This is a genomic window from Streptomyces abyssomicinicus (genome assembly GCF_008974245.1).
Classification (GTDB): domain Bacteria; phylum Actinomycetota; class Actinomycetes; order Streptomycetales; family Streptomycetaceae; genus Streptomyces; species Streptomyces abyssomicinicus.
Genome location: NZ_BBZI01000013.1, coordinates 169857 through 285199, shown reverse-complemented (window position 1 = coordinate 285199; position 115343 = coordinate 169857). Strand labels below are relative to the sequence as shown.

Below are 115343 nucleotides of genomic sequence, written 5' to 3'. Positions count from 1 at the left end.
GGCCCGCCGCGGTGTGGCGAGTGGTCTCCCGCTGGTGCCGCTGATGCCGTTGACCGGTCGACGGGGCGTGTGGCCCGGCTTGGTCGGTGCGGTGCGGTGCGGTGCGGTGCGGTGCGGTGCGGTGCGGTGCGGCCGGTCGGTCGGGCCGGCGTCGCTGGGGCGAGGAGCTGCGCCCGCTCGGTGCCGGGACCGTGGGGCGGGCGGCTTCCTCCTGCGGTGGGACGGCAGCGCAGGGCGGTGCCGTCCGCCGGGGCGGGGCCCGGAGCGGGTCAGGAGGCCGCGCGGCCCACCGCGAGACGTTCCGCCAAGGAGACGGCCTCGGTGAGCGAGTCCACGACGGGTACGCCGGCTTCCTCCAGGCCGGCCCGGCTGTGCGAGCCGCCGGTGTAGAGCACCGCTCCGGCCCCCGCGCTGCGGGCGGCCAAGGCGTCGTCGAGGGCGTCGCCGATGACCACGGTGGTCGAGGGACGCACGCCGTGGACTTCGAGGGCGGCGAGGTGGCGGACCATGTGCTCGGCCTTGGTGCCGCCGGAGGGGCCGTCGCGGCCGTCGATCCGCAGGAAGTGCGGTGCGATGCCGAAGCCGTGGACCAGCGGGACCAGTTCGTCGTGGCCGTGCATGCTGAGGATGGACTGGCTGCGGCCGGCCGAGTGCCAGCCGTGCAGCAGTTCGCGGACGCCCTCGGTGAGGTCGCAGGCGCTGAGGTGGGCCTTGTAGTGGTGGTGGAAGAGGCCGTCCATCACCTCCCACTCGCCCTGGGTGGGCGTGCGGCCCATCAGCCGCTCGTAGAAGCGGGGCACCGGGACGCGGTAGAGCGCGCGGTACTGCTCCAGGGTGATGGGCTCCAGACCGACCTCGGCGAAGGCGGTGTTGGTCGCCCGGATAGTGGCGTCGAGGTCGTGGAAGAGGGTGCCGTTCCAGTCCCAGACGATGTGCGGGCGGGGCGGGGGTATCGCGGTCACGCGGGGTGGCCTTCCTCGCCCTCGCCGCCCGTGCCGGCGTCGATCAGGGCGGGAATCTCCTGGGTGGCGAACCACAGCAGGTCGTGGTCGTCGGCCAGGTCCACGGTGTCCAGCGCGTCGGCGTCGTCCTTGTCGGCGGCGTCCAGGGCGGCCGCGGCGGCGGTGACGTCCCGCTCCGCCTCCCCGGCGTCGACGTGCACGGCGGCCGCCTTGGCGAGGCGGAGCGGGCCGGGGACGAGGGCCTCGCCCATCTCCGCGGGCGACAGGTCCACGGCGCGGTCCGCCACGTCCACCGCGACGACGACCCGGCGGCGGGGCGCGGCGGGGTCCGCGGCCAGCAGGCGCAGCGAGGCGTGCGCGGCGAGGCCGAGGGCGGCGTACTCCAGTTCCTCCGAGTCCTGCGACTCGTACCAGTCGCTCAGCGCGGGGGTGGCGGCGTACGCGGTGACGCGGGCGGCGCCCAGTTCGCCCGTCCGGTACGCCTCGGCGAGCCCGGGGAGGGTCAGGGGTACGTAGACGCGCATGCGGGCCGCCGCTTTCGGTCGGGGACGGGTGGGTCAGCTCAGGATACGTGCGGGGTACGGGGGCGGTCCCCTTTCGGGGTGGGGTGGGGCGGCGGTGGGCGAGGGGTGCGGACCGTCCTGTTCGCCGTCGGGGCCGTGCGGCCACCGGGCCGACGGGGCGGATTGGGCCTGATAGGTGAACCGTGGGGACGGGGCGCGGGCTCGTGTCGGTCTTTGGCGGTGGGTGCGGACCGCTCTACAAGATCCACAGCGGGGTTACTCGCCGGTATGTGTCACTCGCGGAACGGGGATGTGTGCGTGAACAAGGTCATGACGAGGGTGCGGAGCGGGTCGGGTGGGCCGGTCGGCGTGGGGGAGCGGACCGCGGTGGGGGAGCGGCCCGGGGCGGCCGGGCGGAGGAGGCCGCCGGGGCGGAGGGACGCGCGGCGGCCGGGTGGCGCCGGAGCGGGGGCGGGTGCGGGTGCGCGGGTGGCGGTGCCGCCGCCGGCGCGGCCGACGGATGTGTTCGCGGAACGGCTGGTGGGGGTGCTGAGCGGGCAGCTGCCGGTGCACTCGATGCTGCGGCACACGGTGGGGCGGGCGTACGACGACCTGGCGCGGCTGGCGGAACGGGGCGTGCTGCGGACGCGGGGCGGGGTGCGGCCGGTGGTGCGGGACATCGGGTACTACGTGGCGCGGGCGGGGGCGCTCGAGGTGTTCGTGCGGGTGGGGGCGGGGGACAGGGTGCGGGCGCTGGCGTTCCGGCTGGAGCGGGGAGAGGACCGGCGGTGGCGGTGCGTGGCGGTTGAGGCGGGTCCCTGAGGGGGCTCGACCCCTTCCTGCGGGCCGGCGGCGTGACGGTGCGGTCGTTCTACCTCCCGGTCGCCACGGGGCGGCGGCCGCCGGGGTGGCGGGGCGTGGGGTCGCGCATACGGCGCCGTGGGGCCTGACGCCTGGTGGAGCGGGCCGCTTGCCGGGGGGGCTGGGGCCTGCGCCCGCCCTCCCCCAAGCTCTCGACTTCGCTCGAGCAGGTGGGGGTGCCCCCGGACGGAGTCTGGGGGAGGACCCCCATCGCCCTCTGGGCGGCCCAGCCGCCCGCGGGGGCGGGACGGTTCACCGTGAGGCGTGGTGTCCGTGCCGTGGGGCCTGACGCCTGGTGGAGCGGGCCGCTTGCCGCGGGGGCTGGGGCCTGCGCCCGCCCTCCCCCAAGCTCTCGGCTTCGCTCGAGCAGGTGGGGGTGCCCCCGGACGGAGTCTGGGGGAGGACACCCATCGCCCCCTGGGCGGCCCCCCGCCCGCGGGGTGGGTGGTCAGAGGGATTTGAGGGCGGCTGTTGTGGCTCGGGTGAGGGTGGGGAGGTGGGACTTGGGGAGGCGGGGCTGGCGGAGGATGACGGTGCGCCAGTACAGGGGGCCGGTGATGAGGTCGAGGGCGAGGTCCTCGTCGAGGCCGCGCCGGAGTTCCCCCCGCTCCACCGCCGCCGCGACGATCCGCAGCGCCACGCTCTCCTGGCCCGACCGCACGGCCTTGCGCAGGGCCTCGTCGATCTCCGGGTTGCGGGCCGCCTCCGCCTGCAGGTCCGGGATGATCTGCGAGGCCACGGGGTGCCGCAGGGCACGGGACGTGAACTCGTACAGCAGCCGCAGATCCGTCTCCAGCGACCCCGTGTCCGGCGCGGGGAGCCCCTGCACGGCCAGCGCGGAGACGATGTCCAGCACCAGGTGCAGCTTGCCGCGCCACCGCCGGTAGACCGCGGTCTTGCCGACGCCGGCGCGCCGCGCGACGCCCTCGATCGAGGTCCGCGCGTACCCCACCGCCGCCAGTTCCTCCAGCACGGCCGCGCGGATGGCCTCCGTCACGTCCTCGCGGAGCACCGCCGCCCCGGCCGGGGCGCGGCGACGACGCTCGGCGGACCCGGACCCGGACCCGGACCCGGACCCGGACCCGGACCTGGTACCGGCCCCGGCGCCGTCGGCGGCTTCGGCTGCGGTCGCGGCTTCGGCATGGGCGTCAGTCATGCCGACCAGCATAGGGCGAACGAGCCCGTTACGACGGGACGGTTGCGTTCCGGCGTGCCCGCGCCTAGGCTCCATTCGCGACCGACGATACGGTCCCGTTCCGTCGTCGGTCTCCTCCTCCCGCTCGACCGCTCGAAGAAAGGCCGCGGATGTGAGCCAGGTTCTCGACGCACCGCATCCCGCCGGTCCGGCGGTCCCCGACCACGGGGACCTGTCCGCGCTGGCAGCCCGGTACGGCCTCTCGGTCAGCGGGGCGCGCCCCAGCCTGACCGGCTACGTCCGGCAGCTCTGGGCGCGACGGCACTTCATCACCGCCTTCGCCACCGCCAAGCTGACCGCCCAGTACAGCCAGGCCAAGCTGGGCCAGCTCTGGCAGGTGCTCACGCCGGTGCTGAACGCCGCGGTGTACTTCTTCATCTTCGGCGTGCTGATGGGCACCTCCCGCGGCGTGCCGGACTTCGTGCCGTTCCTGGTCACCGGCGTCTTCGTGTGGACGTTCACCCAGACCTCGCTGATGACCGGCACCCGGTCGATCGCGAGCAACGTCGGTCTGGTGCGCGCGCTGCACTTCCCGCGGGCCTCACTGCCGATCTCCTACTGCCTCCAGCAGCTCCAGCAGCTGCTGTTCTCGATGGCGGCGCTGGTCGTCATCCTGCTGATCTTCGGCGTTCCGGTGGCCTGGTCCTGGCTGCTGGTACTGCCGGCGCTGACCCTGCAGTTCGTCTTCAACGCGGGCCTGGCGATGGTGCTGGCCCGGCTGGGCGCGCACACCCCGGACCTGGCGCAGCTGATGCCGTTCGTGCTGCGGACCTGGATGTACGCCTCGGGCGTGATGTTCAGCCTGACGCAGGTGGCGCAGCGCACCGACCTGCCGGGCTGGGTCTTCAACGTCCTGCAGTGGAACCCGGCGGCGGTCTACATCGACCTGATGCGGTTCGCGCTGATCGACAGCTACACCGCGAGCCAGCTGCCGGACCACGTGTGGCTGATCGCCGCCGGGTGGGCGCTGCTCGCCGGGCTCGGGGGATTCGTTTTCTTCTGGAAGGCTGAGGAGACCTACGGCCGTGGCTGAGCAGCGGATGGACGTCGCCGAGGAGCAGGTACCCACGGTCGTCGTCGACCACGTGGACATCGTCTACAAGGTCAACGGCGCCGGTGGCGGGCGGGGCGCGGCCACGGCGGCGCTGAGCCGGATCGTGCGGCGCAAGGAGAAGGTGGAGCGGGCGTCCGGGGTGCGGCGGGTGCACGCCGTGAGGAACGTGACGTTCGTGGCGCACCGCGGTGAGGCGATCGGGCTGATCGGCACCAACGGCTCGGGCAAGTCGACGCTGCTGAAGGCGGTGGCCGGGCTGCTGCCGGTGGAGAACGGGCGGATCTACACCGACGGGCAGCCGTCGCTGCTGGGCGTCAACGCGGCGCTGATGAAGGACCTCACCGGGGAGCGGAACGTCCACCTGGGCGGGCTCGCCATGGGGATGTCGCGGGAGCAGATCCGCGAGCGGTACCGGTCGATCGTGGACTTCTCGGGGATCAACGAGAAGGGCGACTTCATCACCCTGCCGATGCGGACGTACTCCTCTGGCATGTCGGCGCGCCTGCGGTTCTCGATCGCCGCGGCCAAGGACCACGACGTGCTGCTGATCGACGAGGCGCTGGCCACGGGTGACAAGAAGTTCCAGAAGCGGTCCGAGGCGCGGATCCGCGAGCTGCGCAAGCAGGCCGGAACGGTCTTCCTGGTCAGCCACAACAACAGGTCGATCAGGGACACCTGCGACCGGGTGCTGTGGCTGGAGCGGGGCGAGCTGCGGATGGACGGCCCGACCGAGGACGTCATGCGCGAGTACGAGAAGTTCACCGGCAAGTAGACGGGCAGCCCGCGGAGAAGGGGTGGTCCGGGGCGCACGCCCCGGACCACCCCTTCCGGCCGTCCCGGGCCTTCCCCGCCCGTCCCCGACCTCACGTTCCGCTCAGTTCCCGGCGGGCGAGGGCACGGCACGGGCCCGCGGGACCTACGCTCGGGGCCGGTCGTGGAGCAGGGGGCGGAGCATGCGGGGTCGGTGGGGTTCGGTGGCGGTGGTGGTGGCCGTGCTGGGGCCGGCGGGGTGCTCCGCCGGGCCGTCGCCGGACGAGGTGAGGACGCGGCCCTCCGTGGAGAGCGCGGGCGCGGACGCGGGGGCCACGGAGCCGGGCGCGGACGCGCGGACCACGGAGCCGGACGCGGGGGAAGCAACCGCCGCGTCGGACGTGGACCTGGACCGGCGGGGGAACGGGCGCGTGGAGTATCCGGCGGGGCCGGCGGGCAAGGACCTGGCCGTCGCGATCTCCTGCCAGGGGGACGGGACGATCGAGGTGCGGCTGCCGCGCGTCGGGGCCTCCTTCTCCGAGGACTGCCGGGAGGACGAGGTGGTCCCGTACGAGCACCGGCTCGGCGTCGACGGTGCGGAGCGCGCCGGGACCGCCGTCGTGGAGGCGCCGGAGGCCGTGCGGTGGACGGTCACCGTGAAGCGCCGGGAGCCGCTCGCCGCGGAGTAGCCGCGGCTGCCGGCCGGGCGCCCGAGGGCCGGTGCCGGTGCGGCCGGGCACCCTCGGGCTGCGCCCCGACGGCCCGCCCCGGCCGCTCTCCCGGGCTGCGCCCGACGGCCCGCCCCGGCCCTGGCCCGGTGGCCCGCGCCGGTCGGGTGGACCGGGGTCCGGCCGCCGCCGCGGTGTGCGGGGCCGGCCGGGCTCCCCGTCCGCCGCCGTGTGGGGCGGCGGACGGGGCCTCGGTCCGGGCTACGACCGGAGCAGGGTGCGCATGGTGCGCATCGCCACCGAGAGGTTGGCCAGGTCGAAGCTGTCGGAGGAGTGGATCTCGTCCAGCGTCGTCCGGGCGCGGCTGAGGATCGCCGCGTGGCGCTGCTCCCACGCGTCGAAGCGCTGCTCCGGGGTGGCGGAGGACTCGCCGGCGGCGAGGATCTCCGCGGTGAGGGCGGCGTGGGCGGCGTACAGGTCCTCGCGGATGGAGGCGCGGGCCATGGACTGCCACCGGTCGGCCCGCGGCAGTTCGAGGATGCGGTCCATCAGCTGGGTGATGCGGAGGCGGTCGGCGAGGTCGTAGTAGACCTCGGCGACCTCCAGCGCGTCCTTGCCCGTGCGGTCGGCCACCGCGACGATGTCCAGCGTCGGGAAGGCGGAGGAGAACCCGGCGACCTGGGTGGCCAGCTCCTCCGGCACGCCGGCGCCCGACAGCTCGTCGTGGATGTGCTGGTACCAGGCCAGGTCCGCGCCGCGCAGCAGCTTGGGCAGGTGACCCCAGACCTGCTCGACGCCCTCGGCGAAGAACTCGACCGTCTGGGCGATGGCCAGCGGCTGCGGCCGGTTGTTGAGCAGCCAGCGGGTGGCGCGCTCGACCAGTCGGCGCGAGTGCAGCCGGATCCGGGTGAGGACGGCCGCCTCGACCTGGTTGTCCAGGTCCTCGACGGCGTCCCAGACGCGGCCGCAGTGGAAGATCTCCCGGGCCACGGTGTGCGCCCGCACCACCTCCTCCAGCGACGCCCCGGTCTCCTCGCGCAGCCGGTGCAGGAAGGTGGTGCCGCCGGTGTTGACGGTGTCGTTGACCAGGACCGTGGTGACGATCTCGCGGTGCAGCGGGTGGTTGTCGATCTGCTCCTCGAACCGCTCGCGCAGCGCCGCCGGGAAGTAGGCGTGCAGCAGGCGGCGCAGGTACGGGTCGTCGGGCAGGCCGGTGGTCACCAGTTCCTCGGCCGCGGTGATCTTGGTGTAGGCGAGGAGGACGGCGGTCTCGGGACCGGTGAGGCCGTGTCCGTGCTGGAGCCGCTCGCGGATCTGGCGGTCGGTGGGCAGGAACTCGATGGCCCGGTCCAGGCGGCCGGAGCGCACCAGGTGGCGCAGGAAGCGCTGCTGGGAGGGGAGCATGTCGTACGCCTGGGCGGCGGCGTTGGCCAGCGCGGTGTTCTGCGCGTAGTTGTTGCGCAGCACCAGCGAGCCGACCTCGTCGGTCATCTCGGCGAGCAGCTTGTTGCGCTGCTTGACGGTCATGTCGTCGGCGCGGACCAGCCCGTTGAGGAGGATCTTGATGTTCACCTCGTGGTCGGAGGTGTCCACGCCGGCGCTGTTGTCGATGGCGTCGGTGTTGACCCTGCCGCCCTCACCGGCGTTGCCGGCCTGCGCGTACTCGATGCGGCCGAGCTGGGTCAGGCCCAGGTTGCCGCCCTCGCCGACGACCTTGACCCGCAGGTCCTGGCCGTCGACGCGGATGGCGTCGTTGGCCTTGTCGCCGACGTCGGCGTGGGACTCCACGGACGCCTTGACGTAGGTGCCGATGCCGCCGTTCCACAGCAGGTCGACGGGGGCGGTCAGGACCGCCTTCATCAGCTCGGCCGGGGTCATCTTGGTGACGCCGGCGTCGATGCCCAGGGCCTCGCGGATGTGCTGGTTGAGCGGGATCGACTTGGCGGTCCGGGGGAACACGCCGCCGCCCGCGGAGAGCAGCCCGGTGTCGTAGTCCGCCCAGGAGGAGCGCGGCAGCTCGAACAGGCGGCGGCGCTCGGCGTAGGAGACGGCCGCGTCCGGGTCGGGGTCGACGAAGATGTGCCGGTGGTCGAAGGCGGCCACCAGCCGGATGTGCTCGCTGAGCAGCATGCCGTTGCCGAACACGTCGCCGGACATGTCGCCGACGCCCACGACCGTGAAGTCCTGCGTCTGGGTGTCCACGCCCAGCTCGCGGAAGTGCCGCTTGACGGACTCCCAGGCGCCGCGGGCGGTGATGCCCATGCCCTTGTGGTCGTAGCCGGCCGAGCCGCCGGAGGCGAACGCGTCGCCCAGCCAGAAGCCGTACGCCTGGGCGACCTCGTTGGCGATGTCGGAGAAGGTGGCGGTGCCCTTGTCGGCGGCGACCACCAGGTAGGTGTCGTCGCTGTCGTGCCGCACCACGCCCTCGGGCGGGACGACCTCGCCGCCGACCAGGTTGTCGGTGATGTCGAGCAGCGCGGAGATGAAGGTGCGGTAGCAGGCGACGCCCTCGGCCAGCCAGGCGTCGCGGTCCACCGACGGGTCGGGGAGCTGCTTGGCGACGAAGCCGCCCTTGGCGCCGACCGGCACGATGACGGTGTTCTTCACCATCTGCGCCTTGACCAGGCCGAGGACCTCGGTGCGGAAGTCCTCACGCCGGTCCGACCAGCGCAGACCACCGCGGGCGACCTTGCCGAACCGCAGGTGGACGCCCTCCACGCGCGGCGAGTACACCCAGATCTCGTAGGCGGGCCGCGGCGCCGGCAGGTCGGGGATGGCCTGCGGGTCGAACTTCATCGACACGTAGTCGTGCGGCCGGCCGTCGTCGGTGAGCTGGAAGAAGTTGGTCCGCCAGGTCGCCTTCACGACCGTGAGGAAGGACCGCAGGATCCTGTCCTCGTCCAGCGAGGCCACCTGGTCCAGGGCGCCGTCGAGTTCCTCCAGCAGGCCGTCGGTGATCTCCAGCCCGGCGCTCTGCCGCTCCGGCGACAGCCGCGCCTCGAAGAGGGAGACCAGCAGGCGGGTGGTGTGGACGTTGTCGCGGAGGGTGTCCTCCATGTAGTCCTGCGAGAACGTCGACCCGGCCTGCCGCAGGTACTTGGCGTAGGCGCGCAGCATCATCGCCTCGCGCCAGGTGAGACCGGCGCTCAGGACGAGGGAGTTGAAGCCGTCGTTCTCGGCGCGGCCGGTCCAGGTCGCGGCGAAGGCGTCCTGGAACCGTTCGCGGGCGTCGTCGCCGCCGAGGAACTCGCCGCTCGCGGTGAGCGCGGTGCGCGGCAGGCGCAGGCCGAAGTCGTAGATCCACGCGCCGGAGACGCCGTCGTGGCCCTCGGGGCAGCGCAGCTCGTAGGGGCGTTCGTCGGTGACCTCGACGCCGAGCCGGGTGAGGACCGGCAGGACCGCGGAGAGCGAGACCGGGGCGCCGTGGCGGTAGATCTTGAAGCGGCGCTCGCCGGGGGCGGCGCCCACCGGCTCGTAGAGGCTGAGCGCGAACTCCTCCTCGACACCCTCGGCGACCAGGTGCTCCAGCCGGGCGATGTCGGAGACGGCGGCGCGCGGCGTGTGGTCGGCCTTGTAGCCCTCGGGGAAGGCGTTGCCGTAGCGGCGCAGCAGTTCGGCGGCGCGCTCCTCGCCGAACTCGGCGTGCAGCGCCTCGGCGAAGCCGTCGGCCCAGGAGCGGGCGGCCTCCGCGAGCCGGCCCTCGATGCGCTCCTTGTCGGCGTCCGACAGGTGCGGCAGCTCGGTGCCGAGCGGCACGCGGACCACGAAGTGCAGCCGGGAGAGGATCGACTCGGTGTTCCAGGCGGTGAAGTCGACGCTGGTGCCGCCGAGTTCCTCCTTGAGGATGTCGATGATCCGCAGCCGGACCGCGGTGGTGTAGCGGTCGCGGGGCAGGTAGACCAGCGCCGAGTAGTAGCGGCCGTACTCGTCCTGCCGCAGGTAGAGCCGCAGCCGGCGGCGCTCCTGGAGGTAGAGGACGGAGGTGACGATGGATCGCAGCTCGTCGGCGGGCGTCTGGAACAGCTCGTCGCGCGGGTAGGTCTCCATGATCTGGAGCAGGTCGCGCCCGCCGTGGCTGTTGGGGGAGAAGCCGGTGGCGGCCAGCACCTCGGCCACCTTGCGCCGGATCACCGGGACGCGGCGCACGGACTCGGTGTAGGCCGCGGAGGAGAACAGGCCGAGGAAGCGGCGCTCGCCGACCACCTCGCCGTTCTCGTCGAACTTCTTGACGCCGATGTAGTCCAGGTAGCTGGGCCGGTGCACGGTGGCGCGGCTGTTGGCCTTGGTGAGGACCAGCAGCCGGTGCTCGCGGGCCTTGGCGCGGGCGTCGGCGGGCAGCCGCTCGAATGACGGGGCGGACGGGTCGTCGCCGCGGTCGCCGGGGACGTTCCCGTCGGCGTCGGGGGTCTGGTGCGGGTCGGAGCGCAGGATGCCGAGGCCGGTGCCGGGGACGGCGGCCAGGGTGTCGTCGTCGACCAGGCGGTACTCGCGGTAGCCGAGGAAGGTGAACGCGTCGGCGGACAGCCAGCGCAGCAGCTCGCAGGCCTCGTCGACCTCCTCCTGCGGCAGGTCGGAGGCGAGCGGCTCGAAGGGCAGCTCGTCGGCGATGCGGACGGCCGCGTCGCGCATCTTCTCCCAGTCCTCGACGGCCTCGCGGACGTCGGACAGCACGCGCTGCAGGTCGGCGGTGATCTGCTTGAGGTCCTCGCGGTCGGTCTCGCGGTCCATCTCGACGTGGATCCACGACTCGACGTGCGCGTCGTGCGGCAGGTCCGCGGTGTCACCGGGGGCGGGGGTGTCGAGCACCTCCAGGAGCTTGCCGGTCAGGTCGCGGCGCACCACGAACTGCGGGTGGACCACGAGGTGGATGCCGCGGCCCTGGCGGGAGAGCTCGTTGGTCACCGAGTCGACCAGGAACGGCATGTCGTCGGTGACGACCTCGACCACGGAGTGGCTGCTGGTCCAGCCGTTCTCCTCGACGGTCGGGGTGTGCACCCGCACCGCCGCGGTGCCCTGCGGCCGGAGGCCCGCCAGCCGGTAGTGGGAGTAGGCCGCGCCCAGGACGTCGACCGGGTCGCGGTCGCTGAGGTCCTCGGGCGCCGTGTGCAGGTAGTAGCGCTGGAGGAACGACAGCACGGCGGCCCGGTCCGGGCTCCTTCCGCCGTCGTCCGTCGCCCCCGCCGGAAGGCGTCCTCCGGCCGGGCTGTTCTCAGCTACCCGGGCGGCCCTCTCGAGCAGCTCGGCCTTGGCTTCGTCCAGCTTGGTCTGCATTGTTCTCTGGCTCCTGTCGCGCGCCGTTGCGTGACGTTGAAGGGAAGTCGGCCGGTGCGGCCGTGATGCTTCCGGCAGCACGTCTCGACGCCGGGTGTCCGGTTCGTTCCGACGCTATGCCTGAAGGGGAGACGCGCGTGGGGATTCCGGCCATGCGCGACAGCGATGTCGCGGCCCCCCTCGCCGTCCCCGCGGAGATGTCGGCGAGCGGCGCCCGGTCCCGGGTGTCCACCGGGTGCTCCGGGCGCGTCGCGAGGGCTGGAACGCCCGCGCCGGCTATCGCGCTGATCACGGCACCAGGCTATATCCCGGGGTGAGGGGGCCGTCATGAGCCGTATGTGTACAAAAGCGGGGGTGGAACTTTGCCGGTCCGCACAGCGTCGGAGTGCTGCGCGCGGAGGTATGGGGGTGGGGCGCGCGCGGGCGCGGGGCGGGGATCTCAGTCGCGCGGGACGGCGCGGTTCTCCGTCGCCGGTGGCTCCTGCGGCCGCCGCGCGCCGCCGGGGGACGGGGCGTCCGCGCCGTCCGGCGTCCCGGAGCACCGGGCGTCCGCCGGGGGCAGGGGGGTGCCGGGGGCGGGGGTGGGGCGGGAGAGCCGGGCGACCCGCACGCAGGACAGGACGGCGGCGGCCACCAGCAGCCCGTTGCGGACGGTCATCACCAGGCAGCCCGTCCAGCTGCGGGCCATGACCTCCTCGTACAGGACGGGGTAGGCGAGCGCGCTGACCGCCGTCGCCGCCGTGACCAGCAGCGCCACCGGCCGCTGCGTGGTGGAGGGCAGGGCGAGGCAGACGGCGGCCAGGCCGAGGAGCCAGATCATGTACTGGGGGCTGATCACCCGGCTGGTGACGGTCAGCAGGAGCACGGCGGCCAGGGCGGCGTCACGGCTCAGGGACGGGGGCCAGTGGCCGTGCGGCAGGGCCGCGCGGGCCGCGCGCAGCCGCAGGACGGCGATCAGGGCGCAGACCGCGAACGTCAGCGCCAGCGAGGCCGCCGCCACCGCGCCGACGCCCGGGCCGACCAGTTCCATCGCGCCGTACTGGTAGCGCACCTGCCCCGGCCAGCCGGCGTGGGTGGCGAGGGAGAGCAGGGTGCCGCCCAGCGACTCGATCTGCACGCCCCGCTCGCCCTGCTGCCGGACGAAGGACAGCGTGCCGGTGAAGAGCGAGGCCAGCAGGGCGAGCAGGGTGACGGCGGTGACCGCGGCGGACGTCCAGGCGCGGCGGGTGGTCCGGCCGGGCTCGGCGCCGATCAGGATGAGCAGCGGCCAGGCCTTGGCGAGCGCCCCGAGCGCGGCCAGCGCTCCGCCGAGTCGGGGCAGGCGGTCCAGGGCGAGCAGGGCGAACACGGCGAGGGCGGTGACCTGCACGTCGAAGCGGGCCAGCGGGAGATGGAGCAGCAGGGGGAGGCCGGCCGTCCACAGCAGCGCGCCCAGCAGGCTGCGGCCGCCGGGCACGTCGCGACCGGCGGGCAGGCCGCGGTTGCCTGGCAGGCGGTGGCTGCCGGACAGGCCAGGGCCGCCGGTCAGGCCGCGGTTGCCGGGGACGCCGGGCATGCTGCGGTTGCCAGGCCGGCCGCGGTTGCCGGGCAGGCCGGGGACGCCGGGCCGGCCGTGGGTGCTGGACAGGCCGGGGCCGCCGGTCAGGCCGCGGTTGCCGGGGACGCCGGGCATGCTGCGGTTGCCAGGCCGGCCGCGATTACCGGGCAGGCCGGGGACGCCGGGCACGCTGCGGTTGCCAGGCCGGCCGTGGCTGCTGGACAGGCCAGGGCCGCCGGGCAGGCCGCGGTTGCCGGGTAGGCCGGGCGCGTCGAGTTCGCCCTGGCCGCCCGTCCGCCCGCGGTCGCCGCCCGGGACCGCGGCAGCCGTGGCGGTCGCGGCAGCCGTGGCCCGGCGGGGCAGGCCGGCCCGGACGAGGGCCGCCGTGACGGCGGCGTCGGCGGCCAGCGTGACTGCGGTGAACGCCCACGGGTAGGGCAGCCGGGGCATCAGCAGCCCGGGGACCAGCAGGGCGGGGCCGGCGCCGGGCGGGTACTGCCAGAGCGGGTCCCCGGCCGGGTAGGCGCCCCGGTCCAGGGTCTCCCGCCAGCGGGTGTAGAGCCGTTCGAGCTCGTGCGAGACGCTGCCCGAACCGAGCCACGGCAGGTGGTCGTGGGCCAGCAGCCAGACCATGGCGGCACGGGTGAGCAGCCAGCCGGCGGCCAGGGCGGCCACCGCGACGGTGGCGCGGGTGCGCGGCGTGGTCAGGGGCACGGCGTCACCGCCCGACCCGGGCGAGCACCTCGCCCGTCTCCCGGCTCCACGCCACCACCACGGCCTCCTCGGGCGTCCTCTTCCAGCGGGTCAGCAGCACCCAGCGGACGTGGTACCGGCGGGCGATCGCCTCCCGGCCGGCCCGCCCGGTGGCCGGGTCCAGGTAGCGGGCGGTGGCCGCCAGCCGCCGTCCGCGTTCCGCCTCGCCCAGCGCCGGGTCCGGCCAGGGCGGCGCGACCAGGTCGGCGCCGTAGCCGGGGAGCAGGCGGGGTGCGAAGTAGCCGTCGCTGAGCACCGGTTCGCCGCGGCCGATGTGCCGGGCCGCCCAGTCGTACGACGGCCAGTGCGGTGGCTGGCCGAAGCGGTCCGAGGGGACCAGGGCGCCCGCGTGCACGGTGAGCAGCCCGCACACCGCGCCGGCCGCCGCCGCGGTACCCAGGGCCGCGCGCCACCGGGGCCACGGGCGGGGCGCGGCCAGTTCCACGGCCAGGGCCAGCTGGAGGGGCAGCAGGGACGGGCCGAGTAGACGGGCGTAGGTCCAGTGGCCGCTGAACCAGCCGTACGCGAGGGCCGCGCAGTCCAGGGCGAACAGCAGGACCAGCGGGTCGCGCCAGGGGCGGCCGGCCCGGTGGGCGCGGACGCAGAGGGCGGGGAGCCCGAGGACGACGGCCAGCCAGAAGCGCTGCGGCAGGCGGTCGTAGAGCTGGCGGTGCATCGCGTCGAGGCTGGGGTCCCCGGCGAGGGCGAGCACGTCGGCGTACGGCCAGGCGAGGGCGACGGCGAGCGCGGTGGCCGCGGTGAGGGCCCAGCGGGCGAGCAGCGCTGGGCCCGGGCGGCCGTGCCCGAGCGCGACGACGAAGGCCACGGCGCCGAGCGCGGCGGCCACGAAGGTGACGGGGTGGGTGAGCAGGATCAGCCCGTACAGGGCGCCCAGCGCGGTGTAACCGGGGAGGCCGGGCAGGCCGCCGGGGCCGACGAAGCGGACCGGGCGGGCGCCCCGCCCGTCGGCGGCGCGGACCCGGTCGGCGGTGAGGGCCCAGGCCCACAGGGTGGCGCCGAGGGCGAAGGCGGAGGGGTAGCCGAGGTTCCCCGTCATCGAGAAGAGGTTGAGGAACCCGCTCCACCAGGCGCGTTCGGTGCCCCACAGGAGGGTGACCGCGGCGAGCGCCCACACCGGCGCCCACGGGCGGGGGGTGAGGGCGCGGACCAGGCGGGCCAGGCCGGTGAGCAGCACGGCGAGGTTGAACGGCGTGGCCAGGCGGACGGTCTCGATGCCGTTCAGGCCGGTGAGGCGGGCGAAGGCGCCCTGGGCCAGCGCGTAGGGGGAGTAGTACGGGTTGCCGTCGCCCGGCAGGTCGGCCAGTGGGTGGCGGGGGTGCAGCAGTGCCTCGCGCAGCCGCTCCACGACGGCGGCGTGCTGGCCGAAGTCGCAGCACATCGGCACGCGCCAGGAGGCCAGGGTGAGCACCGTCCAGGCGAGGCCGCCGGCCAGCAGGTAGGGGGACGGGTACCACGGGCGGAAGCGGCGCAGGGCCGTGGAGCCCTGCGCCGCCGCCGTGCGTGTCCGGGTGGGGGTGACCGTCACGTCGCCGGGCCCCCGGGGTCCTGCGCCGGTGACTGCTCGGGTTGTGGCCGGGGCCGTGCGTCGGCCTCCGGCTGGGGCTGGGGTTGGGGTTGGGCCTCCGGCTGCGGCTGCGGCTGGGTCTTGGCCTGGGGCTGCGGCTGGGCCGGGGGCTGTCGGGGCGCCGCGGGGCCCGGGTGGGCGGTGCCGTCGGTCACGGCGAGGGGCGCGAGGTGGGCCGGGGGGTGGTGGGGCGCCGCGGTGAGGGCACGGGCGGAGGCCGTGCGGCGCGGCGGGAGCCCGGTCCCCTTCCGGCCGGCCCGGCCCTCCGCGTGCGGTCCGGCGGGTCGCGGGGCGCGGGGGCCGGGTGGGGCGGCGGCCGGGGCGGGGCCGGGGACGCCGGCGGCTCCGGTGGCGTTCTCGACGGGCGTGGCGTCGGCGCCGTCCGCGAGGTCGGCGAAGTCCGCCGGGCCGGCCGGGGCGCGGCGGGGGGACGGGGTGACCGGGAGACGCTCCACGGTGGTGGCCGGGACGGGGAAGCGGAGCGGGACGCTGACGGGCGTGAAGGGCCCCTGGCGGGTCGTGAGGCACTCCAGGAGCAGCGGGAGGCCGACCACCGGCAGCAGCCAGGCCAGCACGAACAGCCGGCCGCCCCAGATGGTGATGTCGGGGTGCGCCGCCTGGGTCAGCATCCCCGTCGCGGCCGCGGCGAGCAGGAAGACGCCGAACGCCGGACGACGCCGCAGCGCGCCCCACGCGCCCGCGGCCAGCGCCGCGGCGAACAGCGGCTCCCACAGTTGGCGGCGGGTCCACTCGACCCAGAAGTTCAGCTCCAGGTGCAGGAACTCCCGCCACGGGTCGGCGCGGTCGGGCCGCTGGAAGTGGTCGGTGAGCAGGTCCTGCACGCTGTCGGTCGTGGACGGGTGGTCCAGCGCCCAGGCGGCCACCACGGTGGCGAGCGCCCCGTAGGCGGAGGCCGCCACCACCGCGACCACCCCGCGTCCCATCGGGCGTCGGCTCCGCAGCCGGCGCAGGGCGACGGCCAGGCCCGCCGCGGCCAGGCACAGCCCGAGGAACAGGGCCTGCGAGTGCTTGACGGTGAACAGCGCGGCCAGCGACAGGGAGACCAGCACCGTCCCCGGCCAGCCGCGCCCGCGCAGCACCAGGGCGCAGCCCCACAGGGCGGTCAGGGTGAACAGGAGCAGCAGCCCCTCGGTCATCGGCCGCATCGCCGTCGCACCGCAGGGGAGTACGTGGAACAGCGCCTGGCCGGTGAGCGCCAGGGCGCGCCGGACCCGCAGGGTGCGCAGCACCAGGAAGGCGAGCACCCCGCACGAGGCGGTGATGGTGACGCCGGCCGCCCACAGGCCCCACTTGACGCCGAGCAGGGCGACGAAGGGGACCAGGAAGGCCGGGTAGCCGGGACGGACCTCGAAGATGCGCTGGAAGCGCTCCGACATGAAGGGCGTGGTGTGCCCGGCGGTCTGCCCGGCCTTCAGCCGTTCGCCGACGGCCTTCCAGTGGTCGGAGCGGCAGGTGGCGGTGACGTCCTTGGAGGGCGAGGCGCGGTGGAAGCGTTCCACGTCGACGCTCTGGGCGCGGCGGGCGACGGAGGCCTGGCCGGCGCAGGCGTACTCGATGGTGATGCCCGCCGCCTCCCGCTTGTCCTGGCCGAGCAGGCTGAGCGTGTACGACAGGTAGTTCTTGGTGTCGGGGGTGTCCCGGCCGCTGACGTTGGCGAGCTGGAGGACGGAGAAGACGGCGGCCAGCAGCAGCACCCAGCCCCCGGTCCGGCGCGGACGCAGGGCCGCGCGCAGCGAGGTCTTCGGCATGGTCTTCGGCATGTCCTTCGGCGTGGTCCTCGGTCCGTTCGCCGGGCGGGTCGTCGGCGTCGTCGGCGGGTTTTCCGGCGTGGTGTTCGCCGGGGTCCTGAGCGGGGCGGCGCTCATGACAGCCGCTGGAGGTCGTCGCGGCCGGTGGCCGGGGCGGGCAGTGCGGCCGTGGTGCCGGCGGGGCCGGACCCGCCGGTCGCGGCGGGCATCGGCTCGCCGAGCATCAGGGTGCGCACCACCCGCTCGGCGGCCCGGCCGTCGTCGAACTCGTTGTAGACGGCGCGGAACCGTGCGCGCAGCCGCGCCGACTCCTCGTCCCGCCAGGTGTCCGAGGCGAACAGCGCGGCCAACTCCTCGTAGGCGCGCGTCACATGCCCGGGCGGTTCGGCGGTGATGTCGAGGTAGAGGCCGCGGCTCGCCGCGACCGCGGGCAGGTCGTCGGCGTGCACCACGATCGGCCGGTCGAGGTTGGCGTAGTCGAACATCAGCGACGAGTGGTCGGTGACCAGGACGTCGGAGGCGAGCATCAGATCCTCCACATGGGGTTCGTCGGTCGCGTCGACGAGGACGCCCCGCCGGTGCAGTTCGGCGAGGCCGAGGCCGCGGGCGGGGCCGTCGGCGAGCGAGGGGTGGAGGCGGACCACCAGAGTCCGCCCGGGGCCGAGGTCGGCGGCGAAACGCGCCGGGTCGAACGGCTCCACGTGGCCGCCGCGCGTGTGGTCGCGGCGGGCCGGTGCGTACAGCACCACGGTGTGCCCGGCGGGGATGCCCAGGCGGGCCCGGGCGGCCGCGCCGCGGGCCGTGTCGCCGCGCACCAGCACGTCGTTGCGGGGGCTGCCGGTGCGCCGGGAGGTGAAGTGGCAGGGGAAGGCGCGGTCCCAGACCCGCTCGGAGTGCCGGTTGGCGACCAGGCTGTGGTCCCACCGGTCGGCCCGCCGCAGCATCCGCGGCACGTCCAGCCCCCGGCGGGCGCCGGGCTTGGTCAGCAGGTCGGCGCCCTGGTACCTCAGCGGGGTGCCCCGGTGGGTGTGGATGTGCACGCTGCCGGGTCGCTTCACCGGCATCCAGGGCCAGTTGACGTCGTTGACGAACCAGGTGGCGCGGGCCTGGAGCGCCAGGTGGCGGGGTGAGCCGGGGGCCACGTGCTCGACGCCCTCGGGGACCTGGCCGGCGTGCTCCGGGCGTACCACCCACACCCCGCGGATGTGCGGGGCGTATTCGAGCGCCGCCCGGTGGATCGCCGCCGGGTCGCCGAGCACGCCGCGGTGGTGGAACGCCGAGTACAGGGCGAGTTCGCCGTCCAGGGCGCGGCGCCGGTGCGCGAACTGCCGGATCCGGTCGCCGCGTCGGGCGGCGACGGCGCGGAGGCGGGCGGCCGCCGCGCCGGCCCGGTGGCGGGCGGCACTCGCCTTCCGGCCCAGCAGGTAGGCGGCGTAGGGCAGTCGCAGCACCCGCGGAGCGGCGTCCGTCCAGGCGCCCGGCGGCCGGTGCTCGCGCAGGAGCCGGGCGGTCGCGCGGAAGAACTCGCCCTTGGCGGAGGGCGGGAGGCGGTCCGGTTTGCCCAGCACGTCCAGGCAGTGCTCGCCCGCCTTGCGGTGCAGGTACGGCTTCCAATGGGCGAGTTCGGGGCGCTCGTCGAGGAACGCGAAGACCCGGCGGTACTGCTCGTGCAGGTCGAAGTGCTTGCGGCTGGTGGTCGAGAGGATCGAACCGGTCGGCCGCTGGCGGTAGTTGAGGCAGACGCGGTCGAGGGAGGCGATCCGCGCGGCGGTCAGCAGGACCGGGAAGGTCCAGGGGGTGTCCTCGTAGTAGCCGGGAGGGAAGCGGAAGCCGTGCCGCTCGACGAACTCGCGGCGGTAGGCCTTGTTCCAGACCACCATCAGCAGTTCGAGGATCTCCGGGTGTTCGGCCGCGGTGAAGGCGCCGCCCGGGACCGCGCGGGTCCGCGCCAGCACGTGGGCCAGTGCGTTGCGGCGGACGCCGCCCCACCAGTGGGCGCGGACGTAGTCGAAGACGAGGACGTCCGGGTCGCCGGTCTCGTCGAGGCGGTCGGCGATCGCCCGGAGGGCGCCGGGGGTGAGGGTGTCGTCGCTGTCCAGGAAGAGGAGGTGGTCGCCGGTGGCATGGGGGAGCGCGGCGTTGCGGGCGCGGCCGAGGCCGGCGTTCTCCGGCAGGTGCAGCACCGTGATCCGCGGGTCGCGGGCGGCGTAGGAGTCGAGGATCTCACCGCTGCGGTCGGGGGAGCGGTCGTCCACGGCGATCAGTTCCCAGTCGGTGAACGACTGGCCGAGGACCGAGTCGAGGCACTGGCGCAGGAAGCCCTGTACGCGGTGGGCGGGGACGATGACGGTGAAGCGGGGCACGGGGTTCAGCTCCTCACCGGGCGGTCGGTGGCGGGGTCCGGTGCCGCGGGAGGGGGCACCGCCGCCTCATGCCCCCCGGTGGGCGCGGCGGCGGGCGCGCAACGGCCCGCGGGGACGTGCGGGTCCGCGGAGGGGCCCGCGGGCGGTGGTGGCGGGGCGGCGGAGGGGGCCGGGGTGCGGGCGTCGAGGGGGACGACCGGGGGGAGGGCTTCGGGGGGCTCGCCCAGGAGGACGCGGCGGACGACCCGTTCCGCGGCGTGCCCGTCGTCCCAGGGGCAGAAGCGGCGGCGGAACGCGGCACGCAGGCGGGCGGACTCCGCGGTGGCGTGGGCGCCTTCGGCGAGGAGGCGGTAGAGACCGTCGGCGGTGCGGGAGACGGGCCCGGGGGGCTCGGCGAAGAGGTCGAAGGTGAAGCCCCGGGTGGCGCCGTAGACGTCCCGGTCGGGGGCGTGGACCACGATCGGGCGGTCGAGGACGGCGTAGTCGAACATGATGGAGGAGTAGTCGGTGACCAGCACGTCCGCCGCCAGGCACACCTCCTCCGCCGAGCGGTGGGAGGTCACGTCGATCACCAGCGGGGAGGCGGCGGCGCGTTCGCCGCCGGCCCGGTCGTGGAAGTAGTGGGCGCGCAGCAGCACCACCGCGTCCTCCCCGGCCGCCTCGGCCAGCCGTACCGGGTCGACCCCGGCGGGGTCGAACCCCTGGGCGTGGTCGCGGTGGGTGGGGGCGTGGAGCACGGCGGTGGCGCCCTCGGGGACGCCCAGTTCGCGGCGGATCCGCGCCACGTCGTGCGCGGTGGCCGTGCAGTACACGTCGTTGCGGGGGTAGCCGTACTCCAGCGTCCCGTGCCCGCCGGGGAAGACGCGCTCCCAGGTTTCGGTGGAGTGCGGGTTGGAGGAGAGGTTGTGGTCCCAGCGGGAGACCCGGGCCAGCAGCTTGGTGAAACTGCCGGTGGCGGCGGCCACCACCGGGTGGGCGGCCTGGTCGAGCCCCATCCGCTTCAGCGGCGTGCCGTGCTGGGTCTGGAGGTGGACGGTGCCGGGGCGCTTGACGACGGCGTCGGGGAGATTGGCGTTGGAGACCAGGTAGGTGGCGCGGGCCAGCAGGTCCCAGTACTTCCGGGTGCCGGTCACCGCGTGCTCCACGCCCGGCGGCAGCGTGCGGACGGCGTCCCGCTCCACCAGGAAGACCCCCCGCAGGTGCGGGGCGAGTTCGCGGGCCTTGGCGTGGATCGCCGCCGGGTTGCAGGCGTAGCCGCGGCCCCAGTAGGCGCAGTACACCGCGAGGCCCGGGTCCAGCGGGCGGCGCAGGCGGCGGCGGTAGTACAGGCGGGTGCGCAGCCCGCGCAGCCGGCGGGGCGGGGCCGCGAGCGCCCGGAGGCGGCCGGCGGCCCGGCGGCCGGCGCGCAGCAGCCGGAACGCGGTGTGGTTGCCGGCGGCGAGCAGCCGGTGCTGCACGCCCAGGCTGCCGCGGGGCGGGCGGAACCCGGCGGGGCGGTGCCGGCGGTACAGGCGGGAGGCGCGGCGGAAGAAGGCGCGGCGGTGGGCCGACGGCAGGCGGCGCGGGTCTGCGGCGGTCCGCAGGACCAGCGCGATCACGTCGGCGAAGAGGGGTCCCGTCCGGGCGGCGGGCAGACCGGCCGCGCGGCGCAGCAGTTCCTCGGCACGGTCCAGCAGGTCCAGGTGGTGCGCCCCGGGCTCGTGGAGGCGGCTGCCCTGGCGGCGCACCCGGTGGGAGACGACGGTGCGGTTCAGCACGGCGGCCCGGTCGGCGGCCAGCAGCGCGGCCGGGGTCCAGGAGAGGTCGGTGTACCGGCCGGGCGCGAAGCGGAGGCGGTGCCGTGCGAGGAAGTCGCGGCGGCAGGCCGCGCTCCAGGCGGGCAGCCGCACGCCGGTGAGGTGCGGGACCTCGGCGGGGTGGAACGGCCCGTCGGGCGCGGACCGTTCGGGCGGTTGCCCGCCTGGAGCGGGAGGGCGGGCCGGGGTCCACCAGGGGACGCGTTCGTGGCCGAGGACCAGCACGTCGGGGTCGCCGGTGGCGGCGAGCCGGGCGTCGACCGCGGCCAGGGCGCCGGGGGTGAGGGTGTCGTCGCCGTCGAGGAACAGCAGGTACTCCCCGCGGGCCGCGGCCGTCCCGGCGTTGCGGGCCGCGCCGAGTCCGGCGGCGGGCGGCGAGGTGACGCGGCGGACGCGCGGGTCCTGGCCGTGGCGGCCGGCGAGGACGTCGGCGGCGGGGGCGTCCGGGCCGTCCAGGACCACGATCGCCTCCAGGTCGCGGCGCGACTGGGTGAGGACGCTGTCCAGGGCGTCCGCCAGGCGGTGGGCGGTGCCGTGGGTGGGGATCACGACGGAGAACCGGGGCATGGTTCGTGCGCCTCCTGGTCTCGGATGGTCCCGGGCGGCTTCCCGGGGGTTCGCGGGCGGGCGTCTTCTCGCGGTGGGTGCGGTGGGTGCGGTGGGTGCGGTGGGTGCGGCGGGCGCTGCGGACGCGGTGGGCGCTGCGGAAGCGGCGCGGTGCCGTGCGGCGCGGTGCGGCGCGGCGGGTCAGCGGCCGCGGTGCGGCCCCGGCGGGCGGCCAGGCGGGCGCCAGGTGGACGGGCGGGTCGGGGTCGGACGTGACGTGGGCATCGGTGAGGCTCCCTCAGCGCTGTTCCGCCAGGCCGTATCCGGCGGTGGACCGCGCGGCGGGCAGCGCGGCCGGGCCGGGGGCGGACGCGACGACCGGCACGGCGGAGGGGACCGGGCGGCGGGCGGCGGGCGGGGTCACCGCGGGGAGCCCGGATCTCTCGCCGAGGACCACCCGCCGCACGACCCGTTCGGCGACCCGCCCGTCGTCGTAGGGGCAGTGGCGCTCGCGGAAGGCGGCGCGCAGTTCGGCGAAGGCGGGTCCGTCGCAGGCGCCGGTGGCCAGCAGCCGGGCCAGCGCCGCCCGGTCCGCGGCCACCGGGCCCGGCACCTCGACGGGGTACAGGCCGCCTGCGGCGTCCAGGGCCGCGCGGTCCGGGCCCCAGGCGACCACCGGCCGGTCCAGTGCGGCGAAGTCGGCGACCAGCGGCGAGCCGTCGGTGACCAGGACGTCCGCCGCCAGGCAGAGGGCTGTCTGCGGCGCCGCCGTGGCGCAGACGTCGATCACCCGCCCGGCCGGGTAGGTCCCCGGGTCGGGGACGGTGGTCAGCAGGACGAAGTGCTCGCCCAGCCGTCGCGCCAGTTCCTCCACGTCCAGCGTCGGCGCCGGGGCGGGCCGCCGCGCGGGGGCGTAGAGCACCGCCGTGCGGCCGTGCGGAACGCCCAGCAGGGCGCGGGCCCGGCGGACGTCCTCCGGGGTGGCCCGCTGGTAGACGTCGGTGCGGGGGCGGCCGAACTCCAGGATGGTGTACCGGCCGGGGTAGCCGCGTTCGTGGACCAGCGTGGTGTGCGCGTCGCCGGACAGGCACAGGTCCCAGCTGTCGGCGTCGGCGAGGACGGCGGGGACGTCGGGCCGGGCCGCGTCCAGCCCGGCGCGGGTGAGCGGGAGGCCGTCGGCGGTGCGCAGCAGGATCTGGCCGCGCCGGGTGCGCACCGGTGTGCCGAAGCCGGTGTCGGTGACCAGGTAACGGGCCCGGGCCAGCGCGGTCCACCAGGCGAGGCCGCCGGGAGTGAGGTGGAGGGTGTCCGGCGGCACGGTCCCGGCCAGCGCGCGCGGCGCGGCCCAGGCGGTGCGGGTCCGTGGCGCCCACACCCGGAACGCGGTCTCCAGCGCCCCCGGGTCGCCGCCGTGGGCCGCCGTGCCGCCCCCCGCGGTGAACAGGGCCAGGTCCCGCGGGGGGAGGAGCCGCTGCGTGGCGTAGTGCAGGCGCAGCAGTGCCGCGCGGGCGGCGCGGGCGGCGGCGCGGGCCAGGTGCGCGGTGCGGCGGGAGGCGACGAGGGTGAGGCGCAGGAGCCGCCAGAGCCGGGGGCTGCCGCTGCGGATCACCAGGTGACGGGCGCTCTCCCGCCAGGTGGCGGGGCGCAGCCCGGGCACGCGGCGCCGCAGGTGCTGGGCGCGGGCGCGGCGCAGGAACTCCCGGTGGCTGCCGGGCGGCAGACGGTCGGCGCGGCTCAGGACGGTGAAGCAGTGGTCCGTCATGCGCTGGAAGAGGGGCCCCCGCCAGTGGGCCAGGGCGGGGCGGGCGTCGAGGAAGGCGAAGACGCGGTCGTACTGGGCGAACACGTCGAAGTGCTGCCGCCCGGGGGTGCCGAGGATGTTGCCCAGGCGCCGCTGCCGGTAGTGGAGGCAGACCCGGTCGAGGGTGGCCAGCGAACCGGCGGCCAGCAGGGCCGGGTAGGTGAAGGGGATGTCCTCGTAGCAGCCGGGCGGGAAGCGGAGGTCCTCCCGTTCCAGGAAGGCGCGCCGGTAGGCCTTGTTCCAGACGACCATGAGCAGGTTGAGCAGCCCGGGCCGGTCGTCCAGCCGGAACGGCGCGGGGCCCTCCTCGCCGAGTTCGGCGGCGAGCCGGTTGCGGACGATGCCGCCGTCCAGGTGGAGGCGGGCGTAGTCGTAGACCAGGACGTCCGGGTCGCCGGTGCGCTCCAGCCGTTCGGCGACGGCCCGCAGGGCGTGCGGGGTGAGGGTGTCGTCGCCGTCGAGGAAGATCAGGTAGTCGCCGGACGCCTGCTCCATGCCGGCGTTGCGGGCGGGCCCCAGGCCGGTGTTGCGGTCCAGGTGGACGGCGCGGACGCGGGGGTCGCGGGCGGCGAACTCCTCGATGATCGCCCCGCACCGGTCCGGGGAGCCGTCGTCGACCGCGATCAGCTCCAGGTCCGCGTACGACTGCCCGAGCACCGACTCCAGGCAGGAGTGGAGGTAGGCCTGGACCCGGTACGCGGGCACGATGACACTGAACCTGGGCAACGGCACATCCAGGGGGTGACGGGGGCGGTCGGCCGGAGCGGAGACATCCGAAGGTGTGACATGGATACGCTCCGCCGCCCTGCCGAGTGGCCACGCCGCACGCGTGTCGGGGCGGCCCGTTGACCGGACCGCCCCTTCAGGTGAACGGATTCGCCCGCATGACGGACGCTTCCGATCGAGTGATGTGCGTGATCGTTGCTCGGTGTACGGCCGCCGCGTGACGGGCCACGTGACGAGCCGCGCGACGGACCACTTGACGGACTACTACTTGACGGGCTACTTGACGGCGCCCGCCATCACACCGGAGACGAACTGGCGCTGGAAGGCGAAGAACACCGCCAGCGGGATCGCCATGGACAGGAAGGCGCCCGGCGCCAGCACGTCGATGTTGTTGCCGAACTGCCGCACCTGGGTCTGCAGCGCGACCGTGATCGGCTGGCTGCCGGAGTCGGCGAAGACCAGCGCCACCAGCATGTCGTTCCACACCCACAGGAACTGGAAGATGCCCAGGCTCGCCACCGCCGGACCGCCCAGCGGCAGCACCACCCGGGTGAACAGCCGCAGTTCGCCCGCCCCGTCCAGCCGGGCGGCCTCCAGCAGTTCGCGCGGAATCTCCGCGAAGAAGTTCCGCAGCAGGAACACCGCGAAGGGCAGGCCGAACCCGGTGTGGAACAGCACCACGCCCGCGATCGACCCGAAGAGCCCGAGGTCGCCGAAGAGTTCGGCGATCGGCAGCAGCGCCACCTGGACCGGCACCACGATCAGGCCGACCACGCCCAGGAACCACCAGTCCCGCCCCGGGAACTCCATCCAGGCGAACGCGTACCCGGCGAGCGCCCCGATCAGCACCACCAGCAGGGTGGCCGGCACGGTGATCAGCAGGGTGTTGAGCAGCGAACCGGTGATGTCGCCGTTGCCCAGCAGGTTGGCGTACGACTCGAAGGTCAGCCGCGAGGGCTCGGTGAGGACGGTCCACCAGCCGCTCTCCGCCATGTCCTGCGGCGAGCGCAGCGAGGAGAGCAGCAGGCCGATGGTGGGAACCAGCCAGAACAGGCCGACCACCACCAGGAACAGCCGGACCAGCGTGCCGCCCAGCCCGGAGACCAGCCGGGAGGCGAGGGAGGGCCTGGCGCGCCCCGCGGCCGGGGCCGGTGCCGGGGTCGCCGCCGGGGTTGTCGCCGTCGACGTCATCGCTGTCGGCCCTCCTGCCTGATCCGCCGGACGTTGAACCACATCACCGGGACGACGAGCAGCAGCAGGAAGACCGAGATGGCGCTGGCGACCCCCGGCTGGTCCTCGGCGAAGCCCTTCCGGTAGAGCTCCAGGGCAAGCACGTTGGCGTCGTCCTGGGCCGAGCCCGGCGGGATGATGAAGACCAGGTCGAAGATCTTCAGTACGTTGATCATCAACGTGACCAGCACCACGCCCAGCACCGGTGCGAGCAGCGGCACGGTGATCCGGCGGAACACCTGCCACTCGGTCGCCCCGTCCACCCGGGCCGCCTCCAGCAGCTCCCGCGGCACGCCCGCCAGGCCCGCGGCGATCAGCACCATCGCGAACCCGGCCCACATCCACACGTACGCCCCGATGACCGCCGGGGTGACGAGGGACGGGCCGAGCCACTCCAGCCCGTTGTAGGGCTGGCGGAAGTTCTCCGCGGGCAGCCGCAGCAGCGCGCCGTCGGCCTCGGACGACAGGCTGAACGAGCCGTCGGCGGCCGCCGTGGCCCTCTCCACGACCTTGCCGTCCTTGACCGCCTCGATCCGCATGCCCGGATAGCCGACCTCGGTGGCGTCGGGCTCGTTGAGTGTGCCCACGCCCTTGCCACGGGTGAAGTCCTGCCAGGTCACTCCGGTGATCCGCGCCGGGTCCGCGGTGGCCGGGCGGGCCGGGGCGGCCTCCTCGGGCATCACGTCGGGTGCGACGCCCACCAGGGGGAGCGACACCGGCGTGCCCGCCCGCACCGGGTCGGTGGTGGTGAACGATCCGCCGCCGGACGGCTCCAGGGGCGACTCGCGGCCCGGGTGCGCCTTGGGGAAGGCGGACGACTCGGCGAAGGTGTCGTGCACCCCCACCCAGACCGCGTTGGCGATGCCCTTGTCCGGGTCCTGGTCGTAGACCAGGCGGAAGATGATGCCCGCCGCCAGCATGGAGATCGCCATCGGCATGAAGACGACCAGTTTGAACGCCGTTCCCCAGCGCACCCGTTCGGTGAGGACCGCGAAGACCAGACCGAGCGCGGTGGCGACGGCCGGGGCGACCACGACCCAGATCAGGTTGTTGGTCAGCGCCGTCAGGATGCCGTCGTCGGTGAAGAGCTCGGCGTAGTTGTCGAAGCCGACGAAGTCCTCGCCGGTGCGGTCGAACAGGCTGCGCAGCAGCGAGTACCCGATGGGGTACAGCACCAGCGCGCCGAGCAGCACCAGGGCGGGCAGCAGGAACAGGAAGGGCAGCGCGGACGTCCGTCTGCGGGACGCCCGGCCGCGCGGGGACCGCTCGGCGGGGGCGCCCCCGGCGGGCCTGGCCGCCGGGGTACCCCCTTCTTCCTTCGTCACGGCCGGTTCCATCGGGCCTCAGTCCCCGTAGGCCTTGGCCGCCTCGGCCTCGAGCTTCTCCTGGGCGCCCTCGACGTCCTTCGGGTTCTTCAGGAAGTCCTGGAGGATCTTCCACTCGCCCTTGCCGGGCGTGCCGCCGAACGCCTGCGGCGCCTGGTCGGACATGTCGAACCGGAAGTCGTCACCGGCCTCCACCAGCGCCTCGGCCATCTTCCGCTGGACCTCGTTGGGGTAGGCGGACGAGTCCACCGCCTTGTTCGGCGAGAGGTAGCCGCCCAGCTTCGCCTGGATGCCGGCGGCGTCCGGGGAGGCCAGGAAGGTGGCCAGGGCCTGTGAGGCCTGCGAGTCCTCGAGGATCACCGCGGCGTCGCCGCCGGAGACCACCGGCGCGATGTCGCCCACCGCCGGGAACGGGAACACCTTGGCGTCGGTGCCGACCTCCGCCTCGGTCTCGCCGATGTTGACCTGCACGAAGTCGCCCTCGTAGACCATGCCGGCCTTGGGCTGGTCGCCGCCGGTGAAGGTCTGGGTCACCGAGGCCGGGAACTCCGTCTGCAGCGCGCCGTCGGCGCCGCCCGCCACGTAGTCGGCCTTGCCCCACACCTGCGCCAGGGTGGTCAGCGCGTCCTTGACCGAGGGGTCGGTCCAGGGGATCTCGTGCGCGGCGAGCTGGTCGTACTTCTCGGGGCCCGCCTGGGAGAGGTAGACGTTCTCGAACCAGTCGGTGAGCGTCCAGCCGTCCGCGCCGCCGACCGAGAAGGGCGTGACGCCGGAGTCGTAGACGGTCTGCGCGGTGGTCAGCAGCTCGTCCCAGCTCTTGGGCTCGCTCGCCCCGGCGTTCTCGAAGACCTGGGCGTTGTACCAGATCAGGGACTTGTTGGCGGCCTTGTAGTAGACGCCGTACTGCTTGCCGTCGACGGTGCCGAGGTCCTGCCAGCCCTTGCTGTAGTTCTTGGCGAGCTGCGCCTGGGCGTCCGCGCCGAGGGGCTTGGCCCAGCCCTTCTCCACGGCCTGGTGGATCGCGCCCACCTGCGGCAGCATCGCCACGTCCGGCGGGGAGCCACCGGCGATCTTGGATCCGAGGAAGTTGATGATCGGGTCCTGGGCGGGAACGAAGGTGACCTTGGCGCCGGTCCGCTTCTCGAACTCGGCGAGGACCTTCTTGAAGTTCTCCTGCTCCGTGCCCGTCCAGACGGCGGCGACCTCCAGGGTCTGCCCGTCCAGCTTCGGCAGCTTCACGGTCTGCCCGGCGGCGCCGGTGCCGCCGCCCTCGTCCGTCTTCTTCTCGCCGTCCCCGTCACCGCCGCACGCGGTGAGGGCGAGTGCGAGGGTGGTGGCCACCAGGGCGGTGGGGACCCGGGAAGTGGCCAGCGCCTTGCGTATGCGCATCGTTGCCCCGTTCTTCGTTCGTCCTTGAACGTGTCGGTGGACGCGTTTGCGCCAAGCGCATTCCCAACAGGTGGGCGGTCTACGCCCGTTGAGGGGCTCCGGTCGCCCGGCGGCCGGGCGCGGCCCCCGATCGTTGTCCCGCCGTGACCTTTCCCGGGACCAGCCGTGGCCGGGCCGGGGCGGGCGGGACCGGGAGGGGGCTGAGATGCTGCCGGTATGAGCGAGTACGGCGCGGTGGGCGTAGTGGGTCTGGGGCGGATGGGGCTCACCCTGGCCTCGGGTTTCGGCATGGCGGTCGGGCCCGGTCGGGTGTACGCGTCGGTGCGGTCCCCGGCCGGCGCCGACCGTCTCCGCGAGACGGTGCCCGGGGCGACGGTGGTCCCCCTGCCGGAACTGGCCGGCCACGCCCGCCTGCTCGTCCTGTGCGTCCGCAACGCGGACCTTCCGGAGGTCCTCGGCACCCTGCGGCCCCGGCTCACCGAACGGCACCTGGTGATCACCGTCAACAACGGCCTGCCGCTGCGGACGCTCGCGGAAGCCGTGCAGGGGCCCGTCGCCAAACTCGTCCCGAGCGTGGGCAACGAGATCGGTGCCGGCGCGACCCTCCTGGTGCCCGGTCCGCGCCTGACCGACCGGGGCACCGAGGAACTGCTCGGCCTGCTGCGGGCGTTCTCGGAGCCGTACGTGATCGAGGAGGGCCAGGGGAGGACGGCGACCGACCTCGCGTCCTGCGGTCCGGCCCTGCTGGCCGGGGCGGCCCGGGCGATGGTCGCCGCGCAGCGGGAGGGCGGCGCCCCGCTTCCCGACGACCTGGCGGAACGACTCGTCACGCAGAGCCTGCACGCCCTCAGCCGGCTGCTCGAGGGCGGCGCGCGCCTGGACGACGTCGTGGACCGCGTCGCCGTGCCCGGCGGCAACACGGCCGCGGCCCTGGACGCGAGCGGCAGCGCGCTCGTCGAGTCCTGGCGCGCCGCGTTCCGGGCGTCCGCGGAGAACGAGCGGGCCAAGCCGGCCCCGCGCCTGGGCCCCGAGCCGGGCCACCGGGCCACCACCGACCCCGACCGCTAGCGGAGCCGCCCGCGCGGAGCCGCCTGTGAGCCGGGGCCGCCTCGAACCCGGGGCGGTTGCTCTGCGCCGGGCCACCGGGCCCCTGCCGAGGCCGACCGGTAGTGGCGCCGCCCGCGAGCGGCGACCGCCGGTGGGTCGGGGCGTCCGCGAGCGGGGCTTGTCCTGGACCGGGGCTTGGGCCTGCCTGAACCTGGCCACCGGGCCACGGCGGAGGCCGACCGCTGGTGGTGCCGTCCGCGAGCGGTAGCCGCCGGTGGGCCGGGGCCGCCTTGAACCTGGGGCTGCCATGCGCCGGGCCGCCGGGCCGGTGCCGAGGCCGACCGGTAGTGGCGCCGCCCGCGAGCGGCGACCGCCGGTGGGCCGGGGCGCCCGCGAGCGGGCCTTGCCCTGGATCTGGGCTTGCGCCTGCCTGAACCCGGCCACCGGGCCACCGCGGAGGCCGACCGCTGGTGGTGCCGTCCGCGAGCGGTAGCCGCCGGTGGGCCGGGGCTGCCTTGAACCTGGGGCTGCCTTGAACCTGGGGCTGCCATGCGCCGGACCACCGAGCCCCTGCCGAGGCCGACCGGTAGTGGCGCCGCCCGCGAGCGGCGCTTGCCCTGGACCTGCCTGAACCCGGCCACCGGGCCACCGGGCCACCGCGGAGGCCGACCGGTGGCGGGCCGCCTGTGAACGGGGCCGCCGGTGGGTCGGGGCGTCCGCGAGCGGGCCTTGCCCTGGATCTGGGCTTGGGCCTGCTGAACCCGGCCGCCGGGCCCCTGCCGAGGCCGACCGGTGGCGGGCCGTCCGCGAGCGGGGCCGCCTGTGCGCCGGGGGTGCGCTGAACCGGGCCACCGGGCCGGTGCCGAGCCGCCCGGATGAGGGGCGCCCGCGAGCCGGGGCCGGCCTGGCCCGGGGGGCCGGCCCAGGTTCGGTGCGTGGGCCGGGCGCGGGCCCCGGGGGCCGTCCGCCGTGGGTCAGCGGGCCGCCGGGGACGGGACAGTGGGGGCGGTGTGCTGGGCGGCGGCGCGGGTGAGGGCGCTGGTGAGCAGGGCGAGGTCGGTGGGGCCGTTGCCCAGTTCGCGGATCGGACGGCGGGTGGGCGGGTCGCCCATGCGGGACCAGTCCAGGGGCTGGACCGTCGGACGGAGGGTCGAGGTGCGGGGGATACGCCCCGTCACCCGCCCGCCCTGGAAGGGCGTGACCGGTCCGCCGGGGGACAGCGACCGCCCCCGGCCCACCGGCGCGCCCTCGTCGAGCAGGACCCGCACCGCCTGCCGCGCCGCCTCGGCCCCCTCCGCGGAGACCGCCGCCGCGACCAGGTGGACGCCCAGCCGGTCACCCTCCCGTGCCACCGCGTCCAGCGCCCGCACCACGGACCCGGCGGAGGGCCGCCCCGGTGCGCCGAGCGCGGGACGCAGCAGTGCGTCGAGGTCGTCGACCACGACCACCAGCCGCGGCATGGCCACCCGCTCGCCCGCCGCCACCGCGGCGGCGGACCCCCGCTGCGGCACGATCCGCGTCGGCATCCCCCGCCCCGCGTGCCAGGACGTGAAGTCCAGCACCCCCAGGACCTCGCTCCGCCGCTTCAGCTCGGCGGTCAGCCGCTGGGCGAACTCCCGCATGACCAGCGGGTCGTTGGCGACGAGGTGACCGGTCACGTGCGGGATCTCGGCACACGGCTCCAGCCCCTGCGTCCGCGCTGAGCCGGAGCCGTCGACCAGTAGCAGCGCCAGCCGCTCCGGCCGTTCCGCGGAGGCCAGCGAAGCCGCCACCGCCCGCAGCAGCTCCGTGCGCCCGCTGCCGGGCGGGCCCTCGACCAGCAGGTGCGGCCCTTCCGCGGCGAGGTCCACGCCCACCGGCCCGTGCGGTCCCGCGCCGAGAACGGCCACCGCGCGGCCACCGGGGCGGTCCGGGTCGTCCGCGGCGTCGGCCCAGCGGGCCAGCAGCGAGGCCGGGGTGGCGCGGGCCAGCCCCAGCTCGTCCAGCAGCCGCGCCGAGTCCGGCAGCGGCGCCGCCGGGCCGGCCTGCGGCCCGCGGACCCCCGCCACCGGTGACGGCGGCGCGTCCACCCGCAGCGGGGCCAGCGCGCGGGCGAACCGCTCGGCCCACTCCAGCGACACCGCGTCGACCGTGCCCACCGTGCCGTGCCCCACCGGCGCGGTCCGCGGCAGCACCGGAGCCGTTGCGAAGGCCGTCGATCCCGGCCCCGACCGCGGCGCCGGAACACCCGCCACCGGGGCGATCCGCAGCAGCCGCAGCGCCGTGGCGACGTCACCGCTGAGCAGCGCCACCGCCCCGCAGGCGCGGAAGGCGGGCACCAGGGAGCAGGCCGCCTCGTAGGTGTCGGTCACCGGGGAGGCGGGTGAGGCCGGCGCGGTCTCGGCGAGGCACAGCACATGGATGCCGGCCCGCGGACCGGCGAGGGCCAGCCGGGACACCGCGTCCCGCACGTCCGCGCCGCCGGGATCGCCGTCGACCACCAGCACCGTGGAACGGACCGGGCGCGCCGCCGGGCCGGAGCCCGGGTCGCGCCCGAGCGCGGCGGTGGTGTCGGCGACCCGGCGCAGCAGCTCGTCGGTGCGGGCGGCGGCCTGGTCGCGGTCGTGGGCGAGCAGCAGCCGGCAGTCCTGGCCCTGGGTGGGGCGTACCTGGGGGAGCAGCCCCAGCCAGGCCCACTCGGCGGTCCGCTCCTCCGGCGCACGGGAGCGGTCGGCGCTGATCAGCACGATCTCCAGGGTGTCCGGCGAGTGCAGCGCGGCGAGCTGCGCCAGCACCGCGCGGGCCAGCCCGGCCAGCCGCGGCCGGGGCCCGGCCAGACCCAGCGACCCCGCCTCCCGCAGCGCGGCGGTCACCGGGACGGCGGGCAGCAGCCCCTCCCCGTCGGGGGACGGCCGGTCCGCGGTGCCCAGCCGGACGGTGAGCGCCTCGGGGTGGTCGTGGGCGCGCTCCCAGAGGCGCGGGCCGGGGGTGAGCGCGGTGAGCAGCAGCTCCGCCGGGTCCGGCCAGGTGTCGGGGCGGCGGGTGACGGCGGCCCAGCCGTCGGTGTGCGCGGTGGGCCCGGCGGAGGCGGCGTCCGGCTGCGCGCCGGTCGTGCGGCCGGGGGTGAGCCGGCGGCGGGCCCATGCCGTTATGCCACGGCGCCGGGCGGGCTCCCCGGCGGCGGTACCGGCGGCCGTTCCGACGGTGCCGTCGCCCGCGCCTGGCGCTTCCGCGGCCCGGTGGCCCCCGGCGGACCGGGCGACAGCCGCGTCGCCGGGGCCCTCGGCGGTGCCGGTGGGACCACTGGGGGCGCCGGGGCCGCCGAGGGCAGTGGGACCACCGGGGCCGGCGTCGCCGACGGGGCCCGGCGCGGCCAGCCGCAGGCACCCCTCCCCGTCGGGGGTCACCGGCGCCGGGACCACGGAGGCGGGCAGCGTGAGCCGGAGCGTGGACTCGCCGACCCGCAGCAGCGCGCCCGGCGCCAGCGGGACCGGGTCGCCGTCCACCGCGCGGCCGTCGAGGCGGGTGCCGTTGGTGGAGCGGAGGTCGGCCACGGTGACCGAGCCGTCCGGGGCCACGGTGACCGCGCAGTGCAGACGGGAGACGTCCGGGTCGTCCAGCGGGATCTCGGCGTCGGCGGAGCGGCCGACGCGGATCCGGCCGCCGTGCAGCAGGTGGACGCCGCCCGCGTCGGGGCCCGCGACCACGTGCAGTTCGGCGACCGCGGACGGCCCGATGCCGTCCTCCGCGCCGAGGTCCTCCGGGTCGGCGGGCGCGCCCACCGACAGCACCGCGCCGTCCACCAGGGGAGGCTCGCCCAGCACCCTGCGCTGCGGGTCGAGCCGCTCCGCCCCGGCGTGCAGGGGGGCGCCGCCGCCGTCCCCGGACACCGCCGCGGCGAGGTCCGCCGCCACGGCCGCCAGCGGGGTGCCGGCGGGGGCGGTGACCAGCACGTCACGGCTCGCGGCGGGCGGGTTCAGCGGGTCTACGACGGTCAGCCGGATCTGCATCGCCGTCAGCGATCCCTTCCGCTCGGGCGCCCGTGGCAGCGGTCGATGCGCCTCACGGTCCCCCACCGCGCCATCCCCACCGCACACACACGAGCGCGTCGGCCTGTAGCTGTAGCAGGGTGCATCCTCGCACCCGGCACCCGGGGCGCGCCCCTCGGCCGCCCTCAAGTGATCTTGATTGGTCACCTCTGCCCGGGAAAGTGGCCCATTCGACTCCCCTTTGTGACCGATACCGCTCCTCGACGGAAACCATGCGACCGGGTTGCACGTCTTTTCTTCGGGGACCCGTCCTGGACCGGTAAGTGGCCCCGTCGGGGGCGCCCACCGCGGAGCCCCCGCCGGCCCCCGTCACGGGCCGTGTCCGGACCGAGACGATTCCGGGCCTGTGGACGACCGCCGCCACCGGCCCCCATCGCACTACAGTGGGCGGGACCGGCCGTGAGCGCCGGTGCGAGTGATCACGACCAGCAGGGAGCGCATGACGTGCGGCCGGTAGGCAGCAAGTACCTGCTCGAGGAGCCGATCGGACGCGGCGCCACGGGCACCGTCTGGCGTGCGCGCCAGCGGGAGACCGCGGGGGCCGAGGCCGCCGTCGCCGGGCAGCCCGGTGAGACCGTCGCCATCAAGGTCCTCAAGGAGGAGCTGGCGAACGACCCGGACGTGGTGATGCGGTTCCTCCGCGAGCGCTCCGTCCTGCTCCGGCTCACCCACGACAACATCGTCCGGGTCCGCGACCTGGTCGTCGAGGGCGACCTGCTCGCCCTGGTGATGGACCTGATCGAGGGCCCCGACCTGCACCGCTACCTGCGGGAGAACGGTCCCTTCAGCCCGGTCGCCGCCTCGCTGCTCACCGCGCAGATCGCCGACGCGCTGGCCGCCAGCCACGCCGACGGCGTGGTGCACCGCGACCTGAAGCCCGCCAACGTCCTGCTGCGGCAGACCGGCGGCGAGCTGCACCCGATGCTCACCGACTTCGGCATCGCCCGCCTCGCCGACTCCCCGGGCCTGACGCGCACCAGCGAGTTCGTCGGCACGCCGTCCTACGTGGCCCCGGAGTCCGCCGAGGGCCGCCCGCAGACCTCCGCCGTGGACATCTACGGCGCCGGCATCCTGCTCTACGAGCTGGTCACCGGCCGCCCGCCGTTCGGCGGCGGCAGCGCGCTCGAGGTGCTCCAGCAGCACCTGAACGCCGAGCCGCGCCGCCCCTCCACGCTGCCCGAGCCGCTGTGGACGGTCATCGAGCGCTGCCTGCGCAAGAACCCCGACGAGCGCCCCAGCGCCGTCAGCCTGGCCCGCGCGCTGCGCGTGGTCGCCGACGGCGTCGGGCTGCGGGCGGGGTCCGCGCAGATCGTCGCCGCCGAGAACGTCGGCGCGCTGCTCGCCCCCGACCCGGCCCCCGCGCCGGTGCCGGGTTCGCCCGGGCCCGCCGGGGCCTCCGAGCCCACCCAGGTGCTCCCGCAGGGCCAGGGGGGCCAGGGGTACGGCCAGGGGGGCCAGGGCTACGGCCAGGGCGGCGCCTACGACCCCAACGCGGCGACCACGGTGATGCGGCACCCGCCGGGCGGCCAGGGCGGTCCCGCAGACGCCGACCCCACCCAGGTGATGGGGCAGGGCCAGGGCCAGAACCCGGACCAGCCGCACCCCTGGCAGACCCAGCTCAGCGCCGCCCGCGAGCGCAACGAGCAGACGCAGGTCCAGAACTACGTCGACCCCGACCAGGACCCGCTGCGCCGCCGCCGGCCGCAGCGGCAGGTGGCCCCGCGTCCGCAGCAGCCGCCGCGTCCCCAGCAGCAGCAACAGCAGCAGTACGGCTACCCGCAGCAGGGCCAGCAGCCCGTGCAGCGGCCCGTGCAGCGACCGGTCCAGCGGCCGGTGCAGCGCCCCGTGCAGCAGCCGCCGCAGCACTACGCGCCCCCGCCGCAGCAGCCGCCGGCCGCGCCGCGGGAGCGCCGCGGCAGCGCCAACCCGGTCCGCATCCCGGGGCTGGGCTGCCTCAAGGGCTGCCTGATCGTGGTCGTGGTCTTCTTCGTGGCGGGCTGGATGGTCTGGGAGCTCTCCCCGCTCCAGGAGTGGATCGGCACCACCAAGGGCTGGTGGGACCAGCTGACCACCTGGATCGGCGACATCTCCGACTGGGTCACCAGCATCGGCGACACCGCCCAGGACGTGCAGAACTCGGTCGAGGACGTGAAGGACTCGGTCCCGACCGAGGTGCCGTAGGCCGGTGCCGGTGCCGTCGGGCGGCCGGTGCCGTCGCGCGGCGGCGCGGCGGCGTGCCGCCGCGCCGGGCGCTGCGGCGGGGCGGTGGCGGGTGAATTCGCCGGCTGTTGTGAGGGAGGGCCCCGTGGGCGCGTAGGTTTGGGCCAACACGCGTTCACAGGAGCTCTCTTGGCACGGAAGATCGGCAGCCGGTACACCGCCCACCAGATCCTCGGACGGGGCAGCGCCGGCACGGTGTGGCTCGGCGAGGGGCCCGAGGGGCCCGTGGCGATCAAGCTGCTGCGTGAGGACCTGTCCTCCGACGAGGAGCTGGTCGGCCGGTTCGTCGGCGAGCGGACCGCGCTGCTCGGACTGGAGCACCCCCGGATCGTCTCGGTGCGCGACCTGGTGGTCGACGGCAACGTCCTCGCCCTCGTGATGGACCTGGTGCGCGGCACCGACCTGCGCACCCGGCTGGAGCGCGAGCGCCGCCTGGCGCCCGAGGCGGCGGTCGCCGTCGTCGCGGACGTCGCGGACGCGCTGGCGGCCGCGCACGCCGCCGGGGTGGTGCACCGGGACGTCAAGCCGGAGAACGTCCTGCTCGACATGGACGGCCCGCTCGGCCCCGGCAACTCGCACCCGGCGCTGCTCACCGACTTCGGCGTCGCCAAGCTGATCGACGCGCCGCGGCGCAGCCGGGCCACCAAGATCATCGGTACTCCGGACTACCTCGCCCCCGAGATCGTCGAGGGGCTGCCGCCGCGCGCCTCGGTCGACATCTACGCGCTGGCCACGGTGCTGTACGAGCTGCTGGCCGGGTTCACGCCGTTCGGCGGCGGCCACCCCGGGGCGGTGCTGCGGCGGCACGTGACCGAGACGGTGGTGCCGCTGCCGGGGATCCCCGAGGAGCTGTGGCGGCTGATCGTGCAGTGCCTGTCCAAGGCGCCGGCCTCGCGGCTGAGGGCATCCGAGTTGGCGGAGCGGCTGCGCGAGGTGCTGCCGCTGCTGGCGGGGATGCCGGCGCTGGACGTCGAGGACGTCGAGCCCGAGGAGGAGCCCGCGGCCCCCGCCGCGCCGCTCGCGCCGGCCGGCGACGGCCAGGGCACGCCGCCGTCGCCGGCCGCGGCACGCCGGGGCGTGGTGCCGCTGGTCCGCGGCTCGCGGCCGGACTCGAACCGGGACACCCACACCTCCATGCGGGTGCCGGAGCCCGACGAGCTGGCGGGCGGCGCGCTGGGCACGGCCCGGGCCCCCCGGGCGCCGGGCGCGCCCCGCCCCGGCTCGGCGCGCAACCGGCCCGCCGCCGCGCGGCGCCGCGCCGTCACGGCGGCGGCCCTGGCGGTGGCCGCCGCGGCGGCGGCGACGGTCTGGTGGCTCACCTCGCCCGGCGGCGGCGACGCGGAGCCCCCGACGGCCCCTGGCGTCTCCTCGTCGGCCCCCTGACCCTCCCCGGTCCTCCCCGGGCCTCCCATGGCCCTCCTTCCCGTACCAGGGGTGTGGCCCTGGCCACCGGGGGGAGCCGTTACGCTGGAGGGCGTGGCAGTCGTCGATGTATCCGAAGAGCTGAAGTCCCTCTCCTCGACCATGGAGTCGATCGAGGCCGTCCTGGACCTCGACAGGCTGAGGGCAGACATCGCCGTGCTCGAGGAGCAGGCGGCCGCGCCCTCCCTCTGGGACAACCCGGAGGAGGCGCAGAAGATCACCAGCAAGCTGTCGCACCTGCAGGCGGAGGTGCGCAAGGCGGAGGCCCTCCGTGGCCGCATCGACGACCTCGCCGTCCTCTTCGAGATGGCCGAGGAGGAGGACGACCCGGAGACCAAGGCCGAGGCCGAGTCCGAGCTCGTCGCCGTGAAGAAGGCGCTCGACGAGATGGAGGTCCGTACCCTTCTCTCCGGCGAGTACGACGCCCGCGAGGCGCTGGTCAACATCCGCGCCGAGGCCGGCGGCGTCGACGCCGCGGACTTCGCCGAGCAGTTGCAGCGCATGTACCTGCGCTGGGCCGAGCGCCACGGCTACAAGACCGACGTCTACGAGACCTCCTACGCGGAGGAGGCCGGCATCAAGTCGACCACCTTCGTCGTCCAGGCCCCGTACGCCTACGGCACCCTCTCCGTCGAGCAGGGCACCCACCGGCTGGTCCGCATCTCCCCGTTCGACAACCAGGGCCGCCGCCAGACCTCCTTCGCGGGCGTCGAGATCCTGCCGGTCGTCGAGCAGACCGACCACGTCGAGATCGACGAGTCCGAGCTGCGCGTGGACGTGTACCGCTCCTCCGGCCCCGGCGGCCAGGGCGTCAACACGACCGACTCCGCGGTCCGCCTGACCCACATCCCGACCGGCATCGTCGTCTCCTGCCAGAACGAGCGGTCGCAGATCCAGAACAAGGCCACGGCGATGAACGTCCTCCAGGCCAAGCTGCTCGAGCGGCGCCGCCAGGAGGAGCAGGCCAAGATGGACGCCCTCAAGGGCGACGGCGGCAACAGCTGGGGCAACCAGATGCGGTCTTACGTCCTGCACCCGTACCAGATGGTCAAGGACCTGCGGACGGAGTTCGAGGTCGGCAACCCGCAGTCCGTCCTGGACGGCGAGATCGACGGTTTCCTCGAGGCCGGCATCCGCTGGCGCAAGCAGCAGGAGAAGTAGCCGGTAGCCCGGTCCGCACGATCACCGCACATTTTTACGCAACTGCCGCCTTCCGGGCGGCAGTTGTCGTTTTGTGCACGTGACGTGAAGTAACTTGACGGCGCTTTGGTTTATCGGAAGGGTTAGGTTTGGCATGCGTTGACGGGGGCGCATGTGAACCGGGGGCCGGTCGAGACGACGCCCCCGTCGATCACCACCCCCAGGACGCGGCCTCCCTGACTACAGCTACTGGGGGTAGCAGACACATGAGCAGAAAGACACGGGTCCGCGTCGCGCGGATCGTCGCGGGCGCGGTGATAGCGGCCGGCGCGTCGCTGACCGCGGCGGGCGCGGCCTCGGCCTTCGGCGGCGACGACGTCGAGATCGGGATCAACAGCGGTGAGTCCGACGGCGGCACCTCCGAGGGCGGTACCTCCGAGGGCGGTACCGAGGGCAGCACCGACGGCGCCTTCGGCGGCGTGATCGAGGGTGCGATCGGCGGGGACGACTCCTCCGGCACCTCCGACGGTGCGGTCGGTGGCGACGACTCCTCCGGCACCTCCGACGGTGCGATCGGCGGGGACGACTCCTCCGGCACCTCCGACGGTGCGATCGGTGGCGACGACTCCTCCGGCACCTCCGACGGCGCCGTCGGCGGCGACGACTCCGAGGGCAACGAGAACGGCGGCGGCACCGGCAACGGCGGCAACGGCAACGGTGGCGGCAACGGCAACGGTGGCGGCGGCAACGGCGGCAACGGTGGCGGTAACGGCAACGGTGGCGGCAACGGCGGCCTGGACCCCGACCTCGGCGGCCAGGAGCCCCAGGGCGGCGAGGGCAACCTCGTCGACACCGGTTCCGAGGACTCCACCGCCCCGCAGGGCGGCGGCGACGAGCTGGCCGAGACCGGTGCCGCGGAGACCACGTTCCTGCTGATCGGCGCCGCGACGATGATCGCCGGCGGCATCGGCTTCCGGGTCCTCCCGCGCCTGATGGAGGGCCGCGGCGGCGCCGCTGCCGCCTGACGGACGGCGACCCGCCGAACGGGCGAAGGGCGGGGCGGGACGGCATCGGCCGTCCCGCCCCGCCCCTTGTCGTCCGCTCCAGGGAACGAGGCTCGCTCCCGCTCACGCCGGGCAGGCGGGCCCTCAGCGCACCAGCAGCGCCGCCGCCGTGGCCAGGACCACCAGGAGGACCAGCAGCGCCCCCGGAGTCAGCCCACCGAACGGCTGCTGCATCCGCTCACGGTTCGCCCGGCACGTGGGGCAGCGCCCCTCGCTGACCGGCGCCGCGCAGTTGGCGCATACCAATCGGTCGTACGTCATGCGCCCGCCCTCCTCGCGCCGCTTCCGTCATGCCCAACGTTCACGGGAACGATGCTGTTCCCTCTTCCACTGTGCCAGGTCCGGCGCGAGGCGGTCCCCCAGTTACCCCCGCATCCCTTCCACAAACTGTTCCGAATGCGACGACAAAAGGGGCAAGGCGCGCGCAACCAGGTCCGGCGACTGCGGCCGGTACCCGCATTCGCGTATGGTCACGCACATCTACCCCCGGCGACTCGTGGTGTTTCCGTGATCCGATTCGACAACGTCACCAAGGTCTACCCCAAGCAGAACCGCCCCGCCCTGAGGGACATCACCCTCGAGGTCGAGCGCGGCGAGTTCGTGTTCCTGGTGGGCTCCTCCGGCTCCGGAAAGTCCACCTTCCTGAGGCTGATCCTCCGCGAGGAGCGGACCACCCAGGGACAGGTGCACGTGCTGGGCAAGGACCTCGCACGCCTCTCCAACTGGAAGGTGCCCCAGATGCGCCGCCAGCTGGGGAACGTGTTCCAGGACTTCCGGCTCCTCCCCAACAAGACCGTCGGCGAGAACGTCGCCTTCGCCCAGGAGGTGATCGGCAAGTCCCGCGGCGAGATCCGCAAGTCCGTCCCGCAGGTGCTCGACCTGGTCGGTCTGGGCGGCAAGGAGGACCGCATGCCGGGCGAGCTGTCCGGCGGTGAGCAGCAGCGGGTGGCGATCGCCAGGGCGTTCGTCAACCGCCCCAAGCTGCTCATCTGCGACGAGCCCACCGGCAACCTCGACCCGCAGACCTCCGTCGGCATCATGAAGCTGCTCGACCGGATCAACCGGACGGGCACCACCGTGGTGATGGCGACGCACGACCAGAACATCGTGGACCAGATGCGCAAGCGCGTCATCGAGCTGGAGAAGGGCCGCCTCGTCCGCGACCAGGCGCGCGGCGTCTACGGCTACCAGCACTGATCCCCGTCCACGGAAAGGCCTGACAAGAGCCATGCGGCTTCAGTTCGTCATGTCGGAGATCCGTGTGGGTCTCCGCCGCAACCTCACGATGACCTTCGCGGTCGTCGTGTCCGTCGCCCTTTCGCTCACCCTGCTCGGCGGCGCCATCCTGCTGCGCGACCAGGTGAGCGCCATGAAGGGCTACTGGTACGACAAGGTCAACGTCTCGATCTTCCTCTGCAACAAGAGCGACGCCGAGTCCGACCCCAACTGTGCCAAGGGCGCCGTCACGAACGACCAGAAGGAACAGATCAAGGCGGACCTCGCCGACATGGCGATCGTCGACGACGTGGTGCACGAGACGCAGGACCAGGCGTACGACCACTACAAGGAGCAGTTCGGCGACTCCCCGCTGGCGGCGACCCTCACCCCGGACCAGATGCAGGAGTCGTACCGCATCAAGCTGACCGACCCGGAGAAGTACGAGGTCATCGCCACGGCCTTCGACGGCCGTGAGGGCGTGCAGTCGGTGCAGGACCAGAAGGGCATCCTCGACAACCTCTTCACCATGCTGGGCATGCTCTCGACGGCCGCGCTGGCGCTGATGGCGGTCATGCTGATCGTCGCGATGCTGCTGATCGTCAACACGGTGCGCGTCTCCGCGTTCAGCCGCCGCCGGGAGACCGGCATCATGCGGCTGGTGGGCGCCTCCGGCTTCTACATCCAGGCCCCGTTCATCATGGAGGCGGCGGTCGCCGGCCTCATCGGCGGCGCGCTCGCCTGCGTCTTCCTGGTGCTCGGCCGGTTCTTCACCATCGACAGCGGCATGGCCCTCTCCGAGCGGCTCACGCTCATCAACTTCGTCGGCTGGGACGCCCTTCTGACGAAGCTTCCGCTGATCCTCGCGATCAGCTTCCTGATGCCCGCGCTGGCGGCCTTCTTCGCCCTGCGCAAGTACCTGAAGGTGTGACGCATCCCAAGAGGGCCGCAGGCGCAACCGCCCCTGCGGCCCTCTCGCGTTGTCCTAGACTCCCCCTCATGTCAGGCCCCGACCCGTTCTGTCAGACCCGCACCACCCGCCCCACCCGTCCGATTCGTCGCGGGGCGGCCCTGACGACCCTGGCCCTCGCGGGCGTCCTGGTGGCGTCAGGTGCGGGCGGCGCCGTCTCCGACGGACGCGGCGGCGACGGGCCGGAGGCAGCCCGGTCCGGGGGCGCCGCCGGGGACACCGCGCTGGCGGCGCGGGAGGCCGCCGCGGAGGCGCTGGTCGACGGGAAGTCCCCGGTGGAGGCCGCCGAGCGCGCCGTCAGCCGCAGCGGCGACCGGTGGGGCGTGGTGTACACGCCCGGGGAGTACCAGGAGTTCGAGGAGGCGCTGGACGGCCGCTACACCGGCGTCGGCGTCTGGGCGGCGCGCGGCAAGGACGGCGGCGTCACGGTCACCCGGGTGCGCGACGGCTCGCCCGCCGACGAGGCCGGGCTGCGCGCGGGGGACCGCGTCCTGACCGTCGACGGCAGGTCCACCGAGGGCCTGCCGGTCACCGAGGTGCTGGCCCGGCTGCGCGGCGCGACCCCCGGCGAGGAGCCGCAGAACGCCGGCAGCACGGTGCGGATCGGCCTGGAGCGCGACGGACGGCGCTGGAGCGAGACCCTGCGCAGGGCGCTGCTCCCCACCGATTCGGTGACCGTGCGGCGGACCGCCGGCGGGGCGACGCTGATCAAGGTGAGCGCCTTCACCAAGGGCGCGGGCGACCAGATCCGCGCCGCGGCCTCCGAGGCCCCGGACGACGGCATACTGCTGGACCTGCGGGGCAACTCCGGGGGCCTGGTCACCGAGGCCGTCGACGCCGCCTCCGCCTTCCTCGACGGCGGGCTGGTCGCCACCTACGACCTGCGCGGCGAGCAGCGTGCCCTGCACGCCGAACGGGGCCGCAGCACCTCGGGCCCGCTGGTGGTGCTGGTCGACTCCGGCACCATGAGCGCGGCGGAGCTGGTCACCGGGGCGCTCCAGGACCGCGGGCGCGCGGTGGTCGTCGGTTCCCGCACCTTCGGCAAGGGCGCCGTGCAGATGCCGACCGAGCTGCCGGGCGGTTCGGTCGCCGAGCTGACCGTGGGGCACTACCGCACGCCGTCCGGCCGGGGCGTGGACGGGGAGGGCATCATGCCCGACCTGGTGGCCGGGCCGAACGCCGAGGAGCGGGCCGAGCGGGTATTGACTGGCCTCGGGGGCCCCTCCTAGTGCCAAAATGGGCGGCACTATGGCCAAGGAAAAAGGGCGCAAGCTCATCGCGCAGAACAAGAAGGCGCGGCACGACTATCTCGTCATCGACACCTACGAGGCGGGCCTGGTCCTGACCGGCACGGAGGTGAAGTCGCTCCGCCAGGGGCGGGCGTCGCTGGCCGACGGCTTCGTCCAGCTCGACGGCGGCGAGGCGTGGCTGCACAACGTGCACGTGCCGGAGTACAGCCAGGGCACCTGGACCAACCACTCGGCGCGCCGCAAGCGCAAGCTGCTGCTGCACCGGGAGGAGATCGACAAGCTCGCCTCGAAGTCGCAGGAGACCGGCCACACCATCGTGCCGCTCGCGCTGTACTTCAAGGACGGCCGGGCCAAGGTCGAGATCGCGCTGGCGAAGGGCAAGAAGGAGTACGACAAGCGCCAGACGCTGCGGGAGAAGCAGGACCGCCGCGAGACGGAGCGGGCGATCTCGGCGGTGCGGCGCAAGCAGCGGGCGTGACGCCGGTCTCCTCCGTCCCGGGTGCCGCACGGGAACAAGGTGGCATCCTGCGCCGTTGCTCAGTACGATGGCACTTGCACTCCCCAGCGGAGCGCAAGCGATTGAAAAATCAACATGGGGATGATCGGTTTCGACAGCGGCTGTCGAAGCAGGGGAAGCGTGTCGAGGAAGCGGCCATGATCTCGTAAACCACAGGCCGAAAAAAATAATCGCCAATTCCAAGCGCGATCTCTCCCAGAGCCAGCTCGCTCTCGCTGCCTGATCCAGGTAGCGTGACGCAGCTCTCTACTTAAGGGAGTGTCAGCCCGGGGGTGTTCCCGACCCGGATCCTGGCATCAACTAGGGAACTAAACCTTGATCCCGGTCACGGGGTGAAGAGGGAAACCAAACAGTGACTGAGCCCGTCGGAGACTTGTCCGCGTGATCTCCGGGGCTGAGAAAAGCACAGCGGACTGCACACGGAGAAGCCCTGGTTCCGCACCGTTGGACGCGGGTTCGATTCCCGCCATCTCCACCACCCCATGTGTGACGGCCCCCGTCCTGCGTTCAGCAGGGCGGGGGCCGTTTTTGTCTGCAGGGCCCGTGCGGGACGAACGGCGGGCGGTAGGCCGAAGGGCGGGCGGGAGGCCGAAGGGCGGTGGCTCCGACGTGGTGTCGGGGGCCACCGCCCTTCGGTACGGCCGGCCGGCCCGGGACTCACCGCTGGGGGTCCGCGTTGAACTTGGCGGTGGACCAGAAGTAGCCGAGGACGGCGAGGCCGGCGCACCAGGCGAGGGCGAGCCAGCCGTTGTGGCCGATCTCCGTGCCGAGGAGCAGCCCGCGCAGGGTCTCGATGGCCGGGGTGAAGGGCTGGTACTCGGCGATCGGCTGGAACCAGCCCGGCATGGTCTCGACCGGGACGAAGGCGCTGGACAGGAGCGGGAGCAGGATCAGCGGCATCGCGGTGTTGCTGGCGGCCTCGGCGTTGGGGCTGATGAGGCCCATGCCGACGGCGATCCAGGTGAGCGCGGTGGCGAAGAGGACGAGCAGGCCGAGCGCGGCGAGCCATTCCAGGACGGTGGCGTCGGTGGACCGGAACCCGATGGCGACGGCGACCGCGCCGACCAGGACGACGCTCGCCACGGACTGCAGGACGCTGCCGATGACGTGCCCGACGATGACCGAGCCCCGGTGGATGGCCATGGTGCGGAACCGGGCGATGATCCCCTCCGACATGTCGGTGGCGACGGACACGGCGGTGCCGATGGTGGTGGAGCCGATGGTCATCAGGAGCAGACCCGGGACGATGTAGGCGATGTACGCCGCCCGGCCGCCGTCGCCGCCCACGCCGGCGCTCATGGTCTCGCCGAAGATGTAGACGAAGAGCAGGAGCAGCATGATCGGCGTGAGCAGCAGGTTGAGGGTGAGCGACGGGTAGCGGCGGGCGTGCAGGAGGTTGCGGCGCAGCATGGTGGTGCTGTCGCGCAGGGCGAGGGAGAGGGTGCTCATCGCGCGGTCTCCTTGTCGGTGGTGGTGTCGTCGGTGAGGGCGAAGAAGACGTCGTCGAGGTCGGGGGTGTGGACGGTGAGTTCGGTGGCTTCGATGCCGGCGGTGTCGAGGTGGTCGAGGAGGGTGCGCAGGGCGCGTTGGCTGCCGTCGTTGGGGACGCGGAGGGTGAGGGCGTCGTCGTCCCGGGCGGCGTCGGTGAGGAGCGCGGTGGCCTGCTGGTAGGCGGCGGGGTCGGTGAAGCGGAGCTGGACGTGGCCGCCGGGGATGATGCGCTTGAGTTCCTCGGCGGTGCCCTCGGCCGCGATGGTGCCGTTGTGGAGGACGGCGATGCGGTCGGCGAGCTGGTCGGCCTCCTCGAGGTACTGGGTGGTGAGGAAGACGGTGACGCCGCCGGTGACGAGTTCCCTGATGATCTGCCACATGGTGTGGCGGGAGCGGGGGTCGAGGCCGGTGGTGGGTTCGTCGAGGAAGATGATGCGGGGGCTGCCGACGAGGGTCATGGCGATGTCGAGGCGGCGTTTCATGCCTCCGGAGTAGGTGGAGGCGGGCTTGTCGGCCGCGTCGAGCAGGTCGAAGCGCTCGAGGAGTTCGGCGGTGACGCGGCGGCCCTCCGCCTTGGGGAGGTGGTGGAGGTCGGCCATGAGGAGCATGTTCTCCGCGCCGGTGATCAGGCCGTCCACGGCGGAGAACTGGCCGGTGACGCCGATCGCCGCCCGCACGGCCTGCCCGGCCGTGGCGACGTCGTGGCCCGCGACCCGCGCCTGTCCGCCGTCGGCCGCTATCAGGGTGGAGAGGATCTTCACGACGGTGGTCTTGCCGGCGCCGTTCGGGCCGAGCAGGGAGAAGACCGTGCCTTCCGGGACGGTCAGGTCGATGCCGTCGAGGACGGTCTTGTCGCCGTAGGACTTGCGCAGGCCGTTCGCCGCGATGGCCGGGCTGGTCATGAGGGGTCCCCCTTCGTCGTCTGCTCTGCGTGGGCGGTCACAGGCTGCGGGCGCTGATGTCGCCGTAGCCGGTGGTGGCGTGGATGTTCAGGCCGGCGGCGGAGCCGTCGGCGTTGCGGAGCGCGTTGTCGATCCGGCCGGCCCCGGTGCCGGCGTCCAGCGTGGCGGAGACGCCGGAGGCGGCGCCGATCCTGATGTCACCCATCTCGGTGCGCACGGTGACCGTGCCGCGCCGGGCCTCGGTGATGTCGATGTCACCCTTCTGGGTGCTGATCTCGGCGGGACCGGTCAGGCGGGCGATGGTGACGCCGCCGGCCAGGACGGTCACCCGGGCGCCGTCGCTCTCGTCGAGGGTGACCGTCCCCTGGTCGGCCTCGACCGAGACGTCGCCGAGCCGGCCGACGCCACGGAACTCGATGTCGGAGGCCTTGATCCCGACGTGGGAGCCGGCGGGCAGGTGGACCGTCACCTCGACGGAGCCGGGGTGTCCGACGATCCGGTTGCGGGGCTCGCCGGCCTCGATCCGCAGGGTGCCGCCCTCGAAGGTGATCCCGGTCCGCTCGGCGGCCTTGACGTCGCGGCCCTTGGCGGCGTCGGCCGGCAGCACCTCGACCGTGGTGTCCGGCCGGTCGGAGGCGACGAGCCGGACGCGGCCCGCGGGGATGTCCAGGACGGCCGAGATCGTGGCGGGGGTGTCGAAGTTCCGCATGGTGCTCTCCTTCGTCTGCCTCATGCCGAGGCGTTGTTTCCGATGATGGAAAGCTACGTTGCGTTCACGGTTTCTGGCAACAAGGTTGTTGCAAGGGTCGAGTCAAAGTGCAGGTGGCAGGCGCTATTTCGTTGCATTGATTCTGTGAGGAATGCAACGCGGGCTTCGTGTTCGTTGCACCCAAAAGGGGCGGGAGGTACGGTGGAGGCACCTCACATGCACCACAAAGGAGTCCTCGATGCCGGGTGGCAGGCTTACTCAGCAGGAGCGTCAGCAGATCGCCCTGGGGCTGGCCGACGGGCTCGCCTACGCGGAGATCGCCAGGCGTCTGGACCGTCCGACCTCGACCGTCACCCGCGAGGTCATGCGCAACGGCGGACCGACCGCCTACCGTCCCGACCTGGCCCATCGGGCCGCCGAGCGGCGCACCCAGCGCCGGCGGACGGCCGCGCCGAAGGACGCGGCACCGCCGCGTGAGGTGGACGGGCGTGACGGCGAGGCGGTGCGCGAGTTCGAGGAGATGTTCACCACCGTCCTCATGCAGTCGGGCCTGCCCAAGATGATGGCGCGGGTGGCGTCCTGCCTCTACACGACCGACGAGGGCAGCCTGTCCGCCGCGGACCTCACCCAGCGCCTCCAGGTCAGCCCGGCGTCCGTCTCCAAGGCCGTGGCGTACCTGGAGAGCCAGGGGCTGGTCCGCCGCGAGCGTGACGAGCGCCGTCGTGAGCGCTACTTCGCCGACGAGGACGTCTGGTACCAGTCGATGCTGGCCAGCGCCCGGGGGACCGCGGCGATGGGCGACGCCGCGCGGGAGGGGGTCGGCGTCCTCGGCCCCGGCACACCCGCCGGCCGCCGGCTGGAGAACATCGCGCGCTTCGTCGACTTCGTCTCGGAGAGCATCGTCCGCGCCGCCGAAGAGGCCCGCGACCTCCTCCACACCAAGCCCGCGGCACCCGCGGAACCGCACACGGGTGACACGGGTGACACGGGTGACGGACACGGGCACGCGTGGTGAGCGCACCGGCCGGGCGGGGGTCGGGTCGCCGCCCGGCCGGGCGCGGTCGGGGGGCGCCTACGCGGCGGGCGAGGCGGGACCGGCCGGGTCGGTGCTGCGGCGACCGGTGAGGAGGGCGTCCGCCGTGTGCCAGGCGGCGGGGGAGAGCAGCGGGCGCAACCGGAGCAGCAGGGCCATCAGGTGAGGGCCCTGGCGGATGCGGAAGCCCGGGTCGGCCCGGGCGATGTCCAGCTCGTTGGCGGCGGTCAGCTCGGCCAGGTCCCGGCGCTGCTGGAGGGAGAGCGAGCGGGTCCGGCCGGTGAAGCGCTCGACGTAGCGGCCCGACGGATGGGTGAGCGTCGGGTAGGTCGCCATCCGGTCGCAGACCGCGTAGAGGTGGACCAGCGCCTCCGCCTCCGTGCCGATCACCAGGGCGAGTTCCGCGCGGCGGGCCAGACCCAGTACGGCCGGGGTGAACGCCTCGGTGCCGTAGGCGGCGTGGCAGAGACCCGCCAGCTGCAGCGCGGGCCGGGCGTCCCAGAGCACGAGGAGCGCGCGGACGCGTACCAGGTGCTGGAGGAGCGTGCCGCCCGGGTGGGCGATGGCGTCCGCGCCGAGGCGGCGTAACAGCACGACGGCACGGTCGGCCGCCGGTGGGGGAGCGGGCACGGCTGCGCCTCCTTCGAAGCGGGGCCTTTCGGCGGGGGATCGGGTCGGCACCCGCGCGCGTGAGGCTGCCCGCCGGCCGTCGTGAACCGGTCAGGTGCCGGGGTGACGCGGGTTGCCGCCCGGGGCTGCCCTTCACCACGATCGTCGGGCCTGGGGGCGAGGCAGGTCAATCCTTGGGTTTGCTTCCCAACCCTCAGTGTCCGCTTGGGTGTTGCTAGCGTGTGCCGGGTGACTCTCGACGACCTCAGGGTGTTCGTGGCGGTGTGCCGGGCCGGCTCGCTCAGCGCGGTGGCCCGCGAGCTGGGCTGCACGCAGTCCGCGGTGAGCCAGCACGTGAAGCGGCTGGAGCGGGAGACCCGCGTCAGTCTGCTGGAGCGCCAGCCGCGCGGCGTGGTCCCGACGGCGGCCGGGCGCATCCTGTGGGACGCCGCCTCCGACGGCCTCGCGGGGCTGGACCTCGCGCTGCGGCGGCTCGGCGACCTGGTGGACGGCGAGAGCGGCGCGGTGCGGGTGACCACCGGCGGCACCACCGTGCGGCACTTCATGGCCGACGCCATCGTCGATTTCCGCCGCCGGCACCCCCGGGTGAGCCTGGAGTTCCAGACCGAGACGTCCAGCCGCCGCTGCTTCGACGCATTGCTCTCCAGCAACCTCGACCTGGCGTGGATCACCATCGGCGAACCGGTGCGGGGCATCGAGCAGCGCCCGGCGGTCGAGCTGCCGTGGGTGCTGGCGGTGCGGGAGGACGACCCGCTGGCGGGGCGGGAGAGCGTGACCGTCGCCGACCTCGCCGACCTCCGCCTGGTGCGGCTCCCGTCCAACTCCACCTCCGGTGAACAGCTCGACGTGGCGCTGACCGGGTCGGGCCTGCGGGCCGGGTCGGGCACCAGCGTGGCCGACTGGGACACCGCGCTGCTGCTCGCCGAACTCGGGCTGGGGCACGCGGTGATCCCCGAGCTGCCCGGGCTGCGAGGGCCGGGCGCGGGTGCCGCGGCCGGCGCGGGCGGGCCGCTGCGGCTGGTGCCGATACCCGAGCTGCCGCCGCTCCAGGTGGGGTGGGCGGTGCGGCGCTGGGACGCGCTGCCCCCGCAGGCGCGGGTGTTCGCGGACACGGTCGTGCGGGCGCTGACGGTCTGACCTGCCCGGCCCGGCCCGGCGCGCCGGGCCGCTCACCTCAACGGGTGAGGGGGTGCCTGTCGTCGTGTGATCGCCTTTCGCTGGTGCGGGTGATGCTCGGGGCGGTCGCACACCGCTTTTCCACAGGCCAGTTCCGGCCGGATGGCGTGGTTCGAACGGTGGTCGGGTCCGGTCGCCCGCCGGGTGGGTGGGGAAGATTTCTGGCCTCACGCAGTGTGATCGCTTCCTTACTCGACCGACTCTGTCCGTCGGTGTCGCACTCTGATCGGGGCGGGTGAATACGGCACATAACGTGCGGTTGTTTTCAGACATCGAACGGCGTTCGAGACGCCCGTGCACCCCTCGCGATGTCAGTAATCTCCTGGTTCGGAGCAGTGTGATAGAGGGGCGCGGGTCCGGAGGGGGCCGTTTCCGGTCCGGGTTTGCACCGATGCACCCGGGGACGTACGCCCGGCCCGGCTGCCCCGTTGGGGGGATTGCGTGCAGCTGAAGAATTGGCGTGAAGACATCCGTGCCGGACGCTCGGCGTTGCTGTCCAGGCCGTGGGAGACCGCGGACCGCGCGGGCCACACCCACGACCCGAACGAGGTCACGGTGCAGCTCGACGGCGTGGGCAGGGAGGTCGAGGAGGAGCTCGAGGCGGCGGCGTCGGCGTCGCCGGGCGGCGCGGTGCTCGGGGAGGGGGCCGACGGCCCCGTCTTCGTCGACGAGTCCGGCCGTCGCAGCCGGCGGTACCGGCGCATCGGCATAGGGGTGGGTGTCGCCTGCGCGGTGTACGCGGTGGTCATCGTGGCGACGCTGCTGTCCGGAAACTCCAACGCGCCGTGGATGCCGGTTCCGGGGCGGCAGCAGGAACAGGGGACGGGCGCGGACAGCGCGGTCACCGGGCCGCTGCCGGGCGACCGCGCCGGGCCGTCCGGGGCGCCGGCCCGGCTGCCCGGTGGGCGGCCGAGCGGGTCCGAGGGCGGCCAGGGCGCCTCGCCCGCCGCGGGCGGGCGGTCCGGGAGCCCGGCGGACGACCGCCGGGCGGCGGCGGGCGGGGACGAGGCCGCGCGGCCGGGCAAGGGGGAGGCGAAGCCGGCGCCGGCGGGGCCGAGCGCGGTTCCCGAGCCGAACCCCGGTGACGTGCCGGAGCCGGGGCCGACCACGCCGGCGCCGGACGCCACCCCCACGGAGAGCGCGCCGCCGGGTCCCGACCCGACGGAGAGCGCGGCTCCGGCCGACACCACCACCGTGGCCGCGGGTCCCGCGGCGCAGGCCCCGTATCCGCCGGCCTAGGCGACGGTGAGGCCCCCGGACGTGGCGGGCACGGCGGGCACGGCGCCGCCGTGCCGCGCCCGGCGGCGGGCCTGACCTCCGCGTACCCCGGGGCCCGGTGCCGGGCCGCCGCCGGTGGCCCGCGATCCGTCCGCGTCCGCGGGCACGGGCGCCGGTGCCGTTCCGGGCGGCGGCGAGTCCGCCCTTGCGTCCCGCATCCCCCGTCCCGCATCGCGTGGGCCGGTGGGCCCTGTCCGGCGGCGGCAGCGGGGAGAGCGCCGTGCCGTCCGCGGCAGGTGGGCCGTACCGGCAGAGGCCGGGCCGGCACTCCCGTGCCGTCTGCGCGCGGTCGCGCTGCCGAGGGCGATGGGGCCGGGCGAGCGTCGCGCCGCACGCCCGCACAGGAGAACGGCCCCCTCCCCGGCACCCGAGCCCTCCGGGAGGACGGCGGGCCGGGGGACGCCCAGTGCTGTCCAGGGTCCCCGGTCCCGGCCCGCGCCCGCCGTGGCGCGGTCACACGTGAGGCGCCGCGACCGTCATCGAGTTCCGTCTCATCGAGTTCCGTCTCGTCAGAGAGAGAAAGTCCGTTATCCCATGGCAACACCACCCGGCCGCCGCGCCGGCCCGACCGCCCCCGTCCCGCGTCCGGGATCCCACCGGGCGGAGGCGGACGCCGACCCGCCCACCCGCCCGGTGCCGACGGTCAGCCCGCCTGCGGAGGAGCCCCGCCCCCGCCGCGCCCACGGACCAAAGCCCAAGGCGGGACCCGAACCCAAGGCGGGAAGCAAGCCCAAGGGCGGGCCCAGGGCGAAGGCAAGGCCCGCCCGCCGCCCGCGCCGTCTGCCGCTGCGCTACCTGCTGCCCTCGCTGATCCTCCTCGCCCTGTCGGCGATGCTGATGCTCCGCGGCTACGTGAACAGCGAGATCCTCGCCGACCACCGTGTCCGCCCGCCCGCGCCCACCGACGAGGTGCCGGACGAGATCCTCTCCGGCGGCCCCGTCATCGACACCCGCGGCGGCCGCGCGGAGACGCTCCGCGTGCCGGACCGGCGTCTGGTGCTCACCTTCGACGACGGCCCGGACCCGGAGTGGACCCCCAAGGTCCTCGACGTGCTGAGGAAACACGACGCGCACGCCGTCTTCTTCATCACCGGGACCATGGCCTCCCGCCACCCCGGCCTGGTGGAGCGCATGGTGGCGGAGGGGCACGAGATCGGGCTGCACACCTTCAACCACCCCGACCTCTCCTACCAGACCCCCGAGCGCATCGACTTCGAGCTCTCCCAGACCCAGACCGCCCTGGCCGGCGCCGCCGGCATCCGCACCTCGCTGTTCCGCCCGCCGTACTCCTCGTTCGCCGACGCCATGGACAACAACGGCTGGCCGGTGACCCGGCACCTCGGCGAGCGCGGCTACCTCACCGTCCTCAACAACACCGACAGCCAGGACTGGAAGCGTCCCGGTGTCGACGAGATCGTCCGCCGGGCCACCCCGGAGCACGGGGCCGGGGCGATCGTCCTGATGCACGACTCCGGCGGCGACCGCAGCCAGACCGTGGCCGCGCTCGACCGGATGCTGCCCGAGCTCAGGAGCCGGGGCTACACGTTCCAGAACCTCACCGAGGCCCTGGACTGGCGGAGCGCCCACACCCCCGTCACCGGGGCCGAGCTGTGGAAGGGCAAGGCGTGGGTGTGGCTGGTGCAGGCGTCCCAGTCCGTCACCACCGTGCTCGTCACCGGCCTGGTCGTGGTCGGCGCGCTGGTCATCGGACGGTTCGTGATGATGCTGGCGCTCTCCGCGTTCCACGTCCGCCGGGTGCGCCGCCGCAAGGGGCGCTGGGGCGCGCGGCCGGTCACCGAGCCGGTGACGGTGCTGGTCCCGGCGTACAACGAGGCCAAGTGCATCGAGAACACGGTCCGTTCGCTGATGGAGAGCGAGCACCCGATCGAGGTGATCGTCATCGACGACGGCTCCGCCGACGGCACCGCGGACATCGTGGAGGCGATGGGCCTGCCCAACGTCCGGGTGGTCCGGCAGGCCAACGCCGGCAAGCCGGCCGCGCTCAACCGGGGCATCGCCCACGCGAGCCACGACATCATCGTGATGATGGACGGCGACACCGTCTTCGAGCCCGCCACGGTGCGGGAACTGGTGCAGCCGTTCGCGGACGCCGGGGTCGGGGCGGTGGCCGGCAACGCCAAGGTCGGCAACCGGGACTCGCTGATCGGGGCCTGGCAGCACATCGAGTACGTGATGGGGTTCAACCTGGACCGCCGGATGTACGACGTGCTGCGCTGCATGCCCACCATCCCCGGTGCGGTCGGGGCGTTCCGGCGCACCGCGCTGGAGCGGGTCGGCGGGATGAGCGAGGACACCCTCGCCGAGGACACCGACATCACCATGGCCATCCACCGCGACGGCTGGCAGGTCGTCTACGCGGAGGACGCGCGGGCGTGGACCGAGGCGCCCGAGTCGGTGCAGCAGCTGTGGTCGCAGCGCTACCGGTGGTCCTACGGCACCATGCAGGCCATCTGGAAGCACCGGGGCGCGGTCCTCGACAAGGGCTCGTCGGGGCGGTTCGGCCGCGTCGGACTGCCGCTGGTCTCCCTCTTCATGGTCCTGGCGCCGCTGCTGGCCCCGCTCTTCGACGTGTTCCTGGTCTACGGCCTGGTCTTCGGCCCGACGGGCGCGACCGTCGGCGCCTGGCTGGGCGTGCTCGCCGTCCAGGCGGTGTGCGCCGCCTACGCCTTCCGGCTCGACAAGGAGCCCATGCGGCACCTGATCTCGCTGCCGCTCCAGCAGATCCTCTACCGGCAGCTGATGTACGTGGTGCTCCTCCAGTCCTGGATCACGGCGCTGACGGGCGGCCGGCTGCGGTGGCAGAAGCTGCGCAGGACCGGTGTGGTCGGTGCCGCGCCGGGCACGGGCGCGGGCACGCGGGGGGCGGCGGCATGAGCGCGGAGACGACGCGCACGGCACCGGCCGCGGAGGTCCCCGGGCAGGGCGGAGCGCCGGCCCCGGGAGGGGCCGGGGACCTGGCCCCGGGAGGGAGCAGGGACCGCTACCTGGACCTGCTGCGCGCCCTGGCCCTGCTGCGGGTGGTGGTCTACCACGTCTTCGGCTGGGCCTGGCTGACGGTGCTCTTCCCCTCCATGGGCGTGATGTTCGCGCTCGCCGGCTCACTGACCGCGCGGTCGATGCGGCGGCCGGGGAGCTCGGCGCGCCAGGTGGTCGCCTCGCGGCTGCGGCGTCTGCTGCCCCCGCTGTGGGTGTTCTCCGTGGTCGTGCTGGCGCTGCTGCTCCTCGGCTCCGGCTGGACGCCGCAAGGGCCGTGGGGAGTGGCCGGGACGCTCAACTACCTCGTCCCGGTCGGCGCGCCGCCCTACCCGGAGCGGATCGGCTCCCCGTCCGGCGTGCTGGACACCGACTGGGCGAGGGACGGCGCCGGACCGCTCTGGTACCTGCGCGCCTACCTCTGGTTCGTGGTGGCCTCGCCCCTGCTGCTGTGGCTCTTCCGGCGTGCGGCCTGGCCCACGCTGTTCGCGCCCCTGGCGCTCACCGCCGTGTTCGGCACGGGGCTGGTGACGGTCCCCGGCGAGACGGGCGAGGCCGTCAAGGACTTCTGCGTCCACGGCGCCTGCTGGGTCCTCGGCTTCGCCCACCAGGACGGGACGCTCGCCCGCGTCCCCCGCTACGTCACCGTCTCCGGCGCCTCCGCCCTGATGGCCCTCGGGCTGTGGTGGGCCTCCGGACACCAGGGGGAGGAGCGCTGGGACCTCAACGACGTCCCCCTGGCCCAAGGGCTGTGGTCGTTCGGCTTCGTGGTGATCCTGCTGGTGTACGCACCGGTGTGGACGGAGCTGCCGGGGCGGCTGCGGCGCTGGGACGGGCTGGTCACCCTGGCCAACAACCGGGCGGTCACCGTCTACCTGTGGCACAACCTGCTGATCGCCCTCACCTTCCCGCTGCTCGACCTGGCGGGTATCGGCGAGGCGGCCTCGCTGCCGGCCGCGTTCCTGCTGCTCTGGCCGCTCCTCGCGCTCGCGGTCCTGGCGTTCGGCTGGGTCGAGGACCTCGCCGCGGGCCGCCGGATCCGCCCCTGGCCCACCGGGAGGAGACGCCGCCGCGTGGCCGGACGGCCGGCCTGACCCCCGCCGCGGTGGGGCCGCGCACCCGCGCGGCCCCACCCCGGCCCCCGGCCACGGCGGGTGCCGGATTCCGCGCCCGGCACCTCTCAGCGGGAGCCGCCCTCGGGTGAGTGCAACGTTCCACCGCGGTCACCGCGCCGCGCCGGGGGCCGAAACGCGGGATGCCTAGCGTCGGTGGCGTCAGTCGGTGAACCACCGTGGAGGCGTCATGAGCACAGCCCCCGTCACGAGCGCGGGCAAGAGGTCCGGTCGCTGGATCGAGCACTGGGACCCGGAGGACGAGACGTTCTGGAAGGAGACGGGCGAGAAGGTCGCCCGGCGGAACCTGTTCTTCTCCGTGCTCTCCGAGCACATCGGGTTCTCCGTCTGGACGCTGTGGTCCGTGCTGGTCCTCTTCATGGGCCCGGAGTACGGCCTGACCCCGGCGGACAAGTTCCTGCTGACGTCGATGGTCACCCTGGTCGGCGCCGTGGTCCGGGTGCCGTACACCTTCGCGGTGGCGGTGTTCGGCGGGCGGAACTGGACGGTGATCTCCGCGAGCCTGCTGCTGGTGCCCACCGTCGCCGCCTTCCTGGTGATGGAGCCGGGGACGTCCTTCTCGACGTTCCTCCTGGTCGGCCTGCTGGCCGGCGTCGGCGGCGGCAACTTCGCCTCCAGCATGACCAACATCAACGCCTTCTTCCCGCTCCGCAAGAAGGGCTGGGCGCTCGGGCTCAACGCGGGCGGCGGCAACATCGGCGTGCCGGTGATCCAGCTGGCCGCGCTCGCGGTGATCGGCGCGGGCGGCGGCCCCCGGCTGCTGCTGGGCGTGTACATCCCGCTGATCCTGCTCGCCGTCGTCCTCTCCTGGGCCCGCATGGACAACATCGCCTCGGTGCGCAACGACACCGGCGCGGCGCTCGACGCCGCCAGGGAACGCCACACCTGGATCATGGCGGTCCTCTACATCGGCACCTTCGGCTCGTTCATCGGCTACAGCTTCGCCTTCGGCATGGTGCTGCAGACGCAGTTCGGCCGGACCCCGCTGGAGGCGGCCGGCGTCACCTTCATCGGCCCGTTGCTCGGCTCGCTGATCCGCCCCGTCGGCGGCCGCCTCGCCGACCGGTTCGGCGGGGCGCGGATCACCCTGTGGAACTTCGTCGCCATGGCGGCCGCCACCGTGGTGCTGGTCCTGGCCGGCACGGCCGGCCAGCTCGCCCCCTTCACCTGCGCCTTCGTCGTGCTGTTCGTGCTGACGGGGCTGGGCAACGGGTCGACGTTCAAGATGATCCCGGGCATCTTCCACCGCAAGGCGCTGGCCCGCGGACTGCGCGGCGAGGAGGCGGACGCCTACGGGCGGCGGCTCTCCGGCGCCTCCATGGGGCTGATCGGCGCGGTCGGCGCACTCGGCGGCGTGGGCATCAACCTGGCGTTCCGCCAGTCGTTCATGACCACCGGCTCCGGCACCGGCGCCTTCCTCGCCTTCCTCGCCGTCTACGCGGTGTGCATCCTGGTCACCTGGGCGGTATACCTTCGCCGTCCGGCCGTTCCGGCCGCCCCGGCGGCCGGAACGGGGACCGGCGGCGAGGCGAAGCCCCAGCTCAGCTACGCCGAGGTGTGACGTAACGACGCGGAAATCAGGAAGATCCGCTCCTGTCACGCGCCGTTGACAGGCTCGGTTCGCATGCGGGGGTGCCCGCACCCCCGCGGCAACCGGGAACGGTACGAGCGGGACGAGCGGTACGAGCGGAACAGGAGCGGGACGAGAGCAGATGGAAGACGCAGAGCAGCAGCTGGAAGGCGAAGAGCAGCAGCGGCCGGCGGCCGGCCACGGCCCGCTGGCCGGCTTCACCGTGGGCGTGACCGCCGCCCGCCGCGCCGAGGAGCTCGGCGCGCTCCTCCAGCGCCGCGGAGCGACCGTCCTGCACGCCCCCGCCCTGCGGATCGTGCCGCTCTCCGACGACGGCGAACTGCTCGCCGCCACCAAGGAGCTGCTCGGCCGCGCGCCCGACCTGGTGGTCGCCACCACCGCCATCGGCTTCCGCGGCTGGGTGGAGGCCGCGGAGGGCTGGGGGCTCGGCGGGGAGCTGCTGGAGGTCCTCGGCGGTGTCCGCATCCTGGCCCGCGGCCCCAAGGTCAAGGGCGCGGTGCGGGCCGCCGGGCTCACCGAGGAGTGGTCGCCCGCCTCCGAGTCGATGGCCGAGGTCCTGGACCGGATGCTGGCCGAGGGCGTCGACGGCCGCCGCGTCGCCGTCCAGCTCCACGGCGAACCGCTGCCCGGCTTCGTGGAGGCGCTGCGCGAGGCCGGCGCCGAGGTGGTCGGGGTGCCGGTCTACCGGTGGATGCCGCCGGAGGACATCGGCCCCGTCGACCGGCTGCTGGACGCCGTCCTGGCCCGCGCCGTCGACGCCGTCACCTTCACCAGCGCCCCCGCCGCCGCCTCGCTGTTCTCCCGCGCCGGGGAACGCGGTCAGCTCGACGCCCTCCTCCACGCGTTCGCCCAGGACGTCCTGGTCGCCTGCGTCGGCCCGGTCACCGCGCTGCCGCTGCACTCCCGCGGGATCCGCACCGTGCAGCCGGAACGCTTCCGTCTCGGCCCCCTGGTCCAGCTCATCTGCCAGGAACTCCCCTCCCGCGCCCACGCCATGCCGCTCGCCGGGCACACCGTGGAGATCCGCGGCCACGCCGTCCTCGTCGACGGCGAGCTGCGCCCCGTGCCCCCCGCCGGGATGGCGCTGCTGCGCGCCCTCTCCCGCCGCCCGGGCTGGGTGGTCTCCCGCGCCGACCTGCTGCGCGCGCTGCCCGGCACGGGCCGCGACGAGCACGCGGTGGAGACCGCGATGGCCCGGCTGCGCACCGCTCTCGGCGCACCCAAGCTCATCCAGACCGTCGTCAAACGCGGCTACCGGCTCGCCCTGGACCCGGCGGCGGACACCAAGTACGCGGATTGACCCAGGTCGCGTACTGTTGACGGCCGCCAGTACGCATGAAGGGGACACCGGTGGCCGCTCAGGCACAAAAGGGAACCGCGGTCGACACGGCCCGCAGCACGGCTAGCGGGACGGACGGCGACGCGGCGGGGGACTCCGCCAGAGAACGCGAGATCGCCCTCGAGCAGGAACATCTCGACCGGGTGTACGTCCGCCTCGAGGAGAAGATCTCCGAGGCGGAGTTCCTGATGCGCGACGCCGCCCGCAAGGGCCACGTCGGCACGCCCGGCGCGCTCGCCGAACGCGACGCGCAGGTCTTCCGGGCGGGCGTCCGCCTCAACCGGCTCAACAACGAGTACGAGGACTTCCTCTTCGGCCGCATCGACATGCTGGAGGGCAGGGACGGCAAGAAGGGACCCGACGGCGCCTACACCTCCGTGGAGCCCGCCGAGGGCGCCATCCGCGACGACGACACCGCGGACATCGGCGAGACCCTGCACATCGGCCGGATCGGCGTCCTCGACGAGGACTACGCGCCGCTGGTCATCGACTGGCGCGCCCCGGCGGCCGCGCCGTTCTACCGCGCCACGCCCGTCGACCCGGGCCGCGTGGTGCGCCGCCGCGTCATCCGCTCGCGCAACCGCAAGGTGCTCGGCGTCGAGGACGACCTGATGCGCCCGCGGCTCACCGCCCACCTGGACGGCCGCGAGCTGGCCGTCATCGGCGACGGCGCGCTGATGGCCGCGCTGGGCCGCGCCCGCGGCCACACCATGCGGGACATCGTCTCCTCCATCCAGGCCGAGCAGGACCAGGTGATCCGCGCCCCCGCCGCGTCCGTCACCTACGTCGAGGGCGGCCCCGGCACCGGCAAGACCGCCGTCGCCCTGCACCGCGCCGCCTACCTGCTCTACCAGGACCGGCGGCGCTACGCGGGCGGCATCCTGATCGTCTCCCCCACGCCCCTGCTGGTCGCCTACACCGAGGGCGTGCTGCCCTCGCTGGGCGAGGAGGGGCAGGTCGCCATCCGCGCCATCGGCTCACTGGTCGACGGCGTCGAGGCCACGCTGCACGACTCCCCGGCCACCGCCCGCGTCAAGGGCTCCTACCGGATGCTCAAGGTGCTGCGGAAGGCCGCCCGGGGCGCCCTGGAGCTCGGCCCCGGCGGACGCGGCGACGCTCCGGCCCCCGAGCGGCTGCGGGTGGTCGCCTTCGGCCGCCGCCTGGAGCTGGAGGCCGACGAGCTGGAGCAGGTCCGCCGCACCGCCCTCGGCGGCACCGCCCCGGTCAACCTGCTGCGCCCCCGCGCCCGCAAGCTGCTCCTGGACGCCCTGTGGCAGAAGTCCGGCGCGGGCTCCCGGCACACCGACCCCGAGCTCGCCGCCGAGCTGCGCTCCTCCTTCGACGAGGACGTCACCACCGAGGACCCGTTCATCGAGTTCCTCGACGCCTGGTGGCCCGAGCTCGCCCCGCGCGCCGTGCTCCGGGTGATGGCCGACGAGCGGCGGCTGGGCCGCTGGGCGCGCCGCGTCCTCAACCCGGGCGAGGTCCGCAAGGTGGCCCGGTCGCTGCGCCGCGACGGGCTCACCGTCCACGACATCGCCCTCCTCGACGAGCTGGAGGCCGTGCTCGGCACGCCCGTGCGCCCCCGCCGCAAGCGCGAGCTGGACCCGCTGGACCAGCTCACCGGCCTCGAGGAGCTGATGCCGGTCCGCGAGGAGTCGCAGCGAGAGCGCGCGGAGCGGCTGGCGCAGGAGCGGGTCGAGTACGCCCACGTCATCGTCGACGAGGCGCAGGACCTGACACCGCTGCAGTGGCGGATGGTGGGGCGGCGCGGCCGGCACGCCACCTGGACCGTGGTCGGCGACCCGGCGCAGTCCTCGTGGTCCGACCCCGACGAGGCCGCGCAGGCCCGCGACGAGGCGCTGGGCAGCCGGCCCCGCCGGCGGTTCACCCTCACCGTCAACTACCGCAACCCCTCGGAGATCGCCGACCTGGCCGCCAGGGTGCTGGCGCTGGCCATGCCGGGCGCGCAGGCGCCCACCGCGGTGCGCTCCACCGGCGTCGAGCCGCGGTTCGCGGTCGCCGAGGGCGGGATGGGCGCCACCGTCCGGGCCGAGGCGGAACGGCTGCTGGGTCTGGTCGACGGCACGGTGGGCGTCGTCGTCGCCATGAACCGCCGCGAGGAGGCGGCCCGTTGGCTCGACGGGCTGGGCGACCGGGTGGTCGCCCTGGGCAGCCTGGAGGCCAAGGGCCTGGAGTACGACGCCACGGTGGTGGTCTCCCCGGCCGAGATCGCCGACGAGTCCCCGGCCGGGCTGCGGGTGCTGTACGTGGCCCTCACCCGGGCGACGCAGCAGCTCACCGTGGTCTCCGGGGAGCGGGACGAGCCGTCCGCCGAGGGCGTGCCGGACCTGCTGCGCGACTGACCCGCCCGTGACGGCGAGGAGGCCCCGGACCGCGCCGCGGTCCGGGGCCTCCTCACGTCGGGCGCGGCGTCAGCGGTGCGTGGCCGCCCCGCGGTTGCGGACCGCGATCGCGCCGCCGGCGGCCAGCATCAGCACCGCGGCGAAGCCGAGGCTCACCGTCGTGCCGGCGCCGGTCTCCGCGAGGTCGCCCCGGACGGGCGCGGGCGACCCGGTCGCGCCCGCCGCCGGTTCCCCGGCCGGGGAACCGGCCGGCTCACCGGCGGTGCCGCCCTCGGTGCCGTCGCCCGGGCTCTCCTCGCCGGTGTTCTCCTCACCGGTGTTCTCCTTGCCGGTGTTCTCCTCACCGGGGTTCGCCTCGCCCGGCTGCTCCTCGTGGGGCTTCTCCTCCCCGGGGTTCTCCTCGCCTCCGCCGGTGGCGGCGGGGCAGGTGTGGGAGAGGTTGAAGTACGAGACGTCCGCGCCCTCGGTCCGGGCGACGGCGGACACCAGCTCCGCGCCGGGCTCGGAGACCGCGTAGGCGTGCTTGCCGGTGGGCGGTCCGAAGGCGGTGACCACCTGCTCGCCACCGGGCTCGAAGGTGACGGTGAGCTCGGTGAACACGGTCGCGCCGCCGGGCAGCACGAAGTGCCAGCCGTCCTCGCCGGCCGGGACGGTCGGGCAGTCGCCGTGCCGGAAGCCCTCGGCGGTGACCGGGAGGCCCTGGCGGATCTCCTCGGTGTGGTGCGCCCCACCGGTGGCGGCGGCGGGGACGGCCGCGCCGGCGAGGAGGAGGGCGGCCGCGGCGGGGACGGCGGCAGCCCGAAGGGGGAGGGAGCGGAGTGACATGGGGGTACCTCTGACACAGAAGTGGGTGAGTGAGGTGGAAGTGCGAGCTTCCGCCTCCCCGGTGATCAAGGTCAAGGCGTCTACGGATCGGTTGGCGGCCTCTGTCCGGCTTTGCCTCGCGCAACGATTGGGTAACGTCAGGTTTGGGCGGCGGCGGAAGGTGTTCGGTCCGGCGCGGAAGGCGTTCGGTCCGTCCGGGCGGCCGGTCGGGCGGACCGGTCCGGAAAAACGTCCGCGAGGGAATGGCGTGGCCGGATCGGTTTGTTAGCCTGGACGTGACACCGGCCCGATCCAAGCCCCCGGGCCCAACCTTCGTCGCTACGAGCGACCACTTGCCGCGAGGCGAGCATGGCGGGTCGGTGTCACTTCTCCACTTGAGGGAATCCGAGACCCGTGTCGCCCACGCCGGCGGCATGGGTCTTCGCCGTTCATCGTCCGCCGTATCCGGGCAATTCGCAGCGAATCGTCCCCGGCTAACGCCTACTCGTCAGTAGGTGCGACGATCGGACAGCACATTCGATCCTGCCACCGCCTCGGCGCCTGCCCCACCTCGCGGCGCCGCAGGTCCCGCGGCGATCGCACAGCAGTACACGCGAAAGCAGAGGAAGTCCGCAATGGCAACGGCGCCCAGCGTCTCCTACTCGATGACCATCCGGCTGGAAGTGCCCGCGAGCGGAACCGCCGTGTCGCAGCTCACCACCGCCGTCGAGTCCTCCGGGGGCTCGGTGACGGGTCTCGACGTCACCGCCTCGGGCCACGAGAAGCTCCGGATCGACGTCACCATCGCCGCGACCTCCACCGCGCACGCCGACGAGATCGTCGAGAACCTGCGCACCATCGAGGGCGTCACGCTGGGCAAGGTCTCGGACCGTACCTTCCTGATGCACCTCGGCGGCAAGATCGAGATGGCGTCCAAGCACCCCATTCGCAACCGTGACGATCTTTCGATGGTGTACACGCCGGGTGTGGCCCGGGTGTGCATGGCCATCGCGGAGAACCCCGAGGACGCCCGCCGCCTGACCATCAAGCGCAACGCGGTCGCCGTGGTCACCGACGGTTCCGCGGTGCTCGGCCTCGGCAACATCGGCCCCAAGGCCGCGCTGCCGGTGATGGAGGGCAAGGCCGCCCTCTTCAAGCGGTTCGCGGGGATCGACGCCTGGCCGATCTGCCTGGACACCCAGGACTCCGACGCCATCGTCGAGATCGTCAAGGCGATCGCCCCGGGCTTCGCCGGCATCAACCTCGAGGACATCTCCGCCCCGCGCTGCTTCGAGATCGAGGCCCGCCTGCGCGAGGCCCTGGACATCCCGGTCTTCCACGACGACCAGCACGGCACCGCCATCGTGGTGCTGGCGGCGCTCACCAACGCGCTGCGGGTGGTCGGCAAGAACATCGGCGACGTCCGCGTCGTCATGTCCGGCGCCGGCGCGGCCGGCACCGCGATCCTCAAGCTGCTGCTGGCGGCCGGCGTGAAGAACGCGGTGGTCGCCGACATCCACGGCGTGGTGCACGCCGGCCGGCACGACCTGGTCGACGCCGCCCCCGACTCGGCGCTGCGGTGGATCGCCGACAACACCAACCCGGAGAACCTCACCGGCACCCTCAAGGAGGCCGTGCGCGGCGCGGACGTCTTCATCGGCGTCTCCGCCCCGAACCTCCTGGACGGCGAGGACGTGGCCGCGATGGCCAGGGACTCCATCGTCTTCGCGCTCGCGAACCCCGACCCGGAGGTCGACCCGGCGGTGGCCCGGCAGACCGCCGCGGTGGTCGCCACCGGCCGCTCCGACTTCCCCAACCAGATCAACAACGTGCTGGTCTTCCCCGGCGTCTTCCGCGGCCTGCTGGACGCGCAGTCGCGCACCGTCGACACCGGCATGATGCTGGCGGCCGCCGCGGCGCTGGCCGACGTCGTCACCGAGGACGAGCTGAACGCCAACTACATCATCCCGAGCGTCTTCAACGACAAGGTCGCCGGAGCGGTGGCCGGGGCGGTCCGGCGGGCCGCCGAGTCCGTCCAGGGCTGACGCCGCCGTCGCCCCGCCCCCGCCCTGCGGGGCGGGGACCGGCGGGGCGGGGCGGGCGCTGTCCGTGGCAGGACGTAACGTGGTGGGGCACCGCGGTCGGAGCCGCCGTGCGTGGCGGCCACGCCACGCGTCCGTGTGACTCCCCGCCGTGTTCGTCGGTACCGGATTGGCTTTAGCGCCGCAGGTGGGGGCAGGATGCCTCTCTGGGCGCGAGGGTCCGACCACGGACCCGGGTGCGGGGACCTCTCCGGTGACCCTGGCAGCATCGGCTTCGCTGTGCCCGACATGCGGCTCCGCCGCGTGGCACGCCTCAACGGCAAGAAGAAACACGGGAGTAAGAACATGAACCGCAGTGAGCTGGTGGCCGCGCTGGCCGACCGCGCCGAGGTGACCCGCAAGGACGCCGACGCCGTTCTGGCCGCGTTCGCCGAGGTCGTCGGCGACATCGTCGCCAAGGGCGACGAGAAGGTCACGATCCCCGGCTTCCTGACCTTCGAGCGCACCCACCGTGCCGCTCGCACCGCCCGCAACCCGCAGACCGGTGAGCCGATCCAGATTCCGGCCGGCTACAGCGTGAAGGTCTCCGCGGGTAGCAAGCTGAAGGAAGCGGCCAAGGGTAAGTGACCCCGGCCCCTCAGGCAGCGTGAAGGGCGGCCACCCCACCTCGGGGCGGCCGCCCTTCACCTTTTCCCCGGACGCCCGGCCCCGGACGTGCGTGAGGCCCGGCCAGGGGCCGGGCCTCACGTCCGAGGAGAGGGGCGGGTCAGCCGAGCGGCTTGCCCGGGAGCTCCACCTTCGCGCCGAGGTCGACGAGCTTCTCCATGAAGTTCTCGTAGCCGCGGTTGATGAGCTCGATCCCGTGGACCTTGGAGGTTCCCTCCGCCGCCAGCGCCGCGATCAGGTACGAGAACCCGCCCCGCAGGTCGGGGATGACCAGGTCCGCGCCCTGCAGCCGGGTGGGCCCGGACACCACCGCGGAGTGGAGGAAGTTCCGCTGCCCGAACCGGCAGTGGGAGCCGCCCAGGCACTCCCGGTACAGCTGGATGTGCGCGCCCATCTGGTTGAGCGCCGAGGTGAAGCCGAGCCGCGACTCGTACACCGTCTCGTGGATGATCGACAGGCCGGTCGCCTGGGTCAGGGCCACGACCAGCGGCTGCTGCCAGTCGGTCTGGAAACCGGGGTGGACGTCCGTCTCCAGCGCGATCGACTTCAGCTCGCCGCCGGGGTGCCAGAAGCGGATGCCCTCGTCGTCGATCTCGAAGGCGCCGCCGACCTTCCGGTAGGTGTTGAGGAAGGTCATCATCGACCGCTGCTGCGCGCCGCGGACGTAGATGTTGCCGCGGGTGGCCAGCGCCGCGGAGGCCCAGGACGCCGCCTCCAGGCGGTCCGGCAGGGCGCGGTGCGTGTAGCCGTTGAGCTTGTCGACACCGGTGACCCGGATGGTCCGGTCGGTGTCCATGGCGATGATCGCGCCCATCTTCTGCAGCACGCAGATGAGGTCCTCGATCTCCGGCTCGACCGCGGCGTTGGAGAGTTCCGTCACACCCTCGGCCAGCACGGCCGTCAGCAGCACCTGCTCGGTGGCGCCCACCGACGGGTAGGGCAGCTCGATCTTGGTGCCGCGCAGCCGCTGCGGGGCCTCCAGGTACTGGCCGTCCGCGCGCTTCTCGATGCGCGCGCCGAACTGCCGCAGCACCTCGAAGTGGAAGTCGATCGGCCGGCCGCCGATGTCACAGCCGCCCAGGCCCGGGATGAAGGCGTGGCCGAGGCGGTGCAGCAGCGGACCGCAGAGCAGGATCGGGATCCGGGAGGAGCCGGCGTGCGCGTCGATGTCGGCGACGTTCGCGCTTTCCACGTGGGACGGGTCCATGACCAGCTCGCCCGGTTCCTCGCCGGGTCGGACCGTCACGCCGTGCAGCTGCAGCAGCCCCCGTACGACGCGCACGTCGCGGATGTCGGGGACGTTGCGCAGCCGGCTCGGTCCGGAACCGAGGAGGGCGGCGACCATGGCCTTGGGCACGAGGTTCTTCGCACCGCGGACACGGATCTCGCCCTCGAGCGGGGTTCCGCCGTGGACAAGCAGGACATCGTCGTTGACGGTCATGAATCTCGCGTTCCGATCGGATGGGCAGTGAGCCGGATGGCCGTTTCTGGGGCGCGTCCGGAAAGCAAGCGTAATGGCCGCCCGCCACCTTGAAGGAAGTCCGCGCACGGGAGCGGGTCAACTGCCGCCCCCGGCGATCACCGAGGTGAACAGGGTGGAGCGGGGTGCGTACGGGGCGTCACCGGCCGAGGGGGGTCGGCCCCGCCGGCCGGAGGACGTTCATCCTGGTACCCCCGTCGGGGGTTCCCAGTGCCGCCGGATGCGGAATCATGGCGGGCATGACCGAGGTGTCCTCGCTCACAGGACGGCTGCTCGTGGCGACTCCGGCGCTGACGGATCCCCATTTCGCCCGGGCCGTGGTGCTGATGCTCGACCACGACGGCGAGGGATCGCTGGGTGTGGTCCTCAACCGGCCCACGCCGGTCGGCGTGGCCGACATCCTGGACGACTGGGCGGACTACGCCGGGGAGCCGGGGGTCGTCTTCGAGGGCGGCCCGGTCTCCCTCGACTCCGCGCTGGGCGTGGCCGTGGTGCCCGGCGGCGACGGCCCGGTCGGCTGGCGCCGGGTGCACGGCGCCATCGGCCTGGTCGACCTGGAGGTCCCGCCCGAGCTGCTGGGGGCGGCGCTGGGCTCGCTGCGGATCTTCGCCGGGTACGCGGGGTGGGGCCCGGGCCAGCTGGAGGACGAACTGGCCGACGGCGCCTGGTTCGTCGTGGAGTCGGAGCCCGGCGACGTCTCCTCGCCCGCCCCCGAGCGGCTGTGGCGGGACGTGCTGCGCCGCCAGCGCGGCGAGCTGGCGATGATCGCGACCTACCCGGACGACCCGTCCCTCAACTGACGTCCCCGACGTCGCCGGACCGGCCCTCCCGCGGTGGCGTTCGGCCCTGCCGCCACCGGCGGGCGTCCCGGTACGCTTGGCACCCATGAGCACTCTCGAGCCCGAGCGCGGCACCGGCACCGGCACGCTGGTCGAACCGACCCCGAAGACGTCGCACGGCGACGGCGACCACGAGCGCTTCGCCCACTACGTCCAGAAGGACAAGATCATGGCGAGCGCGCTGGACGGCACGCCCGTCGTGGCGCTCTGCGGCAAGGTCTGGGTCCCGGGTCGCGACCCGAAGAAGTACCCGGTGTGCCCGATGTGCAAGGAGATCTACGAGTCCATGGGCGCCGGCGGCGACGACCAAGGCGGCAAGGGCGGCAAGGGCGGCAAGTAGCCGGTACGGCAAGGTGAGCAGCGGCGACGCCGGGTCCCGTCCCGGCGGCATCGACCCCGGTCTCGTCCCACTGCCCCGTGCCGCGGAGGTCCGCGGCACGGGGCGTGGCTTCGCGCTCGACGAGCGCACCGTCCTGGAGGCGGCACCCGGCACGGAGGGCACCGCCCTCTGGCTGCGTTCGGTCCTGGGCGCCGCGTACGCGCTGCAGCTCCCGCCCGCCCCCGCCGGGGGCGGGGGCGAGGGCCCCGCAGTGCGTCTGGTGCTCGACGACGCCCTGGAGCCGGAGGCCCACCGGCTGGACGTCGACCCGGTCACCGGCGTGGAGATCCGCGCCGGCGGGCCGGCCGGGGTGTTCTGGGGCGCGCAGACGCTCCGCCAGCTCCTCGGGCCCGACGCCTTCCGCCGGGCGCCGGTCCGCCCCGGGGCGACGGCCGTCGTGCCCGAGGTCCGGATCGAGGACGCGCCCCGTTTCCGCTGGCGCGGCCTGCTGCTCGACGTGGCGCGGCACTTCATGCCCAAGGACGGCGTGCTGCGGATCGTCGACCTGATGGCCGGGCACAAGCTGAACGTCCTCCACCTCCACCTCACCGACGACCAGGGCTGGCGGATCGAGATCCGCCGCCACCCCCGGCTCACCGAGGTCGGCGCGTGGCGTCCGCGGACCAAGCTGGGCCACCGTGCCTCGCCGCTGTGGGACGAACGCCCGCACGGCGGGTACTACACGCAGGACGACCTGCGGGAGATCGTCGCCTACGCGGCGGCGCGGCACGTCACCGTCGTCCCCGAGATCGACATCCCCGGCCACTCCCAGGCCGCGATCGCCGCCCACCCCGAGCTGGGGAACACGGACGCGGTCGACACGGCCGCGCTCGGCGTCTGGGACACCTGGGGCATCAGCCCGCACGTCCTCGCCCCCACCGAGCGGGTGCTGCGCTTCTACGAGGAGGTGCTGGAGGAGGTTCTGGAGATCTTCCCGGCGCCTTTCGTGCACCTGGGCGGGGACGAATGCCCCAAGGAGGAGTGGCGCGCCTCGGCGACCGCGCAGGCGCGGATCCGGGAACTGGGCGTCGGCGACGAGGACGGGCTCCAGGCCTGGTTCACGGCGCACTTCGCGCGGTGGCTCGCCGGGCGCGGGCGGCGGATGGTCGGCTGGGACGAGATCCTCGACGGGGGACGGCCGCTGCCGGAGGGGACCGTGGTGTCCTCCTGGCGGGGCTACCAGGGCGGTGTCGCGGCGGCGAAGGCGGGCCACGAGGTCGTCGTCTGCCCCGAGCAGCACGTGTACCTCGACCACCGGCAGGCGGCGGGGGACGGGGAGCCGGTGCCGCTGGGCTTCGTCCGCACGGTGGAGGACGTGCACGGGTTCGAGCCGGTGCCGGTGGAGCTGGACGCGTACCGGGAGCGGGTGCTGGGGGTTCAGGCTAACCTCTGGACCGAGGTGGTGGAGGACGGGCGTCGTGCCGACTACCAGCTCTTCCCGCGGCTCGCGGCGTTTGCGGAGGTCGCCTGGTCGTCCGGCCGGCGGGGCTTCCCGGCGCGCCTGGCCACCCACCTCGCGCGCCTCGACGCCCTCGGCGTCGAGTACCGCCCGCTGACCGGCCCCCACCCCTGGCAGCAACGCCCCGGCCTCCTCGGCCGCCCCCTCCCCGGCCCCTGACCCCCGCCGCCGCGCGGTGCCGGGGGCAGGGCCTTCCCCCTGCGGGGGCGCCTTGCGGTGCGTGGCGGCGTGGTGCCGCCGGCGGCGGTCGTGCCTCCGCGTGCTGCGCAGCCCACGCCCTCCCTCCCGTCCGCGGAGCCGCCGTGCGGTGGGTGAACCGTGCCCGTTCCGTCTGCGGGCAATCGTGCCGCCGTGCGGTGCGGAGCTCCCGCCCTTCCGTCTGCGGGCAATCGTGCCGCCAAGGGCGATGGGGGTGCCCCCTGCTCGAGCGAAGTCGAGAGCTTGGGGGAGGGTGGGCGCAGGCCTCACGTGCGCACGTGACGGCTCGCTCCGCGGAAGCTGAGCCCCTTGGGAAGGGGGCGGGTCGGGGGATGAACAGTGCTGTCCGCCGGGGCCCGGCTTGTGCACGCCGCAGTGAGGTCACGCCGTGTACGGCGCCGCCCGCTTGGGCTTGGTGGAGCGGACCGCTCGCCGCGTACGGCGCCGCCCTGCGCCCGCCCGTGCCGCCCCCTGGGCGGCCCAGCCGCCCGCAGAGCGGCGGGTGTGGCGCGGTCACCGCGGGACTGTGGGGTGTGGCCCAGCCGCCCGCAGAGCGGCGGCGGGGTGTGGTGCGGTGACCGCGGGACGGTGGGGTGTGGAGCGGACCGCTTGCCGCGAGGGCGCCGCCCTGCGCCCGCCCGTGCCGCCCCCTGGGCGGCCCAGCCGCCCGCAGGGCGGCGGGTGTGGCGCGGTCACCGCGGGACGGTGGGGTGTGGCCCAGCCGCCCGCAGAGCGGCGGCGCGGTGTGGTGCGGTGACCGCGGGACGGTGGGGTGTGGTGCGGCGGCCTGCGGGAGGGGCGGGGGGCGGCGACAGGTGGGAGGGATGATGTGCCAGAGTTGCCACGTCCGCCCTGTCAGCACGTACCGTACGGTCACAACGCCGAGGAACAGGCACAAGGCGGTTCCAGGCCGGGGGAAGCGGGAAGGGGCAAGCCGGTTTGACCACGCACACACCGCACGTGCCGCACGCGCCACACGCGCCGCAGGCCGTGACCCTACCCGCGTCACTGGACGAGGCCGTCGACGCGCTCGCCGCAACGCCCACCGCCGTCCCGGTCGCCGGCGGCACCGACCTGATGGCCGCCGTCAACTCCGGTCGCCTCCGTCCCTCCGCCCTCGTCGGCCTCGGCCGCATCGCCGAGATCCGCGGCTGGCAGTACCAGGACGGCCACGCCCTGCTCGGCGCCGGCCTCACCCACGCCCGCATGGGCCGCCCGGACTTCGCCGCGCTGATCCCCGGTCTCGCCGCCGCCGCCCGCACCGCGGGCCCGCCGCAGATCCGCAACGCCGGCACCCTCGGCGGCAACATCGCCTCGGCCGCGCCGACCGGCGACGCGCTCCCGGTGCTGGCCGCGCTGGAGGCCACGGTGATCGTGGCCGGCCCCGGCGGCGCCCGCCGCGAGGTGCCCGTCTCGCACCTGCTGGCGGGTGTGGAGATGCTCCGCGGCGGTGAACTGATCGGCTACGTCCGGGTCCCGCTGCTGCACGCGCCGCAGGTGTTCCTGAAGGCGACCGGCCGCACCGGCCCCGGCCGGGCCACCGCCTCCGTCGCCCTGGTCCTCGACCCGGGCCGCCGCGCCGTGCGCTGCGCGGTCGGCGCGGTCGCCCCGATGCCGCTGCGGCCGCTGGAGGCCGAGCAGTGGATCGCCGGCCTGATCGACTGGGACAACAGCCGGGCCCTGGTCCCGGACGCCGTCACCGCCTTCGGCGACTACGTGGCAGCCGCCTGCATCCCCGACCCGGTCCCCGCCGAGGACGGCACCGTGCAGAAGCTGCCCCCCGCCGTCCAGCACCTGCGGCGCACCGTCGCCGCGCTGGCCCGACGAGCACTGGGGAGGGCTCTGTCGTGACCGACGAACAGCACGAGGGGAACGGAGCCCCGGGCGGTCCGAGCCGCTGGGACCCGCTGCCCCAGGGCGAGTACGACGACGGCGCCACGGCCTTCGTGGAGCTGCCGGAGGGCGGCATCGACGCCCTGCTCGCCGCGCCCGGCCACGGGTTCGTCCCGCCGCGCATAACGACGGTCCCGCACGCCGCGGAGACCGCCGACCCCGCGGCGCCCACGGCGCCCGCCGCCTGGCACCAGCCGGACGCCGCGGCGGCGCCCCCGGCCGCCCCGCCGGGACAGGAGGGCGCCCGCCAGTGGTCCGACGCGGCGGTCTACCCGGACGCCGGCTCCCAGTGGGGCCAGGGGGAGAGCCCGTACGACAGCGCCCAGTGGGACTCCGCCCACACCGGCCACACCACCGGTGCCTGGGAGTCCGACCACGCCCAGGCCTGGGTCCCGCAGCAGCACGAGCACGACGGCGGCGACGCCGCGGAACCGCGCGAGGCCGCCGCCGAGGCGGTGCGGGCGGAGGAGCCCGCGCCGGAGGTCCCCGGCGACGCCCCCCACGAGGCCGGCGACGCCCCGCACGGGGCCGGCGCCACCCCGGGCGAGGAGCCCGCGGCGCCCGCGGAGCCCGGCGCGGACGTGGAGGCGGACGCCGACGAGCAGCCGCCGCTCCACGCGCCGCTCCAGGACGACCGCCCCCTCGCCTCCTACGTGCTCCGCGTCAACGGCGCGGACCGCCCGGTCACCGACGCGTGGCTCGGCGAGTCGCTGCTGTACGTGCTGCGGGAGCGGCTCGGCCTGGCGGGCGCCAAGGACGGCTGCTCGCAGGGCGAGTGCGGCGCCTGCAACGTGCAGGTGGACGGCAGGCTGGTCGCCTCCTGCCTGGTGCCCGCCGTGACCACGGCCGGCAGCGAGGTGCGCACCGTGGAGGGCCTGCCGGACGAGACCGGGCAGCCCTCCGACGTGCAGCGCGCGCTGGCCCGCTGCGGCGCCGTGCAGTGCGGCTTCTGCATCCCCGGCATGGCGATGACCGTGCACGACCTGCTGGAACGCAACCCGGCGCCCACCCGTCTGGACGCCCGCACCGCGCTCAGCGGCAACCTGTGCCGCTGCTCGGGCTACGGCGGCGTGCTGGACGCCGTCGAGCAGGTCGTGGCCGAGCGCCGCGCCCTCCAGGACGCCGAGGCGGAACTCGACGACGGGACGCCCTTCCGGGACGCCGGCGACACCGCGTACGGCGAGTACGCCGACGACGCCGAGGACGGAGACCACGCGTGAGCTTCGACACCGTCACCGCCGCCGCTGACGGGACCGGTCCGCTCCACGGCATCGGCGCGTCCCTCCCGCGCGACGACGTCGACGCCAAGACGGCCGGCACCTTCGCCTACGCCGCCGACCTGTGGGCCGAGGGCCTGCTGTGGGCCGCCGTGCTCCGCTCCCCGCACCCGCACGCGCGGATCCTGTCCGTGGACACCACGCACGCCCGCGAGATGCCCGGCGTGCACGCCGTGATCACCGCCGAGGACGTGCCCGGCGAGGCGCTGCACGGGCGCGGGCCCGCGGGCCCCGACCGGCCGGTGTTCGCCTCCGGGGTGGTCCGCCACCACGGCGAGCCGATCGCCGCGGTCGCCGCCGACCACCCCGACACCGCGCGGATGGCCGCCGCCGCGGTGATCGTCGAGTACGAGATCCTCGACCCGGTCACCGATCCCGAACTCGCCTTCGAGGCGGAGCCGCTGCACCCCGACGGCAACCTGATCCGGCACATCCCGCTGCACCACGGCGACCCGGAGGCCACCGGGGAGATCGTGGTCGAGGGGACCTACCGGATCGGCCGGCAGGACCCGGCTCCGGTCGGCGCGGAGGCCGGGCTGGCCGTGCCGCGGCCGGACGGCGGCGTCGAGTTCTACGTCGGCTCCACCGACCCCCACGCCCACCGCGACGCGGCCGCCGCCTGCTACGGGCTGGAGCCGGAGCGCGTCCGGGTCGTCGTCACCGGAGTGCCGGGTGCGGACGCCGACCGTGAGGACCCCGCCTTCCTGCTGCCGCTGGGCCTGCTGGCGCTGCGCACCGGCTGCCCGGTGAAGCTGGCGGTGAGCCGTGAGGACTCCTTCCTCGGCCACACCCACCGCCACCCGACGCTGCTGCGCTACCGGCACCACGCCGACGCGCAGGGGCGGCTGGTCAAGGTGGAGGCGCAGATCCTGCTGGACGGCGGTGCCTACGCGGAGGCCTCCGCGGAGGCGCTGGCCGCCGCGGTCGCCTTCGCCTGCGGGCCGTACGTGGTGCCGCACGCGTTCGTCGAGGGCTGGGCGGTGCGCACCAACAACCCGCCGTCCGGGTACGTGCGCGGCGAGGGCGCCCTCCAGGTGTGCGCGGCGTACGAGGCGCAGATGGACAAGCTGGCCCGGAAGCTGGACCTGGACCCGGCGGAGCTGCGGGCCCGCAACGTGCTGGCCACCGGCGACGTGCTGCCCACCGGGCAGACCGTCACCTGCCCGGCGCCGGTCGCCGAGTTGCTGGCCGCGGTGCGTGAGGCGCCGATGCCGGAGCTGCCCAAGGACACCCCGGTCGAGGAGTGGCTGCTGCCCGGCGGCCCGGAGGGGCCGGGCGATCCGTCGGCGGTGCGGCGCGGCGTCGGCTACGGCGTCGGCATGGTGCACCTGCTGGCCGCGGAGGGCTCCGACGAGGTCTCCACCGCGACGGTGAAGGTCAAGGACGGCGTCGGCACGGTGCTGTGCGCGGCGGTCGAGTCCGGTCAGGGCTTCGCCACGCTGGCCCGGCAGATCGTGCAGGAGATCCTGGGCGTCGAGGACGTGGTGGTCGCCCCCGTGGACACCGACCAGCCGTCCGCCGGCGCGGGCAGCAGGGGCCGGCACACCTGGGTCTCGGCGGGGGCGGTGGAGCGGGCCGCGAAGATGGTCCGCACGCAGCTGCTGCAGCCGCTGGCCCACCAGTTCGGCATGTCCACCGAGCTGCTGCAGATCGCCGAGGGGAAGATCACCTCGTACGACGGGGTGCTGTCGACCACGGTGGTCGAGGCACTGGCCGGCAAGGAGCTCTGGGCCACCGCCCAGTGCCGCCCCCATCCGACCGAGCCGCTGGACGCGAACGGGCAGGGCGACGCCTACGTGGGGCTCGTGTTCTGCGCGGTGCGGGCGGTGGTCGACGTCGACGTGGAGACCGGCGCGGTGCGGGTCGTCGAGCTGGCGGTCGCGCAGGACGTGGGGCGGGTGCTGAACCCGGCGCAGGTGCGGGCGCGCATCGAGTCGGGCCTCACCCAGGGCGTGGGCATCGCCCTCACGGAGAACCTGCGCACGCAGCGCGGCGCGGTCCGCCACCCGGACCTCGGCGGGTACGCCCTGCCCACGGCACTGGACGCGCCCGACGTGCGGCTGGTCCGGCTGGTCGAGGAGCGGGACGTGGTGGCCCCGTTCGGCGCCAAGTCCGTCTCCACGGTGCCGGTGGTCACCGCCCCGGCGGCCATCGCGTCCGCCGTCCGCGCCGCCACCGGACGCCTCGTCAACCGCCTCCCCATCCGTCCCCAGGCCGCGGTCGTCACCGGCGGCTGACTCCGCGCCGCCCCGCTCCGCCCCGCGCTCCCCGGTATGCCGGGGGCGCGGGGCGGCGTCATTCGGCAGCAGGTGTCGGCAGCAGGTGTCGGCGGCGGGCGTGGGCAGCGGGCCGCGGCGGGGGAGCGCCGGCAGGGGCCCGGCCCGGAAACGCGGCGCGCCCCGCCGGGTTGACCTCCGGCGGGGCGCGCCGCGGTGGAGACCGCGGCGGGATTCGAACCCGCGTGCCTGGATTTGCAGTCCAGTCCCTGGGCCACTCGGGCACGCGGTCCTGGTGGCGACGTCCATGACGCTACGGGCCCCGCGCGGCGCGGCTCAAGCGATCGGGCGGGCCCGCAACGGGACTGCCACACCCCGTTCATGAACGGTTCGCGGCGGACCGGGCGGAGAGACAGGAGCGACCGTCCGGCTCGCCCCTTACGCTTGCGGCATGACCAGCCGCCCCCTCGACTCCTCCCGCGACAACGACGTCGTCCCGGACCCCCTCGACACGCACCCCGAGGAGTCCGTCCTCGGCCGCTCCCACCGGGCGCTCAGCATCGGCATCGTCTCCGTCGTCCTGCTGATCGCCTTCGAGGCGACCGCCGTCGGGACCGCGATGCCGGTCGCGGCCCGCGAACTGAACGGCGTGGAGCTGTACGCCTTCGCCTTCTCCGCGTTCTTCACCACCAGCCTCTTCGGCATGGTGGTCTCCGGCCAGTGGGCCGACCGGCGCGGCCCGCTCGGTCCGGTGGCGCTCGGCATCGCCTCGTTCGGCGCGGGCCTGGTGATCTCCGGACTGTCCGGGACGATGTGGGTGTTCGTGCTCGGCCGCGCGGTCCAGGGCCTCGGCGGCGGGCTGGTGATCGTCGCGCTGTACGTGGTGATCGGCCGGGCCTACCCGGAGCGGCTGCGGCCCGCCATCATGGCGGCGTTCGCGGCGAGCTGGGTGGTGCCGTCGGTGGTCGGGCCGCTGGCCTCCGGCACCGTCACCGAACACCTCGGCTGGCGCTGGGTGTTCCTCGGCATCCCGGTGATAATCCTGCTCCCGCTGGCGCTGGCCCTGCCGGAGATCCGCCGCCGCGCGTCCGGTCCGACCGACGAGGGGGCCGCCGCGACGGCCGACCCGCGCCGGATCCGCCTCGCGCTCGCCGTCTCGATCGGCGCCGGCCTCTTCCAGTACGCCGCGCAGGACCTGCGCTGGTTCTCCCTCGCCCCCGCGGTCCTGGGCCTCGCCCTGCTGGTGCCGGCCGTCCTCGGCCTGCTCCCGCCCGGGACGTGGCGCTCGGCGCGCGGCCTGCCCTCGGTGGTCCTGCTGCGCGGCGTGGCGTCCGGCGCGTTCATCGGAGCCGAATCGTTCATCCCGCTGATGCTGGTCACCCAGCGGGACATGTCGCCCATCTGGGCCGGCTTCTCCCTCGCGGCCGGCGGCCTCACCTGGGCCACCGGGTCCTGGGTGCAGTCCCGGCCCCGCCTGGAGCGGCACCGGGAGCGGCTGGTCACCCTGGGCATGACGCTGGTCGTCCTCGCCATCGTCGCGGTGCCCGCCGTGCTGATCGAGGCCGTGCCCGCCTGGTGGGTGGCCCTGGTGTGGTCGTTCGGCTGCTTCGGCATGGGCCTGGTCATCGCCTCCACCAGCGTCCTGCTGCTGAAGCTGTCCCCGCCGCACGAGGCCGGCACCAACTCCGCCGCCCTGCAGATCTCCGACGGCCTGGCCAACGTGATGCTGCTCGCCGTGGCGGGCGCCGCCTTCGCGGCCCTCGGCGGCGGCACCGTCGCCCACGCCACCACCGCCGCGTCCGGCGGCTCCCACCCGGCCGCCTTCGCCGCCGTCTTCGCCCTCGCGGCCCTGCTGGCCCTCGGCGGCATCCAGGTCACCCGCCGCCTGCGCGCGTGAGGGGGCGGGCGGCCCCGTCCCCGCGGTCCTGAGCGGTGCCGCCGGTCCGGGCCTGCCCGACGAAGCGACCCCGCTGTCCTCGGCCGACGGTGACCGGACGGAGACCCTGTTCCGGTACCAGTCTGGTACCAGGAGTGGTACCGTTGTGGTATGGCTATGAACCTGCGTCTCCGCGACGACCAGACCGAGGCCCTCAAGCTGCGCGCCGAGGAGGAGGGGGTCAGCATGCACGCCATACTGCTCAGGGCCGTCGACGACTACCTGGCCCGGACGGCGCACGACGCGTTGGTCCGCAAGGCCGCCAAGGAGCAGACCGCCAAGTGGGCGGAGCTGCTGGAGCGGCTCAAGTGAGCGTGGTGTATCTCAGCTCCGAGAACGTCCTGGAGATCGCCGACGCGGCCGTCGACGACCAGCAGGTCCGCCTCCGCGACGTGGGCCTGCTGGAGTCCGCGGTACACAGGCCCTCGGCCGCGATGTTCGGGGAGGAGGCCTACCCGGGCCTGCTCGAGAAGGCGGCGGCGCTGCTTCAGTCGCTCGCGGTGAACCGTCCGTTCGTCGACGGTGACAAGCGCACCGCCTGGGTGTCCTGCATGGTCTTCCTCGCGATCAACGGTGTGCAGCTACGGCCTGACATCGACGCGGGTGAACGCCTGGTGATCGCGGTTTCGACCGGGCGCATGGAGGAGCTCAAGGACATCGCCCAGGCCCTGGGGGACCTGGCGGACGACGGGTCCGCGGCCGGCGCGGTGTGAGGTCGGTCCCATCGGGGGTGGGCGCGGTGTGGTAGCGGCGGGGAGGCGGCCGGGCCACCGATAAGGTTGCTCGGTCGTCCTCGCGTAACCGATCCCCCGAACCGGAGACCGTGACTACTTCCGCCGGATACAGCGTCCCCGCCCCCTCCACGCACCTGTCGCCAGCGTTCCCGGGCCGTGCCCCCTGGGGCACCGCCGGCAAGCTGCGCGCCTGGCAGCAGGGGGCCATGCAGAAGTACCTGGAGGAGCAGCCCCGCGACTTCCTCGCGGTGGCCACCCCCGGCGCCGGCAAGACGACCTTCGCCCTCACCCTGGCGTCCTGGCTGCTCCACCACCACGTGGTCCAGCAGGTCACCGTGGTGGCGCCCACCGAGCACCTGAAGAAGCAGTGGTCGGAGGCCGCCGCCCGGATAGGCATCAAGCTCGACCCCGAGTACAGCGCGGGCCCGCTCGGCCGGGAGTACGACGGCGTCGCCGTCACCTACGCCGGCATCGGCGTGCGCCCGATGCTGCACCGCAACCGCGTCGAGCAGCGCAAGACCCTGGTGATCCTCGACGAGATCCACCACGCCGGCGACTCCAAGTCCTGGGGCGAGGCATGCCTGGAGGCGTTCGAGCCGGCCACCCGGCGGCTCGCGCTCACCGGTACGCCGTTCCGGTCGGACACCAACCCGATCCCCTTCGTCACCTACGAGGAGGGCAACGACGGGATCCGCCGCTCCTCCGCCGACTACACCTACGGCTACGGCTCGGCCCTCGGAGACGGCGTCGTCCGTCCGGTGATCTTCCTGTCGTACAGCGGCAACATGCGCTGGCGCACCAAGGCGGGCGACGAGATCGCCGCCCGTCTCGGTGAGCCGATGACCAAGGACGCGGTCAGCCAGGCGTGGCGGACCGCCCTCGACCCCAAGGGCGAGTGGATGCCCGCGGTGCTGCGCGCCGCCGACCAGCGGCTCAGCGAGGTCCGCAAGGGCATCCCCGACGCGGGCGCCCTGGTGATCGCCTCCGACCAGGAGTCGGCCCGCGCCTACGCCAAGCTGATCCGCGACATCACCGGGGAGAAGGCCACCCTGGTCCTCTCCGACGACACCGGCGCGTCCAAGCGGATCGACGAGTTCAGCCAGAGCGAGGAACGGTGGATGGTCGCCGTCCGCATGGTGTCCGAGGGCGTCGACGTCCCGCGCCTGGCGGTCGGCGTGTACGCCACCACCATCTCCACGCCGCTGTTCTTCGCCCAGGCCGTCGGCCGCTTCGTGCGGTCGCGGCGCCGGGGCGAGACCGCCTCCGTCTTCCTGCCGACCGTGCCGGACCTGCTGACCTTCGCCAACGAGATGGAGGTGGAACGGGACCACGCCCTCGACCGGCCGAAGAAGCACGGCGAGGAGGACCCGTACGCCGAGTCCGAGAAGGAGATGGCGGAGGCCAACAAGGAGCAGGACGAGGACACCGGCGAGCAGGACATGCTGCCGTTCGAGGCGCTGGAGTCCGACGCGGTCTTCGACCGGGTCCTCTATGACGGCGCCGAGTTCGGCATGCAGGCCCATCCGGGCAGCGAGGAGGAGCAGGACTACCTCGGCATCCCGGGGCTGCTGGAGCCCGACCAGGTCCAGCTGCTGCTCCAGAAGCGGCAGCAGCGGCAGATCGCGCACAGCCGGCGCAAGCCCTCCGAGGAGGCCGACCTGCTGGAGCTGCCGGCGGACCGGCGGCCGGTGGTGAGCCACAAGGAGATGATGGAGATGCGGCGGCAGCTCAACAACCTCGTCGGCGCGTACGTCCACCAGAGCGGGAAGCCGCACGGGGTGATCCACACGGAGCTGCGCCGGGTCTGCGGCGGGCCGCCGGCCGCCGAGGCCACCGCCGGTCAGCTCCAGGCGCGGATCGCCAAGGTCCAGGAGTGGGCCACCCGCATGCGCTGACCCCGCCCGCCGTGTCCCGCGTGCGGTGGGGTCAGCCGAGGGCCTCGGCGACCTCGCGGGCCGCTTCGACGACGCGGGGGCCCACCCGCTCGGGTACCGCGTCGGAGAGCATCACCACGCCGACGCTGCCCTCCACCCCCGTCACCCCGAGCAGCGGCGCCGCCGCCGCGCAGGTACCGGTGTCCCCCTCCCCGCGGACCAGCGTGAACCCGGGGTCCGCCTCACGCCGGGCGGCGAGGATGGCCCGCCCGGCGGCGCCCTGCTCCAGCCGGTGCCGGTGTCCCGGGCGGTGGGCGACGTGGAAGTCCGTCCAGGTCGGCTCGGCCACCGCGACCGTCAGCGCCTCCGCGCCGTCGACGAGGGTGAGGTGGGCGGTCGCCCCGATGTCCTCGGCCAGCGACCGCAGCGCCGGCAGGGCCGCCTCGCGGACCAGCGGATGGACCTGGCGGCCCAGCCGCAGCACGCCCAGCCCGACCCGGGCCCGCCCGCCGAGGTCGCGGCGTATCAGCGAGTGCTGCTCCAGCGTGGCGAGCAGGCGGTACACGACCGTCCGGTTGACCCCGAGCCGCTGCGACAACTCGGTGACGGTCAGGCCGTGGTCGGTGTCGGCGAGCAGCTTGAGGACACGTAGTCCCCGGTCCAGGGTCTGGGAGGTCTCCGCGGTCACGACGCCCACTCCTTCGTTGGTGAGGTCGGCGGCCGGCGCCGGCAGGCGAAATTCGCGAGAACCACGCGCCGGGCGACGCTGCCGCGGGCCGTGTTCGTGGGCGCGACAGTAGCGAAGCCGGTCCGCTGAGCGGAAGATGCCGTCCAGAATCCGGGCAGGCCGACCGGCTCGCCGCGGTGCCGGCCCACGGCGCCCGCCGCCCGCGCGTCGGCCGCCCGAGGGTTCCCCCGCCGCCCGCCCGCTGCCACCCTGGGCCCATGAGCCGTGACCTGATCACCCGACTGCTGGACGGCCTCCCCGAGGACGCCGTCCTGACCGACCCCGACGTCACCGCCTCCTACTCGCACGACATGGCCAGCTTCTGCCCGGCCGGCACTCCCGCCGTCGTGGTCCTGCCGCGCACCACCGAACAGGTCCAGCACGTGATGCGCACCGCCACCGAGCTGCGCGTCCCGGTGGTGCCGCAGGGCGCCCGGTCCGGACTCTCCGGCGCGGCCAACGCCACCGACGGGTGCGTCGTGCTCTCGCTGATCAGGATGGACCGCATCCTGGAGATCAACACGGTCGACCGGTACGCGGTCGTGGAGCCCGGCGTCATCAACGCCGCCCTCTCCCGCGCGGTCGAGGAGCAGGGCCTGCACTACCCGCCGGATCCCTCCAGTTGGGAGATGTGCACCATCGGCGGCAACATCGGCACCGCCTCCGGCGGCCTGTGCTGCGTGAAGTACGGGGTGACCGCCGAGTACGTTCTCGGCCTGCGGGTCGTGCTCGCCGACGGCCGGCTGCTGACCACCGGGCGCCGCACCGCCAAGGGCGTCGCCGGCTACGACCTGACCCGGCTCTTCGTCGGCTCCGAGGGGACGCTCGGCGTGGTCGTCGAGGCGGTCCTGGCGCTCAGGCCGAAGCCGCCGCAGCAGCTCGTGCTGGCGGCCGAGTTCAGCTCCGCGGCGGCGGCCTGCGACGCCGTCTGCAGGATCATGGAGGGCGGCCACGTGCCCTCGCTGCTGGAGCTGATGGACCGCACCACCGTCAAGGCGGTCAACGACCTGTCCAGGATGGGGCTTCCGGAGGAGACCGAGGCGCTGCTGCTCGCCGCCTTCGACACCGGCGACCCGTCCGCCGACCTGGCCGCCGTGGGCGCCCTCTGCGAGGCGGCCGGCGCCACCCAGGTGGTGCCCGCCGACACTCCGGCCGAGTCGGAACTGCTGCTCAAGGCGCGGCGCTTGAGCCTGATCGCGCTGGAGGCGGTGAAGGGCACCACGATGATCGACGACGTGTGCGTGCCCCGCTCCCGGCTCGCCGAGATGCTGGAGGGCGTCGAGCGCATCGCGTCCAAGTTCCAGCTCACCATCGGCGTCTGCGCCCACGCCGGCGACGGCAACACGCACCCCACCGTCTGCTTCGACGCCGCCGACCCCGAGGAATCGCGGCGCGCCCGGGAGTCGTTCGACGAGATCATGGCGCTGGGGCTGGAACTCGGCGGGACCATCACCGGTGAGCACGGTGTCGGCGTGCTCAAGAAGGAGTGGCTGGCCCGGGAGGCGGGGCCGGTCGCCATGGAGCTCCAGCGGGCCGTGAAGGACGCCTTCGACCCGCTCGGGCTGCTCAACCCCGGGAAGCTGTTCTGAGGGCTCGCTCCGGCGACCACTCCCAGCCCCGATCCGGGGCCCACTCCAGGGCTCGATCCGGGGCTCATTCCAGGGCGAGCAGCTCGGCCAGCGGGCCGTCCAGGTCGAGCAGCTCGCCCTCCCGGCCCCGGGGCACCACGCGCAGGGTGTGCGCCAGCCAGGTGGCCACCTCGCCCGCCGGTGCCTCCAGCAGCGCGTCCCCGCAGGGCGAGGAGAGCGCCAGCAGCACCACCGGCGCGCCCCCCTCCACACCGCGCCCCGGCCACACCCGCACGTCGCCCTGCCCGCAGGCCCGGAACCGGCCCTCCATCAGCAGGTCGCGGGCGAACGACCAGTGCACCGGCCGGTCGGTGCCGGAGTGGAAGGCGACGTGGACGGCGAACGGGTCGTCGGTGGCGTACCGCAGCCGGGCGGCGACCGGCGCGTACCGGTCCGACGACATGATCATCTTCATGGTCAGCTCTCGTTCCACCACGGTGCGCATGATGGGGCTCCTCTCCCAGCGGCTCTGTGTCTCTGTGGAAGGAGAGGGCCGTGCGCCCCGGGCATTACGCGACTCACGGAAACTTTTTCGCCGCGCCCGCGTCATGCCCGCCTTCACGTCCCAAGGGACCACCGATCCGGGTGAACCCGCAGCGAAGATCAACCCGTTCGGGGCTCGTACGGCCGGACGGGCAGTGCCGGGTGCGCCGTTCTGGTATGTGTGGGTAACCCCGATTCGAATCCCGAGCAGATACCGGACACGACGGACATGAGTGCGCCCACCCCGGCCCCCGGTGACGACACGCCCCGTGAGGGTTACTACCCGGACCCGTCCATTCCCGGATACGTCCGGTACTGGAACGGCTCGGCCTGGGTGCCGGGCACCAGCCGCCCGGCCCCGGCGGACGGACGGCCGCTGCCCCCGCCGCCGGGGGTGGTGCCCGCCGCGCCGCCGGCCAGGCCCGCTCCGGCCCCCGCGCCGGCTCCGGCTCCCGCGCCGGCTCCGTCCCCGGCTCCCGCCCACGGCTCCTACTCCGCGGCCGGGGCCGCTCCGTCCGCCCCGGTCCCCCCGGCGGCGTCCGTCCCCCAGGCGCGGGGCGTGGAGGAGACGGGGCCCCAGTTCCTCGACGACAGCGACGAGATCGTCACCGAGATGGCGCCCGAGACGGGCCGGACCCCGGTGCTCCCGGCGCCCGCGCCCGCCCCGGCGGCGCCCGCGCCGCAGCGCCCGGCCCCCGCCCCGGCGCCCGAGGCGGGCAACTTCCCGCCCGCCGCGACCGGTTCGGGCTGGGACGCGGTGCGCACGGGCGCGGCGGAGCGTCCGCGGCCGGTGTCGTGGGGTTCGCCGGGGCCGGAGGCGTCCGACCCGCGGGTGGTGGAGGACGGGAGGCCCGACCAGGGGCCCTCGCGTGAGGGCACGATGGTCTTCGGGACCCGCCCGGCGGCCGGGCAGTCGCCCGCCGGACCGCAGGGCCCGCAGCAGGCGGCCCCCGCTCAGGCACCGGCTGCGGCACCCGCCCCCGCCCCCGTCCCCGCCCCTGCTCCGGCCCCCGCCCCGGTCCCGGCCCCCGCCCCGGTCCCCGTCGCGACCACGCAGTGGCCGCCGCAGCAGGCCGGACCGCAGCAGGCCGGGCAGGCGCCCGCGCCCGCTCCGGCGCCGTGGAAGCCGGTGACGGAGGACCCGTTCACCGCGGCCGCCCGGCGCCAGGCCTCGGCCCGTCCGGCCGGGCTGGGCCGGCGGATCGCGGCGCGGCTCATCGACGCCCTGCTGGTCGGCGCGGTCACCTCGGCGGCGGCGGTTCCGCTGGGCATGCGGGCGTGGGAGCACATCGAGGCGAAGGTGGAGGCCGCCCGGCTCTCCGGGGAGCAGGTCACCGTCTGGCTGGTGGACGGCACCACCGGCGTCCACCTGGCGGTCGTCCTCGGGGTGCTGCTGCTCGCGGGCGTGCTGCTGGAGGTGCTGCCGACGTCGCGGACGGGGCGGACGCTGGGCAAGAAGGCGCTCGGCCTCCAGGTCCGCGACATCGAGGGCCACGAACCGCCGTCGTTCGGCGGCGCGTTGCTGCGGTGGGCGGTGGGGACGATTCCCACCCTGCTGGTGATCGGCGTGGTCGGGCTCTTCTGGGCGGTGGTCGACCGCCCCTGGCGGCAGGCGTGGCACGACAAGGCGGCGCACACCTTCGTCGCCGGGGACTGACGCCGAGGGGGCGCCCCGCCGTCGTGGCGGAGCGCCCCCTCGGACCGGGCGCAGTCGGGGTCAGAGGTTGCCGCGGCGCTCCTGCTCGCGCTCGATGGCCTCGAAGAGCGCCTTGAAGTTGCCCTTGCCGAAGCCCATGGAGCCGTGCCGCTCGATCATCTCGAAGAAGACCGTCGGCTTGTCCTGGACCGGCTTGGTGAAGATCTGCAGCAGGTAGCCGTCCTCGTCGCGGTCCACCAGGATCTTCAGCTCGCGCAGCGTCTCCACCGGGACCCGGGTCTCCCCGGCCCACTCGCCGAGGGTGTCGTAGTACGAGTCCGGGGTGTCGAGGAACTCGACGCCCGCCGCCCGCATCGTCCGCACGGTGCGGACGATGTCGTTGGTGTTGAGCGCGATGTGCTGCACGCCCGGACCGCCGTAGAACTCGAGGTACTCGTCGATCTGCGACTTCTTCTTCGCGATCGCCGGCTCGTTGATCGGGAACTTCACCTTCAGCGTGCCGTCCGCGACGACCTTGGACATCAGCGCGGAGTACTCGGTGGCGATGTCGTCGCCGATGAACTCCTTCATGTTGGTGAAGCCCATGACCCGGCGGTAGAACTCGGTCCACTCGTCCATCCGGCCGAGCTCGACGTTGCCCACGCAGTGGTCGATCGCCTGGAAGGTACGCTCCGCCGGCGGCTCCACGACCGGCGCGGCGGCCCGGTAGCCCGGCAGGTAGGGGCCCGAGTAGCCGGCGCGCTCGACCAGCGTGTGGCGGGTCTCGCCGTAGGTGGCGATGGCGGCGATCACGACGGTGCCGTGCTCGTCCTTCGTCTCGTACGGCTCGGCGACCGAGCGGGCCCCGTGCTCCATGGCGTAGGCGTACGCGGCGCGGGCGTCCGGCACCTCGAGGGCGAGGTCGATGACGCCGTCGCCGTGCTCGGCGACGTGGCCGGCGAGGAAGCGGCCCCAGTCGGTGGACGGCTTGATCACCGAGGTGAACACGAACCGGGCCGAGCCGTTCTCCAGGACGTAACTGGCCGTCTCCCGGGAGCCGTTCTCCGGTCCGGAGTAGGCCACCAGGCGCATGCCGAAGGCGGTCGAGTAGTAGTGGGCGGCCTGCTTGGCGTTGCCCACGGCGAAGACGACCGCGTCCATCCCCTTCACCGGGAAGGGGTCGGCCTGCCGTGCGGTGTCGGGAGCGTGGTGTGTGGTCTGCGTCATGTGGGCAGGGTCACCCCGAACCGCAAGGTGCGCAATCCATGGCTTTTTCGCTGCGCAGGTTGCACAGTCATGGGACCGCCAGGGCGGCGGTTGTGTACAGGATGACCATCGGTGGGGGCGGTCCATGGGGATCGACGGTCTGGACGGGCGCATCATCGCGCTGCTGGCGAGGGAGCCGAGGCTGGGGGTGCTGGAGATGTCACGCCGTCTCGGTGTGGCCCGCGGCACGGTGCAGGCGCGGCTGGACCGGCTCCAGGCGCGCGGGGTGATCCGCGGGTTCGGCCCCGACGTCGACCCCGCGGCGCTGGGCTATCCGGTGACGGCGTTCGCCACGCTGCAGATCCGGCAGGGGAGCGGGGCGGCGGTGCGGGTGCACCTGGCCTCCGTCCCGGAGGTGCTGGAGCTGCACACCACCACGGGGAGCGGGGACATGCTGTGCCGGCTGGTCGCCCGGTCCAACGCCGACCTCCAGCGGGTGATCGACCTCGTCGTCGGCTTCGACGGCATCGTCAGGGCGTCCACGGCCATCGTGATGGAGAACGCGGTTCCGCTGCGCGTCATACCCCTCGTGGAACAGGCCGCCCGGCTGCCGGCCGCCCGGGAGGCCGAGGCCCTGTAGGGGGTCCGGGGGGACGTGCCGGGAGGGTCAGCAGGAGGGGACGTCGCCCTTGCCCGTGCGGAGGGCCTCGAGGGAGGTGACGGCGCCGCGGAGCGTGGTGACCGGGACGAGGCGCAGGCCCTTCGGGAGTTCGGTGAGCGCGTCACGGCACTCGGCGCGCGGGACGAGGAACACCGTCGCCCCGTCGCGTGCGGCGGCCCGCGTCTTCAACGCGACACCCCCCACGGTCCCCACCGCGCCCTCGGGGGAGATCGTGCCGGTCCCGGCGACCACCGTGTCGCCCGCGAGGTCGGTGCCCAGCTTCTCGACGATCCCCAGCGAGAACAGCAGGCCCGCGCTGGGCCCGCCCACGTCCGCCAGGCGCAGCGTCACCTTCACGTCCTCGGGGCTGCGCCTCAGGTATCCCAGCGCCGCCTCCGTCGCGTCGTCCTGCGACTGCCGCATCTGCTCGGCGTTGTACCGCTCGATCTCCTCGACGTCGTCCCCGCTCGGGTAGACGGCGTCCGTCGGCATGACCGCCTCGTCGGTCCGGAACCACCCGTCGACCACGTCGGCGAGGCGGACGTCGGCGTCGGGACCGGTCGCCTCGATCGTGGTCATCCGCAACTGCCCGTCGGCCGGCACCGTGCGGGCGCCCTCGATGGAGATCACCGGCTTGCCGTCCCGTTCGCCGAGGACGTTCGCGGTCATCCCCGGGCGCGCCACCGTGAACGGCAGCGGGGCGAGCGCCGCGACCGCGATCAGCGCGACGGCGGGCAGGGCGCAGAGGGCGGCGGCCTTGGGGCGTGAGAGGCGAGAGAACACGGGGTCAATCTAACGGCCCCGTCCCCCTGCCCGGTGAGGCCGCCTCCCCCGGACGGCCCCCTGCCGGATGCGGGCGTCCTCCCGGCGCGGTCGACTCGGGCCATGAGCAGCGAACCCCCGCCCCCGCCGCCCCCGGACGACGACGACCCGTTCCGCAAGCGCCCGCCGTCCGGCGGCGCCGAGGGTGGCGCGGGTGGCGCGGGTGGCGCAGGTGACACGGGTGACACCGCCGGCTCCGGCAGTCCGTACGACACGCCCGCCGGCGGCCAGGGCCCCTACGACGGCCAGGGTGGCCAGGGCCCGTACGACGGCCAGGGCCCGTACGACGGCCAGGGCGGCCAGGGCGGCGGCGCGCAGCCGCACGGGAACGCGGGCCCCGGCGGCCCGTACGACCCCGGCGGGACCGCCTCGCCGGGCGGCCAGTACGGCCGGTACGGCCCCACCGGCGCGTACGGCCCCGGCGGCCCCTACGACGGCGGAACCGCCCCCGACCCGCTCGCCGGGATGCCCCCGCTCGCCGACAGCCTCCGCCGCGTGCTGGCCCGGCTGATCGACCTGGTGCTGGTCGGCATCGTGGTGGGCCTGCTCGCCTGGGCGTTCGACGTCGACGAGTACGAACTCAGCGCGGACCGGGTGGACGCCGCCAAGTTCTGGATCCGCGACATCATCGTCGTCGTCCTGTACGTCGGCTACGACACGCTGATGACCGCGCGCAACGGCCAGACCCTCGGCAAGAAGCTCTTCAAGATGCGCGTCGCCAACCTGGACAACGGCAGCACCCCGTCGATGACGACCTCGCTGCTGCGCGCGGCGGTGCTCTGGGTGCCGTTCGCGTTCTGCTGCGCCTGCCTGTGGCTCGCCGTCGCGGGCGGCTGGAGCTTCTTCGACAAGCCGTTCAAGCAGGGTCTGCACGACAAGGCGGCCAAGACCGTGGTGGTCAGCACCAACGACGCCTGAGCGCGCCGCCCGGCGGGTCAGCGCCGCGCGGGCTCCCGGCGCCGCTCGGCGTCCGCCGCGTGCCGGGTGGCCGGAACTCGACCCCCGCCGTCGCGTCCGCCGGTTCCGGTGGCCGTCGCCGCGAGCACGCCGGCCACGAGCGAGAGCACGGCGATCAGCGCGACCGCCGGGACCGAGCTCGCCCCGGTGAGTGCCAGGAGCGCCGTCGTACACAGCACCGCCGCGCCGGTCCCGCGGACCAGCTGCGCGAGGGAGGGAGTCACGGGGGGAATCACGGACGGACGGGCCATGGCAATCGTGTCCTCGGACGTGGGCGACAGGGGCGGCTTGCTTCGGCACGGTCTCCCCGGCACATGCCCGAGCCACCTGCCGGTCAAGCGCGGCACACCTCGACGGGCGGGTGCACCGGGGGGCGCACGCAGGCACGAGCCTCGCACGCGGAGCGCGCCCACGCGCCCGACCGAGCGACCGCTTACAGGAAATGCTCACGACAAGTCAAGGACTGGTTTTTCCACCGAACCTCCGGTCAAATGTTCCCACTTGACACACGCGTAGCACCGCGCGCGACTCCTGCCTGCCCCGAACAGCAGGACTCGGTACCTCCGTACTCAGGACATCTGTCTACGCGCGTTGGGGACGCGGGGGAGGAATTCAAGTGGCATCCAGATGGGCGCTTCGAGCGGCCGCTACTGCCGTCGCCCTGGCGACGGCGAGCGCGGGTCTCTCGACGTTCGCGGTGGCCCAGCCCGACGCGGGCGTGGCCATCAACGCGAAGGCGGACTCGCCGACCAAGGGCGAGCACCGCCAGCACGACTTCGACGGTCCCCTGACCAAGAGTCAGGAGGCCAAGAAGGAGCAGGCCCTCCAGAAGGTCCTGGCCGGCAAGGCCGAGGTCAAGGAGAAGGGCGGCTCCAAGGTCGTCAAGCTCCAGGAGCGGCACGGCAAGAGCAAGTACGTCGAGCTGGGCCGGGAGAAGACCGACAAGATCTTCACCATCCTGGTCGAGTTCGGTGAGCAGGTTCACCCCACGTACGGCGGCACCCCCGGTCCGCTGCACAACGAGATCGCCGAGCCGGACCGGTCGAACGACAACTCGACCGAGTGGCAGCCCGATTACGACCAGAAGCACTTCGAGGACATGTACTTCGGCGAGGGCGAGTCCCTCAAGACGTACTACGAGAAGCAGTCCTCGGGTCGCTACTCGGTCGACGGCGAGGTCTCCGACTGGGTCAAGGTGCCCTACAACGAGGCCCGTTACGGCTCGAACCTGTGCGACCCCTGCGCCTGGAACGCGGTGCAGGACGGTCTGAACGCCTGGTTCGCCGCCGAGACCGCGAAGGGCGCCACCGCCGCGGAGCTCAAGGCCCGGCTGGCCGAGTACGACCAGTGGGACCGTTACGACTTCGACGGCGACGGCAACTTCAACGAGGCCGACGGCTACATCGACCACTTCCAGGTCGTGCACGCCGGTGAGGACGAGTCCGCCGGTGGCGGCGCCCAGGGCGAGGACGCCATCTGGGCCCACCGCTGGTACGCGTTCGGCACCGACGCCGGCCGCACCGGCCCGGAGGGCAACAAGCTCGGCGGCACCCAGATCGGTGACACCGGCGTCTGGGTCGGCGACTACACCATCCAGCCCGAGAACGGCGGCCTCGGTGTCTTCGCCCACGAGTACGGTCACGACCTCGGTCTGCCGGACCACTACGACACCCAGGGCGGCGAGAACTCCACGGGGTTCTGGACGCTGATGTCCTCGGGTTCGTGGCTCGGCACGGGTGACGGCCAGATCGGCAACCTCCCCGGCGACATGAACGCCTGGGACAAGCTGCAGCTGGGCTGGCTGGACTACAAGCTGGTCGACTCGAAGTCCACGTCGAAGACCACGCTGGGCGTCCAGTCGTACAACACCCGCGAGGACCAGGCCCTGATCGTCGAGCTGCCGGAGAAGGAGGTCTCCACGGAGGTCTACCCGCCGGCGCAGGGCGAGAAGCAGTGGTGGACCGGCAGCGGTGACGACCTGCGCAACACGCTCACCCGTGATGTGGACCTGACCGGCAAGTCGACCGCGGCGATCAGCTTCGACGCCTGGTACGACATCGAGCAGGACTACGACTACTTCTACGTCGAGGTCTCCACCGACGGCGGCGCGAACTACACGCCGGTCGACGGCACCATGAACGGCACGGCGATCCCGCGCGACGGCAGCGGCGCCCCGGCGCTGCACGGCACCATCTCGCAGTACGAGTCCTTCGAGTTCCCGCTGGACGCGTACGCCGGCCAGGCCGTCAAGGTCCGCTTCCGCTACGCGACCGACGGCGGCTACATGCTCACCGGGCTCGTGGCCGACAACATCGCGATCACCGCGGACGGTTCGGCGGTCTTCTCCGACGACGCCGAGACCGAGGCGGCGGGCTGGACCTCCAACGGGTTCACCCGCGTGGGCGACAAGATCACCGGTCTCTACGAGCAGTACTACATCGTGGAGAACCGCCAGCACGTCGGGTACGACAAGACCCTCAAGACCGGTCCGTACAACTTCGGCTGGTCCACCACCCGTCCCGACTGGGTCGAGCACTACGCCTACCAGACCGGCATGCTGATCTGGAAGTGGGACACCTCGCAGGCGGACAACAACGTCAGCAAGCACCCGGGCGCGGGCCTGATCCTTCCGATCGACGCCCACCCGGACGCGCTGCGCTGGACCGACGGCACCCTGCTGCGCAACCGGATGCAGGCGTACGACTCGCCGTTCAGCCTGAAGCGGACCAGCGGCATCACCCTGCACAAGGCCGGCGTCCCGGTCGTCGTTCCGTCGCTGCGCGGCGTGTCCGTCTTCGACGACACCAGGAACGACTACTACGACGAGGCCAACCCGCAGGGCGGCGTCAAGGTCAGCGACACCAACACCCGGATCGAGCTCGTGAAGCAGGCCAAGGACGGCTCCACGATCACGGTCAAGGTGGGCCCCGCGGCCCGGTAGTCCGCCGAGCACTCTCGGTGACAACTGCATAACCGCAGGTCAGACTGCGTTCGGCGGCGTTCCCCTGGCGGGGGCGCCGCCGGACGTGTTCAGATGCCTCTCATCGAAATTTTCGGAAGTTCGACGGGAGGCATCGTCATGTCCTCAGGATTCGTGCGCCTGCCCAGTGGCAGCGTGGTGGTCGCCCTGACCCTCCCGCGGCCCGGCGACGGGGGCGCGCCCGAGCGGGTGCGGGTCCTGGTGCATGCCCGGAACCGGGCGCGGGCGCTCACACGGCTGCGGAACCTCGGGCTGCGGGCCGTGTACCTGCGCGGGAACACGGCGCCCCCGACACCCGACGAGGTCACCGCGGTCCTGCACCACCCCGACGGGCTCATATGGCGCGAGGCGCCGGTACGGGGCGTCGCCTACCACCCGTGGCACCCCATCCGCAGCCTGGTGGGCCGGCCGCCCGCCTGGGCGTAGCGCGGGCCCTCGCCGGGGCGCTCAGCCCCCGGCGACCACCGGGTCGCCCGTGAGGTCGACCCCCGCGCCGCGGAGCTCCTCCAGCGCGCGCTCCGTGGTCTGCCGGGCCACCCCCGCCGTGAGGGGGAGCAGCACCCGTGTCCGCAGCCCGGCCTTCACCGCGTCCAGCGCCGTGGCCCGCACGCAGTGGTCCGTGGCGATGCCCACCACGTCGACCTCGTCCACCTCGCGTACCCGCAGCCACTCGGCCAGCCCGACCCCGTTCTCGTCGGCGCCCTCGAACCCGCTGTAGGCGGCCGCGTAGGCACCCTTGTCGAAGACGGCGTGCACCGCACCCGAGGCCACGGCGGGCGCGAAGTTCGGGTGGAATCCGACCCCCTCGGTCCCCGCCACGCAGTGCGCCGGCCACGAGTTCACGAAGTCCGGGTCGTCCGCGAAGTGCCCGCCCGGCGCGACGTGGTGGTCACGCGTGGCCACCACGTGCTGGTAGGCCCCGGCCGGCGCGGCCTGCCCGATCAGCTCGGTGATGGCCGCGGCGACGTCCGCGCCGCCCGTCACCGCCAGGCTGCCCCCCTCGCAGAAGTCGTTCTGCACGTCCACCACGATCAACGCTCGACGCATCGCCCCGCACCAACCCTTCGATCTTCACCGTAGAAAAAACGACCGGAACAGCGACAAGCGGCGACAAGCCGCCGTCGGCTGCATACCCCGGCCCCGTGCCCGCCGCACGTCGTCAGAGGACGTACTCCGTGGCGAGGACCGGCTCGCCCCGCGACAACTGCGTCGCGGACATAGGCAGCGCGCCACGGGCCGCCGTGTGGCGGTCACGGGCGGCCTCCAGCGGCTCACGCCCCACGACCTCGCCCTTGCGTACCAGTTCCACCAGCAGTTGCCCGGCGGACAGCTCCTCGGGGACCTCGCCCGTACCGATCACCTCCGCCTCCGCCACGCCGTACGCGTCGAACCGGCGTGCGGCCCACTTGCGTCCGCCCAGGGTCTGCTTGCCGCCGCTCGACCTCTTGGCCACCGGCTCCAGCGGCGCGTCCGCGTCGTCCGAGGTGGCCCGGGCGACCAGCTTGTAGACCATCGAGGCGGTCGGGTGCCCGGAGCCGGTGACCAGCTGCGTGCCCACGCCGTAGGCGTCCACCGGGGCCGCGGCCAGCGAGGCGATGGCGTACTCGTCGAGGTCGGAGGTCACCACGATGCGGGTGCGGTCGGCGCCCAGCTCGTCGAGCTGCTGCCGCACCCGGTGGGCGACCAGCAGCAGGTCGCCGGAGTCGATCCGGACCGCGCCCAGCTCGGGGCCGGCGACCTCCACCGCCAGGGCGACCGCCTCGGCGACGTCGTAGGTGTCCACCAGCAGGGTGGTGCCGCGGCCCAGCGAGTCGACCTGGGCGGTGAAGGCCTCCCGCTCGGTGTCGTGGACCAGGGTGAAGGCGTGCGCGCTGGTGCCGATGGTGGGGATGCCGTAGCGGAACCCGGCGGCCAGGTCCGAGGTGGAGGAGAAGCCGCCGACGTAGGCGGCGCGCGAGGCGGCGACCGCGGCCAGCTCGTGGGTGCGGCGCGCGCCCATCTCCATCAGCGGCCGGCCGCCGGCCGCCGAGGCCATCCGGGAGGCCGCCGCGGCGATCGCGGAGTCGTGGTTGAGGATCGAGAGGATCACCGTCTCCAGCAGCACGCATTCGGCGAAGGTGCCCTCGACCCGCAGGATCGGCGAGCCGGGGAAGTAGACCTCGCCCTCCGGGTAGCCCCAGATGTCGCCCTCGAACCGGTACCGCGACAGCCACTCCAGGGTCGTCGCGTCGACGATGTCGCGCTCCCGGAGGAAGGCCAGCTGGTTCTCGTCGAACCGGAAGTTGCGCACGGCGTCCAGCAACCGGCCGGTGCCGCAGACCACGCCGTAGCGGCGGCCCGGGGGAAGGCGCCGGGTGAAGACCTCGAAGACCGAACGCCGCCCGGCCGTACCGCCCTTGAGGGCGGCCTGCAGCATGGTCAGTTCGTAGTGGTCGGTGAACAGCGCCGTGGACGGCACGTCCACCGGCAACCCAAGCTCCGCTGTGTTCATGGAACCGATGCTACCCCCATTTCGTCAATTTGACGATTAGTGTCCGGGGCCAGGTCCGCGGCGATCCCGCGGCGATCCCCCGGCGACCCGGCGGCGACCGCGGGACCCGGTCCGTGCGGGTACCCACCTGTGGTGGCAGCATGGTTGTTGTGACGTCACCCGCTCCCGCTCCCATGGAAACCGAACGCACCGAGTCGGCCGAGGACACCTACGCCGTGCCCGAGCCGGACGTCCCCTGGGTCACGATCGTCCACAACGACCCGGTCAACCTCATGAGCTACGTGACCTACGTCTTCCAGACGTACTTCGGTTACTCGAAGGACAAGGCCACCAAGCTGATGATGGACGTCCACCACAAGGGCCGGGCGGTGGTCTCCAGCGGCAGCCGCGAGGAGATGGAGCGCGACGTGCAGGCCATGCACGGCTACGGTCTGTGGGCCACCCTCCAGCAGGACCGCCGGTAAATCCCGTACGGCCCCCGACATCCCGCAGGGGCCCGGACCGACCGCCCGCCGAGCCGAAAAGATCTGCCATCCCATGCCCGGAACCTTCGAACCGCTCCCCGGCGGCGGCGCGTCCGTCGCGCTCGACGACGTCGAGATCTCGATCATCCGGTCGCTGGCCGCCCAGCTCCTGGAGCTGATCGGCCCCGGCCCCGCCGAGGACGCCTCCGCCGACCCGCTCGCCGAACTCTTCGCCGACGGCCCCAGCGAGCCGCCGTCCGACCCGGTCCTGCGCCGGCTCTTCCCGGACGCCTACACCGACCCGGCCAAGTTCCCGGACACCGCACAGCAGGCCGAGGAGGCCAAGGCGTCCTCCGCGGAGTTCCGCCGCTACACCGAGAACGATCTGCGGGCCGGCAAGCGGGAGGACGCGCTCGCGGTCGTCCGCGGCCTCGACGAGCTGACGCTGGAGTCCGGCGGCGCGGGGACGGGCGGGGGAGTCCTGAGGCTCACCCCCGAGCGGTCCCTGCGGTGGCTGAAAGCGCTCAACGACATCCGCCTCGCCATCGCCGCCCGCCTGGACATCACCGACGAGGAGGACAGCGAGATCCTCTACCGCCTCCCCGACACCGACGAGCGGAAGCCGCTGGTGATGGCCTACCTCTGGCTCGGAGGGCTCCAGGAGAGCCTCGTCGAGACACTGATGCCGTAGACGGGCGGGACGTCGAAAGGTTGCCCCGGCGTTCGGTAAACGGACGGCAAAATCCGATTTCCGGACGCCGTGAATCAGACATATAGGGAATAATCGGCCGCCGCGCTGTGGAATCCACCACAGCGCGGCGTCGTGCTTCTCCGTACCTTTGAGCCAACTTTCTCGCTCCGGCCGGATACCACCCCTGTCCGCCGGAGCGGCGCCAGCAGGCCCGACCGACCGTCGGCAGGCAGAGAACTCCCCTTGGCCCCACGCGGGGCATGCATCCCCCGGCCCGGGTCAACAGTCGAAGACGACGCGTGACGGGCCGGTCCCTGGAGAAAGGCGCACCACCATGACCTCATCGCAGGTCGCGAGCAACCACGACGGCAGTGAGGCCGTGCGCGGCGACGCCCCCGAGGAGGGGTACGAGCGAGGGCTCGGCAGCCGGCAGGTCCAGATGATCGCCATCGGCGGCGCCATCGGCGTCGGCCTCTTCCTGGGGGCCGGGGCGAACATCGCCAAGGCCGGTCCCTCCCTGATCCTGATGTACGCCCTCGCCGGCGTGATCATCTTCTTCATCATGCGGGCGCTCGGCGAGCTCCTGCTCTACCGCCCCGTCTCGGGTTCCTTCGCGGAGTACTCCCGGGAGTTCGTCGGCCCGTTCGCCGGGTACTTCACCGGCTGGACGTACTGGCTGATGTGGGTGGTCACCGGCATGGCCGAGCTCACGGCCGCCGCCATCTACATCCACTACTGGTTCCCGGAGATCCCGCAGTGGGTCTCGGCGCTGGTCTTCCTGGTCGTCCTCTTCGGCGCCAACCTGATCTCCGTCAAGCTCTTCGGCGAGATCGAGTTCTGGTTCTCGATGGTCAAGGTCACCGCCATCATCGGCATGATCGTGATCGGTCTCGGCGTGCTGACCTTCGGCTTCAGCGCGGCCGGCGACACCGCCCAGGTCTCCAACCTGTGGGCGTTCGACGGCTTCTTCCCGAACGGCATCGGCTCGTCCCTGATGACCCTGCAGGGCGTCATGTTCGCCTACCTGGCCGTCGAGCTGGTCGGCGTCACCGCCGGTGAGTCGGAGAACCCCGAGAAGACCCTGCCCAAGGCGATCAACACCCTGCCGTGGCGCATCGCCCTCTTCTACGTGGGCGCCCTGACCGTCATCCTGTGCGTGGTCAAGTGGACCGAGTTCGCGCCCGACGTGAGCCCGTTCGTCGCCGCCTTCGCCAAGATCGGCATCCCGGCCGGCGCGGCCATCGTGAACTTCGTGGTGCTGACCGCGGCCCTGTCCTCCTGCAACTCCGGCATGTACTCCACCGGCCGCATGCTGCGCACCCTGGCGGACAACGGCGAGGCCCCCAAGGTCTTCAACAAGCTCTCCTCCACCAAGACCCCGGCCGTCGGCATCGCCGTCTCGGTGCTGCTGATGGGCATCGGCGTGGTCCTGAACTACGTCGTCCCGGAGAAGGCCTTCGGCTACGTCACCTCCGTCGCCACCGCGGCCGGCATCTGGACCTGGCTGATGATCTGCGTCAGCCACGTGCTCTACCGCCGCGCGGTCGCCGCCGGCCGGGTGCGTGCCTCGTCCTTCCCGGCGCCGGGCGGCTCGGTCTGCAGCTGGATCGCCATCCTCTTCCTGCTGATGGTGACCGTGATGATCGCGCTGAACGCCGAGTCCCGGATCTGCCTCTACGTGATGGCCGGCTGGGCCGTCGCGCTGGGCATCGGCTGGCTGGTCCTCAAGGCCCGCTCGCCGGAGGTCACCGAGCGGCGCGAGGTCGCCCTGGACAAGGTCGGCTGACCCGACCGCCGCCCCGACCGCCGCCCCGGACGCCGGTCCGGTCGCGTCCCGGACCGGCACCCCCGTGCCGTCCCGCATTCCGGCCCCGCCGTCTCGCCACGCGAGAGGGCGGGGCCGGCCCGCGTTCGGCACCGCATATCCTGCCGCCATGCTGACCATCACCCAGGCCCTCGTGGACCAGATCGTCGAGCACGCCCGCCGGGACCACCCGGACGAGGCGTGCGGCGTCGTCGCCGGCCCGGTGGGCTCCGGCCGGCCGGAGCGTTTCATCCCCATGCTGAACGCGGCCCGGTCGCCGACCTTCTACGAGTTCGACAGCCAGGACCTGCTGAAGCTCTACCGGGACATGGACGACCGCGACGAGGAGCCGGTCGTCATCTACCACTCCCACACCGCCACCGAGGCCTACCCCTCGCGCACCGACATCTCCTACGCCAACGAGCCCGGCGCCCACTACGTGCTGGTCTCCACGGCCGACGCCGACGGTCTGGGCGAGTTCCAGTTCCGGTCCTACCGGATCGTCGAGGGCGAGGTCACCGAGGAGCCGGTCCGGATCGTGGACGCCCACCCGGCCGCCTGACCTGCGGATCCGCTCCGCGTCCGGTCCGTGTCCGCATCGTGGCCCGAGCCGACCGCAGGGTGAGACGTCCTGTCGGTCAGGCCGTCGGGAATCGATACGATGACCGCATGGTTCTCCACGACGTGAGCGAAATGACGCCGGGCACCCAGCTGCTCGTCGCGCGGCTGCACGTCGACCTGTGCCGCCTGAACAGCGCCCTCTGTCCGCGCTGACCGCGCGTGGCCGCCCTCCGGCGGTCCCCAGGCGCCCGGCCGGGCCCGCGTCCCGGCCGAGCCACGGGCCGCCGCCCCGGCAGCGGACCGCGGCAGCGAAACCGCCGCACAGCCCCAGCCCGCCGCACCACCATCCGACAGGAGCCCTGACATGGCCATCGAGGTCCGCATCCCCACCATCCTCCGCCAGTACACCGACGGGCAGAAGGCCGTCGAGGGCTCCGGTGAGACCCTCGGCGCCCTCATCACGGACCTCGAGTCCCGCCACCCCGGCATCCAGGCGCGCATCGTGGACGGCGAGCAGCTCCGCCGCTTCGTGAACGTGTACCTCAACGACGAGGACGTCCGTTTCCTCGAGGGCATCGACACCAAGCTCTCCGACGGCGACAGCGTCACCATCCTCCCGGCCGTGGCCGGCGGAATGGTCTGAGCGGGCCGGGTCAGCGGCGACATGCGTTACGACTCCCCGATCGCGGCGGTGGGCGACACCCCCCTGGTGCGCCTGCCGCGGCTCTCCCCGTCCGAGAACGTCCGCATCTGGGCGAAGCTGGAGGACCGCAACCCGACCGGCTCGATCAAGGACCGCCCCGCGCTCCACATGATCGAGCAGGCCGAGAAGGACGGCCGCCTCACGCCCGGCTGCACCATCCTGGAGCCGACCTCCGGGAACACCGGCATCTCGCTCGCCATGGCGGCCAAGCTCAAGGGCTACCGCATCGTCTGCGTGATGCCGGAGAACACCTCCCAGGAGCGGCGCGACCTGCTGTCCATGTGGGGCGCGGAGATCATCCCCAGCCCGGCCGCGGGCGGCTCCAACACCGCCGTGCGGATGGCCAAGGAACTCTCCGAGCAGCACCCCGACTGGGTGATGCTGTACCAGTACGGCAACCCGGACAACGCGGGCGCCCACTACGCCACCACCGGTCCGGAGATCCTCGCCGACCTCCCCTCGGTCACCCACTTCGTCGCGGGCCTCGGCACCACCGGCACCCTGATGGGCGTCGGCCGCTACCTGCGCGAGCACAAGCCGGACGTGAAGATCGTCGCCGCCGAGCCGCGCTACGACGACCTGGTCTACGGCCTGCGCAACCTCGACGAGGGCTTCGTCCCCGAGCTGTACGACGCCTCGGTGCTGACCACCCGCTACTCGGTGGGCTCCGCCGACGCGGTCGTGCGCACCCGGGAGCTGCTCCAGTTCGAGGGCATCTTCGCCGGCATCTCCACCGGCGCCTCCCTGCACGCCGCCATCGGCGTCGGGAAGAAGGCGCTCAAGGCCGGCGAGGAGGCCGACATCGTCTTCGTGGTCGCCGACGGCGGCTGGAAGTACCTGTCCACCGGCGTCTACACGGCTGCCACCACCGACGAGGCGGTCGAGACGCTGCAGGGCCAGCTCTGGGCCTGACGAGGCGCACCCCCGCGCGGGCGGGTACGGCGCCGGACCCGTGGCCGGGTCCGGTCGCGGACCCGCGCGGCACGCACGACACGGCGGCCGGCGCCCCTTGCGGGGGGTGCCGGCCGTCGTCGTGCGCGCCCCGTGCGCCCCTTGTGCCCCACGACCAGCCGAACCGGTGACAAGGCAGGTGAGTTCCCCCACAACGGAGCCTCGGCGAGGAGCCACGGGCGTTCCGGCGGCTTAGTCTCGACGGACCGCACGAGCCCCGTCGTCCCACCCCTGCCTACGGAGGTTCCCGCTCCATGAAGCTCACCGTCGTCGGCTGCTCGGGGTCGTTCCCCTCCACGGAATCGGCCTGCTCGAGCTACCTCGTCGAGGCCGACGGCTTCCGGCTGCTCCTCGACATGGGCAACGGCGCCCTCGGCGAGCTGCAGCGTCACATCGGCCTGTACGACCTGGACGCGATCTTCCTCAGCCATCTGCACGCCGACCACTGCATCGACATGTGCGCCTACTTCGTGGTCCGGTACTACCGGCCGGACGGCGGCCGCTGCGAGCCGATCCCGGTCTTCGGACCCGAGGGCACCGAGCACCACCTCACCACCGCGCACGCGGACACGCCCTCGGCCAGCTCGATGAGCGAGGTCTTCGACTTCCACACGGTCAAGCCCGGCACCTTCGAGATCGGCCCGTTCACCGTGCACACCGAGCTGATGGCGCACCCCGTCGAGGCGTACGGCATCCGCCTCGAGCACAACGGCAGCTCGCTGACCTACTCCGGCGACACCGGGCCCTTCCCGGCGCTGGAGGACCTCGCCCGCGACACCGACCTGTTCCTCTGCGAGGCCGCGTTCGCCGACGGCCGGGAGGAGATCCCCGACCTGCACCTCAACGGCCGCCAGGCCGGCGAGGTCGCGACGCGCGCCGGGGCGCGCAGGCTGGTCCTCACCCACATCGCGCCCTGGACCGACCCCCAGGCCAACCTGGCCGCCGCCGCGGGGGCCTACCGGGGGCCGGTCGAGCTGGCGAAGGCCGGCGCCGTCTACGACATCTGACGCCCCCGCCCACCGGCATGCCGCCGGCCGCCCGACCCTCTACCAGCCGCCCGACTGCCGGCGACCGGCCCACCGACCGACCCACGGACCGCCTGTCGGCGACCGACCGCCTATCGGTAACTGACCGTGCACCGGTCGGCCGATTGCCTACCGGCGGCCGGTTCACCGACCGGCCGACGGACCGCCTGTCGGCGACCGACCGCCTATCGGTAACTGACCGTGCACCGGTCGGCCGATTGCCTACCGGCGGCCGGTTCACCGACCGGCCGACGGACCGCCTGTCGGCGACCGACCGCCTGCCGGCCGACGGACTGTCTGTCGGCTGTCCGACCGTGCACCGGCCGGCCGATTACCTACCACCGACCGGCCGACGGACTGCTTGTCGGCGACCGAGCGCCTTTCGGCAACTGACCGTGCACCGGCCCACCGACCGTCTACCGGCCACCGGCCCACGGACTGCCTGTCGGCGACCGACCGCCTGTCGGCTGACCGACCCGCTGACGGGGCCGACCCGCTGACGGGGCCGAGCCGCTGACGGGGCAGTCGCTGATGGGACGGGCCTGCGGACGGGGCCGGGCCGCCGCCCCGGCGGCCCCGGTCAGGGTGTGCAGACCTTGGCCAGCTCCCCGGAGGCGTCGGTGATCGGCGTGATGTCCGGAGTGACGTCACCGCCCTCGACGGCCTTGCGGACCTCCTCGACGCCGCTGCGGAGGTCGTCGACCGCCTTGCCGACGTCGGCGTCACCCGTGGAGTCGTCGAGCTCGGCCAGGTTCTGGTCGATCGAGGCCAGCGACTCCTCGAGCTGCGTCGGGTCGTTGCTCGCGGCGTCCACGGCCTGCTGCAGTTCGGCGACGCTGTCGGATATGGCGGCGGCCGTCCGCGCGCAGTCCACAGCTGTGGACAGGGCGTCGCAGCCGGTGGTCAGCAGGGCGGCCACCGCCACCGCGGCGATCGCCGCCGGAACCCTCTTCGCGGTACGCGCCGCGGGAGCAGACATGGAAACCGGTCCTCCTTCTTGGGGGGCCGGAACGCACGACGGCCGCCGCACGTCCCCACACATCAGGACGCGCGGCGGCCAGGTGAAGTTCCCCGCCTGCCGTCCCCCTAGAGGGTGAGTTCCAGCGCGGCGCGCTGGGCCGCGGCCAGGTCGCCGCAGCCGGCCACCGCCAGGTCCAGCAGCGCGTTCAGCTCCTCACGGGCGAACGGCTCGGCCTCCGCGGTGCCCTGCACCTCGACGAAGCGGCCGTCGCCGGTGCACACCACGTTCATGTCCGTCTCGGCGCGCACGTCCTCCTCGTAGCAGAGGTCCAGCAGCGGCACCCCGGCCACGATGCCCACCGACACCGCCGACACCGTGCCGGTCAGCGGCTGCCGGCCGGCCTTCACCAGCTTCCTCCCCTGCGCCCACGCCACCGCGTCCGCCAGCGCGACGTACGCGCCGGTGATCGCCGCGGTGCGGGTGCCGCCGTCGGCCTGCAGGACGTCGCAGTCCAGCACGATCGTGTTCTCGCCCAGTGCCTTGTAGTCGATCACCGCGCGCAGAGAACGGCCGATCAGCCGGCTGATCTCGTGGGTCCGGCCGCCGATGCGGCCCTTGACGGCCTCGCGGTCCCCGCGGGTGTTGGTGGCGCGCGGCAGCATCGAGTACTCGGCGGTGACCCAGCCCTCGCCGCTGCCCTTGCGCCAGCGCGGCACGCCCTCGGTGACCGAGGCGGTGCAGAACACCCTGGTGTCGCCGAAGGAGACGAGGACGGAGCCCTCCGCGTGCTTGCTCCACCCCCGCTCGATGGTCACCGGGCGGAGCTGGTCGGGGGTACGGCCGTCGATACGAGACATGCGCCCGAGCCTATCCGCCCCGCACCCCTCGCCCGGACGGGCGGCGACGATACTGATGCCCATGACCCGCATCGTCCTCGCCACCCGCAACGCCGGGAAGATCACCGAACTCCGCGCCATCCTCGCCGAGGCGGGCCTCGCCCACGGACTCGTCGGCGCCGAGGAGTTCCCCGAGGTTCCCGACGTGAAGGAGACCGGCGTCACCTTCGCCGAGAACGCGCTGCTCAAGGCGCACGCGCTGGCCCGGGCCACCGGTCTGCCCGCGGTCGCCGACGACTCCGGTCTCTGCGTCGACGTCCTGAACGGCGCGCCCGGCATCTTCTCCGCCCGCTGGGCCGGCCGTCACGGCGACGACCGTGCCAACCTCGACCTGCTCCTCGCCCAGCTCTCCGACATCGCCGAGGAGCACCGGGGCGCCCACTTCGCCTGTGCGGCGGCGCTGGCGCTGCCGGACGGGACCGAGCGCGTCGTCGAGGGCCGTCTGGAGGGCACCCTCCGTGTGGCCCCGGCCGGCTCCGGCGGCTTCGGCTACGACCCGATCCTCCAGCCGCTGGGCGAGACCCGCACCTGCGCGGAACTGACCGCCGACGAGAAGAACGCCATCAGCCACCGCGGCAAGGCCTTCCGGGCGCTGGCCCCGGTCGTCCGCGACCTGCTGGGCTGACCGGCGGGCGCGACGTCAGGAGGGGCCCCGCCGTGTCGCGTGTGCGACAGGGCGGGGCCCCTCCCGGTCGCGGGTGCCCGGCCGGTCAGGACCAGCCGTTGTCGTCCTGGAGCGTGTACGTCCCCGGGGTCTCGGCGAGCGTCACGGCGCTGCTCGCGAGGACGGCTCCAGACGTGCTGGAGACCGGACCGGAAGCGCTGGACGCCATGGCGGGGGCGGCAATAATCGAACCGAGAGCGGCGGCGGAACCGGCGACGACCAGGGCGACACGGGAAGAGATGGACCGCATTGTCAATCCTTTTCTCGGAGGACCTGACGTCTTCACGCAGGCCGACTTCGCTGAGTGTTCTTGACCGACCGGGGTCGGGCCTCGCGTCGACTGTTCGGCGCGGCGCCTGAATTCAGACTGCCCTGCTCGAGGAACGCTGGGGAGACCACTCCGCCTGCGGTGTTCACGCCTGTCGCAAACACGAAGGGGGGACTACGCGGTGGAGGAGCACGAGGAACACGGTCCCGCGGCCGCGCTGACAGCGGCCGGCATGCGGCTCTACCGGTTCGCGGCGGCGGTGCCGTCGTTCACGCCGGAGGAGGCGGCGGCCGGGGCCGGGCTGGCGGACGAGGAGCTGGCGGTCGCCGTCCTGCGGCTGGAGGAACTCCGGCTGCTGCGCCGGGACGCGGACAACCCGGGACGGCTCGTCGCCGTGTCGCCGCAGTTCGCGGCGGGTCAGGCGCTGGGGCCGATGGAGCGGCGCATCCGGGAGCAGACCGAGGCCGTGGAGCGCGTGCGCGCCGCCTTCGTCGGCCTCACCCCGTACTACGAGGCGGGTCAGGAGCGCCAGCAGAGCAAGGCGGTGGAGCTGCTGACCGACCTGGGTGACGTGCGCCGGCTGATCGACGGGCTCGCCGACGGCTGCCGCACCGAGGCGCTGCACGTGCAGCCGGGCGGTGCGCGCGATCCCGAGGCGCTGGAGAAGGCGCGCGGCAGCATGGGACGGATGCTGGCCCGCGGCGTCAGCAGCCGCACCATCTACCAGCATCCGGCGCGCTACAGCCCGCACACGGTGGAGTTCGTGGAGTGGATGATGGAGCGCGGCGCGGAGGTCCGCACCCTCGCCGACGGCCCGGACCGGATGCTCATCTACGACCGCAAGACGGCCGTGGTCAGTGTCCAGGGCAACTCCGCCCACGCTCTCGTCGTGTACGAGTCCAACCTGGTGGCGTTCATGGTGGACTCGTTCGAGACGGCGTGGCGCGCGGCGGACCCCTTCCCGGTCGGCTTCGACCGCGAGTGGGCCAAGCAGGTCTCCGACGATCTGCGGCACTCCATCGTGCGGCTGTTGACGGAGGGTCTGGACGACAAGGCCATCTCGCGCCGGCTGGGCATGTCGGTGCGCACCGTGCAGCGGCACGTGTCCGAGATCATGCGCACCCTCGACGCCAGGAGCCGATTCCAGTCCGGTTACCTGGTGGGCCTCGAGGAGGCCGGCGCGTCCGCCCGGGCGGCCGGGGCCGTCACCACTGGGTGAGCACCCTGGCGGGACGCAGCGAGGACCGGCCGTGGCCCACGGTCAGGGCGCGCACCACCTCGGCGGTGATCCGCCCCTCGAGCAGGGCGTCCAGCACCGAGCCGAGGGCCGCCGCCAGCTCGAGGGTCTCGTCCTCGGGCTGCGTCCACCCGAGGGCGGACTCCGGCTCCACCCAGGTGAGGCCTCCGGAGGCCGGTTCGGGGAGCGTCATGACGAACTCGTGCTCGGCCGACCAGGGGCCGCCGGCCGGGGCCGTCGCCCACCAGCGCGCGGAGTGCGGCCCCGGGTCGTCGAAGAGGGGGACCGGCGGGGGGACCAGCCGCGGGTCGCGGCCGGTCAGCCCGCGCACGGTGCGCCGGGCCTGCTCGCCCGGTTCCCCCGTCCCCTCCAGCGGGCCGCCGGGCAGGCGGGGCGGCACGTCGGGGATCAGGCCGAGCAGCCACGGCCCGGGCCGGCCGGAACGGGTCGGACGGCGGGCGTACACGTAGTCGCGGTGGCCCCTGTCATGGCTCACGCCTGCCGCCTTGAGGACAGCGAGAGCAGCACCAGGGCGAGGTTCACGCCCGGGCGTCCGAGTTCGTGGCGGTAGTGGTCGATCATGCGGTTCTCCTCGGCCAGTGAGGTGCGGGACCCGCCCGCGGACGCCCTGGCCCCGGCGAGTTCTCCGGCGATGGCGGCGCGACGGCCGACGAGGGTGATGATCTCCCGGTCGAGGGCGGCGATGTCTTCGGACACAGGATGCTCCAATCGGTGCGTGTGTGGGTGGGTGGGGTGCGGATGTGCCAGGTGTGCAAATCCGGGTGTGGGAAGCCGGGTGTGGGAAGCCGGGTACGGCGTGTCAGGTGCGGGGCGAGGCAGTTCTTACGGGGGCCGGTCAGGCCGTGGGGGCGACGCCGGCCGGTGTGGGAGCCGCGTCCTGGGCCACGTCCCGGGTCACGGCCCGGGCCCCGCGGCGCAGGGTGGTGAGGGCGACCAGGGCGCACAGCGCGGCGAGCGGGAGCCAGACCAGGGCGGGTTCGCCGAGGCCGATGAGTCCGACGCCGATGGACGGGCCGAGGAACATGCCGACCCCCATCATCGAGTTGCACAGGGCGCTGGCCCGGGTCAGTTCCCGTTCGGGGACCTTGGAGATCAGCCAGGGGTGGAAGGAGCAGGAGTAGGCGCACTCGCCCAGGGCGAAGAAGACGGCGTACGCCAGCAGGCCGCCGAGCTGCACGGGGGTGGGGCCGAGGCCGGCCAGGCCGGCCAGGACGAAGCCGGCGACCCACAGGCCGACGGCGATGCGCAGGCCGAGCTCCTCGGGGCGGTTCTCCAGCCAGCGGGTGACGTGGCGCTGGGCGAGCACGATGACGGCGACGTTGAGGGTGAGCATCAGGGAGATCCAGCCGATGCCGGTGTCCATGAGCTGGTCGGCGACGAGCGGCGCGGTGGCCTCGAACTGGCTGTAGCCGATCAGGTAGGCGCCGAACTGGAAGAGGGCGACGCCCATCGAGGCGCGGATCAGCATGCCGGCGCCGAAGGCCGCGGCGGGCTTGCCCGGCGCCGCCGCGCCCGCCGCGTCTCCCGGCTTCTCCGCGTCGGCCGCGTCGGCCGCGGACTCGGCGGACTGCGCGGACTGCGCGGACTCGGCGTCCTCCTCGGGGACCGACGGCACCCCGCGGGCCAGCCAGAGGGCCACCGCGACGGGCAGGTACCCGGCGGCGTTGGCGACCAGCAGCCAGACGATGGCGTCGCGGGAGAAGACGGTGAGGAGGAGGCCGGCCAGCAGCGAGCCGGCCGCGAGGGTGGCGTTGAGGATCTGGTACCGCCGGGCGAAGACCGCGCGGCGTTCCTCCGGCGGTACCAGGGAGTTGACGATCGGGATGATGGCGGCCATGAAGCAGCCCTGGCCGGCGCCGCCGAGGACGGCCGCGGTCGCGGTGGCGGGCACGGCCGAGGCGTCGGTGAGCACCAGGAAGCAGCCCAGCCACAGCACCAGGCCCCCGATGCCCAGGGCGTGCCGGGGAATCCGTGCGGACGTCGCCGTGAGCAGCAGCGAGACGGCGAGGTTGGCCACCCCGGAGACGCCGTAGTAGACGGCGACTCCGGCGGTGCCGATGTCCGGCTGCCCGGCCAGGTGGATCCCGATGAACGGGAAGACCATGCCGTAGCAGAACGACGAGAGGCCGTGCAGGAACAGGATGCGGTTGACCGACCGGCGGCGCAGCGCGGCCAGGGCGTCGCCCGCCGGTGCCGCCGGTACGGATTCCGTGGGGGTCATGAGGGTGCTCGCTTTCCGTCAGTCGCCGGCCACGAGGGCGAGGACGCGTGCCGGGCTGCCGGAGCCGCCGACGATGGGCAGGGGCGCGGCGATCAGCAGGGCGCCCTGCGGGGGCAGCCGGTGCAGGTTGCGCAGCTGGGTGAGGCCGTACTTGTCGGCGCCGTGGAAGTACCAGTGGCAGGGGTAGGGCTGGTCGTCGAACTCCCCGGCCAGGCCGGCGTCGGTGCCGACGGTCTCGACCCCGATACCGACCAGCGGCGTCTCCTGGGCCAGCCATTTGGCGCACTCGGGGGCGATGCCGGGCGTGTGCCGGTCGTTGAGGAACTTCCCGGGGTCGTCCTGGCGGTCCGCCCATCCGGTGCGGTAGAGCAGCCAGCCCTGCTCGGGGAGCGGGCCGTGCTCCTTCTGCCACGCCTCGACGTGGTGGCGCTGCAGCAGGAAGTCGGGGTCCTCGGCGGCCTCCGCGGAGAAGTCCAGGACCGCGGCCGGCCCGAACAGGCGCCGCGGCGGGACCTTGGACACGTCGTCGTGGTCCTTGCCGGGGAGCCAGTGCACGGGGGCGTCGAAGTGGGTGCCGGTGTGCTCGGACAGGCGGATGTTGTTCCAGTAGACGGTGGGTCCCGCCTCGTCGTAGTGGCTGATGACCTCGCGCTGGAACGGCCAGGGCTGGCCGCGGTCCGGCGGGAGCTGGATGAGCGGGGTCTCCTCGGAGAGGGGCGAGGTGAGGTCGACGACCTCGACGGAGCCGTCGGCGAGGGCGCCCAGCAGCGGGCCGAGAGCGGTCATGTCACTTCTCCGTGGGGTGCACGATGGTGGTCCAGTGGCTGTAGTCGGGGTGCTGTCCGCGCACCACCGCGTCGTACAGCTCCTGGAGCTTGCGGGTGGTCACGCCGGGCGCGCCGTCACCGACGGGGATGCGGTCGACACTGGTGACGGGGGCGAGCTCGGCGAGGGTGCCCGCGACGAAGACCTCGTCGGCGGTGTAGAGCTCGGTGCGGTCGATCTCGCGGCGCTCCATCGGGATGCCGAGCTCCTTGGCGGCGAGCTCGCCGACGGTGGCGACGGTGATGCCCTCGAGGACGCCGCTGGTGCCGGGCGGGGTGATGAGCTTGCCGTCGCGGAGCATCACCACGCAGGAGCCGGGGGCCTCCGAGACGCTGCCGCGCTGGTTGAGCAGCAGCGTGGTGTCGTAGCCGTTGCGGATGGCCTCGTGGTGGGCGAGGCGGCTGTTGTGGTAGTTGGCGCCGGCCTTGATGCGGGGCGGCATGCTGTCGTCGCTGATGCGGCGCCAGGAGGCGATGGTGGCGGCGAGCCCGCCCTCGAAGCCGCGTCCGCGGGGGGCGCGGGTGGAGGTGATGTGGACGCCGGCGTCGTCGGTGTGGCTGAGCGGGTCGAAGTTGGGGCCCATGTTGAAGTACGAGACGACGCAGATGTGTACGTCCTCGTCGAAGGCGTTGGCCCGCAGGACGTCGGTGACGCCCTGCTTGAGCTCGGCCTCGGTGAAGGGCACCTTCATGTGCAGGCTCTTCATGGAGCGCCCCAGGCGGGCCAGGTGCTCGTCGACGCGGAAGACGGCCAGGCCGTCCTGGCCGGGGCGGCGGTAGGCGCGCAGCCCCTCGAAGACGTTGGCGCCCCAGAAGGCGCCCTGGGAGCGGGCGTGGACGGTGCAGTCCTCCCAGGCGACGATCTCGCCGTCGAGCCAGGCGTGGGTGGGTGGCAGCGGTGTGCTCATGTGCGGACTCCTGTGGTTCCGGTGCGGAAGAGGGCGGGAGAGGGCGGGAGAGGGGGGTCGGGCGGCGGTCAGGCGGCGGCGGCGACGCGGGCGGCGACGGGCGGGGTCACGGCCTGCGCGCAGCGGGCCAGGGTCGCGCCGAACCGCTCGGGACGCGAGGTGTCGGACAGGGCGGCGATGTGGCCGTCGGGGCGGACGATCAGGCAGGTCCCCTCGGATGCCTGGTACGCGTGGACGATCACGCTGTCGCGGTCGCGCAGCACGGTGACGCCGGCGGGCATGTCGGACGCGTCGCCGGCCGTGGGCACGGCGCGCTCGCCCTCGCGCAGGACGACGACCAGGCGCGCGTCCAGGCCGCGGGTGTCGGCGAGGGCGCGCTCGGCGAACTCGCGGGCGGCCGCCCGGTCGGGGGCGAAGTACAGGCCGGTGAAGCCCTGTCCGTACAGCTCGCGGACGCGGCGGGCGCCGGGGGCGGTGATGCGGGCGTCGGGGGCGAAGGAACCGAGCAGCGGGTGGCGGTCGGTGGACTCGACGACGGGGGAGGCGGTGTAGGAGTGCGGCTCGGCCATCTTGCCGCTGTTGACGTGGTCGCGGACGCGCTGGAAGGGGTGCGAGAGGGTGAGCAGCACCTTGCGGGCCACCCGGCGCGCCAGGGTGGGCGGCACCATGAACTTGATGGTGGCCTCGGTGACGGCCAGGTTCTCCTTGGCGGCGGCGTAGCGCTCGTCGTGGTAGGTGTCGAGGAGGCTGTCCTCGGCCTTGCCGTCCATGACCAGGGCCAGCTTCCAGGCGAGGTTGTCGGCGTCCTGGATGCCGCTGTTCATGCCGCGGGAGCCGTAGGGCGGCAGGGAGTGGGCGGAGTCGCCGGCGAAGAAGATCCGGCCGAGGCGGAACTTCTCGACCACGCGCTGGTGGAAGCGGTAGGTGGACACCCAGTCGATCTCGTAGTCGACGTCGCCGATGACGGCGCGGACCCGCCGGTCGAAGCGGCCGTCGGCCCGCTCGGCCTCGATGTCGGTCTCGGGGGCGAGCTGCCAGTCGATGCGCCAGATGTCGTTCGGCTGCGGGTGCATGACGAGCTGGCGGCCCGGGTTGAACGGCGGGTCGTAGTGGAAGTGGCGCTCCTTGGGCAGCGGGAGCTTCACCTTGAGGTCGGTGATGAGGAAGCGGTCCTTGTGGCTGTAGCCGGTCCAGGCGACGCCGGTCATCTTGCGCATCGGGCTGCGGACGCCGTCGCAGGCGACGACGTACTGGCAGGTGTAGCTGCGGGGTCCGTCGGGGGTGTCGGCGGTGATGGTGACGGTGTCGTCGTCCTGGGACACCGCGGTGATCTCGTGGGCCCAGTGGACCTCGGCGAGCGGGCTCTCCTGGATCTTCTCGAGCAGCAGCTGCTCGATGCGGAACTGCGAGATGTTGACGAAGGGCCCGTAGCCGATGCGGCGCGGGTACTCGGCGGCGCGTATCTCACGGCCCTGGACGTAGGTGCGGGCGGTGGTCCAGGTGACGCCCTCGGCGCCGATGGTCTCGGCGGCACCGAACTTGTCGAGCACCTCCAGGACGTCGCCCTGGATGAGGCAGGCCTTGGAGCCCTGCTTGCGCAGCTCGGGGTCGCGCTCGAAGAGGACGGACGGGATGCCGAAGGAGGCGAGGCGGGCTGCGAGGGCCATGCCGACCGGGCCGGCTCCGACGATGCCCACGGGGATGAGGTTGGTGGTCATGCGGCTTCGTTCTCCGTCTTCGTGTGGTCGGTGGTGGTCTGCGCTTCGGTGTCCCCGGCCTGGGCGGTGTCCTTGACGGACCGGAAGACGGGGATGGTGCGGACGTGGCTCAGGTAGGGCGTGCCCTCCGTGTAGCCGGTGCCGGAGCGGGTGCCAAGCATCCGCACGGCGATCCGGTAGTGCGTCTGGCGCCAGCGGCGCAGCGCCGACGCGAAGGTGAGCATCGCGGCGGTGAGACGCTCGCGGTCGGCCGCGTCGAAGCGGCCGTCGGCGAGGGCGGTGGCGCAGGCGTCGTCGAGGGTGGGCTGGCCGGCCAGGATCCGCTCGCGCACCTCGGGGGTCGAGCGGTAGGCGGCGGAGTCCAGCCGGTCCGGGTCGGGGGTGCGGCACAGCGACTCGACCAGCTTGTAGTTGCGGGACTGGATGGCGCTGGCGCCCTCGGTGTACTCGCGGAAGGTGCGGAAGGACTCGATCTGCATCGTGGCGAGCAGCGAGAACAGCGGGGCCGACTCGGCGAGCGCGGTCTCCGCGACGGCCAGGTGGCCGACGGCCGGCCCGGTGCGGGCCGAGCCGAGGTCGGTGATCGCGGTCCGCAGGCTGAGGGCGAGCAGCGCGAAGGTCGTCTCGAAGGTCTGGAGCACTCGGATGAACATGTGCTCGTCGTGGGAGACGTAGACCGGCAGCATGCTCAGGCGCAGCACCCGGCGCTCGTGGTCGTCGAGCAGCCCGCCGTCGACGAACTCCCAGAGCTGGGCGGCCTGGGCGACCGGGTCGGTGGCGGTCAGCGCGTCGCCGTGGCCCAGCCGGTCCAGTGCCGGGCGGGCGACCCGCAGGGCCAGGCGGCACCGCTTCTCCACCAGGCGGGCCTCGGGCCGGGCCTCCGGGAGGAGGTCGGTGCGGCCCTCGACCGCCGCCAGCTCGAAGCGGAGCAGGTCGGCGAGGAGCTGGACGACGAGCCGGTCGCGGCGGGCCCGCGCCGCGGCGGCGGCCTCCGGGCCGTCGTCGGCGGTGGGCAGCCCGAGGACCGACAGCGAGGTGTAGGTGGGGTAGTCGTAGCGGCCGTCCCACTTGTCGAGCGCGGTGTCGAGGAACCGGGCGAGCAGCCCTTCCTCCTCGACGGCGGTGCCGGCGCCGCCCGCGGTGATCGCCTCGGCGAGCCGTTCGCGCGCCACCGCGAGGTCCTTGAGGAGCTGTTCGGAGACGAAGTGCTTGCCCACGCGGTGGTACTGGTCGACCACCGCGTCGTAGGGGAACCGGCTCGGCACGGGGTCGGCCAGCCAGTCGGTCAGTTCGTTCACGATGCGGGTCTCACCTTCGGGAACGGGACGGGGTAGCGGGGCCTGCCAGTGCCCGGAACTCGCGCATGGCCTGGCAGAGGGCCTCCACGTCGTCGGTGGAGTTGTAGTAGTGGAAGGAGAGGCGGACGACGGGTCCGCGGGGACTGACCGCGATGCCCTGGCCGGCCAGCCAGCCGGCGAGCGCGGGCGGATCGTTGTCGTAGAGGCCGAGGTGGGCGCCCTGCCGTTCGGGGCTCTCGGCGCGGCGGACCCGTTCGCCCTGGGAGGTGAGGGTCCGGGCGGTGCGTTCGATGAGCGCCTCGATGTGGCGCCGCACGTCCGCCAGGTCGACGTCGGTGAAGAGCGCCAGGGCGGCGTTGGCGGCGTAGAGCGCCGGTACGGCCGGGGTGCCGGTCTCGAAACGGCGGGCGATGGCGGGGAAGTCGAGCCGCAGCGGGTCGAACGCCATCGGTTCCACACGGCCGAACCAGCCGGTGAGCTGCGGGTCCTGGTCGGGCTCCACGCCTTCGCGGGCGTAGAGGAAGGCCACGCCGGGGAGACCGGCGAGGTACTTCATGGTCCCGGCGACCAGGTAGTCGCAGCCGAGTTCGGTGACGTCCACCGGCATGACGCCGACGGCCTGGTAGGCGTCGACGAAGGTGAGCGCCCCGGCCTCGCGGCCGGCCGCGACCACCTCGGCGACCGGCGGCCGTTCGGCGAACTTGTACGTCGACAGCGGGACGGACACCAGCGCGGTGCGGGCGCCCACGACCGCCGTGTAGTCGGCGAGCCGCACCCGGCCGGAGTCGTCACCGGTGAAGAGCACCCTGGCGCCGCGCGGTTGCTGGGCCAGCCAGACGTGCGCGACGGACGGGAACTCCTCGACCGTGGTGACGATCTCGTCGCGGGTCTTCAGCGAGAGCGTCGAGACGACCTGGTAGGCGCCGACGGAGGCGTTCGGCAGGACGGCGATCTGGTCCGCGCCCGCCCCGATCAGGGAGGCGAAGCGCTGCCGGGCGTCGTCCACCTCCTGCTCGAACCGGTGCCAGGGGGCGCCGTGACGGGCTATCGCCTCCTGCATCCGCTCCAGCGCCTCGTCGACGGCGTCGGACCGGGCGCCCAGGCTGCAGCTCGCCAGGTGGACGGTGCGTTCCAGCATCGGGAAGCCGCGGCGGAAGGCGGCGGGCGTGACGAGGACGGGCCGTGTCCGCTCCGCCTCGCCCAGCCGGGGCGACGCGGTGGTCACGGTCATGACGCACTCGCCCCGGCAGTGGGCGTGCCTTGGGCCCCGGACATCGGGCAGACCGGCGCGGCGGCCTGCTCGGCGTACTCGGGAGCGGGCTCGGCATCGCCGAGGGGGCCGCTCAGCGTCAGCTCGGTGCGCAGCTCCCACAGTTGCGGGAAGAACTTGTGGCTGATCAGCTTGGCCAGGAAGTCCACGGGGGCGCCCTTGGTGCCGACCGCGGAGTCGCCGAGGATGCGGCAGGTCATCTTGTAGTGCTGGACCCGCCACAGCGAGATGCGTTCGTCCCAGTCGATCAGTGCCTCGGCCAGGCGGTACTCGGCGGTGTCCTGGCCGTTGCGGTACACCTTGGCGAGGTCGGTGCCGCGGGCCTCGACCAGCCGGCGGAAGGCCTTCTCGAGGTCCTGGCCGGCCTGGCGGGCGGCCTTCCAGCCCGGCGACTCGAAGCCCGAGCCGTGCCCGAGGACGGTGCGGATGATCTGGAAGTCCCAGGGCGCCAGGTGGCGCATCATCTCCAGGCCCTCGGTGCACATCAGCACGCCCAGCGAGGCGCGGCCGAGCAGCCGGGTGGCCGCGTCGAGACTGCCCGCGTCGATGAGGCGGCGGGCCTCCTCCGCCTCGTAGCAGGAGTGCTTGAGCCAGAGCTCGGTGGTCTGGTGGACGATCTGGAACAGCATCTCGTCCCGGTGGATCATGTCCTCGGGACGGCGCTGGAGTGACAGCAGTGTGTCGGTGCGCATGTAGCGCGCGTAGTCGTTGGTCCCTTCGCCGTCGAGTACGGCGACCGAATAGTCCTTGGCAGCCACGATGCTCCTGCTCAGGCGGTGGTGGTGGAAAACGTCAGGGGTTCGGCGTGGACCCGGAAGTCGCGTGCCGTGGTCGTGACGGAGGCCTCGACGTCCGCGGCGGCGGCGCCGCGGAACCGGAAGCGGCCGCCGACGTGCTCGTAGTAGGCATCGGCGTCGGGCAGGACCTCGCCGGGCCGCAGCACGACCTCGGCGTAGGGGCCCTGGTGACGGCCGGTCATCGACGTCGACTCGGTGATGCGGCACGGCCGCTCGGCGGGGGCCGGGACGAGCATCCAGCCGGCCACCTCCTCGGTGGCCGAGGGCGCGGCGGCGGAGGCCGGCACGGGCGGCAGCGGCCCGTCGACCTGGAGCTGCCAGGCGGCGTGCATCAGGTCGTAGCCGTGGACCTCGCGCCACAGGAACGGGATCTCGGCGCCGCCGACGCGCGCGCCGCACTCGAGGAAGCGGGCGCGGGGCAGGCCGTCGGCGTCGCGGTCGTCGTCGTCGAGGAAGACCTCGAGGTGGAAGACGGTGGCCCGGCCGGGGGAGAGGGCGCCGAGGAAGCCGGTGGCGGCCTTCTCGATCGCGGCGTTGACCCGGGGGTCGTCGATCTCCACGGAGCCGAGGAAGCTGCCGACGCGGAAGCCGAGGCAGGTGTTCAGGTAGCGGGAGGCCCGCCAGGTCAGCAGCCTCTCGCCGTCGAAGACGCCGTCGACGTGGCAGATGGCCGCGTCGACGAAGGCCTGGACGAGCATCGGGTCGGCGTCGAGGGCGAGCGCGGCGACCTGCTCGGGTCCGTCGACGCGGACCACGCCGGCGCTGGAGCTGCCGGTGCGCGGCTTGACGATGACGGGCCAGCCGTGCGCCTCGCCGAACTCCAGCACGGCGTCGGCGTCGGTGGCGGCGGCGAAGTCGGGGACGTCGAGGCCGGCGTCGTGGACGGCCCGGCACATCACGTACTTGTCGCGGAAGACGATCTGCTCCGGCTGGCGCGGCCCGGGGACGTTCCACTCCTCCCGGAGGGCGGCGCCGACCAGCAGGTCGTCCTCCTTGAGGGCGACGATCCGGTCGGGGGCGCCGTGCCGGGCGGCGAGGGCGCGCACCTCGGCGCGGACCCGCTCCAGGTCGTCGGTGGCGGGGACCAGGACCACGTCGTGGGCCTCGTCGGGGACGGAGCCGGTGCCGACCTCGGTCGTCACGTAGCTGACCCGGTTCGCCGCGTGGTCGATGTAGCGGGTGAATTCCGCGTACCGCTCACGCCAGCGGTTGACGACGACGACGTGCGGGCGGGAACCGGAGGCCGCGAATTCCTCTGGCGACGGTTCCGGATGGGATTGTTCCGTGGCGCTCATATTCCGTTCTCCTCTTCCGGGAAGGTGAATACGCACGTGCCCCGGGTGCCGGGATTCGCGTAGGTGATGACGGATCCGTCCTCCGGCTTCAGGGCGCGGCAGAATGCGCCGCCGAATCCCTGACCGGTGACGAAGATCCCCCAGTTGGCGACCCATTCCTCCGTGCGTCCGGTGTGCGGATCGACGACCTTTTCCAGGGCGGGCACGACGAGTTCCTGGGCGACGTAGTCGCGGTGTTCGGTGGCGGCCAGGGCGGCCTCCCACTCCTCGTCGGTGACGTCCCGGCCGATCACCACGCCGTCGGCGCTGTAGCCCATGCCGGGCTTGAGCACGAGGGCGGCGCGGTGCGCGCGGGCGTACTCCAGGGCGTCCTCGGTGCCGTCCGCGCCGAGGACCCAGGTGCGGGGCAGCACCCGGTCGACGAGGGCGCGCTCGTCGTCGGTCAGGGCGGCCCGCACGGCGGGCCGGTGCAGCAGGCCGAGGGCGGCCTTGCTGGTGAACAGCGCCCCCTCCAGCGGGGTGAAGAGCGCGGTGCGTCCCGCGGCGTGGGCCCGGTTGACCCGGGTCAGCGCCGCGCGGGCGACGGGGTCGCCGGCGATCTGGTAGGTGGCGAAGTAGCGCAGCACGACGTCGAGCGGGCGGCCGCGCAGGCTCAGCTTGCCGTCGGCCTCCTCGGTGACCTCCTGGATCTCGCCCAGCAGCAGGTCGACGCCGTGGCCGCGCAGGTCCTCCTGGATGGAGGTGAAGACGCCGCTGTGGTCGTCGAGCGCGCCGGGGCCCTCCAGCAGCGCCACCACGGGTGCGCCGTCGGTGATGCCGGCGGCGGCCCGGCGCAGCTCGCCGGCGAGCAGCTCCATGGTGTCGACGTGGCCGAGCCGGTTGCGGCCGGCGAACTCCCCGAAGGCGGGGTCCGCGAGGAAGGCGCGGTTGAGCTGGGCGGTGTCGACGCCGCCGAGCTCGCTGCCGACGTTGAGTTCCAGCAGCCGGAAGCCGGTGCCGTCGTGGAAGGCGTCGGCGCGGGCGTACAGCAGCGGGTCGCCGGTCGCGCCCTCCCGCATCACCTCGGTGAACTCGGCCGGCAGGCCGATCGCGCCGGCGTAGCGGTCCAGGTCTCCGCCGAAGCAGCGCTCCGGGAGCCCCGTCAGGAGGCGGAACACCGCGGCCAGGTCGTCGGCGAAGGCGTGGATCGCGTTCTCCGGGACGAATATCGGGCGGGCCAGCAGGACGTTTCCGTATGCCTTTGCGTATTCCTGCGGAATGTCGGCACGTTCGGCCAGGCCGGGAAGTTCGCTGTCGGGCCGCGCGGATTCCTCCACGTAGCGTTCGGTGGCGGTGTTCGCCATGGGCGGATCTCCATTTCTGCCGGCTCACGGCATGCCGGACCGGGGCGCGAAGGGAAAGCCGCCGGAAACGGGTGGCGGCGCCGGAAAGTGCGGGAGGTGCGGATTTCCTGCGGCGGGCAGCCGGGCTGAGGAGCGGTCCGCGGTGACGTGAATTCACTGTGGCACCGGACGGGCCGCACCGGCGCGGTCCCGAGGAGTGCGCGTTTACGACTGTCGTGAATGCGCCAGGGCGTTGCCGGGCGACAGAAGCCCGCAAAGGGGACGTAATGCCCGACGGGTGGGCTGCGGCTGTTGCGTTCCCCCGCCAGGCGCTGCTTACCTACTCATCACTGCCGGGCAGCAGCAGTGCCCCTGGACGATCCGCGGTGACGCACCGGAACCGTCCGAACAGGGAGAACCCCCATGCCCCGCCTGCAGTTCATCGTCGCCAGCACCCGCCCCGGCCGCGTCGGTCCCGCCGTCGCCGCCTGGGCCGCCGAGGAGGCCCGCCGCCACGGCGGCTTCGAGGTCGAGGTCGTCGACCTCGCGGAGATCAACCTGCCGTTCTTCGACGAGCCGGAGCACCCCTCCAGCGGTGCCTACGTGCACCAGCACACCAAGGACTGGAGCGCCACCGTCTCCCGCGCGGACGCCTTCGTCTTCGTGATGCCGGAGTACAACTTCTCCTTCACCGCGCCCCTGAAGAACGCCATCGACTTCCTCTACGAGGAGTGGCAGTACAAGCCCGTCGGCTTCGTCAGCTACGCCAACGGCTCCGCCGGCCTGCGCGCCGTCCAGGGCATCAAGCAGGTCGTCACGACCCTCAAGATGACGCCGGTCACCGAGGCCGTGCCGATCCACTGGATCGGGCAGCGCATCGACGCCGAGGGCGTCTTCCAGCCCGCCGACGGCATGGACGAGGCCGCCAAGTCCATGTTCGACGAGCTGCTCCGCGTGTCGAACGCCCTCGCCCCGCTGCGCGCGACGGCGCAGGACTGAGAGGAGACCCCCATGACCGCCCCCAGCACCCGCTCCGCGGGCCGGCTCGTCGTCGTCGGCAGCGGCGGCCGCGCCTACCGCGAGTACTCCTTCCGGAGCCTCCACGAGGACTACACCCTCTCCGCCGTCCTCCCCGCCGAGCCGACGTGGCAGCGCCGCTACCTCGACTCGTACACCGTCGCCGACCTCAGCGACCCGGTCGCCATCGCCGACGCGGTGCTCCACCTCGTCGGCCCCGACCCCGAGCCCGGCTCCTTCGCCGTGCTGACCTGGGACGAGACGGCCGTCGAGGCGACCGCGGAGGCCGCCGCCAAGCTCGGTGTGCCCCATCTGTCCCCCGAGGCCGCCCGGCACTGCCGCGACAAGTACGCCACCCGGTCCCTGATGGCCGAGGCCGGACTCGCCGCGGTCGGCCACCGCCTCGTGACCACCGTCGACGAGGCGTTGGCCGCGGCCGCCGACCTCGGCTACCCGGTCGTCCTCAAGCCGCGGGCCCTCGCCGGCAGCATCGGCGTCACCCGCGCCGACGACGAGGGTGAGGTGCGCGCCGCGTTCGCCCTCGCCGACGGGGCCGCCTTCGCGACCCTGCCCACCGGCCACGGCGTCCTCGTCGAGGAATACCTCGACGGCGACGAGATCAGCGTGGACAGCGCCGTCCACGACGGCGCCGTCGACGTGGTCCACGTCGCCCGCAAGCGGCTCGGCTTCGCGCCGTACTTCGAGGAGGTCGGCCACCTGGTCGCCGCCCGGTGCGACGAGGAGTGGGCCGGCCGGGTGAGCGACCTGGTCGTCGCCGCGCACCGGGTACTGGGCGTCACCACCGGCGTCACCCACGCCGAGGTGCGCCTCACCTCCCGCGGACCGCGGCTCATCGAGCTCAACGCCCGGCTCGGCGGCGACCTCATCCCGTTCATCAGCGCCCTGGCCTCCGGCGTCGACCTCGTCAAGGCCGCCGCGGAACTCGCCTTCGGCCGCCGCCCCGACACCACCCCCACCCGCCAGGACACCGCCGAGATCCGGTTCCTCTACCCGGCCGTCGACGGGCGGGCCCGCCCGCTGGACCTGTCCGGCGCCGACGCCACCGACGGCATCGCCCACACGGTCGTCATCGCTGAGCCCGGCGAACGGCTGCTCCTCCCGCCGCGCCAGGCCATCCCGCGGCTCGCCGCGCTGGTCGCCGTCGCCGCGGACGAGACCGCGTGCGCCGACGCCCTGGACCGCGCGGCCGGAACCGTCGACCGCGCGGTCGACCCCCTGCCCGGCCCCGCCGTCGTCCTCGGAGCCGCCGCATGACCGCCCCCATCCTGCACCCGGCGCTCGCGGCGGTCCTGCCCGCGCCGGGTGGCACGACGAACAGGGCGGCGCAGGCCGCCGGGGTCGTCCCCGGCCCGGAGGAGGTGCGCGCCATCGCCGCCGTGCACGCCTTCGTGCCCCTGCGCATGGAGCTGCTGGCGGACA

Annotated in this window: 91 protein-coding genes, 1 tRNA gene, 1 other RNA gene and 2 pseudogenes (1 of these 95 only partly in view); 53 read left to right on the top strand and 42 right to left on the bottom strand. The window is 73.8% G+C overall.

Annotation, left to right across the window (positions count from 1 at the left end; genetic code table 11):
• Window positions 1-269: 269 nt before the first annotated feature.
• Window positions 270-953 (bottom strand): HAD family hydrolase, encoded by a 684-nt coding sequence (locus GBN72_RS30480; RefSeq protein ID WP_151775216.1) that lies wholly within the window; start codon window positions 951-953, stop codon window positions 270-272.
• Window positions 954-958: 5 nt separating this feature from the next.
• On the bottom strand, window positions 959-1486 hold the full coding sequence (locus GBN72_RS30475; RefSeq protein WP_151775167.1) for a DUF6912 family protein: 528 nt from the start codon (window positions 1484-1486) through the stop codon (window positions 959-961).
• Between the two features lie 519 nt (window positions 1487-2005).
• Between GBN72_RS30475 and GBN72_RS35665 the strand changes: the two genes are divergently transcribed.
• Window positions 2006-2287 carry an Rv3235 family protein gene (locus GBN72_RS35665; RefSeq protein ID WP_246213001.1) on the top strand — a complete coding sequence of 94 codons (282 nt, stop codon included), beginning with the start codon at window positions 2006-2008 and terminating at the stop codon, window positions 2285-2287.
• 487 nt (window positions 2288-2774) lie between these two features.
• On the opposite strand, the gene GBN72_RS30465 is transcribed toward GBN72_RS35665, so the two are convergent.
• Window positions 2775-3482 carry a TetR/AcrR family transcriptional regulator gene (locus GBN72_RS30465; RefSeq protein WP_151775166.1) on the bottom strand — a complete coding sequence of 236 codons (708 nt, stop codon included), beginning with the start codon at window positions 3480-3482 and terminating at the stop codon, window positions 2775-2777.
• Window positions 3483-3633: 151 nt separating this feature from the next.
• Here GBN72_RS30465 and GBN72_RS30460 point away from each other — a divergent pair, with 151 nt between their 5' ends.
• From GBN72_RS30460 to GBN72_RS30450, 3 genes are all read left to right on the top strand, one after another.
• On the top strand, window positions 3634-4554 hold the full coding sequence (locus GBN72_RS30460; protein WP_151775165.1) for an ABC transporter permease: 921 nt from the start codon (window positions 3634-3636) through the stop codon (window positions 4552-4554).
• 7 nt (window positions 4555-4561) lie between these two features.
• The gene (locus GBN72_RS30455; RefSeq protein WP_151775214.1) at window positions 4562-5347 is read left to right on the top strand and encodes an ABC transporter ATP-binding protein; all 786 of its coding nucleotides are present in this window, start codon (window positions 4562-4564) and stop codon (window positions 5345-5347) included.
• Window positions 5348-5528: 181 nt separating this feature from the next.
• Window positions 5529-6014, top strand: a complete 486-nt coding sequence (locus GBN72_RS30450) for a hypothetical protein (RefSeq protein ID WP_151775164.1) — start codon at window positions 5529-5531, stop codon at window positions 6012-6014.
• A 240-nt stretch (window positions 6015-6254) separates the two neighbouring features.
• Here the strand turns inward: GBN72_RS30450 and GBN72_RS30445 are convergent, their stop codons facing one another.
• From GBN72_RS30445 to GBN72_RS30400, 10 genes and pseudogenes are all read right to left on the bottom strand, one after another.
• Entirely contained in the window at window positions 6255-11264 is a 5010-nt protein-coding gene (locus GBN72_RS30445) for an NAD-glutamate dehydrogenase (RefSeq protein ID WP_151775163.1), read from the bottom strand.
• A 439-nt stretch (window positions 11265-11703) separates the two neighbouring features.
• Window positions 11704-12711: pseudogene (locus tag GBN72_RS36230) on the bottom strand (hypothetical protein); the annotation flags it as partial.
• 808 nt (window positions 12712-13519) lie between these two features.
• A complete protein-coding gene (locus GBN72_RS30435) occupies window positions 13520-15100 on the bottom strand; it encodes a putative glycosyltransferase family protein (RefSeq protein ID WP_151775161.1) in 1581 nt (526 codons plus the stop codon).
• A 566-nt stretch (window positions 15101-15666) separates the two neighbouring features.
• A pseudogene (locus GBN72_RS30430) lies at window positions 15667-16908 on the bottom strand (hypothetical protein); the annotation flags it as partial.
• A gap of 113 nt (window positions 16909-17021) precedes the next feature.
• Window positions 17022-19271: a bifunctional glycosyltransferase/CDP-glycerol:glycerophosphate glycerophosphotransferase gene (locus GBN72_RS30425; RefSeq protein WP_151775160.1), complete on the bottom strand. Its 2250-nt coding sequence runs from the start codon at window positions 19269-19271 to the stop codon at window positions 17022-17024.
• A gap of 5 nt (window positions 19272-19276) precedes the next feature.
• Window positions 19277-21634: a bifunctional glycosyltransferase/CDP-glycerol:glycerophosphate glycerophosphotransferase gene (locus GBN72_RS30420; protein WP_151775159.1), complete on the bottom strand. Its 2358-nt coding sequence runs from the start codon at window positions 21632-21634 to the stop codon at window positions 19277-19279.
• A gap of 277 nt (window positions 21635-21911) precedes the next feature.
• A complete protein-coding gene (locus GBN72_RS30415; RefSeq protein ID WP_246213000.1) occupies window positions 21912-24146 on the bottom strand; it encodes a bifunctional glycosyltransferase/CDP-glycerol:glycerophosphate glycerophosphotransferase in 2235 nt (744 codons plus the stop codon).
• Between the two features lie 270 nt (window positions 24147-24416).
• Window positions 24417-25331, bottom strand: a complete 915-nt coding sequence (locus GBN72_RS30410) for a carbohydrate ABC transporter permease (protein WP_151775157.1) — start codon at window positions 25329-25331, stop codon at window positions 24417-24419.
• Window positions 25328-26707, bottom strand: a complete 1380-nt coding sequence (locus GBN72_RS30405; RefSeq protein WP_151775156.1) for a carbohydrate ABC transporter permease — start codon at window positions 26705-26707, stop codon at window positions 25328-25330. The genes GBN72_RS30410 and GBN72_RS30405 overlap by 4 nt, the downstream gene beginning before the upstream one ends.
• A 6-nt stretch (window positions 26708-26713) precedes the next feature.
• Complete coding sequence (locus GBN72_RS30400) at window positions 26714-28084, bottom strand: ABC transporter substrate-binding protein (RefSeq protein WP_151775155.1); 1371 nt, start codon at window positions 28082-28084, stop codon at window positions 26714-26716.
• 216 nt (window positions 28085-28300) lie between these two features.
• Between GBN72_RS30400 and GBN72_RS30395 the strand changes: the two genes are divergently transcribed.
• Window positions 28301-29152, top strand: a complete 852-nt coding sequence (locus GBN72_RS30395; protein WP_151775154.1) for a pyrroline-5-carboxylate reductase family protein — start codon at window positions 28301-28303, stop codon at window positions 29150-29152.
• Window positions 29153-30105: 953 nt separating this feature from the next.
• On the opposite strand, the gene GBN72_RS30390 is transcribed toward GBN72_RS30395, so the two are convergent.
• Window positions 30106-33120: an FtsK/SpoIIIE domain-containing protein gene (locus GBN72_RS30390; RefSeq protein WP_151775153.1), complete on the bottom strand. Its 3015-nt coding sequence runs from the start codon at window positions 33118-33120 to the stop codon at window positions 30106-30108.
• 483 nt (window positions 33121-33603) lie between these two features.
• Here GBN72_RS30390 and GBN72_RS30385 point away from each other — a divergent pair, with 483 nt between their 5' ends.
• The 9 genes from GBN72_RS30385 to ssrA all read left to right on the top strand — a co-directional run bounded on the left by GBN72_RS30385 (window position 33604) and on the right by ssrA (window position 43435).
• On the top strand, window positions 33604-35340 hold the full coding sequence (locus tag GBN72_RS30385; RefSeq protein WP_151775152.1) for a serine/threonine-protein kinase: 1737 nt from the start codon (window positions 33604-33606) through the stop codon (window positions 35338-35340).
• Between the two features lie 168 nt (window positions 35341-35508).
• Window positions 35509-36762: a serine/threonine-protein kinase gene (locus GBN72_RS30380; RefSeq protein WP_151775151.1), complete on the top strand. Its 1254-nt coding sequence runs from the start codon at window positions 35509-35511 to the stop codon at window positions 36760-36762.
• Between the two features lie 93 nt (window positions 36763-36855).
• Window positions 36856-37962 (top strand): peptide chain release factor 2, encoded by a 1107-nt coding sequence (gene prfB, locus GBN72_RS30375; protein ID WP_151775150.1) that lies wholly within the window; start codon window positions 36856-36858, stop codon window positions 37960-37962.
• 245 nt (window positions 37963-38207) lie between these two features.
• Complete coding sequence (locus GBN72_RS34365) at window positions 38208-38966, top strand: LPXTG cell wall anchor domain-containing protein (RefSeq protein WP_164540963.1); 759 nt, start codon at window positions 38208-38210, stop codon at window positions 38964-38966.
• 546 nt (window positions 38967-39512) lie between these two features.
• Window positions 39513-40202, top strand: coding sequence for a cell division ATP-binding protein FtsE (gene ftsE / locus GBN72_RS30365; protein ID WP_151775149.1), 690 nt, complete (start codon window positions 39513-39515; stop codon window positions 40200-40202).
• Window positions 40203-40233: 31 nt separating this feature from the next.
• Complete coding sequence (ftsX, locus tag GBN72_RS30360) at window positions 40234-41151, top strand: permease-like cell division protein FtsX (RefSeq protein ID WP_151775148.1); 918 nt, start codon at window positions 40234-40236, stop codon at window positions 41149-41151.
• A gap of 68 nt (window positions 41152-41219) precedes the next feature.
• The gene (locus GBN72_RS30355) at window positions 41220-42419 is read left to right on the top strand and encodes a S41 family peptidase (protein ID WP_151775147.1); all 1200 of its coding nucleotides are present in this window, start codon (window positions 41220-41222) and stop codon (window positions 42417-42419) included.
• A gap of 19 nt (window positions 42420-42438) precedes the next feature.
• Complete coding sequence (gene smpB, locus GBN72_RS30350; protein ID WP_151775146.1) at window positions 42439-42918, top strand: SsrA-binding protein SmpB; 480 nt, start codon at window positions 42439-42441, stop codon at window positions 42916-42918.
• Between the two features lie 116 nt (window positions 42919-43034).
• Window positions 43035-43435, top strand: a transfer-messenger RNA (tmRNA) gene (gene ssrA, locus GBN72_RS30345).
• 179 nt (window positions 43436-43614) lie between these two features.
• Here ssrA and GBN72_RS30340 read toward each other — a convergent pair.
• Genes GBN72_RS30340 through GBN72_RS30330 form a run of 3 tightly spaced genes read right to left on the bottom strand, consistent with a single transcriptional unit; the run spans window position 43615 to window position 46059 of the window.
• Window positions 43615-44406, bottom strand: coding sequence for an ABC transporter permease (locus tag GBN72_RS30340; protein ID WP_151775145.1), 792 nt, complete (start codon window positions 44404-44406; stop codon window positions 43615-43617).
• Complete coding sequence (locus GBN72_RS30335) at window positions 44403-45350, bottom strand: ATP-binding cassette domain-containing protein (RefSeq protein WP_151775144.1); 948 nt, start codon at window positions 45348-45350, stop codon at window positions 44403-44405. The genes GBN72_RS30340 and GBN72_RS30335 overlap by 4 nt, the downstream gene beginning before the upstream one ends.
• Window positions 45351-45387: 37 nt before the next feature.
• A complete protein-coding gene (locus GBN72_RS30330) occupies window positions 45388-46059 on the bottom strand; it encodes a DUF4097 family beta strand repeat-containing protein (protein ID WP_151775213.1) in 672 nt (223 codons plus the stop codon).
• A 238-nt stretch (window positions 46060-46297) separates the two neighbouring features.
• Here GBN72_RS30330 and GBN72_RS30325 point away from each other — a divergent pair, with 238 nt between their 5' ends.
• Complete coding sequence (locus GBN72_RS30325; RefSeq protein ID WP_151775143.1) at window positions 46298-47074, top strand: GbsR/MarR family transcriptional regulator; 777 nt, start codon at window positions 46298-46300, stop codon at window positions 47072-47074.
• Window positions 47075-47131: 57 nt separating this feature from the next.
• On the opposite strand, the gene GBN72_RS30320 is transcribed toward GBN72_RS30325, so the two are convergent.
• A complete protein-coding gene (locus GBN72_RS30320; RefSeq protein ID WP_151775142.1) occupies window positions 47132-47722 on the bottom strand; it encodes a DUF6817 domain-containing protein in 591 nt (196 codons plus the stop codon).
• 228 nt (window positions 47723-47950) lie between these two features.
• Between GBN72_RS30320 and GBN72_RS30315 the strand changes: the two genes are divergently transcribed.
• The 7 genes from GBN72_RS30315 (at window position 47951) to GBN72_RS30285 (ending at window position 59599) form a co-directional block, all read left to right on the top strand.
• The gene (locus GBN72_RS30315) at window positions 47951-48859 is read left to right on the top strand and encodes a LysR family transcriptional regulator (protein ID WP_151775141.1); all 909 of its coding nucleotides are present in this window, start codon (window positions 47951-47953) and stop codon (window positions 48857-48859) included.
• A gap of 480 nt (window positions 48860-49339) precedes the next feature.
• Window positions 49340-50137, top strand: coding sequence for a hypothetical protein (locus GBN72_RS30310; RefSeq protein WP_151775140.1), 798 nt, complete (start codon window positions 49340-49342; stop codon window positions 50135-50137).
• A gap of 870 nt (window positions 50138-51007) precedes the next feature.
• On the top strand, window positions 51008-53071 hold the full coding sequence (locus tag GBN72_RS30305) for a bifunctional polysaccharide deacetylase/glycosyltransferase family 2 protein (RefSeq protein ID WP_151775212.1): 2064 nt from the start codon (window positions 51008-51010) through the stop codon (window positions 53069-53071).
• Window positions 53068-54264, top strand: a complete 1197-nt coding sequence (locus GBN72_RS30300) for an acyltransferase family protein (RefSeq protein ID WP_151775139.1) — start codon at window positions 53068-53070, stop codon at window positions 54262-54264. Before GBN72_RS30305 ends, GBN72_RS30300 begins: the two co-directional genes overlap by 4 nt.
• A gap of 208 nt (window positions 54265-54472) precedes the next feature.
• Window positions 54473-55864 (top strand): nitrate/nitrite transporter, encoded by a 1392-nt coding sequence (locus GBN72_RS30295; RefSeq protein WP_151775138.1) that lies wholly within the window; start codon window positions 54473-54475, stop codon window positions 55862-55864.
• A 151-nt stretch (window positions 55865-56015) separates the two neighbouring features.
• The gene (locus GBN72_RS30290) at window positions 56016-57194 is read left to right on the top strand and encodes a uroporphyrinogen-III synthase (RefSeq protein ID WP_151775137.1); all 1179 of its coding nucleotides are present in this window, start codon (window positions 56016-56018) and stop codon (window positions 57192-57194) included.
• Window positions 57195-57244: 50 nt separating this feature from the next.
• Window positions 57245-59599, top strand: a complete 2355-nt coding sequence (locus tag GBN72_RS30285; protein WP_246212999.1) for a HelD family protein — start codon at window positions 57245-57247, stop codon at window positions 59597-59599.
• 69 nt (window positions 59600-59668) lie between these two features.
• Here GBN72_RS30285 and GBN72_RS30280 read toward each other — a convergent pair whose 3' ends face one another.
• Complete coding sequence (locus GBN72_RS30280; protein ID WP_151775135.1) at window positions 59669-60424, bottom strand: LPXTG cell wall anchor domain-containing protein; 756 nt, start codon at window positions 60422-60424, stop codon at window positions 59669-59671.
• 614 nt (window positions 60425-61038) lie between these two features.
• Between GBN72_RS30280 and GBN72_RS30275 the strand changes: the two genes are divergently transcribed.
• Window positions 61039-62448 (top strand): NAD-dependent malic enzyme, encoded by a 1410-nt coding sequence (locus GBN72_RS30275; protein WP_151775134.1) that lies wholly within the window; start codon window positions 61039-61041, stop codon window positions 62446-62448.
• A gap of 342 nt (window positions 62449-62790) precedes the next feature.
• Window positions 62791-63072 (top strand): HU family DNA-binding protein, encoded by a 282-nt coding sequence (locus GBN72_RS30270; protein ID WP_108955122.1) that lies wholly within the window; start codon window positions 62791-62793, stop codon window positions 63070-63072.
• Between the two features lie 139 nt (window positions 63073-63211).
• Here GBN72_RS30270 and murA read toward each other — a convergent pair whose 3' ends face one another.
• Window positions 63212-64552 carry a UDP-N-acetylglucosamine 1-carboxyvinyltransferase gene (gene murA / locus GBN72_RS30265; RefSeq protein ID WP_151775133.1) on the bottom strand — a complete coding sequence of 447 codons (1341 nt, stop codon included), beginning with the start codon at window positions 64550-64552 and terminating at the stop codon, window positions 63212-63214.
• Between the two features lie 278 nt (window positions 64553-64830).
• On the opposite strand from murA, the gene GBN72_RS30260 reads away from it, so the two are divergent.
• From GBN72_RS30260 to GBN72_RS30230, 6 genes are all read left to right on the top strand, one after another.
• Window positions 64831-65391: a YqgE/AlgH family protein gene (locus GBN72_RS30260; RefSeq protein ID WP_151775132.1), complete on the top strand. Its 561-nt coding sequence runs from the start codon at window positions 64831-64833 to the stop codon at window positions 65389-65391.
• Window positions 65392-65476: 85 nt separating this feature from the next.
• Window positions 65477-65770, top strand: a complete 294-nt coding sequence (locus GBN72_RS30255) for a DUF3039 domain-containing protein (RefSeq protein ID WP_151775131.1) — start codon at window positions 65477-65479, stop codon at window positions 65768-65770.
• Between the two features lie 13 nt (window positions 65771-65783).
• Entirely contained in the window at window positions 65784-67427 is a 1644-nt protein-coding gene (locus GBN72_RS30250; RefSeq protein WP_281372027.1) for a beta-N-acetylhexosaminidase, read from the top strand.
• Between the two features lie 999 nt (window positions 67428-68426).
• Window positions 68427-69317 carry an FAD binding domain-containing protein gene (locus GBN72_RS30240; RefSeq protein WP_151775210.1) on the top strand — a complete coding sequence of 297 codons (891 nt, stop codon included), beginning with the start codon at window positions 68427-68429 and terminating at the stop codon, window positions 69315-69317.
• Complete coding sequence (locus GBN72_RS30235) at window positions 69314-70579, top strand: (2Fe-2S)-binding protein (protein ID WP_151775129.1); 1266 nt, start codon at window positions 69314-69316, stop codon at window positions 70577-70579. The genes GBN72_RS30240 and GBN72_RS30235 overlap by 4 nt, the downstream gene beginning before the upstream one ends.
• On the top strand, window positions 70576-72873 hold the full coding sequence (locus GBN72_RS30230) for a xanthine dehydrogenase family protein molybdopterin-binding subunit (protein ID WP_151775128.1): 2298 nt from the start codon (window positions 70576-70578) through the stop codon (window positions 72871-72873). The genes GBN72_RS30235 and GBN72_RS30230 overlap by 4 nt, the downstream gene beginning before the upstream one ends.
• Window positions 72874-73069: 196 nt before the next feature.
• Here GBN72_RS30230 and GBN72_RS30225 read toward each other — a convergent pair.
• Window positions 73070-73144, bottom strand: a tRNA-Cys gene (locus GBN72_RS30225).
• A 159-nt stretch (window positions 73145-73303) separates the two neighbouring features.
• Here GBN72_RS30225 and GBN72_RS30220 point away from each other — a divergent pair.
• From GBN72_RS30220 to GBN72_RS30205, 4 genes are all read left to right on the top strand, one after another.
• The gene (locus GBN72_RS30220; protein WP_151775127.1) at window positions 73304-74749 is read left to right on the top strand and encodes an MFS transporter; all 1446 of its coding nucleotides are present in this window, start codon (window positions 73304-73306) and stop codon (window positions 74747-74749) included.
• Window positions 74750-74899: 150 nt separating this feature from the next.
• Complete coding sequence (locus GBN72_RS30215; protein ID WP_151775126.1) at window positions 74900-75100, top strand: ribbon-helix-helix protein, CopG family; 201 nt, start codon at window positions 74900-74902, stop codon at window positions 75098-75100.
• A complete protein-coding gene (locus tag GBN72_RS30210) occupies window positions 75097-75501 on the top strand; it encodes a type II toxin-antitoxin system death-on-curing family toxin (protein ID WP_151775125.1) in 405 nt (134 codons plus the stop codon). Before GBN72_RS30215 ends, GBN72_RS30210 begins: the two co-directional genes overlap by 4 nt.
• 110 nt (window positions 75502-75611) lie before the next feature.
• On the top strand, window positions 75612-77417 hold the full coding sequence (locus GBN72_RS30205) for a DEAD/DEAH box helicase (RefSeq protein ID WP_151775124.1): 1806 nt from the start codon (window positions 75612-75614) through the stop codon (window positions 77415-77417).
• Between the two features lie 31 nt (window positions 77418-77448).
• Here the strand turns inward: GBN72_RS30205 and GBN72_RS30200 are convergent, their stop codons facing one another.
• Window positions 77449-78084 carry an IclR family transcriptional regulator gene (locus GBN72_RS30200; protein ID WP_151775123.1) on the bottom strand — a complete coding sequence of 212 codons (636 nt, stop codon included), beginning with the start codon at window positions 78082-78084 and terminating at the stop codon, window positions 77449-77451.
• Window positions 78085-78341: 257 nt separating this feature from the next.
• Between GBN72_RS30200 and GBN72_RS30195 the strand changes: the two genes are divergently transcribed.
• Window positions 78342-79712 carry an FAD-binding oxidoreductase gene (locus GBN72_RS30195; RefSeq protein ID WP_151775122.1) on the top strand — a complete coding sequence of 457 codons (1371 nt, stop codon included), beginning with the start codon at window positions 78342-78344 and terminating at the stop codon, window positions 79710-79712.
• 64 nt (window positions 79713-79776) lie between these two features.
• Here GBN72_RS30195 and GBN72_RS30190 read toward each other — a convergent pair whose 3' ends face one another.
• Window positions 79777-80196, bottom strand: a complete 420-nt coding sequence (locus GBN72_RS30190; RefSeq protein ID WP_174887229.1) for an SsgA family sporulation/cell division regulator — start codon at window positions 80194-80196, stop codon at window positions 79777-79779.
• A gap of 267 nt (window positions 80197-80463) precedes the next feature.
• Here GBN72_RS30190 and GBN72_RS30185 point away from each other — a divergent pair, with 267 nt between their 5' ends.
• A complete protein-coding gene (locus tag GBN72_RS30185) occupies window positions 80464-81891 on the top strand; it encodes an RDD family protein (RefSeq protein WP_151775121.1) in 1428 nt (475 codons plus the stop codon).
• A gap of 60 nt (window positions 81892-81951) precedes the next feature.
• Here the strand turns inward: GBN72_RS30185 and hppD are convergent, their stop codons facing one another.
• Window positions 81952-83097 (bottom strand): 4-hydroxyphenylpyruvate dioxygenase, encoded by a 1146-nt coding sequence (hppD, locus tag GBN72_RS30180; RefSeq protein WP_151775120.1) that lies wholly within the window; start codon window positions 83095-83097, stop codon window positions 81952-81954.
• Between the two features lie 124 nt (window positions 83098-83221).
• Here hppD and GBN72_RS30175 point away from each other — a divergent pair, with 124 nt between their 5' ends.
• Entirely contained in the window at window positions 83222-83716 is a 495-nt protein-coding gene (locus tag GBN72_RS30175; protein WP_151775119.1) for an Lrp/AsnC family transcriptional regulator, read from the top strand.
• Window positions 83717-83743: 27 nt separating this feature from the next.
• On the opposite strand, the gene GBN72_RS30170 is transcribed toward GBN72_RS30175, so the two are convergent.
• The gene (locus tag GBN72_RS30170) at window positions 83744-84520 is read right to left on the bottom strand and encodes a S16 family serine protease (RefSeq protein WP_151775118.1); all 777 of its coding nucleotides are present in this window, start codon (window positions 84518-84520) and stop codon (window positions 83744-83746) included.
• Window positions 84521-84622: 102 nt separating this feature from the next.
• Here GBN72_RS30170 and GBN72_RS30165 point away from each other — a divergent pair, with 102 nt between their 5' ends.
• A complete protein-coding gene (locus GBN72_RS30165; protein ID WP_151775117.1) occupies window positions 84623-85477 on the top strand; it encodes an RDD family protein in 855 nt (284 codons plus the stop codon).
• Window positions 85478-85494: 17 nt separating this feature from the next.
• Here GBN72_RS30165 and GBN72_RS30160 read toward each other — a convergent pair whose 3' ends face one another.
• Window positions 85495-85740 (bottom strand): hypothetical protein, encoded by a 246-nt coding sequence (locus GBN72_RS30160; RefSeq protein WP_151775116.1) that lies wholly within the window; start codon window positions 85738-85740, stop codon window positions 85495-85497.
• 392 nt (window positions 85741-86132) lie between these two features.
• Here GBN72_RS30160 and GBN72_RS30155 point away from each other — a divergent pair, with 392 nt between their 5' ends.
• Both GBN72_RS30155 and GBN72_RS30150 read left to right on the top strand, forming a co-directional pair.
• On the top strand, window positions 86133-88457 hold the full coding sequence (locus tag GBN72_RS30155) for an immune inhibitor A domain-containing protein (RefSeq protein WP_151775115.1): 2325 nt from the start codon (window positions 86133-86135) through the stop codon (window positions 88455-88457).
• A 138-nt stretch (window positions 88458-88595) separates the two neighbouring features.
• Window positions 88596-88922 carry a hypothetical protein gene (locus GBN72_RS30150; RefSeq protein WP_246212998.1) on the top strand — a complete coding sequence of 109 codons (327 nt, stop codon included), beginning with the start codon at window positions 88596-88598 and terminating at the stop codon, window positions 88920-88922.
• A gap of 21 nt (window positions 88923-88943) precedes the next feature.
• Here the strand turns inward: GBN72_RS30150 and GBN72_RS30145 are convergent, their stop codons facing one another.
• Both GBN72_RS30145 and GBN72_RS30140 read right to left on the bottom strand, forming a co-directional pair.
• Window positions 88944-89543 (bottom strand): isochorismatase family protein, encoded by a 600-nt coding sequence (locus tag GBN72_RS30145; protein WP_151775113.1) that lies wholly within the window; start codon window positions 89541-89543, stop codon window positions 88944-88946.
• A gap of 112 nt (window positions 89544-89655) precedes the next feature.
• Entirely contained in the window at window positions 89656-90987 is a 1332-nt protein-coding gene (locus tag GBN72_RS30140) for a nicotinate phosphoribosyltransferase (protein ID WP_151775112.1), read from the bottom strand.
• A 140-nt stretch (window positions 90988-91127) separates the two neighbouring features.
• Here GBN72_RS30140 and clpS point away from each other — a divergent pair, with 140 nt between their 5' ends.
• The 8 genes from clpS (at window position 91128) to GBN72_RS30105 (ending at window position 97168) form a co-directional block, all read left to right on the top strand.
• Window positions 91128-91451 carry an ATP-dependent Clp protease adapter ClpS gene (gene clpS / locus GBN72_RS30135; protein WP_151775111.1) on the top strand — a complete coding sequence of 108 codons (324 nt, stop codon included), beginning with the start codon at window positions 91128-91130 and terminating at the stop codon, window positions 91449-91451.
• Window positions 91452-91524: 73 nt separating this feature from the next.
• A complete protein-coding gene (locus GBN72_RS30130; protein WP_151775110.1) occupies window positions 91525-92142 on the top strand; it encodes a DUF2017 domain-containing protein in 618 nt (205 codons plus the stop codon).
• 334 nt (window positions 92143-92476) lie between these two features.
• Window positions 92477-93928: an amino acid permease gene (locus GBN72_RS30125; protein WP_151775109.1), complete on the top strand. Its 1452-nt coding sequence runs from the start codon at window positions 92477-92479 to the stop codon at window positions 93926-93928.
• A gap of 148 nt (window positions 93929-94076) precedes the next feature.
• Complete coding sequence (locus GBN72_RS30120) at window positions 94077-94508, top strand: M67 family metallopeptidase (protein ID WP_151775108.1); 432 nt, start codon at window positions 94077-94079, stop codon at window positions 94506-94508.
• A 107-nt stretch (window positions 94509-94615) separates the two neighbouring features.
• On the top strand, window positions 94616-94720 hold the full coding sequence (locus GBN72_RS36125; protein ID WP_369695912.1) for a putative leader peptide: 105 nt from the start codon (window positions 94616-94618) through the stop codon (window positions 94718-94720).
• Between the two features lie 151 nt (window positions 94721-94871).
• Complete coding sequence (locus GBN72_RS30115) at window positions 94872-95150, top strand: MoaD/ThiS family protein (RefSeq protein WP_151775107.1); 279 nt, start codon at window positions 94872-94874, stop codon at window positions 95148-95150.
• A gap of 21 nt (window positions 95151-95171) precedes the next feature.
• The gene (locus GBN72_RS30110; RefSeq protein WP_151775106.1) at window positions 95172-96122 is read left to right on the top strand and encodes a PLP-dependent cysteine synthase family protein; all 951 of its coding nucleotides are present in this window, start codon (window positions 95172-95174) and stop codon (window positions 96120-96122) included.
• A gap of 293 nt (window positions 96123-96415) precedes the next feature.
• Window positions 96416-97168: an MBL fold metallo-hydrolase gene (locus GBN72_RS30105; RefSeq protein WP_151775105.1), complete on the top strand. Its 753-nt coding sequence runs from the start codon at window positions 96416-96418 to the stop codon at window positions 97166-97168.
• Window positions 97169-97766: 598 nt separating this feature from the next.
• Here GBN72_RS30105 and GBN72_RS30100 read toward each other — a convergent pair.
• On the bottom strand, window positions 97767-98165 hold the full coding sequence (locus GBN72_RS30100) for a hypothetical protein (protein ID WP_151775104.1): 399 nt from the start codon (window positions 98163-98165) through the stop codon (window positions 97767-97769).
• Window positions 98166-98272: 107 nt separating this feature from the next.
• Window positions 98273-99004 (bottom strand): ribonuclease PH, encoded by a 732-nt coding sequence (gene rph, locus GBN72_RS30095; protein WP_151775103.1) that lies wholly within the window; start codon window positions 99002-99004, stop codon window positions 98273-98275.
• A 61-nt stretch (window positions 99005-99065) separates the two neighbouring features.
• Between rph and rdgB the strand changes: the two genes are divergently transcribed.
• Window positions 99066-99668 carry an RdgB/HAM1 family non-canonical purine NTP pyrophosphatase gene (gene rdgB, locus GBN72_RS30090; RefSeq protein WP_151775102.1) on the top strand — a complete coding sequence of 201 codons (603 nt, stop codon included), beginning with the start codon at window positions 99066-99068 and terminating at the stop codon, window positions 99666-99668.
• Between the two features lie 85 nt (window positions 99669-99753).
• On the opposite strand, the gene GBN72_RS35945 is transcribed toward rdgB, so the two are convergent.
• Entirely contained in the window at window positions 99754-99876 is a 123-nt protein-coding gene (locus GBN72_RS35945) for a hypothetical protein (RefSeq protein WP_281372022.1), read from the bottom strand.
• Window positions 99877-100156: 280 nt separating this feature from the next.
• Here GBN72_RS35945 and GBN72_RS30085 point away from each other — a divergent pair, with 280 nt between their 5' ends.
• Window positions 100157-101194: a helix-turn-helix transcriptional regulator gene (locus GBN72_RS30085; RefSeq protein ID WP_151775101.1), complete on the top strand. Its 1038-nt coding sequence runs from the start codon at window positions 100157-100159 to the stop codon at window positions 101192-101194.
• On the opposite strand, the gene GBN72_RS30080 is transcribed toward GBN72_RS30085, so the two are convergent.
• From GBN72_RS30080 to GBN72_RS30030, 11 genes are all read right to left on the bottom strand, one after another.
• A complete protein-coding gene (locus GBN72_RS30080; protein WP_151775100.1) occupies window positions 101181-101708 on the bottom strand; it encodes a hypothetical protein in 528 nt (175 codons plus the stop codon). The two genes, GBN72_RS30085 and GBN72_RS30080, sit on opposite strands and share 14 nt — an antisense overlap.
• Window positions 101705-101929, bottom strand: a complete 225-nt coding sequence (locus tag GBN72_RS30075; RefSeq protein WP_151775099.1) for a chorismate mutase family protein — start codon at window positions 101927-101929, stop codon at window positions 101705-101707. The genes GBN72_RS30080 and GBN72_RS30075 overlap by 4 nt, the downstream gene beginning before the upstream one ends.
• A gap of 139 nt (window positions 101930-102068) precedes the next feature.
• Window positions 102069-103454 carry an MFS transporter gene (locus GBN72_RS30070; RefSeq protein WP_151775098.1) on the bottom strand — a complete coding sequence of 462 codons (1386 nt, stop codon included), beginning with the start codon at window positions 103452-103454 and terminating at the stop codon, window positions 102069-102071.
• A gap of 18 nt (window positions 103455-103472) precedes the next feature.
• Window positions 103473-104240, bottom strand: coding sequence for a cyclase family protein (locus GBN72_RS30065; protein WP_151775097.1), 768 nt, complete (start codon window positions 104238-104240; stop codon window positions 103473-103475).
• Window position 104241: 1 nt separating this feature from the next.
• Complete coding sequence (gene ilvE / locus GBN72_RS30060; RefSeq protein WP_151775096.1) at window positions 104242-105186, bottom strand: branched-chain-amino-acid transaminase; 945 nt, start codon at window positions 105184-105186, stop codon at window positions 104242-104244.
• A gap of 68 nt (window positions 105187-105254) precedes the next feature.
• Window positions 105255-106904 carry an FAD-dependent monooxygenase gene (locus GBN72_RS30055; RefSeq protein ID WP_151775095.1) on the bottom strand — a complete coding sequence of 550 codons (1650 nt, stop codon included), beginning with the start codon at window positions 106902-106904 and terminating at the stop codon, window positions 105255-105257.
• Window positions 106901-108202, bottom strand: a complete 1302-nt coding sequence (locus GBN72_RS30050) for a tryptophan 2,3-dioxygenase (RefSeq protein WP_164540959.1) — start codon at window positions 108200-108202, stop codon at window positions 106901-106903. The genes GBN72_RS30055 and GBN72_RS30050 overlap by 4 nt, the downstream gene beginning before the upstream one ends.
• Before the next feature lie 10 nt (window positions 108203-108212).
• A complete protein-coding gene (locus GBN72_RS30045; RefSeq protein WP_218042098.1) occupies window positions 108213-109433 on the bottom strand; it encodes an aminotransferase class V-fold PLP-dependent enzyme in 1221 nt (406 codons plus the stop codon).
• Entirely contained in the window at window positions 109430-110230 is an 801-nt protein-coding gene (locus GBN72_RS30040; RefSeq protein ID WP_246212997.1) for a tryptophan 2,3-dioxygenase family protein, read from the bottom strand. The genes GBN72_RS30045 and GBN72_RS30040 overlap by 4 nt, the downstream gene beginning before the upstream one ends.
• Before the next feature lie 11 nt (window positions 110231-110241).
• The gene (locus GBN72_RS30035) at window positions 110242-111564 is read right to left on the bottom strand and encodes an ATP-grasp domain-containing protein (RefSeq protein ID WP_151775094.1); all 1323 of its coding nucleotides are present in this window, start codon (window positions 111562-111564) and stop codon (window positions 110242-110244) included.
• Window positions 111561-112907, bottom strand: a complete 1347-nt coding sequence (locus GBN72_RS30030; RefSeq protein WP_151775093.1) for a hypothetical protein — start codon at window positions 112905-112907, stop codon at window positions 111561-111563. Before GBN72_RS30030 ends, GBN72_RS30035 begins: the two co-directional genes overlap by 4 nt.
• A gap of 402 nt (window positions 112908-113309) precedes the next feature.
• Between GBN72_RS30030 and GBN72_RS30025 the strand changes: the two genes are divergently transcribed.
• The 3 genes in view from GBN72_RS30025 to GBN72_RS30015 are tightly spaced (at most 12 nt apart) and all read left to right on the top strand, a layout consistent with a single transcriptional unit that may run on beyond the window.
• Window positions 113310-113885 carry an NADPH-dependent FMN reductase gene (locus GBN72_RS30025; RefSeq protein ID WP_151775092.1) on the top strand — a complete coding sequence of 192 codons (576 nt, stop codon included), beginning with the start codon at window positions 113310-113312 and terminating at the stop codon, window positions 113883-113885.
• Window positions 113886-113897: 12 nt separating this feature from the next.
• Window positions 113898-115178 (top strand): ATP-grasp domain-containing protein, encoded by a 1281-nt coding sequence (locus GBN72_RS30020; RefSeq protein WP_151775091.1) that lies wholly within the window; start codon window positions 113898-113900, stop codon window positions 115176-115178.
• Window positions 115175-115343, top strand: partial view of an anthranilate synthase component I family protein gene (locus tag GBN72_RS30015; RefSeq protein ID WP_151775090.1) — the 5' portion only. Its footprint extends 1358 nt past the window's final position; only the first 169 of its 1527 coding nucleotides appear in the window; it begins with the start codon at window positions 115175-115177; the stop codon falls past the right edge of the window. Before GBN72_RS30020 ends, GBN72_RS30015 begins: the two co-directional genes overlap by 4 nt.

Excerpts from the sequence above, each read along its gene's own strand:
- GBN72_RS30355 (WP_151775147.1), top strand. The coding sequence starts at position 41,220 with ATGTCAGGCCCCGACCCGTTCTGTCAGACCCGCACCACCCGCCCCACC.
- GBN72_RS30110 (WP_151775106.1), top strand. The coding sequence starts at position 95,172 with ATGCGTTACGACTCCCCGATCGCGGCGGTGGGCGACACCCCCCTGGTG.
- GBN72_RS30030 (WP_151775093.1), bottom strand. The coding sequence starts at position 112,907 with ATGGCGAACACCGCCACCGAACGCTACGTGGAGGAATCCGCGCGGCCC.
- GBN72_RS30105 (WP_151775105.1), top strand. The coding sequence starts at position 96,416 with ATGAAGCTCACCGTCGTCGGCTGCTCGGGGTCGTTCCCCTCCACGGAA.
- GBN72_RS36125 (WP_369695912.1), top strand. The coding sequence starts at position 94,616 with ATGGTTCTCCACGACGTGAGCGAAATGACGCCGGGCACCCAGCTGCTC.
- ftsX (WP_151775148.1), top strand. The coding sequence starts at position 40,234 with ATGCGGCTTCAGTTCGTCATGTCGGAGATCCGTGTGGGTCTCCGCCGC.
- GBN72_RS30035 (WP_151775094.1), bottom strand. The coding sequence starts at position 111,564 with ATGAGCGCCACGGAACAATCCCATCCGGAACCGTCGCCAGAGGAATTC.
- GBN72_RS30420 (WP_151775159.1), bottom strand. The coding sequence starts at position 21,634 with ATGCCCCGGTTCTCCGTCGTGATCCCCACCCACGGCACCGCCCACCGC.
- GBN72_RS30455 (WP_151775214.1), top strand. The coding sequence starts at position 4,562 with ATGGACGTCGCCGAGGAGCAGGTACCCACGGTCGTCGTCGACCACGTG.
- GBN72_RS30335 (WP_151775144.1), bottom strand. The coding sequence starts at position 45,350 with ATGACCAGCCCGGCCATCGCGGCGAACGGCCTGCGCAAGTCCTACGGC.
- GBN72_RS30115 (WP_151775107.1), top strand. The coding sequence starts at position 94,872 with ATGGCCATCGAGGTCCGCATCCCCACCATCCTCCGCCAGTACACCGAC.
- GBN72_RS30405 (WP_151775156.1), bottom strand. The coding sequence starts at position 26,707 with ATGGAACCGGCCGTGACGAAGGAAGAAGGGGGTACCCCGGCGGCCAGG.
- GBN72_RS30450 (WP_151775164.1), top strand. The coding sequence starts at position 5,529 with ATGCGGGGTCGGTGGGGTTCGGTGGCGGTGGTGGTGGCCGTGCTGGGG.
- murA (WP_151775133.1), bottom strand. The coding sequence starts at position 64,552 with ATGACCGTCAACGACGATGTCCTGCTTGTCCACGGCGGAACCCCGCTC.
- hppD (WP_151775120.1), bottom strand. The coding sequence starts at position 83,097 with ATGACGCAGACCACACACCACGCTCCCGACACCGCACGGCAGGCCGAC.
- GBN72_RS30070 (WP_151775098.1), bottom strand. The coding sequence starts at position 103,454 with ATGACCCCCACGGAATCCGTACCGGCGGCACCGGCGGGCGACGCCCTG.
- rdgB (WP_151775102.1), top strand. The coding sequence starts at position 99,066 with ATGACCCGCATCGTCCTCGCCACCCGCAACGCCGGGAAGATCACCGAA.
- GBN72_RS30295 (WP_151775138.1), top strand. The coding sequence starts at position 54,473 with ATGAGCACAGCCCCCGTCACGAGCGCGGGCAAGAGGTCCGGTCGCTGG.
- GBN72_RS30120 (WP_151775108.1), top strand. The coding sequence starts at position 94,077 with ATGCTGACCATCACCCAGGCCCTCGTGGACCAGATCGTCGAGCACGCC.
- GBN72_RS30215 (WP_151775126.1), top strand. The coding sequence starts at position 74,900 with ATGGCTATGAACCTGCGTCTCCGCGACGACCAGACCGAGGCCCTCAAG.
- GBN72_RS30280 (WP_151775135.1), bottom strand. The coding sequence starts at position 60,424 with ATGTCACTCCGCTCCCTCCCCCTTCGGGCTGCCGCCGTCCCCGCCGCG.
- GBN72_RS30100 (WP_151775104.1), bottom strand. The coding sequence starts at position 98,165 with ATGTCTGCTCCCGCGGCGCGTACCGCGAAGAGGGTTCCGGCGGCGATC.
- GBN72_RS30130 (WP_151775110.1), top strand. The coding sequence starts at position 91,525 with ATGCCCGGAACCTTCGAACCGCTCCCCGGCGGCGGCGCGTCCGTCGCG.
- GBN72_RS30475 (WP_151775167.1), bottom strand. The coding sequence starts at position 1,486 with ATGCGCGTCTACGTACCCCTGACCCTCCCCGGGCTCGCCGAGGCGTAC.
- GBN72_RS30195 (WP_151775122.1), top strand. The coding sequence starts at position 78,342 with ATGAGCCGTGACCTGATCACCCGACTGCTGGACGGCCTCCCCGAGGAC.
- GBN72_RS30020 (WP_151775091.1), top strand. The coding sequence starts at position 113,898 with ATGACCGCCCCCAGCACCCGCTCCGCGGGCCGGCTCGTCGTCGTCGGC.
- rph (WP_151775103.1), bottom strand. The coding sequence starts at position 99,004 with ATGTCTCGTATCGACGGCCGTACCCCCGACCAGCTCCGCCCGGTGACC.
- GBN72_RS30165 (WP_151775117.1), top strand. The coding sequence starts at position 84,623 with ATGAGCAGCGAACCCCCGCCCCCGCCGCCCCCGGACGACGACGACCCG.
- GBN72_RS30340 (WP_151775145.1), bottom strand. The coding sequence starts at position 44,406 with ATGAGCACCCTCTCCCTCGCCCTGCGCGACAGCACCACCATGCTGCGC.
- GBN72_RS30445 (WP_151775163.1), bottom strand. The coding sequence starts at position 11,264 with ATGCAGACCAAGCTGGACGAAGCCAAGGCCGAGCTGCTCGAGAGGGCC.
- GBN72_RS30400 (WP_151775155.1), bottom strand. The coding sequence starts at position 28,084 with ATGCGCATACGCAAGGCGCTGGCCACTTCCCGGGTCCCCACCGCCCTG.
- GBN72_RS30300 (WP_151775139.1), top strand. The coding sequence starts at position 53,068 with ATGAGCGCGGAGACGACGCGCACGGCACCGGCCGCGGAGGTCCCCGGG.
- GBN72_RS35945 (WP_281372022.1), bottom strand. The coding sequence starts at position 99,876 with ATGGCGTCCAGCGCTTCCGGTCCGGTCTCCAGCACGTCTGGAGCCGTC.
- clpS (WP_151775111.1), top strand. The coding sequence starts at position 91,128 with ATGGTTGTTGTGACGTCACCCGCTCCCGCTCCCATGGAAACCGAACGC.
- ilvE (WP_151775096.1), bottom strand. The coding sequence starts at position 105,186 with ATGAGCACACCGCTGCCACCCACCCACGCCTGGCTCGACGGCGAGATC.
- GBN72_RS30140 (WP_151775112.1), bottom strand. The coding sequence starts at position 90,987 with ATGAACACAGCGGAGCTTGGGTTGCCGGTGGACGTGCCGTCCACGGCG.
- GBN72_RS30395 (WP_151775154.1), top strand. The coding sequence starts at position 28,301 with ATGAGCGAGTACGGCGCGGTGGGCGTAGTGGGTCTGGGGCGGATGGGG.
- GBN72_RS30065 (WP_151775097.1), bottom strand. The coding sequence starts at position 104,240 with ATGACCGCTCTCGGCCCGCTGCTGGGCGCCCTCGCCGACGGCTCCGTC.
- GBN72_RS30305 (WP_151775212.1), top strand. The coding sequence starts at position 51,008 with ATGCTGATGCTCCGCGGCTACGTGAACAGCGAGATCCTCGCCGACCAC.
- GBN72_RS30055 (WP_151775095.1), bottom strand. The coding sequence starts at position 106,904 with ATGACCACCAACCTCATCCCCGTGGGCATCGTCGGAGCCGGCCCGGTC.
- GBN72_RS30275 (WP_151775134.1), top strand. The coding sequence starts at position 61,039 with ATGGCAACGGCGCCCAGCGTCTCCTACTCGATGACCATCCGGCTGGAA.
- smpB (WP_151775146.1), top strand. The coding sequence starts at position 42,439 with ATGGCCAAGGAAAAAGGGCGCAAGCTCATCGCGCAGAACAAGAAGGCG.
- GBN72_RS30125 (WP_151775109.1), top strand. The coding sequence starts at position 92,477 with ATGACCTCATCGCAGGTCGCGAGCAACCACGACGGCAGTGAGGCCGTG.
- GBN72_RS30175 (WP_151775119.1), top strand. The coding sequence starts at position 83,222 with ATGGGGATCGACGGTCTGGACGGGCGCATCATCGCGCTGCTGGCGAGG.
- GBN72_RS30290 (WP_151775137.1), top strand. The coding sequence starts at position 56,016 with ATGGAAGACGCAGAGCAGCAGCTGGAAGGCGAAGAGCAGCAGCGGCCG.
- GBN72_RS30325 (WP_151775143.1), top strand. The coding sequence starts at position 46,298 with ATGCCGGGTGGCAGGCTTACTCAGCAGGAGCGTCAGCAGATCGCCCTG.
- GBN72_RS30330 (WP_151775213.1), bottom strand. The coding sequence starts at position 46,059 with ATGCGGAACTTCGACACCCCCGCCACGATCTCGGCCGTCCTGGACATC.
- GBN72_RS30410 (WP_151775157.1), bottom strand. The coding sequence starts at position 25,331 with ATGACGTCGACGGCGACAACCCCGGCGGCGACCCCGGCACCGGCCCCG.
- GBN72_RS30185 (WP_151775121.1), top strand. The coding sequence starts at position 80,464 with ATGAGTGCGCCCACCCCGGCCCCCGGTGACGACACGCCCCGTGAGGGT.
- GBN72_RS30190 (WP_174887229.1), bottom strand. The coding sequence starts at position 80,196 with ATGCGCACCGTGGTGGAACGAGAGCTGACCATGAAGATGATCATGTCG.
- GBN72_RS30150 (WP_246212998.1), top strand. The coding sequence starts at position 88,596 with ATGTCCTCAGGATTCGTGCGCCTGCCCAGTGGCAGCGTGGTGGTCGCC.
- GBN72_RS30260 (WP_151775132.1), top strand. The coding sequence starts at position 64,831 with ATGACCGAGGTGTCCTCGCTCACAGGACGGCTGCTCGTGGCGACTCCG.
- GBN72_RS30145 (WP_151775113.1), bottom strand. The coding sequence starts at position 89,543 with ATGCGTCGAGCGTTGATCGTGGTGGACGTGCAGAACGACTTCTGCGAG.
- GBN72_RS34365 (WP_164540963.1), top strand. The coding sequence starts at position 38,208 with ATGAGCAGAAAGACACGGGTCCGCGTCGCGCGGATCGTCGCGGGCGCG.
- GBN72_RS30465 (WP_151775166.1), bottom strand. The coding sequence starts at position 3,482 with ATGACTGACGCCCATGCCGAAGCCGCGACCGCAGCCGAAGCCGCCGAC.
- GBN72_RS30255 (WP_151775131.1), top strand. The coding sequence starts at position 65,477 with ATGAGCACTCTCGAGCCCGAGCGCGGCACCGGCACCGGCACGCTGGTC.
- GBN72_RS30025 (WP_151775092.1), top strand. The coding sequence starts at position 113,310 with ATGCCCCGCCTGCAGTTCATCGTCGCCAGCACCCGCCCCGGCCGCGTC.
- GBN72_RS30270 (WP_108955122.1), top strand. The coding sequence starts at position 62,791 with ATGAACCGCAGTGAGCTGGTGGCCGCGCTGGCCGACCGCGCCGAGGTG.
- GBN72_RS30045 (WP_218042098.1), bottom strand. The coding sequence starts at position 109,433 with ATGACCGTGACCACCGCGTCGCCCCGGCTGGGCGAGGCGGAGCGGACA.
- GBN72_RS30220 (WP_151775127.1), top strand. The coding sequence starts at position 73,304 with ATGACCAGCCGCCCCCTCGACTCCTCCCGCGACAACGACGTCGTCCCG.
- GBN72_RS30390 (WP_151775153.1), bottom strand. The coding sequence starts at position 33,120 with ATGCAGATCCGGCTGACCGTCGTAGACCCGCTGAACCCGCCCGCCGCG.